78 protein-coding genes (1 of these 78 running past the window's edge) are annotated in these 115,343 nt (G+C 52.1%); 34 read left to right on the forward strand and 44 right to left on the reverse strand.

Annotated elements, in window-relative coordinates:
- On the forward strand, window positions 1-3,866 hold the 3' portion of the coding sequence (locus BP71_RS01575; protein WP_496375887.1) for a hybrid sensor histidine kinase/response regulator transcription factor. Its footprint begins 229 nt before the window's first position; the window shows 3,866 of its 4,095 coding nt (coding positions 230-4,095); its start codon lies off the left edge, out of view; the stop codon is at window positions 3,864-3,866.
- A 9-nt stretch (window positions 3,867-3,875) separates the two neighbouring features.
- On the opposite strand, the gene BP71_RS01580 is transcribed toward BP71_RS01575, so the two are convergent.
- The gene (locus tag BP71_RS01580; RefSeq protein WP_496375890.1) at window positions 3,876-4,667 is read right to left on the reverse strand and encodes an SDR family NAD(P)-dependent oxidoreductase; all 792 of its coding nucleotides are present in this window, start codon (window positions 4,665-4,667) and stop codon (window positions 3,876-3,878) included.
- 84 nt (window positions 4,668-4,751) lie between these two features.
- Entirely contained in the window at window positions 4,752-5,339 is a 588-nt protein-coding gene (locus BP71_RS01585) for a TetR/AcrR family transcriptional regulator (protein ID WP_496375892.1), read from the reverse strand.
- A 116-nt stretch (window positions 5,340-5,455) separates the two neighbouring features.
- Here BP71_RS01585 and BP71_RS01590 point away from each other — a divergent pair, with 116 nt between their 5' ends.
- Window positions 5,456-6,778, forward strand: a complete 1,323-nt coding sequence (locus BP71_RS01590) for a hypothetical protein (RefSeq protein ID WP_496375894.1) — start codon at window positions 5,456-5,458, stop codon at window positions 6,776-6,778.
- 38 nt (window positions 6,779-6,816) lie between these two features.
- Here BP71_RS01590 and BP71_RS01595 read toward each other — a convergent pair whose 3' ends face one another.
- The gene (locus BP71_RS01595; protein WP_496375896.1) at window positions 6,817-7,269 is read right to left on the reverse strand and encodes a hypothetical protein; all 453 of its coding nucleotides are present in this window, start codon (window positions 7,267-7,269) and stop codon (window positions 6,817-6,819) included.
- A gap of 300 nt (window positions 7,270-7,569) precedes the next feature.
- On the opposite strand from BP71_RS01595, the gene BP71_RS01600 reads away from it, so the two are divergent.
- The 6 genes from BP71_RS01600 to BP71_RS01625 all read left to right on the forward strand — a co-directional run bounded on the left by BP71_RS01600 (window position 7,570) and on the right by BP71_RS01625 (window position 17,424).
- Window positions 7,570-8,175 carry a DinB family protein gene (locus BP71_RS01600; RefSeq protein WP_496375898.1) on the forward strand — a complete coding sequence of 202 codons (606 nt, stop codon included), beginning with the start codon at window positions 7,570-7,572 and terminating at the stop codon, window positions 8,173-8,175.
- A gap of 228 nt (window positions 8,176-8,403) precedes the next feature.
- The gene (locus tag BP71_RS01605) at window positions 8,404-8,964 is read left to right on the forward strand and encodes an RNA polymerase sigma factor (protein ID WP_496375900.1); all 561 of its coding nucleotides are present in this window, start codon (window positions 8,404-8,406) and stop codon (window positions 8,962-8,964) included.
- 179 nt (window positions 8,965-9,143) lie between these two features.
- Window positions 9,144-10,331 (forward strand): FecR family protein, encoded by a 1,188-nt coding sequence (locus BP71_RS01610; protein ID WP_496375902.1) that lies wholly within the window; start codon window positions 9,144-9,146, stop codon window positions 10,329-10,331.
- A gap of 203 nt (window positions 10,332-10,534) precedes the next feature.
- Window positions 10,535-13,480 (forward strand): TonB-dependent receptor domain-containing protein, encoded by a 2,946-nt coding sequence (locus BP71_RS01615; RefSeq protein ID WP_496375904.1) that lies wholly within the window; start codon window positions 10,535-10,537, stop codon window positions 13,478-13,480.
- A 92-nt stretch (window positions 13,481-13,572) separates the two neighbouring features.
- On the forward strand, window positions 13,573-16,470 hold the full coding sequence (locus BP71_RS01620) for a PQQ-dependent sugar dehydrogenase (protein WP_496375906.1): 2,898 nt from the start codon (window positions 13,573-13,575) through the stop codon (window positions 16,468-16,470).
- 12 nt (window positions 16,471-16,482) lie between these two features.
- Window positions 16,483-17,424 carry a sugar phosphate isomerase/epimerase family protein gene (locus tag BP71_RS01625; RefSeq protein ID WP_496375908.1) on the forward strand — a complete coding sequence of 314 codons (942 nt, stop codon included), beginning with the start codon at window positions 16,483-16,485 and terminating at the stop codon, window positions 17,422-17,424.
- 52 nt (window positions 17,425-17,476) lie between these two features.
- On the opposite strand, the gene BP71_RS01630 is transcribed toward BP71_RS01625, so the two are convergent.
- The 9 genes from BP71_RS01630 to BP71_RS01670 form a co-directional block, all read right to left on the reverse strand.
- A complete protein-coding gene (locus tag BP71_RS01630; RefSeq protein ID WP_496375910.1) occupies window positions 17,477-21,046 on the reverse strand; it encodes a VCBS repeat-containing protein in 3,570 nt (1,189 codons plus the stop codon).
- 153 nt (window positions 21,047-21,199) lie between these two features.
- Window positions 21,200-22,762, reverse strand: a complete 1,563-nt coding sequence (locus BP71_RS01635; protein ID WP_496375912.1) for a RagB/SusD family nutrient uptake outer membrane protein — start codon at window positions 22,760-22,762, stop codon at window positions 21,200-21,202.
- A gap of 10 nt (window positions 22,763-22,772) precedes the next feature.
- Complete coding sequence (locus tag BP71_RS01640) at window positions 22,773-25,778, reverse strand: SusC/RagA family TonB-linked outer membrane protein (protein WP_496375914.1); 3,006 nt, start codon at window positions 25,776-25,778, stop codon at window positions 22,773-22,775.
- A gap of 218 nt (window positions 25,779-25,996) precedes the next feature.
- Complete coding sequence (locus tag BP71_RS01645) at window positions 25,997-27,349, reverse strand: alpha-L-fucosidase (RefSeq protein WP_496375916.1); 1,353 nt, start codon at window positions 27,347-27,349, stop codon at window positions 25,997-25,999.
- 38 nt (window positions 27,350-27,387) lie between these two features.
- A complete protein-coding gene (locus BP71_RS01650; protein ID WP_496375918.1) occupies window positions 27,388-29,118 on the reverse strand; it encodes an alpha-L-fucosidase in 1,731 nt (576 codons plus the stop codon).
- Window positions 29,119-29,146: 28 nt separating this feature from the next.
- Window positions 29,147-30,409 carry an L-fucose:H+ symporter permease gene (gene fucP / locus BP71_RS01655; protein ID WP_496375920.1) on the reverse strand — a complete coding sequence of 421 codons (1,263 nt, stop codon included), beginning with the start codon at window positions 30,407-30,409 and terminating at the stop codon, window positions 29,147-29,149.
- On the reverse strand, window positions 30,406-30,756 hold the full coding sequence (locus tag BP71_RS01660; RefSeq protein WP_496375922.1) for an L-rhamnose mutarotase: 351 nt from the start codon (window positions 30,754-30,756) through the stop codon (window positions 30,406-30,408). The genes fucP and BP71_RS01660 overlap by 4 nt, the downstream gene beginning before the upstream one ends.
- Window positions 30,757-30,766: 10 nt before the next feature.
- The gene (locus BP71_RS01665; protein WP_496375924.1) at window positions 30,767-31,534 is read right to left on the reverse strand and encodes an SDR family NAD(P)-dependent oxidoreductase; all 768 of its coding nucleotides are present in this window, start codon (window positions 31,532-31,534) and stop codon (window positions 30,767-30,769) included.
- Window positions 31,535-31,559: 25 nt separating this feature from the next.
- Entirely contained in the window at window positions 31,560-32,786 is a 1,227-nt protein-coding gene (locus tag BP71_RS01670) for an enolase C-terminal domain-like protein (RefSeq protein WP_496375926.1), read from the reverse strand.
- Between the two features lie 280 nt (window positions 32,787-33,066).
- Between BP71_RS01670 and BP71_RS01675 the strand changes: the two genes are divergently transcribed.
- Window positions 33,067-33,945, forward strand: coding sequence for a helix-turn-helix domain-containing protein (locus BP71_RS01675; protein ID WP_496375928.1), 879 nt, complete (start codon window positions 33,067-33,069; stop codon window positions 33,943-33,945).
- Window positions 33,946-34,004: 59 nt separating this feature from the next.
- Here BP71_RS01675 and BP71_RS01680 read toward each other — a convergent pair whose 3' ends face one another.
- Entirely contained in the window at window positions 34,005-35,501 is a 1,497-nt protein-coding gene (locus BP71_RS01680) for an alpha-L-fucosidase (RefSeq protein WP_496375930.1), read from the reverse strand.
- 158 nt (window positions 35,502-35,659) lie between these two features.
- Window positions 35,660-36,250: a hypothetical protein gene (locus BP71_RS01685; RefSeq protein ID WP_496375932.1), complete on the reverse strand. Its 591-nt coding sequence runs from the start codon at window positions 36,248-36,250 to the stop codon at window positions 35,660-35,662.
- Window positions 36,251-36,494: 244 nt separating this feature from the next.
- Here BP71_RS01685 and BP71_RS01690 point away from each other — a divergent pair, with 244 nt between their 5' ends.
- The 4 genes from BP71_RS01690 (at window position 36,495) to BP71_RS01705 (ending at window position 42,584) form a co-directional block, all read left to right on the forward strand.
- Complete coding sequence (locus tag BP71_RS01690) at window positions 36,495-38,426, forward strand: hypothetical protein (protein ID WP_496375934.1); 1,932 nt, start codon at window positions 36,495-36,497, stop codon at window positions 38,424-38,426.
- Window positions 38,423-39,970, forward strand: a complete 1,548-nt coding sequence (locus BP71_RS01695) for a ComEC/Rec2 family competence protein (protein ID WP_496375936.1) — start codon at window positions 38,423-38,425, stop codon at window positions 39,968-39,970. The genes BP71_RS01690 and BP71_RS01695 overlap by 4 nt, the downstream gene beginning before the upstream one ends.
- A gap of 27 nt (window positions 39,971-39,997) precedes the next feature.
- Window positions 39,998-41,767, forward strand: coding sequence for a patatin-like phospholipase family protein (locus tag BP71_RS01700; protein WP_496375938.1), 1,770 nt, complete (start codon window positions 39,998-40,000; stop codon window positions 41,765-41,767).
- Between the two features lie 106 nt (window positions 41,768-41,873).
- Window positions 41,874-42,584, forward strand: a complete 711-nt coding sequence (locus BP71_RS01705) for a hypothetical protein (protein WP_496375940.1) — start codon at window positions 41,874-41,876, stop codon at window positions 42,582-42,584.
- A gap of 5 nt (window positions 42,585-42,589) precedes the next feature.
- On the opposite strand, the gene BP71_RS01710 is transcribed toward BP71_RS01705, so the two are convergent.
- The 8 genes from BP71_RS01710 to BP71_RS01745 all read right to left on the reverse strand — a co-directional run bounded on the left by BP71_RS01710 (window position 42,590) and on the right by BP71_RS01745 (window position 58,809).
- Complete coding sequence (locus tag BP71_RS01710) at window positions 42,590-45,310, reverse strand: hybrid sensor histidine kinase/response regulator transcription factor (RefSeq protein ID WP_496375942.1); 2,721 nt, start codon at window positions 45,308-45,310, stop codon at window positions 42,590-42,592.
- Between the two features lie 91 nt (window positions 45,311-45,401).
- A complete protein-coding gene (locus tag BP71_RS01715; protein WP_496375945.1) occupies window positions 45,402-46,910 on the reverse strand; it encodes a glycoside hydrolase family 32 protein in 1,509 nt (502 codons plus the stop codon).
- Between the two features lie 71 nt (window positions 46,911-46,981).
- Window positions 46,982-48,694 carry a RagB/SusD family nutrient uptake outer membrane protein gene (locus BP71_RS01720; protein ID WP_496375947.1) on the reverse strand — a complete coding sequence of 571 codons (1,713 nt, stop codon included), beginning with the start codon at window positions 48,692-48,694 and terminating at the stop codon, window positions 46,982-46,984.
- A 19-nt stretch (window positions 48,695-48,713) separates the two neighbouring features.
- Complete coding sequence (locus tag BP71_RS01725; RefSeq protein WP_496375949.1) at window positions 48,714-51,872, reverse strand: SusC/RagA family TonB-linked outer membrane protein; 3,159 nt, start codon at window positions 51,870-51,872, stop codon at window positions 48,714-48,716.
- 39 nt (window positions 51,873-51,911) lie between these two features.
- The gene (locus tag BP71_RS01730; protein ID WP_496375951.1) at window positions 51,912-52,814 is read right to left on the reverse strand and encodes a carbohydrate kinase family protein; all 903 of its coding nucleotides are present in this window, start codon (window positions 52,812-52,814) and stop codon (window positions 51,912-51,914) included.
- A 29-nt stretch (window positions 52,815-52,843) separates the two neighbouring features.
- Complete coding sequence (locus BP71_RS01735; protein ID WP_496375953.1) at window positions 52,844-54,178, reverse strand: sugar porter family MFS transporter; 1,335 nt, start codon at window positions 54,176-54,178, stop codon at window positions 52,844-52,846.
- 193 nt (window positions 54,179-54,371) lie between these two features.
- Window positions 54,372-55,007, reverse strand: a complete 636-nt coding sequence (locus BP71_RS01740) for an NUDIX hydrolase (protein WP_496375955.1) — start codon at window positions 55,005-55,007, stop codon at window positions 54,372-54,374.
- Between the two features lie 151 nt (window positions 55,008-55,158).
- On the reverse strand, window positions 55,159-58,809 hold the full coding sequence (locus BP71_RS01745) for a choice-of-anchor Q domain-containing protein (protein WP_496375957.1): 3,651 nt from the start codon (window positions 58,807-58,809) through the stop codon (window positions 55,159-55,161).
- A 147-nt stretch (window positions 58,810-58,956) separates the two neighbouring features.
- On the opposite strand from BP71_RS01745, the gene BP71_RS01750 reads away from it, so the two are divergent.
- A complete protein-coding gene (locus tag BP71_RS01750) occupies window positions 58,957-62,931 on the forward strand; it encodes a hybrid sensor histidine kinase/response regulator transcription factor (protein WP_496375959.1) in 3,975 nt (1,324 codons plus the stop codon).
- A 7-nt stretch (window positions 62,932-62,938) separates the two neighbouring features.
- On the opposite strand, the gene BP71_RS01755 is transcribed toward BP71_RS01750, so the two are convergent.
- Window positions 62,939-63,802: an AraC family transcriptional regulator gene (locus BP71_RS01755; protein ID WP_496375961.1), complete on the reverse strand. Its 864-nt coding sequence runs from the start codon at window positions 63,800-63,802 to the stop codon at window positions 62,939-62,941.
- 86 nt (window positions 63,803-63,888) lie between these two features.
- Here BP71_RS01755 and BP71_RS01760 point away from each other — a divergent pair, with 86 nt between their 5' ends.
- From BP71_RS01760 to BP71_RS01770, 3 genes are read left to right on the forward strand one after another with little or no spacing between them, the layout of a single operon-like run.
- Entirely contained in the window at window positions 63,889-65,037 is a 1,149-nt protein-coding gene (locus BP71_RS01760; protein ID WP_496375963.1) for an alkene reductase, read from the forward strand.
- A gap of 47 nt (window positions 65,038-65,084) precedes the next feature.
- Window positions 65,085-65,603, forward strand: coding sequence for a DinB family protein (locus BP71_RS01765; RefSeq protein ID WP_496375965.1), 519 nt, complete (start codon window positions 65,085-65,087; stop codon window positions 65,601-65,603).
- Between the two features lie 21 nt (window positions 65,604-65,624).
- Window positions 65,625-66,470 (forward strand): alpha/beta fold hydrolase, encoded by an 846-nt coding sequence (locus tag BP71_RS01770; RefSeq protein WP_496375967.1) that lies wholly within the window; start codon window positions 65,625-65,627, stop codon window positions 66,468-66,470.
- 15 nt (window positions 66,471-66,485) lie between these two features.
- Here BP71_RS01770 and BP71_RS01775 read toward each other — a convergent pair whose 3' ends face one another.
- The 5 genes from BP71_RS01775 to BP71_RS01795 form a co-directional block, all read right to left on the reverse strand.
- Window positions 66,486-66,965 (reverse strand): hypothetical protein, encoded by a 480-nt coding sequence (locus BP71_RS01775; RefSeq protein ID WP_496375969.1) that lies wholly within the window; start codon window positions 66,963-66,965, stop codon window positions 66,486-66,488.
- Window positions 66,965-67,510, reverse strand: coding sequence for a hypothetical protein (locus tag BP71_RS01780; protein WP_496375971.1), 546 nt, complete (start codon window positions 67,508-67,510; stop codon window positions 66,965-66,967). The genes BP71_RS01775 and BP71_RS01780 overlap by 1 nt, the downstream gene beginning before the upstream one ends.
- Window positions 67,507-70,218 carry a hypothetical protein gene (locus BP71_RS01785; protein ID WP_496375973.1) on the reverse strand — a complete coding sequence of 904 codons (2,712 nt, stop codon included), beginning with the start codon at window positions 70,216-70,218 and terminating at the stop codon, window positions 67,507-67,509. Before BP71_RS01785 ends, BP71_RS01780 begins: the two co-directional genes overlap by 4 nt.
- A 14-nt stretch (window positions 70,219-70,232) precedes the next feature.
- Window positions 70,233-71,015 carry a hypothetical protein gene (locus BP71_RS01790; protein WP_496375975.1) on the reverse strand — a complete coding sequence of 261 codons (783 nt, stop codon included), beginning with the start codon at window positions 71,013-71,015 and terminating at the stop codon, window positions 70,233-70,235.
- A 98-nt stretch (window positions 71,016-71,113) separates the two neighbouring features.
- Window positions 71,114-71,680 (reverse strand): hypothetical protein, encoded by a 567-nt coding sequence (locus BP71_RS01795; protein ID WP_496375977.1) that lies wholly within the window; start codon window positions 71,678-71,680, stop codon window positions 71,114-71,116.
- Window positions 71,681-71,940: 260 nt separating this feature from the next.
- On the opposite strand from BP71_RS01795, the gene BP71_RS01800 reads away from it, so the two are divergent.
- A complete protein-coding gene (locus tag BP71_RS01800; protein ID WP_496375979.1) occupies window positions 71,941-72,621 on the forward strand; it encodes a metal-dependent hydrolase in 681 nt (226 codons plus the stop codon).
- 36 nt (window positions 72,622-72,657) lie between these two features.
- On the opposite strand, the gene BP71_RS01805 is transcribed toward BP71_RS01800, so the two are convergent.
- The 6 genes from BP71_RS01805 to BP71_RS01830 all read right to left on the reverse strand — a co-directional run bounded on the left by BP71_RS01805 (window position 72,658) and on the right by BP71_RS01830 (window position 77,326).
- The gene (locus BP71_RS01805) at window positions 72,658-73,053 is read right to left on the reverse strand and encodes a DoxX family protein (RefSeq protein ID WP_496375981.1); all 396 of its coding nucleotides are present in this window, start codon (window positions 73,051-73,053) and stop codon (window positions 72,658-72,660) included.
- Window positions 73,054-73,226: 173 nt separating this feature from the next.
- Window positions 73,227-73,994 carry a LytR/AlgR family response regulator transcription factor gene (locus tag BP71_RS01810; protein WP_496375983.1) on the reverse strand — a complete coding sequence of 256 codons (768 nt, stop codon included), beginning with the start codon at window positions 73,992-73,994 and terminating at the stop codon, window positions 73,227-73,229.
- The gene (locus BP71_RS01815; protein ID WP_496375985.1) at window positions 73,975-74,994 is read right to left on the reverse strand and encodes a sensor histidine kinase; all 1,020 of its coding nucleotides are present in this window, start codon (window positions 74,992-74,994) and stop codon (window positions 73,975-73,977) included. The genes BP71_RS01810 and BP71_RS01815 overlap by 20 nt, the downstream gene beginning before the upstream one ends.
- A gap of 18 nt (window positions 74,995-75,012) precedes the next feature.
- Complete coding sequence (locus BP71_RS01820; RefSeq protein WP_496375987.1) at window positions 75,013-75,462, reverse strand: hypothetical protein; 450 nt, start codon at window positions 75,460-75,462, stop codon at window positions 75,013-75,015.
- A gap of 11 nt (window positions 75,463-75,473) precedes the next feature.
- Window positions 75,474-76,250: a DUF1223 domain-containing protein gene (locus BP71_RS01825; RefSeq protein ID WP_496375989.1), complete on the reverse strand. Its 777-nt coding sequence runs from the start codon at window positions 76,248-76,250 to the stop codon at window positions 75,474-75,476.
- 128 nt (window positions 76,251-76,378) lie between these two features.
- Window positions 76,379-77,326, reverse strand: a complete 948-nt coding sequence (locus BP71_RS01830) for a heme-binding domain-containing protein (protein WP_496375991.1) — start codon at window positions 77,324-77,326, stop codon at window positions 76,379-76,381.
- A gap of 336 nt (window positions 77,327-77,662) precedes the next feature.
- Between BP71_RS01830 and BP71_RS01835 the strand changes: the two genes are divergently transcribed.
- Window positions 77,663-78,115, forward strand: a complete 453-nt coding sequence (locus tag BP71_RS01835) for an organic hydroperoxide resistance protein (RefSeq protein WP_496375993.1) — start codon at window positions 77,663-77,665, stop codon at window positions 78,113-78,115.
- A 146-nt stretch (window positions 78,116-78,261) separates the two neighbouring features.
- On the opposite strand, the gene BP71_RS01840 is transcribed toward BP71_RS01835, so the two are convergent.
- Complete coding sequence (locus tag BP71_RS01840) at window positions 78,262-79,182, reverse strand: LysR family transcriptional regulator (protein ID WP_496375994.1); 921 nt, start codon at window positions 79,180-79,182, stop codon at window positions 78,262-78,264.
- A 101-nt stretch (window positions 79,183-79,283) separates the two neighbouring features.
- Here BP71_RS01840 and BP71_RS01845 point away from each other — a divergent pair, with 101 nt between their 5' ends.
- The 3 genes from BP71_RS01845 to BP71_RS01855 are packed head-to-tail and all read left to right on the forward strand — an operon-like array spanning window position 79,284 to window position 81,272.
- The gene (locus tag BP71_RS01845) at window positions 79,284-79,907 is read left to right on the forward strand and encodes an NAD(P)H-dependent oxidoreductase (RefSeq protein WP_496375996.1); all 624 of its coding nucleotides are present in this window, start codon (window positions 79,284-79,286) and stop codon (window positions 79,905-79,907) included.
- 11 nt (window positions 79,908-79,918) lie between these two features.
- Window positions 79,919-80,212: a putative quinol monooxygenase gene (locus tag BP71_RS01850; protein ID WP_496375998.1), complete on the forward strand. Its 294-nt coding sequence runs from the start codon at window positions 79,919-79,921 to the stop codon at window positions 80,210-80,212.
- A gap of 7 nt (window positions 80,213-80,219) precedes the next feature.
- Window positions 80,220-81,272 carry an SDR family oxidoreductase gene (locus BP71_RS01855; RefSeq protein WP_496376000.1) on the forward strand — a complete coding sequence of 351 codons (1,053 nt, stop codon included), beginning with the start codon at window positions 80,220-80,222 and terminating at the stop codon, window positions 81,270-81,272.
- Here BP71_RS01855 and BP71_RS01860 read toward each other — a convergent pair.
- From BP71_RS01860 to BP71_RS01885, 6 genes are all read right to left on the reverse strand, one after another.
- On the reverse strand, window positions 81,269-81,700 hold the full coding sequence (locus tag BP71_RS01860) for an SRPBCC family protein (RefSeq protein ID WP_496376002.1): 432 nt from the start codon (window positions 81,698-81,700) through the stop codon (window positions 81,269-81,271). The genes BP71_RS01855 and BP71_RS01860 overlap by 4 nt on opposite strands.
- A gap of 12 nt (window positions 81,701-81,712) precedes the next feature.
- Entirely contained in the window at window positions 81,713-82,753 is a 1,041-nt protein-coding gene (locus tag BP71_RS01865) for an SRPBCC family protein (RefSeq protein WP_496376004.1), read from the reverse strand.
- A gap of 36 nt (window positions 82,754-82,789) precedes the next feature.
- Entirely contained in the window at window positions 82,790-83,116 is a 327-nt protein-coding gene (locus BP71_RS01870; protein WP_496376006.1) for an ArsR/SmtB family transcription factor, read from the reverse strand.
- A gap of 114 nt (window positions 83,117-83,230) precedes the next feature.
- Complete coding sequence (locus tag BP71_RS01875; protein WP_496376008.1) at window positions 83,231-85,639, reverse strand: TonB-dependent receptor; 2,409 nt, start codon at window positions 85,637-85,639, stop codon at window positions 83,231-83,233.
- 166 nt (window positions 85,640-85,805) lie between these two features.
- The gene (locus BP71_RS01880; protein ID WP_496376010.1) at window positions 85,806-86,030 is read right to left on the reverse strand and encodes a hypothetical protein; all 225 of its coding nucleotides are present in this window, start codon (window positions 86,028-86,030) and stop codon (window positions 85,806-85,808) included.
- Between the two features lie 85 nt (window positions 86,031-86,115).
- Window positions 86,116-86,703 (reverse strand): hypothetical protein, encoded by a 588-nt coding sequence (locus BP71_RS01885; RefSeq protein WP_496376012.1) that lies wholly within the window; start codon window positions 86,701-86,703, stop codon window positions 86,116-86,118.
- Window positions 86,704-87,069: 366 nt separating this feature from the next.
- On the opposite strand from BP71_RS01885, the gene BP71_RS01890 reads away from it, so the two are divergent.
- The 8 genes from BP71_RS01890 (at window position 87,070) to BP71_RS01925 (ending at window position 100,780) form a co-directional block, all read left to right on the forward strand.
- Window positions 87,070-87,471: a response regulator gene (locus BP71_RS01890; protein WP_496376014.1), complete on the forward strand. Its 402-nt coding sequence runs from the start codon at window positions 87,070-87,072 to the stop codon at window positions 87,469-87,471.
- On the forward strand, window positions 87,468-91,211 hold the full coding sequence (locus tag BP71_RS01895) for an ATP-binding protein (protein ID WP_496376016.1): 3,744 nt from the start codon (window positions 87,468-87,470) through the stop codon (window positions 91,209-91,211). The genes BP71_RS01890 and BP71_RS01895 overlap by 4 nt, the downstream gene beginning before the upstream one ends.
- 143 nt (window positions 91,212-91,354) lie before the next feature.
- Window positions 91,355-91,948: an RNA polymerase sigma factor gene (locus BP71_RS01900; RefSeq protein ID WP_496376018.1), complete on the forward strand. Its 594-nt coding sequence runs from the start codon at window positions 91,355-91,357 to the stop codon at window positions 91,946-91,948.
- Between the two features lie 86 nt (window positions 91,949-92,034).
- A complete protein-coding gene (locus tag BP71_RS01905; protein WP_496376020.1) occupies window positions 92,035-93,135 on the forward strand; it encodes a FecR family protein in 1,101 nt (366 codons plus the stop codon).
- Window positions 93,136-93,348: 213 nt separating this feature from the next.
- Complete coding sequence (locus BP71_RS01910) at window positions 93,349-96,918, forward strand: TonB-dependent receptor (protein WP_496376022.1); 3,570 nt, start codon at window positions 93,349-93,351, stop codon at window positions 96,916-96,918.
- Window positions 96,919-96,941: 23 nt separating this feature from the next.
- On the forward strand, window positions 96,942-98,720 hold the full coding sequence (locus tag BP71_RS01915) for a RagB/SusD family nutrient uptake outer membrane protein (protein ID WP_496376024.1): 1,779 nt from the start codon (window positions 96,942-96,944) through the stop codon (window positions 98,718-98,720).
- 92 nt (window positions 98,721-98,812) lie between these two features.
- Window positions 98,813-100,354, forward strand: a complete 1,542-nt coding sequence (locus BP71_RS01920; protein ID WP_496376026.1) for an FG-GAP repeat domain-containing protein — start codon at window positions 98,813-98,815, stop codon at window positions 100,352-100,354.
- 39 nt (window positions 100,355-100,393) lie between these two features.
- Window positions 100,394-100,780: a T9SS type A sorting domain-containing protein gene (locus BP71_RS01925; protein WP_496376028.1), complete on the forward strand. Its 387-nt coding sequence runs from the start codon at window positions 100,394-100,396 to the stop codon at window positions 100,778-100,780.
- On the opposite strand, the gene BP71_RS01930 is transcribed toward BP71_RS01925, so the two are convergent.
- Window positions 100,773-104,939: a DUF6923 family protein gene (locus BP71_RS01930; RefSeq protein WP_496376030.1), complete on the reverse strand. Its 4,167-nt coding sequence runs from the start codon at window positions 104,937-104,939 to the stop codon at window positions 100,773-100,775. The genes BP71_RS01925 and BP71_RS01930 overlap by 8 nt on opposite strands.
- 527 nt (window positions 104,940-105,466) lie before the next feature.
- Between BP71_RS01930 and BP71_RS01935 the strand changes: the two genes are divergently transcribed.
- From BP71_RS01935 to BP71_RS01945, 3 genes are all read left to right on the forward strand, one after another.
- Window positions 105,467-106,000, forward strand: a complete 534-nt coding sequence (locus tag BP71_RS01935; RefSeq protein WP_496376032.1) for a YceI family protein — start codon at window positions 105,467-105,469, stop codon at window positions 105,998-106,000.
- Window positions 106,001-106,132: 132 nt separating this feature from the next.
- Window positions 106,133-106,948, forward strand: coding sequence for a helix-turn-helix domain-containing protein (locus BP71_RS01940; RefSeq protein ID WP_496376034.1), 816 nt, complete (start codon window positions 106,133-106,135; stop codon window positions 106,946-106,948).
- Between the two features lie 167 nt (window positions 106,949-107,115).
- On the forward strand, window positions 107,116-109,503 hold the full coding sequence (locus BP71_RS01945) for a TonB-dependent receptor domain-containing protein (RefSeq protein ID WP_496376036.1): 2,388 nt from the start codon (window positions 107,116-107,118) through the stop codon (window positions 109,501-109,503).
- A 6-nt stretch (window positions 109,504-109,509) separates the two neighbouring features.
- On the opposite strand, the gene BP71_RS01950 is transcribed toward BP71_RS01945, so the two are convergent.
- The gene (locus BP71_RS01950; RefSeq protein ID WP_496376038.1) at window positions 109,510-109,767 is read right to left on the reverse strand and encodes a hypothetical protein; all 258 of its coding nucleotides are present in this window, start codon (window positions 109,765-109,767) and stop codon (window positions 109,510-109,512) included.
- 281 nt (window positions 109,768-110,048) lie between these two features.
- Between BP71_RS01950 and BP71_RS01955 the strand changes: the two genes are divergently transcribed.
- Entirely contained in the window at window positions 110,049-112,724 is a 2,676-nt protein-coding gene (locus tag BP71_RS01955) for a right-handed parallel beta-helix repeat-containing protein (protein WP_496376040.1), read from the forward strand.
- A gap of 332 nt (window positions 112,725-113,056) precedes the next feature.
- Here BP71_RS01955 and BP71_RS01960 read toward each other — a convergent pair whose 3' ends face one another.
- Window positions 113,057-115,285, reverse strand: coding sequence for a S41 family peptidase (locus BP71_RS01960; RefSeq protein ID WP_496376042.1), 2,229 nt, complete (start codon window positions 115,283-115,285; stop codon window positions 113,057-113,059).
- Between the last annotated feature and the right edge of the window lie 58 nt (window positions 115,286-115,343).

Raw genomic sequence — 115,343 nt, forward strand, 5'->3', positions numbered from 1 at the left:
AAAACCGGATCATCCGGCTCTTTCCCGACCGCGACGGCAGGATCTGGCTCAGCACCGAGGATGGTCTTCAGTACTTCGACCCTAAAACTGAGCATTATACCGATCTCAGCGTAAAGGAAACCGGTGAGAGTCCGGTGTTGTGGAAAATGTTCAGGGCCGAGAGGGACCTCCTGTTTGGTTATGCCGATTACAAAGTGAAGCTATTCCGTGTGAATGGCCGCTTTCTGACAGAACTCCACTGGACCCCGCCCCCGGGGATCCGCTTTTTCGACATTCAGCCCGATCAACACGGCGTAATGCACTTCGCGACGAGCACGGGGCTGTGGAAGCTCGATGCACAGCGCAGATTCCTGCGTGTACCGGTTGAGGGACTGCCCGAAGGCGCAATACGGCGGGTATTTTTTGACAAAAACAATAAACTGCTGGTCGCTAATGACCGCGAATTGTTCCGCGCGGAAAATGCGCCGGCGTGGCGCGTGACCAAACGCTTTGCGTGTTCCGAATGCAGTAAGATCGAAGACATTACCGTCAGCAGGGGATCGGATTACTGGCTGAATACGGGCTCGGCCTTGATCCGCCTGGACCGTAATCTGAGTTTTGTACAACGGATCGATCACCAGGGCACCCGCAGCAGCCTTAATGCCAGTGTGGTCAGTCGCATTTACATCGACCGGTCGGATTGCCTCTGGGCGGGCACCTCGGGCGGCGGCATCAATTACTGCGATCTGAACCAGAAGTTGTTTTACACCATGCGGAGCGATCCGGGCAATCCGGCTTCCCTGACAGGCAGTAATATACGGTCGGTACTCGAAGACGGGAACGATCTCTGGATCGGCACCAATGCCAATGGGCTGAACCGGTATGATATGCGATCCCGGACTTACCGCTTTTACACGACCCGCACGGCAGTACGCCTTAAAAGTGATGTGGTGATGGCACTTGCATTGGATAATGGCCGGCAATTATGGATCGGGGGCGCTTCTGGCATCGAGATCCTGTCGCCCGACCGGAAAGCCCTGCGGAAGCCACCGGGCTCGGAGCAATTCCCGAAGTACTCGGTGGGGGCGTTGGTGAAGGACCATTATGGCAACATCTGGTTCGGTAACCTGGAAACTTTCGGGGTCATCTGGAAGGATACGACGGGGCGGTACCGGGTGCGGGAGTTTCCGGAGGGGCATTTCCTGTTCGCGGAACCGGACAAACCGGAGTTGCTGGTGTCGAGCAGGCATGGTTTGAAGCGCATTACGGTGGACAAAGAGGGGAATATCGGGAAGATGATCCGGTACCGGGCGTCTTCGGCACCCAATGCACTGACTTCTGATTATACTTCTGCCATCGCTAAACAGAATGACAGTACCTATTGGATCGGGACCATTGGCGGTGCATTGAACCTGCTCACACTTCAAGAGCGAAACCATACGCACACCATCAGGCATTTTGGGGAGAAGCAAGGCGTTTTTAATGATGTCGAAAGCATCGAACTGGATCGCGCGGGCAACGTATGGCTGGGCGGGGATGGCTTGCAATGCCTCGATCCAGTGACCGGCAGAATCACCCGTTATGATAAACATGACGGATTGCAGGGAAACAGCTTCAAGATACGGGTGTCGTTCAAGGGGGCGGGAGGCAGGTTGTATTTCGGGGGGATCAATGGACTCAATTACTTTTACCCGGAGCAAATCCGGTCCAATACGATCGGAGCCCGTCCAGAACTGACCGATATTCTGATCAACAGCCGCCGCCCCAGCTATGACAATGGGAAGACAAACATCGGACAAGCGCCGGGTTATGGCAGCGCATTGCGGCTCAACCACCTGCAAAACAATTTTGTGATCAGCTTCTCCGCCATGCATTTCGCAAATCCGACGAAATGCCGTTATCGCTACAAACTCATCGGCTTCGACGAGGAATGGAAATTCACGGACGGTAATAGTCCCACCGCCGCATACAGCAACCTCGACTATGGCGACTACCGGTTTGTGGTGGAGGCGACCAATAGCGACGGGATCTGGGGAAAAGGAGCGGCTCAGACGGACATTGTCATTACCCCGCCCTGGTGGAGCTCGCTGCTGGCACGGGTGATCTACGTGCTGCTGTTCATATTGGCGCTGGCGGGCGTCTACATTTACCAGGCCCGGTGGTACCGGTTGAAAAGGGAGATCGATGTACGGGCGGTGGCTGAGCAGAAACGGGAGGAAATGCACCGGCAGCGGGAGGAGCTTTACCAGCAGCAGCTGCTGTTTTTTACCAATGTCTCACACGAGTTCCGAACGCCGCTGTCATTGATCCTGGGACCGCTGGAAAACCTGATCAGCCACAACAGAAACCCGGTACTCGACCATTCATACCAGCTGATGCTGAGGAATGCACGGAGGCTCATCAACCTCATCAGTGAGCTCATGAACTTCAAAAAGGTATCCGACAGCCTGATCCGCTTGCAGGTGCAGCCATTGGTGATCAGTCAGTTTTGTGAAGAATTGGCGACAGAGTTTCAAAGTGTTGCACAGAGCAAGCATATTGCATTGACGGTTATTGACCGTACCCAGGGGGATGGCCGCTGGCCGCTGACGGGCCTGTTCGATATCCAGGTGCTTGAAAAGATCCTTCTGAATCTCCTCAATAATTCTTTTAAATATACACAGGATGGCGGCGAGATCACGCTGGAAGTATTCACGGATATGGGGCAGTTCAAACCGTCATTTGAAACGGGGTTCAGGTTGCTCAACGAAGAGCACCGGGCGAACCGGTACCTGTACTTCCGTGTGGCCGACACGGGGATCGGTATCTCGGGAGACACCATTACGCGGATTTTCGACCGCTATTACCGTATCAGCCGTGATCACCTCGGATCAGGAGTAGGATTGGCGCTTGTCAAAAGCCTCACGAGGCTGCATAAAGGCGATATCTACGTGTACAGTGAACATTATAAGGGTACGGAGATCATCATCGGCGTTCCGCTGGGCGAAGAGAACTGGGCGGAAAACGAGCGAGCGCCGTCGCGGCAGGAGTCTGGTGTCCGACTGGAAGCGACCGACCATTCGATCCTGATCCCGCTTACAGATCCTTCGACCGGTGAGCAGGAAACGACTCCGGCTACCCGGAAGCGCATCCTGCTGGTGGAGGATAACAGTGAGCTGCGCGCGTTTTTGAAACAAACATTCGACAAACAATATCTGATCTACGAGGCGGCCAATGGAGAAACCGCACTTGAGATTGCCGCTGAGAAAATGCCGGACCTGATTATCAGCGACGTCATGATGCCGGGAATGAGCGGCATTGCGCTTTGCAGGCAGGTAAAAGAGCGTTTTGAAACCAGTCACATTCCTTTTATTATCCTTTCGGCAAAAGATGCGCTGGCGAGCAAGATCGAAGGAATGGAGTCCGGAGCCGATTTCTATTTCGCGAAGCCGCTGAGCATTGATCTGCTGCTGCTGACAGTCCATAACATTTTCGAGCAAAGCGAAAAGCTGCGCCAGCGGTTCACCAACAACTATCTTTCCCAAGCCACCGACCTGGTGCATTCGGGTAAGGACAAGGAATTTTTCCAGGCACTGCTGGAATTGATCGAAGCCAATATGGAAGACCCGGACCTGGATGTCGATTTCCTTTGCAAACACCTGTACACCAGCCGGACAAAGCTGTACCAGAAGATCAAAAGCATTACCGGGCAGTCGGTAGCCGATTTTATCCGGACGATCCGCCTGAAAAAAGCGATACAGATCATGACGCACGAGGGCATTCCGCTCAACCAGGTGGTGGACCGTGTGGGCCTGCAAAGCAGCTCGAATTTTTCCCGGGTATTCAAAAAGGAATACGGCAAATCCCCTTTGCAGTTTATGCAGGCCCTGAAAAGAAACCAGACGTGAGACGAGCGTTCAGATGCTGTTCAGCACACCGCCGTCTGCGCGCAGCGATGCACCGTTGGTTGCGATTGCCAGCGGGCTGCACAGATAGGTAGCCAGGCTGGCAATCTCGTCGCTTTCGATGAACCTTCCGAGCAATGAATTGGGATTGGTGGAGCTCATGATGTGTGTTTTAAGTTGTTCCGCCGGGATGTTTTGCTGACGGGCAATGGCTTCGATAGTCCCGGCGACGCCGTCGGAATAGGTGGGGCCGCCGAGGATCGTGTTCACGGTGACCTGTGTTCCTTTTGTGAGTTGTGACAGACCGCGGCTGACGGATAACATGGCCGTTTTCGTCATTCCGTAGTGGATCATATCGCCCGGGACATCGATTGCCGATTCGCTACTGATAAAGACGACGCGTCCCCAGTTCCTTTCCAGCATCCCAGGCATGAGCGCCCGTGAAAGCCGCACGCCGCTCATGACATTGACCTGGAAGAAACGCGTCCATTCATCGTCAGGTATATCGAAAAAGGGTTTGAGTTCAAATATGCCGGCATTGTTGATGAGGATATCGATTTCCGGAAGTGATCGGGTCAGGCGGTCGATATCCTGCGTGTTTTCCAGATCTGCTGCGATCCCGGATACCGCCTCGCCCGGAAATTCTGCCTGCAAGGTACTGATAGCCCGGTCTACCTTCTCCTGCGAACGGCCATTGACAATCACCTTTGCTCCCTCCGCCAGTAGCTGCCTGGCTATAGCATATCCGATCCCTTGTGTAGATCCGCTGATAAAAGCCGTCTTTGAAGTCAGTTGTAAATTCATATTTATTGGTTTAATATATTGTGAATGAACAAATTATAAAATGCAATATTTTTGTGTTGTTTAACACAAAAATGAGGAAAAAAATTAGCTGAGTACGCTCAATTGCATTTCGATCTGTTGGGCGAGTACCTCGTGATCGGGGTACATTCTGCGGATAATATTCAGGCCGCTCCAGAATGTGATCAGGTACCTGCCCAGGATGGCTGCTTCGGTTTGATTCTGCATTTTGCCATCCTGTTGTGCCTTTGCAATGGCCCAGGTAAACATCTGCTCCACGTCTTTGAGGATCGTTACGGCCTGTTGTTCCAAGTCTTCGTCGAGGTTGGCCATTTCCACTACTGTATTCACGATGATGCAACCCTGCAAATGGGTAGCGCGGTCGTCGAACGCGATGGAGTGGAAGAAGTTCCGGATCAGGTCGATGGGGTTCTCGCTTTGGCGCAGTTCCTGGTAAAAGGCCTCAAATGCTTCGCGCCGCTGATCGATTGCCTTACTGAACAGTTCTTTTTTACCACCTTTGAAAGCATTGTAGAAGCTGCCGCTGCCAATTCCCATTGCTTCCAGCACATCGTCCAGCGACGAGGCGGTGAAGCCTTTGTTCCAGAACACCCGCTGAGCCCTGGTCAGAATTTCGGTATTATCGTAAATAGCCGGACGTCCCCGTAACTTCATCTTTATTTTTGTGTTGATTGGCACAAAAATATATCTTATGACTGAATTTTGCTAAACCGGTACGAGATTTTGTAAAACTGGCGCAATTTGCAGTGTTAAGAATGCTTTTGAAGTATATGTCACAGAAACGGATCCTAGTTTTACTGCTTACATTGCTGGTCATAGCGGCCATGCGTCTTTATTTTGTTGAAACTTTTGCGGTCCGGCTGCCTTTTTGGGACCAATGGGACGCCGAAGGTGATCTTCTGCTGCGTCCGTGGATCGAAGGCCGGTTTCAGACAGAGATCTTGTGGCAGACCCACAACGAGCACCGCATCTTCCCCACGCGTTTGCTGTCCCTGCTGATTTTCAGTATCACGGGCGTCTGGGATAACCTCATCGAAGCCCGGGTGAATATAGCCGTCGCGGTTTGCATACCGTTGATCCTGTTGGGATTCCTGATGCGACAGGGTGCGCTTACCGCTCTTCGCTGGCTCACCCTAATAGTGGTTGTCGCCCAGTTTGGGTTGCCGTTTTCCTATGAAAACCTGCTGGTGGGTTTTCAAAGCCAATTTTACTTCCTGATTATTTTTACTTTTCTCGCATTGATCCTGGCTGCCTTATATCCTGATAGCCCTGCGGCTATGGGAGGGGTGCTGGCGTTAGGAGTACTGGCGGTGCTCACTATGGCTTCGGGCTTGCTCACCCCACTCGCGACCATGGGGGTGTATGTGTTGCATGCGGCCATGCGCAGGAAAATCAGTTTAAGGCATGGAGTCATGCTGGTCATACTTGTAACAACTGCGGTGGCGGGATACCTGATTATACCACAGATAGAAGCTAACCGCGTATTCCGTGCCCAAAATCTTTCGGACCTGGTTAACGCTCTGCAGTATATCCTTGCCTGGCCGGTTGAGGGCGCGAGCTGGCCGGCGGCTGTTGCGTTATGGACGCCTGCGCTGGTCGTGGTGCCCTGGCTGTTGCGAAGCCGCCGGCTCGCTGCTGCGGATCTGTTTATGGCTGGCTGCGTGATGTGGTCGCTCGCGCAGGGCGTAGCGATTGCGTATGGACGCGGGCAGAACCTTGACGGCATGGCTTCGCGGTATTCTGAACTATTAACTCCGGGATTGATCGGTAATGCCTGGTTTGCTGTGCGCTTTGCCGAACAATGGGGCAGGGACCGCCGGGTCTGGGCAGGCGGATTGTTTTTTGTGGTATTTATCATGGCGCACATCACACGTTATCGCGAAGACCTTCTTTACACCAGGCGGGCTTACGGGCTCTCGCTCAAACAGGAGCAGAATGTGCGACGGTACCTGCAAACGAACGATCCGGGGGCGCTCGATCAGCCACAATTCGAGATACCTTACCCGCAAGCCGAGCGGTTACAACTGTTGCTGGACACGCCAACGATCCGCAGAATACTTCCTGTGGAGTATACCCATGCGGAAGCACGCTGAGAGTCAACCGGGTTGTAAGAAGAAGGTAGATCCTGTACTCATTTTGCAGATTTGAGGAACTTCTGAGTTTCGGTTTTGAAAGGTCCCCAGCCTGTCCAGAGTTCGCTGACCGTGAGTTGTTTGCCGTCGAATGCTTTAATGGTGTAAAACCAGGTTTGGGGAGAGCCGTTAATTTTACCGGAGGATGGCTTCTTTTCTTTGGCTATGAATGACTTGTAATCCACCCAATGCAGCAGAAACGTGTCAGGATAGATGCACGCGGACTCATTGCGCCACACGAACTCTTTTGTTTCGGTAAATTCAAAACCCGCGCATTGAGCACCGTCCAGAATGAACCGGCCCTTTATTTCCTTCGAAAAATCTCGAAGGGACTTTTGATTGGAAGCTGTTTGGGCAAATGAAAAGCCATTGACCAGTACCAGCAGTATACAAGACAGGGTTAAAATGCAACACTGTGGAGCATGTGATTGGAGTGAAACCGGAATTTTCATGGGGATGTCGGATATATGTAATGGTTAAGCCCTGATTTCTTGATACTGGTTCCATTCGTTTACGAAGCCGATTGACTGTCCGGCAATTCAGGGAATTTTGCCAATTATCTTCTTCACTGCGAGTAATGCCGTTGCCGGGAACGACGTGCAGCTACGAATGCTCATTTGTTTCCCCGTTGAATAAATGAGATGGCTTGTTTACATCAAAAAGGTGGTAGGATTGTAATGGTATTCCGGACAAACGGTGGAGGTGGTTGATGCCAACAGCGGTTGCTACGGGTTTAAAAAAACAAAAAAGCTATGAAAATTACCACACTTTGTACATTGATTTGGTTTTGTGCTGCGATGCAGTGTTACAGTCAGGAAAAGCTCTGGACCGCTGCTGACAAACAGCAGACCATTGACCAGTTTATACGCACGCGCGATGCGGTCGTAAAAGAAACGGAAAACCTTACACCCGAGCAATGGGCGTTCCGCGAGTCGGCCGACCGGTGGTCCATTGCGGAAATTGTGGAACATCTGGCGCTCTGGGAGATTATCTGGTCGAGGGAGATCAGCATCGGTTCACGTAACAAGCCACAACCGGAATTGCTGAAAACAACCCGGCCCGACAGCTATTATCATGAATTTATTATGGAGCCGGCCGCGCACAAATCTTCCGAAATTGCAGTTCCGATGGGTTTTATCAAAGGAAAGGATAATCTGGCCTTTTTCCTGCGCGGCAGAGAACAAAACCTGGCGTTCCTGCGAAGTACCGAGGCCGATATGCGGGCCATTTTTGAACTCACCGGTACGCCTGAACCACGCAATTTGCATCAGGTACTGATTTACCAATGGGGGCATGTCGACCGGCATTTGCGCCAGATTGCGAAAGTGAAAAGCCACCCGTCGTATCCAAAACAGTAGAAATTCCGGCTGCAAACGTCCTGTGTGACAAATTATTCGCGGGCCTCTGTCCGGTCAGTCCAGCGCATGCAATGGTGCAATACGGATCGGGCAGGGGCCTGCAAACACTAAATAGGGATAAGAACATCTGTATTGGTATTCTCTTATTCCTCCAAAAATAAAATTGTTTAATTATATAAAAAGGCGTAGGATTGCATTCCCGATTTTACATTGACGTAGCTCTCCTGAATGCAATCCAATCCCGAAAACAATGCTGATGACGCCGACTTGTGGAAGTCGTTTCGTGCGGGGGATGACGAAGCGTTCGGGAAAATTGCAAAGCATTATTACAAGAGTCTTTTCAGCTACGGCAGTAAATTCTCCCGCGACCGCGAGTTTGTAAAAGACTGCATCCAGGACCTATTTATGGAACTCTGGGCCAAGCGCGAAACGATAGGAGACACTGCGTTTGTCAAATTTTACCTGCTCAAATCGCTACGCCGCAAGATCTACCGTGAAAGTCAGCGGCTGCAGTGGGTCAACGAAGGCGAAGAACTTGATTTCTCGGCCGAGACGACGGGCGATGCTTCCATCGAGGAACATATCATCGCCATTGAAACCAATGAGGCCGCGCTCAAAAGCCTCAACCAGCAGATCAACCTGCTCACCCGCCGCCAGCAGGAGGTGATATACCTTCGTTTTTTCGAAAACATGGACAATGAAGCCATTGCACAGGTCATGGGAATCTCGCGGCCCGCAGTGGCGAATTTGCTTTACCGCACCATTCAGGAATTGAAGGACCGTTTGTAATAAAATCACAACCCTCCAAGACCGAATCGCCATCCGTCGTTGATTCCCTCCTCCCTTTCCTCCTTCCATCCTTCCCTTCCTCCCTTTCCTCCGTCTCCCAACTTTTTGAAATATTTTTGAAATATTTTGATTATTTCAATTCAGGTGCTGCCTATGTATAGTTAGAAAACAATTATAACATGGATCAGTACCAAGAATACAGCCTGGAAGATTTTGTCCTCGACGCCCGGTTTCAGGGTTGGGTGAGACATCAGGGAGCACAGGAGAATGTATTCTGGCAAAAATATCTGGACGAAAACCCGGAACAGTCGGAAGATATCCGTCAGGCCCGGAAGCTGCTCGATGGCGTTTATCGTCATTATCGTACCAGTATCGATGAAGCAGAGATCGACATCGAAATTCAGGGGCTGCTGGAACGCGTTAGAGCTGAAAAACGGCAGCTTCGGAATGGACATGTGGTGGAGGCGGTATTTGCCGGGGAGTCAGAAAAGTCAGCCGGAGAGGCTGGCTTTGAATCGAAGAGAGCTGGTGTGGTGAGGCCAATTGACAAGCGCTGGTATTCGGGTATTTGGTTTAAACTGGCTGCCTGCGCGGTACTGGCGATCGGTCTCGGATGGCTTGGCTGGCAATATTACTGTGTCAATTGCGGTTACAACGGGTTGATTTCGGGCAAAGAACTTACAGAGCGTGTCAATATCTCTGACAAACAGCAAGTGATAAAACTGGCAGACGGAAGTCAGGTGGTTCTTTATCCGCATTCCAAACTGAGCTTTGCTGAAACATTTCCGGCCGATCAGCGTACTGTGTACTTGTCGGGCGACGCGTATTTTCAGGTGGCCAAGGATCCGAAGCGGCCATTCTTGGTACACACCACGGATATCGTGACGAAAGTACTGGGTACCGGCTTTTTCGTGCGTGCGCAGGACGCTTCGGATAAGACGTTGGTTGAAGTACGGGAAGGGAAGGTCTCTGTTTTCAAACAAAAGGAATTTATGGAGGGCAGGAATGCGCAGGCCAAAACCCCCAACGGCATCGTGCTGACGCCCAATCAGAAACTGATATTCGAACATGCGAGCAGCGAAATGCGCAGAACTTTGAGCGATAATCCCGAAATCGTGCCTTCCGGCAATCCCAAGACATTCGAATTTGTCAATGCGCCTGCTTCCACTGTACTCACCGACCTTGAAGAAGCCTACCAGATCGATATCATTTTCGGCCATGATGTCATGAAAGGCTGCCCCGTGACAGCGTCGCTGGCCGGACAGACGATGTTCAACAAGCTGAGCATTCTCTGCGAAGTGATCGAAGCCAGGTATGAAGTGCTCGATGGCAAGATCGTCATTTATAGTAAAGGCTGTAAAAGCTAGGAAACCCTGTTCAACCCCACCAAACCCGATGCCAATGCGTATATAGAAGAAAGTAACCACAAAAAAAGAGTCGGACAATGCTACCAACATATCCGACCCTCATGAATCCCCATATTTGTTTTCGACCGCAAATACTATCCGTCCAAAGAAGGATAACGGGGATTGTTTTATCAAAATCTTACCTCAATAAAACAGTCAAATGTATGAAAGAAGCTTTTAAGTTTCAATTTATTTTAAGTGTCATGCGGATATCGCTGTGCCAGTTTTTACTTGTCGGGTTGTGGGCGCTTGGTACTGCCAGGGCGACGGATGGCAACGCGCAGGCACTTTTGTCCAAAAAAGTAACCGTCGATATTCAGGAGCAGGAGATCGAAAATGTGTTGGGAAATCTGGAAAAGCAGGTGAACGGCAAGTTTGTATACAGCGGGAAAATGATCGGCAGCGAGCGTAAAGTGACTGTCAGGGCGAGTCAGAAACCACTGTACAAGGTTCTGGATGAGACCCTGAAACCATTGGGCTTGCATTACCGTGTGACGGACAACCTGATCGTCATCAGCCGCTCCGACAAATCGGGGGCCACGTCGGCGACGGGCATCCGTAGCCGCGCAGCCGGTTACACGGTCTCGGGGAAGATCACCGACGTGTCGGGGGAAACGCTCAGCGGGGTAACCGTAATCCTGAGCTACAACAATCTCGGCGCGGTGACGGACATGAACGGAACTTACAGCTTTACCGACGTCCCCGACGGCGCTTATACATTGAGTTTTACCAGTATTGGTTTTACGGCAATGCAAAAGGCAATCCAGGTATCGGGCCAGGATGTGTTGCTGAACATTGAAATGAAGGACGACATTCTGCAATTGCAGGAGATTGTGGTAACCGGCGGCAATCCGAAGAAGAAGATCGAAAGCAGCGTAGCGATCACGACCATTAATAACAAAGACATTCAAACCCGCGCACCATTGAACAGCACCGACCTCCTGAAAGCGATCCCCGGCCTGACGGTGGAAAGTACCGGGGGCGATGGTCCGGGCAATGTGTGGGTACGCGGGTTTCCGCAGCAGGGCGGCTACATTTTTCTGGGTATTATGGAAGATGGCCTTCCGGTATTGCCCACGGGTTTCAATTCCATTCCGTCTGTGGATCAGTATTATAAAACAGATCTGACCATTAAAAACATCGAAGCCGTGCGCGGAGGTAATGCGTCGATCGTCATGGCGAATACGCCGGGAGCGGTGATCAACAACCTCAGCTACACCGGCGCCGATAAAACCTATGGTAAATTCAAAGCCACGACCGGCCTTTCGCAGGGCCTTTACCGGCTCGACGGCAATGTGGGCGGCAAAGTAAGCGAGCACATCCGTTACAACATCGGCGGGTTCTTCCGCACGGATAAAGGCATTGTGCCGCCGGGCTACACAGCCAACCAGGGCGGTCAGTTGAAAGGAAATATGACTTTCAATTTCAAAAACCAGAAAGGCTTTGTGCGCGTGTATGGTAAATACCTGAACGACAAGGTGCAATGGATGCTAACCAGCTTCTATCCTTATGACGGGACCGGTAAACCTACCAAAACCAGCAATTTTGACATGGTAACCCAGTCGCTGGCGACGATTGATACCAAATTCAGCTATACCGACGCCGGTGGTGTGACGCGTAACTATGATTTTGCCGACGGTATCCATACCAAACTTGCATCGGGCGGTTTCCAGTTCAACTACCTGCTCGACAATGGCTGGGAAGTGAACAACAACTTTCGCTACCAGCGCACCAACCGCAGCGTGACCGCGGGTATTCCGGCCGGCATTACAACCTATAACGGCTCAACACCTTATTATTACCTGGATGGCAGCGAAGCCGGTTTGAAAGCGGGCGACAGGATTGTGAATGTGACCGGCATCGGCCAACAGGGCAAGGATGTGCAAATCGTCGATTACCTGGATTTTAAAAAGACATTCAATAACCATAATGTAGGCTTGGGCGCGGGTATCCACCAATACAACCGCAACGACGGCCCGAACTACAACTTTTCATACCAGCAGGAGTTCAAGGAAAATCCAAAAAGGCTGCTGACCTCGCCAACGGCCGCAAAAATTGCGGCTACCAACCTCGCAACTATCAAAGGCGACACGCGTACATTGTCGGCTTACGCTTCGGATGAGATCACGCTGAATCCGAAATGGCGCCTCGATCTCGGTGCGCGTCTGGATAACCAGAATGTTTCAGGCCAGCGTCCATTTTACGCATTCAAAACAGACGGCACGCCCGATTATACCAAGGGCGCAGGCCTTACCATCGCGGGTTACACCGATTATTCCGAAACGATCACCAACTGGGCGGCAACGGCCGGCTTGAATTACAAGGTCAGCAATGAAGCAGCCTTGTTTGCACGGGCTACACGCGCCTACAATGCACCTACTATCGCGGATTACAATGCGACCGCATACGATCCGGCGAAGATCAAGAAACGTCCTGTGTACCTGGGTGAAGTGGGGGTGAAGTATGCCAAAAACGACTTTTCACTGTTTGCTTCTGCCAGCTATTCCGCGATCAAGAATGTGTCGCTTTCAATTACCGTGCCGACCATTTCCTCGGGTAACCAGGTCCTTGTTGCCTTCGGCTCCACCCGGACGTACAGCGCGGAGTTCGAAGCATCCTACAAGCTGACGAAATCGATCGGGCTGCGCTGGACAGGCACTTTGCAGGATTCGAAATACACGGATTATACCGCGAATACCAATACGAACTCGGCCATCGTCGCGATCCTGGGTGATACCACTTATAGCTTTACGGGGAAAAGAACGGAGCGTGTGCCGGTTTTCAATACCGAGCTGTCGGCGACCTACGACTACAAGAAACTGAACCTTTACCTGGCCGGAAACTATATCGGCGCACGTTTTACTGCACCGAGCGACAGCTACAAGCTGCCGGCATACGTGCTCATGAAAGGCGGTGCGGGTTACAATTTTACCAAGGCGATCAATGCCAGATTTTGGGTGGATAACCTGTTGAATGCAAGAGTGCTGACGGAAGGGGATGTGCGCGGCGACCAGTTCCGCAACTTTGACGCCGTGGAAAAAGGAACAATGATGCCGGGGCGCACGATTCTCCCGAGGAGTTTCTGGCTCTCGTTGTCTTACGAGTTTTAATACTGATGGATGAAAGGAGGGTGGGGGCTCAGGCCCCTGCTTTCCGACTTTTGACGCGCATTCAATGAAAGTAATATAAATGGTTCACCTTGATGTACATATCTATGCTCAAACCTTTCCCGATTCCGCGCCTAAGCCTCGTCCCGTCAATCCGCTGGTCTCTTAAACTGATCACAGTGGCCGCCCTTGCTGCATTCACAATGCAGGACACCGTCACCAAACCCGATGAAAGCCGCTTCACGCCGGTTGTCCTCGCTGATAACCTCGACGAACCCATGGCCTTCGAGGTGTTGCCCGACGGCAGCTCCTACATTATCGAGCGGAAGGGTGCTTTGAAAAAATTCAACCCGTCGACGAAAACAACGGAATTAATCACGACAATCCCGGTCAATACAAAATACACCAGCAAGGAAGGGGTTTCACGCGAGGCGGAAGAGGGGCTGATGGGTATCACGCTGGACCCGGGTTTTGCAAAAAACCACTGGATATACCTTTATTACGCCCATCCGACCGAGAAAAAACACGTACTGGCCCGCTGGGATATAGTAGACGACCAACTGGTGGAAAGTTCCAAGAAGGTGATGCTCGAGGTAACCACCCAGCGTGAGGTGTGCTGCCATACCGGCGGCGGTATGACCTGGGACAAAGCGGGTAACCTCTACCTGACCGTGGGTAACAATACCGGTAACGACCGCGCCGCGCAAACCGACGAACGCCCGGGCCGTGAGAGCTGGGATGACCAGGGCCACGCGGGTAATACCAATGACTTACGCGGCAAGATCCTCCGTATCCATCCGGAGCCAAATGGCACGTACACGATTCCGGAAGGTAACCTCTATCCGAAAGGCACTGCAAAAACCCGTCCGGAAATCTATTCGATGGGGCACCGCAACCCCTGGCGCATTTCAGTCGACAGCAAGACGGGCTATCTCTATTGGGGTGAAGTGGGACCGGATGCCAATGAGGATTCCGAAATCGGTCCGCGCGGTTATGACGAATTGAACCAGGCGCGCAAACCGGGCAATTTCGGCTGGCCCTGGTTTGTAGGGAACGACCAGGCCTTCCCGGTTTTTGACTATGGCAATAATAAGCCGGGGGAAAAGAAAGATCCCAAAAGTCTGATCAATACTTCGCCGAACAATACCGGTTTGAAAGAGCTGTTCCCGACTGCGCCAAGCTTTATTTATTACCCTTATGGTGTGTCCGAAAAATTCCCGCTCGTCGGCTCCGGCTCGCGCAGTGCAACGGGTGGACCTGTTTACCACCGTTCGGATTTCAAAAACCCGAAACGTCCGTGGCCGGATTATTACGAAAACAAATGGATCGCTGCCGACTTCTCGCGCGGCTGGATCATGGCCATTACCATGAATGCGCAGGGCGATTACGAGTCGATGGAGCGCGTGCTGCCTGGCTATCACCCCGTTCAACCGATCGATATTAAGTTCGGGCCGGATGGTGATTTGTATATCCTTGAATACGGGAGCAACTGGTTCCGTAAAAGTGATAATTCGCGACTGGTGCGGATTGAGTACAATGGTGGCAACCGCAAACCCGTAGTAGCAGCCGCGGCAGAAAAAAAAGGCGGGCAAGTGCCGTTTGAAACAGTTCTGTCGTCCAAAGGAACAAAGGATTTTGATGGAGATGCATTGAAATATAGCTGGAAAGTGACCAGCCCCGGTATTGCTCCCAGGATTTTTACTACGCAGAATCCATCTGTAAAATTCGATAAACCCGGCGTCTACACCGCGACCCTGACGGTAACCGATACCAAAGGCGCAGCCAATAGCCAGTCGGTACGCATTATCGCGGGTAACGAGCCGCCCAAAGTAGCCATTAAACTGGATGGTAACAACACCTTTTTCTTCCCGAAAAAACCCGTTGATTATGCCGTGGGCATTTCTGACAAAGAGGACGGCAGCACTGCTGACGGTAAGATCAAGGCCGATCAGGTGGCCGTCAGTATCGATTACACCTCGGAAGGTTTCGACTATGCCGAGGTAGCTCAGAGCCAGCGCAGTGTCGACGCGACCACGCAGTTTGCGGTTGCGCAGACATTAATGGGTAAAAGCGACTGCAAGGTTTGCCACCAGCCCGTTACCAAGTCGGTGGGGCCCGCTTTTGCGGATATTTCCAATAAATATAAAGGCGATCCCGGCGCATTGGGTAAACTCGTTAAAAAAGTGCTTGAAGGCGGCTCGGGGGTATGGGGCGAGGTGGCAATGGCTGCCCACCCTGCATTACCCGTCGCCGATGCGGAAGTGATCGTCAGGTACATTCTGAACAGCACTGAAAAAACACTGTCAACGCTGCCGTTACAGGGGCAATACACCCCGCAGATCCCGAAAGCCGACAATGGAAAAGGTTCTGTGATCATCCGTGCAGCTTATACCGACCGTCCTGTGGGAACCACAAAAGCAGTTCCGGCACAAACTACCGAGGAAATGATCGTGCTCCGTAGCCCGGACCTTAATGCAGCCGAAGCACCCATTACCAAAGGTGTCGAAACAAAAGCATTAGGCGTGGCGGGCTTGGGTTTCAGCGTGGTAGCATTTGAAAACAGCTACATCGCATTCCCGGCGATTGATCTCACCGGCATCGATTCCCTGGAATTGAATGCAGCCGCGCAGCAGCGTGAGGGAAGCGTAGGCGGCACCATCGAGATCAGACTTGACTCACCAACCGGCGCATTAATCGGTCAGCAAAAAGTATCGGTTGCGAAGCCTGTGGATATGACCAAAGTAATGGCCGAATTGGAGAATGGGAAAAAGGAAGCAGCTCCTGCGGCGGGAGGTTCATCGACTGTAAGCTCTGCTCCGGCGAAAGCGCCTGCTGCTCCGCCACGAAGCCGTTTCGCGACGCCACCCGTACGCATTGCTGTTCAAACCACCTCCGGAAAACATGACATCTACCTGGTATTCCGTAACACGGACGCGAAACCGATTGAGCCGCTGATGTCGTTTTCCAAAATCAAGTTTAAAAACAAACCTTAATCCATTGAAATAATGAGTGATAGTATAAAAAGAAGAGACTTTCTTGCCCGGGCAGGAGCACTGGCTGCCGGTTCATTGATATTGCCGTCGCTGGCGGAAGCCGCACGGCAGGCGGGCATTACCCTGGCGGCAAGGCCCGCTGGTATCCAGCTTTTTACGGTGTTTGAAAAAATGAATACCGACCCGAAAGGCACTTTGGAACAGATTGCGAAGATCGGGTATAAAGAAATCGAATCTGCATTCAGCACGCGGGGTAAATACTATGGTTATGAGCCGAAGGAGTTCAAGGCGCTCGTGGAAGGGCTTGGAATGACCTGGCGCGCACACCACGCGTTGGGCGCTCCGTTCAAAATGCCGGCCGGACGCAAGATGCCGTTGGGTTCCGACGGTAAGCCCATTACTATCCCGCCCATGCTCAATCTGCGCGACAATTATCAGCAACTGATCGACGACGCAGCTTCGGCCGGGCTGAGCTACCTCGTGTGCGCAAGTACGCCTGTGAGCACAACAGACGAGATTAAGAATTCCATTGAAGTTTTCCAAAAAACCGGTGAAGCCGCGAAAAAGGCGGGCATTAGCTTTGCCTACCATAACCACGCCACGGAGTTCGATCCCGTGGATGGCGGCAAGACGCCGTATGAACTGGTTCTGTCCCAAACGGATAAGAATCTCGTGAAAATGGAGCTCGACCTCGCCTGGGCAACGAAAGCGAAAAAAGACCCGGTTGCATTGTTCAAGGAGCATCCGGGCCGTTTTCCGCTTTGGCATGTGAAGGATATAAAAAGCGATTTGTCAACCATTACGGCGGTTGGAACCGGCGTGGTAGAGTTTAAGCGTATTTTCGAAGCGGCTGAGATCGCGGGCCTGAAATATTTCTTTGTAGAATATGACCTGGCACCCGGAATGGAAACGGTAGAAACCTGCTTCAAAAACCTGCAAAAAATACTGCCCTGATCCGTGCAGACTGGTTGTTGAAGGCACGCGCCTATACACCACATCGCCCCGGTCAGCGGCTTCTTGTCGCGAGCCGGGGCGTATTTTGTGATACCACACGGGTTCTTTTTCCATGTATGTCAAAAAAGCGGATCTCCCGTATGTCGTCACCCATTTCCACTGCTCGTTCCTGCTGCGAAAGGTAGCCTGCTCCATAGTAAAATTCTTTTTTAGCGACCTTCCCCTTTTTGAAATGAATTTCAGCGCCGATTTCGGCTGCCAGCGGACGGACTATGTTCGCTTTGGGGGCGCCGGCCAGTGAAAATACCCGTAAGCTGTCGGCATTGGAAGGCGCCACCATCAACGCGCGACCGTCCCGGTCATACAACGAACCGAGCCCGCGGGTTGCCCCGGATAGGAAAAGACCGCTCCGACTGGCCGGAACTGAGTTGAAGCTCAGTTTGCCGTCTCCTTTGAGCAAGAGCCCCAACGAAGCATCCATTGATCCGAAAACCACTTCGTTGGAAAATGAATTGCCGGTGAGGAGGATGTCCATGTGGCCATCGCCGTCCACATCGGCCACCAGGATGCCGTACACACAGGAGAACTGGGCTTCTATGGGCAGCGCCCGCACGGCGAATTGTCCGTTGCCTTTATTTTCCAGGATACAGCTCCGGAAAGTTTCGGTGGTAAAGTGTTTGGCATGGGTAATAAGCCCGCTGTCGAAAACATCGCCCAGCCTGGCCCGGCTGTATGGTTCGTAGGTATTGAAACGTTTTTTCAGAATGGGCATGGAGCGAAAAAGGTCGTCGCGGTAAGCCATTGGAAATGCCTTTTGCTCGCCCGACTGATCCAACACGTACTGGGTCGTAAGGGGTTTTTGCTTTCCGTTGCCTGCGAAATCTCCATGATACAATTCTAATGGTTTGTTTTTCAGAGGTCTGTAATCGACATTGTCGCCCATGTTACCCAGGATGTAGTCGGTATCGCCATCGTTGTCGAGGTCGGCGGGGTAAATGCTGCTCCACCAGCCATTCATATTCAGGATACCGACAGCGCTTGTTATGTTGACGAGCTTGCCGTTTTTGTTCTGGAAAAAAAGCGGCGACATCCATTCCCCCGCGACAATGAGATCAATCCAACCGTCATTATTGAAATCGGACCAGACAGCCGCATTGATCATACCCGGTAATGCCAGCTCCGGTGCCCGTTCGCTTGTCACGTCTTTAAAATGGCCGTTTTCGTTTAGCAAAAGGTAGCTCCGTGGCGCCGCAGGGTAGTTGCCCGGTACCAGGGCTCCTGCCCGGAAAAGGTCGAGATCGCCGTCCCGGTCAAAGTCGGCCGCGACGACAGAGCTGCCGCTGGAAGTCGTTACAGGCAATGCATTTGTCTGACGGTTGAAATGGCCTTTCCCGTCATTGGTATAAAGTCTGTCCGCGTAACCGGAAAGATCATTCTTAAAATCGCTTCCGCCGCTGACCACGTACAGGTCCTGGTCGCCGTCATTGTCGGTATCCAGAAACAACGCACCGGTATCTTCGAATCGGGCGTCATCGTTATTGATTGCCCTGGATTCGAATGTGCCTTTGGCGGTTTGGGTAAATAGCGTACCGGGAATCCCGGCCGCTCCGCCGATGAAGAAATCGGCCCCGTTCCGGTTGTCCGCATCACCAATGGCGATACCCGGCCCTTTTTTCGAATACATGGAAAGCAGCAGCGGTTCGTCGATGAAGTCGTTGAAATCATTTTCGAAATGCCGCCAACGGATGTCGTAAGCGCTGTTTGCCTGTGTAAAAAGCGGTGCAGGGGTATGCTGGACTATTTTTGTCTCCGTCGCTTTCACATATTCCAATGTCAGACGCTGGTTGGTCCTGATCGATTTCAACACCTGCGATTTGCCATCCGGCCACACGACTTTCAAGGAATCGATGACATCGTTTTGGCCCAAACCGATGTGCAAAGGCCCGTTCATGCTGGACAGATAGCCTTTGACCGGCGAAAAATAGCTGTACACCTGTTGCTTGCCGAAATAGGCTGTCACTGCAGTACCTACACCTGCCGGGTTTCTTTCACTTCCCTTGAAAATACATTGCAGGTAATGCGGAGAGTGTTCGGCTGCATTTGCGGTGTTTTCAAAAACAAATGCATTTTCATTGATATTATTCACCACCAGGTCCAGGTCGCCGTCATTGTCGAGGTCCGCATAAGCCGCACCATTGGAATAAGAATCATATTCCAGTCCCCAGGGTTTAGTAGCATTTGCAAAGGCCAGGTTGCCCTGGTTTTGGTACATGTAGTTGGATAGTTTTACGCCTTTCAGAACATCCAGCAGATCTTTGGTGCGGTTAGCGCGCACCGCGTCAGTCCCGAACATATTGGCGTCGGTGTTATAGGCCAGGAAGTCGAGGTCGGTGATGTTTTTGGCAAAACCATTGGTAATGTAGGCATCGCGGAGGCCGTCGTTATCGTAATCGGCCAGGAGCACGCCCCAGCTCCAGTCGGTGGCGTGCATGCCGGTGAGCTGGGCGATGTCGGAGAAGAATGTGGTGCCTGCCGCATTGGTGCCCTGGTTCAGTTGCAGGGTATTGCGCATGAATTCGTCCACGTAACCCGCACGCTGGCGCATGAAATGTTTTTCGTAGTCGGCTTTCGCGATCATGGTTTTACGTCGCTCGTTGGTTTCGGGCAGCATATCCATTACCATGATGTCGGGCCGGGCGTCGTTGTTGATGTCCTCGATGTCCACACCCATGCCATTATAGGTTTGGTGGGGCATGCTTTCGCGGGCGGCTTCCCGGAAAGTCTTGTTTTGCTGGTTGAAGAGCAGCTGGTCGTTGGGCATAAAATCATTCGCCGCGTAAATATCCGGCCATCCGTCGCCGTTGAGGTCACCCACGGCCACGCCGAGGCCATAACCTTCCTGTATGACGCCCGCCTGAGCGGACACGTTGCGGTAATGCGGGTGCCCCAGCGTATCGCCTACATTCTCGTACAATTTATCGGTCGTGCGCCCGCGGGTAATGGGGTAGGAGGCAGGTTGGATAAAGGTTTTCTCCACATTATCGACGTCGTTGGTAAGCAGGTACATGTCCAGGTCACCGTCGCGGTCGTAGTCCAGAAAGGCCGATTGTACGCAGTAGGAACTGTCGTTAAGTCCGTATTCTGCCGCCTGTTCGCGGAATGAGAGATTTTTTTGGTTGATATAAAGTAGATTATGGTGTTTGGCGGCAAGTCCGGGCCCGGCTACATTCAGGTAAATGTCCGTGAAGCCATCGTGATTGATATCCACCAGCGATACGCCCATGATCCAGTCTTTGGTTGTTACTCCTGCCTTTTCGGTAACGTCCTCAAACTCCATATTGCCCTTGTTGAGATAGAGTTTGGAGGATACCATATTCCCTGTAAAAAACACGTCCTGCAAGCCGTCGTTGTTGAAATCGGCGATACCTACGCCACCGCCATTGTAGCAGTAGTAATAGCTAAGGATATTCACTGAGTCGCTCTCGGTAACGGTGTTGTTAAAAAGAATCCCAGTCTGGTTGGCAGGGAGTTTTTTGAACAATGCGGGGCCACTGCGGTCGCAGGCAGGGAGCAACAGCGTGATGAACAGGGCAAGAATGCCGGACAGACAGTTTTTTAGCATTGGAATGAAAATAGGAAAATGCAATGGTGCATGTATATCGCGAGCGGAACAAAAATGGTTGATCGCCTCTGTACGAACGTATTTTTATACAAGTCTTTCGGTGGGCAGTACCGTTGCGTGGAAAGCGCCGCCCACCGAAAGACTGTTCACCTATTAATAACCCTCATTTTGATTCAACTTCGGATTGGCACCGATGTCATTGATCGGGATCGGCAGGTATTCGTGTTTGCCTTTTACGAATACAGCCCCGCTGTTGGAGCGGTATTCAGGGTGTGCCTTGAAATGCTCGGCCATATTTCCCCAGCGCAGGAGATCGAACACCCGGTCGCCTTCCAGCGACAGTTCCAATACCCTTTCGTCCCGCACGGCGTCACGGAAAGCCGCCTGGCTCAGGCCTGCGGGAATGTCGGGCATTCCTGCACGTGCCCGTACACGGTTGATCGCCGCGTATGCCGCCGCGTTCGGGCCCGATGCTTCGTTGATCGCTTCGGCGTACATCAGCAGCACATCGGCAAGACGGATCATCCGGCGGTTGTTGTTCGGGTACCCCCATGAACCAGGTACACTCGCACTTTCCCGGTCGAAATTCAGGTATTTGCGCACCCAGAAATTGTTGAGGTTAGCGCCCGTCATGACTTTGGAAAAATCATCCTTGTAAACCTTGGCACCCGGGTAATTCCAGATAATGGTCGCATAAGCACGTGGGTCGATCTTGCCGTCTTTGGTTTTTTGCTTCATAAACAGGTCATACACCCATTTGTTGACCGACACGCTACCCTGGCTGGTGTAACCTGCCGGCGCGACGTCCGACTCCCAGCCCTGGCCACGCAACGGGTTGGCCGTGCCGCTGGTGCCCCAGTTGCCATTCGGGGTGCTCTGGTATTGCAGTTCCCATATCGACTCGGTGTTGTTGTTGGTAGCGGCCATGAAATTGTCCTGGTAGTTGGCGACCAGACTGTACAGATTGGGCTTGTCGACGATCTTTTTAAACTCCGCCGCGGCACCCGTCCAGTCTTTGTTGAAAAGCAACGCCTTGCCGAGCAATGCGGTAGCTGCTCCCCAGGTCGCCCGCCCGATGTCCTTCGGATCGACGGTTTCGGGTAATGCAGCCTGCGCAGCCTTCGCATCATTGATGATCGATGCCCACACATCCGCTTGCGGGGCCTGGTCTATGAACAGGTCATCGAGCGTTTCAATGGGTTTGGTGATCAATGGAATATGGCCCCACATGTTGAGCAGGTAGAAATGTGCCAACGCACGCAGGAACGAGGCTTCGCCGAGGATCTGCTTTTTACGGGTTTCGTCCATGCCGATGTCGGGCACATAGAAAAGTACCGCGTTGGCTCTGGCTACGATGGCATTCAGCTCGGTCCAGCCCTCATTCACACGCCCGTCGCTGCTGACGGTGGAGAACGTGCCGGGGTCGTTGACGGCCGGAAACGGGAACGGGTTCACATCGTCACCCCGGTGGATGGTGAGCAATGCCCCAAGCATCCGGCCCCATCCCTGGATAGTCGTAAGTGGCCCGTAACAGGCTACCAGCCCTTTTTCGGCGTCGTCGGCTGTTTTCCAGAAGCTCTGTACGCTCAGGTTATTGGGGTTGGTGAGGTCGAGGTCCTTCTTGTTGCAATTGACCATCACCAGCACCATGATCATAAACAGGGAGACCGGGTTCAATGCCCTGGTCCATTTCGTGTTTTGGAATATCGGTTTCATAGTGAGCATTTTAGAAAGTTAGATCCACACCAACACTGACCAGCTTGGCATTGGGATAAGCCTGGATGTCGACACCGTTGCTGAAAAGCCCGCTCTGGTAAGCCGTGCTGCTGTTGCGCCCGATTTCAGGATCGTAGCCACTGTATTTAGTGAATGTCAGGATGTTCTGTGCGCTGATATAGAAGCGGGCGGCGCTGATCTTGGCCGCCTGGAGGACGGATTGCGGCAGTGAATAGCCGATCGTGATGTTTTTGAGACGTAGGTAAGAACCGTCTTCGACATAGAAGGATGAAGACCGTTTGTTGTTCGCCGGATCCGTTTGGGTCACGCGGGGAATGTCGGTATTCGTGTTTTGTGGCGTCCAGGCCCGGAGCACGTCGGGGAACTTGTTGCTGCCATAATCCAGAATATGCTGGAACCGTTTCGCATTCCAGATCTTATTGCCGCTCACACCCTGGAAGAACAGGCTGATGTCGAAATTTTTCCAGGAGCCGTTACCGGAAACGCCGTAGTTGAATTTCGGGAACGGACTGCCGAGCCAGCCCTGCGTTTTGCTGAATTTGAAATCACCCGCCCTTGCCTCAGGACGACCGTCGTCGATCGCTTCCTGAGTACTTTGATAAATACCCAACACTTCATATCCCCAGAAACTGCCCACAGGCTGGCCCACATCCGTACGCGTGGCCGTGAGGGATTGCTGGGTGAAGCCGCCGCCGGTAATAGGCGTCACCCCGTCGCCCAGGCTCACGACCCGGTTGCGGATACTCGTGAACGAGCCCGTGAGGCTGTACTTGAAGCCGTCTTTCGAGCTTGCGGCGCGGTTGTAGGTCACTGCTACCTCAAACCCGCGGTTGTTGATCGTCGCGGCATTCTTTGTCAGGGTACTGCCTGCGCCCCCGTAAATCGGGATCGGGATGTTGGCGAGAATATCGAAGGATTTTTTATTGAAATAATCCGCCGTGATATTGATCGCATTGTTCAAAAGGCTTACATCGGCGCCGAAATCGGTGGTTTTGGTTGACTCCCATCTGATGTCCGGATTGGAGAAGTTGGTCAGGCCGATCCCCGGCTGCACGCCGCCCGCGAAATAATAGTCGGTGTTCACATTCAGGACCGAGGAGGTTAGGTAGTTCGAGATATTCTGGGAGCCGAGTGTTCCATAACTTCCGCGTAATTTAACGTCGCTTACCACGGCACCTTTCGGGAAAAATGCTTCTTCGCTCACCCGCCATCCCAGCGAGAAGGAAGGGAATGTGGCGAACGTATTTTTGGGATACAAAAACTTGGAAGAACCATCACGGCGGATGGTCGCGCTCAGCAGGTATTTCGATTTGTAATTGTAATTCAACCTGCCCAGCACCGATTGCAATGCAAACTCCTGCAAGTCGCCCGTTGTATTCACGTTCCGGTTCAAAGCCGCATTGACCACGCTTAGTCCGTCGGAGGGGAAATCCGTGGCACCTGCCCCGAGGCTCCGGGCTGTACCGGTTTGTGATGTGTAACCGGCCAGCAGCTCGAAGTTATGGTCGCCGAAGGATCTGTTGTAGGTCAAAGTATGCTCGATCAGCGTCGTGAGGTTGCGGATAATGTTCTCGCGCAGGTCGGCCTGGTCGTTGAATGCCTCGATGGACCCGCTGAAAAAGAAAGCCGGCGTGAATTCATAGGAATGGTTGACACCATAGTCGAGCCCCACATTCATTTTGTATTTCAAACCTTTGAGGATTTCATATTCGAGGCCGACATTACCAAGTACCTGGTCATTGGTGTAGAGATTATTGTTCAGCTTGGCAGCACCGTACCAGTTCACCACCCGAGATACACCTGCAAAAGCGGGTTCAAGACCCCCAAAGCCACCTTTTTTACTCGCATCGTACACCGGCATCGTCGGCAGCTCGCCGGTTTCCCTGCCGAAATAGGTATTAGGGTTGTTCACGCTCCGGGAAGCGGAAAGCGATTCCGTGAATTTGAACCTGCCTTTGGTGAAAGTAGAGTTGGCCCGCAGGTTATAGCGTTTGAAACGGGAATCCACCACTATACCTTTCTGATCAAAATACTGTCCAGAAATAAAGAATTTCGCGTTCTTGCCGCCGCCGGAAAGGCTTAGGTTATAGTCGGTAAGCGGTGCCGAGCCGATGGAAAGGTCCTGCCAGTCGGTATTGATCGCCGGATTGAACTGCGCGTCGTTACCGGGTGCGCGTGGCAATCCGTCGTTGTCGTGCGCGAGGTTGTTCCAATCGGCATACTGGCGCGCATCCAGGAATTTCAGTTTTTTGGTCGGCGTCTGGATACCTGCTTTCACATTCAGGCTGATTTTGATATCGCCCGAAGTCCCGGACTTGGTCGTGATCAGCACCACGCCGTTGGCTGCGCGGCTTCCGTAAATGGCGGCTGCCGAAGCGTCTTTCAGTACTTCGATGGATTCGATATCATTCGGATTAACGAAGCCCATCGAGTTCGTGATCATACCGTCGACGACGTAAAGCGGCTGGTCGTTCCCGAAGGTACCCGTGCCTCGTATCACGACGGCCGGTGCCTGCCCCGGCGCGCTGCCGCCATTCTGCACCACCACACCCGCCATCCGGCCCAGCAAAAGGCTGGACGCATCGCCGGCGCTTACGGCTTTGAGTTCGCTGCCTTTGACACTGCCGACGGCCCCGGTAATATCCGCCTTTTTCTGACTACCGTAGCCCACGACCACGATCTCGTTCAATGACTTGTCTTCCACTGCCAGTTCCACAGTGATCTGGGAGCGGCCGCCGATGGTCTCTTCGAGCGTCTGGTAGCCCACGAAACTGAAAACAAGCACAGAATCCTGCGGCTGGACGTCGAGGGTAAACTCGCCTTTTTCGTTGGTGACCGTACCGCGCTGGGTACCTTTGATCACAATGCTCACGCCCGGAAGCACTCCGCCGTCGCGCTCCCTGACCTGACCGCGTACGTCACGGGCAGCCTCCGCCTTGGAAACGCTGCCGAGCGCCGCGACCAGGATCAGGAAAAAAGTAAAAAGATTTCTCATAGGTTTGGGAAAGAGTTGTAATCGATTTATGTGTATTTTCATAATTTTTAATTGATTTATTCAATTCAAAAAATAGACGTGAAAATCCCACCTGCCATCCGTCGCTGGATGGACCCTATTGTAGTCGGGAACCTCGGGCAGTCGCCCTGCTGGTCCGCTTAATTACAGGCTGAAAAGTTTTTGTGTATCATCATAGGCATCGGGAACGGGGTTTAGATTTAGTAATTGTTTCTGGGGATCGTCGGCATCGCCACGACGTCCTCGGAGGTTTCCAGGACCAGCACGCGGGGCAATGTCCGGCCGTTTTCCAAGGTCAGTTTCAGGATGCCGTTCCGGATATCCGGTTGCAGGCTTTTCCCGTCATCCAGGTAGGTGGCCCGGATTATTTTCAGTTTCTGAGGGATCGGCAGGGTGAGCGCGGTGAGGTCTTTGTTCAGGATGTGGATGAAAATGTTTTTGCCTTTGCGGGTGGAAACGAAATCGGCAGTAGGCTCGTAAGGACCGCCACGGGTGCCATAAACCGCATTTCCGTTGCGTTTCATCCATTCACCCATTTGCAGCAGCATGTCGGTCTGGCGTTGCTCGAACCGGCCGTCGGGCATGGGACCTACATTATACAGCAGGTTACCGCCGCCACCGGCAGTGCGGATCAGCGTTTCGAGGCTGGTTTCGAGCGGTTTCATCTGATCGTTCGGTTTCCATGCCCATTGGTTGCAGATCGTCATGCAGGTTTCCCAGGCATTGTCCACATCATAGGTGCCGATACGTTGCTCCGGCGTGCCATAATCGCCCGCGTAAATGTGCTGATTGGCGTGGCGCTGTTCTTCAATTCCCTGAAAACCCTTGTCGATCCGGTCATTGATGATCAGGTCTTTTTTGAGCGTGTGCAGGTAAGCGTAAAGTTCCATGCCCATTTCGTGGGTGAAGCATTCTTCCCAGCTGCCGTCGAACCAGAGTACTTTCGGATCATAGTTGGTGATGATCTCTTTCAGCTGATCGCGCATGTATTGCAGGTACCGGGGCATGACCGACTCGGCAACCGGCCGCGGGTCGCCGCCATATCGGGTAGCATAGTCGGGATGGTGCCAGTCGGCGATGGAGTAGTAGATGCCGAAATCCACATCGTACTTTTTACAGGCGTTGGCCAGCGCTTTCACGACGTCCTTTTTGTAGGGTGTCGACATGATGTCGTATTCCGTGAATTTGGAATCCCAGAGACAAAAGCCGTCGTGGTGTTTGGCCGTGATGATGAAGTATTTTACGCCTGCTTCCCGGGCGGTTTTGATCCACTGGTCGGCGTCGAACAGGAGTGGGTTGAATTCCTTGTAGAGGTTGTCATAGTCGGAGATGGGTACAGCCTTACCGCGTGACCAGCCGATTTCAGTACCGCGCAATGTGACTGGCCCCCAATGCAGGAACATACCGAACTTGTTGTAGCGAAAGCGGGCCAGCGCCTGCGGATCGGGGTGCAGGTTCGGGTTGGCTTCACCGCCGCCACGCAGCTGCGCCTGGCCGCTGAACGCGGCAAATAACAACCATAGGGAACAGATTATGAATTTTAACTGATTCATTACGAATATTTTAATTTGAATAACACGTCCTGTGTCGGCTACTTTCCGGGCGGGTATAACTGAAACTCGTTTACTCCGAAATAGCCATGGTAATCCTGTATCGCCAGCCTGAATTTCTGCGCTTTGACGGGCTCCACTGTTTTGTCCCATTCACCCATTTTTGTGCCCTGCGCGAGCGAAACCCATTGGGCGCCTTTCTGGTACAGCACCTCAAACTTCCGGACCTCGGATGATCCATATTTCGATTCTCCGAGTTTGATGCGCCCTATCAGCTGCGGCTGTCCGAGATCCACTTCCAGCCAGCCGGACGGTTCGTACAAAGCCATGATCTCCGGCGACTGGTAATGCAGGTTTTTACCATAAAACTTGGAGAAGTCGACGTCCTTCCGGCGGCCTATCTTCCAGGCGGTTCTGGGATTATCGTCAAATGCAGCCGCCGGGTCGTGGTAAAACTGACCGACGGAGCTCGACGCAGCCGACTTTTGTGCATAGGCTATCGAACCGCTGGTGGGGAAGGGGATCACGGGGGCCATAGTTGCTGCATTCCTGTCCAGCGTCAGCACGGCGATGGTGGCAATGGAGTCGATTTTTCCCGCCGGGAAGCTGAGGTTTACCGACTTGCCCGACTGTTTGAATGGGATGATCGTCCCGTCCAGCAATGTGGCCTTGGTGACTTTTGCCGGGATGGGCGGCAAGGCGAGTTCGGTTTTACCGGCGTTCAGCAAATGCACATATGTTTTGTTGCCTTTGAAAGAACTCACATAATCTGCTGCGGGGGTGAACACGCCGCCTCTGGTATTGTAAATAGCTTCCTGATTTTTGGAGATCCAGCTACCCATTTCCCGCGCCCGGGCGGCAAAGTCTGCCGGGAAAACACCGGTGCTGTCCGGACCGATGTTGAAGAGCAGGTTCCCGTTCCCGCCTACGCAGCGCAGGAGCGTATGCACGGACTCTTTCAGGCTGCGCGGATGGTCCCCGAACTTCCAGGCCCATTGGTGGCCCATGTTGGTACAGGTTTCCCAGGGCACCTTGCCGTAGCCGGCCACGAAGCCCTCGGGTGTAGCGTAATCCGCGTATTTTCCAATGTAGGCGTGCGACTCGTCGGGCGTGAAGGGTTCGAGACGGTTATTGATGATGATTTCCGGTTGCAGTTTTCTGGCAAGGTCGTATACTTTTTTGGGTTCTACCGGCGTCGGCCAGCCTTCATAGTCGATCCATAGCAGGCTGATTTTTCCATAGTTGCTCAGCAGTTCGCGTACCTGTTCGAGTACGCGGTCGGCAAAAACGCCGTTGGTTTCGGGGTTGCGGCAATCGGGGTCTTTCCAGTCGGCAACGGAAAAATACCAGCCGATGGGCATGTGGGCTTCGTGCGCGGCCTGGGCCAGCTCTTTGCACACATCGCGGCCAAACGGCGTGTGCATGATGTTGTAGTCGTTGGTTCTGGTGTCAAAAAGCGAGAATCCGTCGTGGTGCTTAGCGGTAAGCACCATATACTTCATGCCCGAAGCCTTTGCCAGCGCCACCCATTCCTTTGCATTGAAGCGGGTAGGGTTGAAATCGCGGTAGAGTGCGTCGTATTTTGCTTTGCCATAACCTTCGCGCGACCAGCTGATTTCCTTTCCGATACGGGAAACCGGCCCCCAGTGAATAAAAAGGCCCATTTTGGCATCCTGCCACCATTGGAGGCGCTGGGCTTTGGGTATTTCGTTTTGTGAAATCCCTGGTAGCCCGATCCCGAGCAGCAACCATGCAAGTACTGTTTTCTTCATAGGTATCAATTTCAAATCAATGCTTTTCTTATGCCTGCGTAACACCAGCCCTTGCCCGTATGACCATATGTCCTGCCCGTGCGTAATACACGAGGTAGATATAGCACATTACCGGCACGACGAATGCCTGTTTGATCCCGAATGCATCGGACAACAGCCCCATTACCGGTGGAATTACAGCCCCGCCCACAATGCTCATGATGATCAGCGAAGAGCCGGTTTTGGTATAAATCCCTAAATTTTTGATGCTGAGTGTGAAAAGGATAGGGTACATGACCGATGTGAACAGGCCGACCAGCGACAATGCATACACGGATATATAGCCCGTGGTTGTCATGGAAATGCCCACCAGTACCAGCGCCGACAACGAACAGAATGCCAGCATCCCCGGCGGATTCACGCTCCTGAGCCAATAGGCACCGGCCAGCCGTCCTGCCAGCACCAGTGCCATATACAAGGTAATGAACAACGCGGCGCTCTGTTCCGTCAGCCCCGGTATCCCCGACGATTTGGCATAGCGGATCAGAAAGCTCACGATGCCGACTTCGGCGCCCAGGTAGCAGAATACACCCAATGCACCCAGCACAGTATGCCTGAATTTCAACACGTCCCGGATGCTGCCGGCGCGTCCTTCTTCTCCTTCGATTTTGGGTAACTGAATGAGGTAAAGTAAAAAACCGATGACGACGAACAATGCACCAAGGCTCAGATAGGGCGTTTTAACCAGCTGCGCTTCGGCATTCAGGTAATCCGCCAGTTGGGCAGGACTGAATTGCGCCACTTCCGCCGGGGAAGTTTCCTTCGCATGCAGCAGAAAGCGGCTGCCGATGAATGGCCCCAGTGTTGCCCCCACGGAACCTACTGCCGAGGCAAGGCTTAGCCGGCTGGAAGCACGCTCCGGGTCGCCCAGGACCGAAATGTAGGGCGTAGCAGTTACTTCCAGGAATGTAAAACCTGCCGCCATAATGAACAACGCCATTAGAAAAAGCGGATAGTAGCGCATATCGGCGGCGGGGAAAAAAAGGAATGCACCCGCGGCAGCTGTAAGCAGGCCGGTGACCATGCCCGCTTTGTAGCCGTACCTGCCAATAAACTGGCCCACGGGCAATGCCAGTAGAAAGTATCCGCCAAAGAAGGCCGACTGCACAAGCGAGGACTGGAAATCGGTCAGCTGGCAAGCCCTTTTCAAATGCGGGATGAGCACATCGTTGATGTTCCGGCTGAGGTTCCAGATCAGCATCAGGCTCATGACCACCAGCAGGGGCACCACTACACTTTTGCTGTTTTTCATTTCAAATGCACATTAAGTAAAAAAACGGGTTTCATCGTCGCCCAATGCTCATCCGGGCCCGCTTCGGGGAGTTTTTGCTGAAAGCCGGCCATCCACATGGCCCATTCGCTCTGACGGGGCATTGTCCCCATTTTCTCGAATGCGGTTTTCAGATCGGTACTGTCTTCGTGGTCGACGATCATAAACAGGTGTGTACCAATGCGGTATATCTGCATGTCTATAATGCCCGCGTCACGAATGCCCGCCGGGATCTCCGGCCAGATATTCCCCGGCTTATGGTGGTGTTCGTACAACGCGATCAGTTCCGCATCGTCGACCAGGTCCAGGGCCATGCAGGTTCTTTTCATTGCCATTCTTTTATCTTTTATATCCCAGTTCCGCACCGCCGCTCACCGGCATGATGCAACCCGTGACAAACCGTGCCGCGTCCGAAACCAGGAACACGGCAACGTCGGCGATCACATCCCCGCCGGGGCAGTAACCTAGTGGATGAATGTGGTCCAGGTAGCTTTCAATCTCACCGGTATTAGGCTGTTCTCCGGCCCATTTGCGCAACATAGGCGTCCATACACCGGCTGGGCACACCGCATTCACCCGGATGCCGAAAGGCGCATAATCCAATGCCATTGCCTTCGTAAGCGCGCTCATTCCTCCTTTCGTTGCGACGTAAGCCGCATGGTTTTCCTGCCCGATTTCGCCTACCATACTGCTCGTGTTGAGCACGCAGCCCCGGGTGGCTTTCAGGTGTTCCAGCCCGTATCGGGTCGTGAGATAGACGCTTTTCAGGTTAATATCGAACAGGTTATCCCACTCTTCCTCCGAGGTTTGATCGAGTGATCTGGAAGGGCTGGCGATACCGGCGTTGTTGTGGATCACATGCAGTTTCCCAAAGGTTTCTACCGTTCTGTCGATCGCATTCCGGATATCGTCCTTTGTTCTGACATCTCCTTCGTAAGTGAGCAGCGGTCCGGAGCCGTAGTCGCCGGTAAGTGCGGCTAATGCCTCGGGGTCAGCGTCCAAAACGCTCACACGGGCGCCTGCCCGCAGGTATGCGAGGGTGCATTCCCGCCCGATGCCAGACGCACCTCCCGTTATAAATATCGTTTTGTTGGTCAATGCATTCATGATTCCTGTCTGTTTCTGGACCGCCTCAATCTTTCAGGTCGCTGCTGCTGCCGGGCACCTGCGGGACCTGGTAAAAGCCGCCTGTGATCTCCGCGGGATGCACAAAATACGGCTGTAAATGCGGAATATGTTCGAGAAACAGATGTTCGTGCCCCATCCCGATGTGGTTGAACAGTACCAGGTGCTGGTGGATCTGGCCCATATCGCCCACATGCGGGACCACCGGTACACCCATTTTGCGTGCCAACAGGCTGATCGTCAGGAATTCCGAAACGCCCCCGACGCGTACGGCGTCGACCTGGCAGAAATCCATGGCTCCTGCCTGCAGAAAGTTTTTGAAAATAACCTTGTTAGGAATATGCTCGCCCGTGGCTACTTTAAAAGGCGCAATAGCCAGTGCAATGGCCTGGTGGCCCGTAACATCGTCCGGATGGGTTGGTTCTTCGATCCAGAAGGGGTTGATATCGCCGAGCTTTTTGCAAATGTTCAATGCCTGGGGCAGGTTCCATTTCTGGTTGGCATCCACCATGATCGTAGCCTCGGGTCCGGCGGTGTCGCGGATCAGCCGGGCGCGGCGTATATCGCGTTCCGGATCGTCGGAGCCTACTTTCAGTTTCAATGCATTGAAACCCTCGGCTATGGCCTTGCGGGTGTTTTCGGCGATCTTCTCATCCGAAAAATTGAACCAGCCTACCGAAGTGTCGTAACCTTTGTAGCCCGTGTCGAGCACGCCCCGGCGCTGCGCCCGTGAGGAGTGTTGGTCAGTAAGCAATGCGATAGCCTGCTCCTGGGTAAGCACTTCTTCCAAATAGCTGAGATCAAGGGTATTCACGAGTTGTACGGGCGTGAGGTCGAGCAGCAGCTGCCATAGCGGTACGCCGCGGGTCTTGGCCCACAGGTCGTAGCAGGCATTCACGACGGCCGCCAATGCGAGGTGGATCACACCTTTATGCGGGCCAAGCCATCGCAGGGAAGGGGCATCGGCCATGGTGCGGTACACATTTCCGAAACCAGCCATCAGTTCTTCGATCTCCCGGCCCTTCAATGAGGCAGCTAGATATTCGATGGCCTTGCAGACGAGGTCGTTGCCGGCCCCGAGGGTGAATGCAAGGCCGACGCCGGTAATAGCCGAATCGGTGCGAAGGCAACATACGGCGTAAGCATATTGGGGCGTGGTGTGTGTTGCATCGGACCCAACCCCGTCATGAAGGTCGAAGCGTTTATCCTTTATTTCTATTGCGGTAATGTGCATTGTTTTATAGCGATGTCAATATGATACCATTAAAATTGAGTCGATTTTTTTCAATGTGTCAATGGAGTTTCAAATTTCTAATGGCTTAATAAATGTCTTTTTATCAATGTTTTATTCTTTTTTAGTGTGGGAAAAGGTTTAGGGGATTTGTTTTTCGTTTTTTGAAATGATTGGTTTGTTGAAGAATATGTACAAATTTATGGGTGATAAGTCCTGTAAATTGATGGCGGATTGATCATTTGCAATACTATGTTTGCGTAAATATTGAAACTTTGGAAGCATGAAAGCCACGTATACCCTCTTACCAGAATTTGCACCTTCCCGGAAGCCATTTGTGGTCAAAAAGATCGTCAGATCGTATTTTTCGACAGATTTTCACTTTCACAAAGAGTGCCAGCTCGTGTATGTCCTCTCCGGGTCCGGAACCCGCATCATCGGTCATTCGATCGAACGGTTTGAAGAAGGTGATCTCACCTTTGTAGGGCCTAACGTGCCGCACGTCTGGTACAGTGAATCCAAAGCCAACGAACCGGCTGCGGAAGCCATTTCGCTGGCGCTATATATCAATCCGGAGGCCATATGCGAGCAACTGAATGCGTTGACCGACACGATGGAGCTGCGGCAGTTTTTCAGGGAGTCGGAACGTGGGATAAGGATCTGCGGTGAAAAAAGATTCCTGATCACAGACCTCCTGAAGCAAATGCTTGCCCAGGGAAACCGTCAGGTGGGGCTGCTGGCATCCTTCCTGCAAATTATCGACCAGCTCCTTGATCCGGCGGAGCTGGTCTGGCTTAATGTACCTGACCCGATTTCGACCTATTCGACGCAGACGTCGGGCCGCGTACCGAAGCTCATGCATTACATTCAGCAGAATTTTAAGGAAGATATCACCCTGCAACAGGCTGCGTCGGTCGCCGGTTTACAGATCCATTCATTCTGCCGGTTTTTTAAGACACTCACCAACCGTACTTTTTCGGATTTTCTGAATGAGGTGCGGATCGGCTTTGCCTGCAAGTTGCTGCAACAGTCGGATTTACCGGTAACACAGATTGCCCTGGAAAGCGGTTACAGCAATATTTCCTATTTTAACCGCTGCTTCAAAAAAATCAATAAAATATCGCCGAAGGAGTACCGGAACCAAAGTGCGGCAAAAAACTAAACTACCCGCCGGGTGTGACGGATAGCAATACACGTTATGTGAAGTAATTTTCTTTTGCTTTACATCCTCTGGTTCATATCAATCACGCTCAGTTCCGTGATGGAGGGCAGGCCACTCGCTTTCGTTACGCGAAGACGCAGCCTGGAAGTCCGGTAACTGGCCGGCAAGCGGATCACCTTGCAGTCGCCCATCGGTTCGCGGTCCATAAAAATGGTCTGCCAACGCCCTTCAAGCATAATGTCGATGCTGTATTCCCGAATACGGGGAACCCGTATCTGCGAAAAATGGTCGGGCAACTCCTTCACATCCTGGTATTCAAAAATGGATATTTTATTGAAAGCCTCCTGCGGGTTCAATGCGATTTCCAGTGTCGCCAGCGTATCGGCCGCACTCCATCGGCTTTCAAAACTCCCGTCGTTAGCGGCGAAAGCGGGAAATGCCTTGCCCTTTTCGCTCAGTTCGCTGGTGGCTGTGGCGGGTTGCGACAGCGAAATGAACCTGCCGTTTTTGGGCAACGGCTTTTTTAGGTCAAGGCCGAGCCGTTTACCCAGGCTGATGGCCGTTATGGCTTCATACTCGCGGATGCGGCCCGTCTGGTCCGGTGGTACGTTCATGACCAGGCAGTTATCGTTATAGGTGCACCAGTAGAAAAGTTCTTCGAGCTCATCGAGCTCCCGGGTAGGCAGTTGCGCGGATTTTTGGAACCAGTTCCAGTTGCGGCTGATACAAATGGTATGTTCAAACGGGAGATAATAAGACTTGCCGTCATGCAGGTATTGCTTCTTATCGAACCGGGTAATGAGGCGCGGGTCCCACAGGCGGAAATCGGAGGGGAAATACTGGAAAAAGTATTTGTTGTCGGCCGTCATATCAGCCGGGATCGTGTAGTTCCGCTTTCCTTCCTCGTTCACGATCGTGTGGTTAACGCTCACTGCGCACAAAGGACTGTATTTTTTGACGAGCTTATAGATTTGTTCAATACCCCATTGGTCGGGTTTCTTGTCCCAGCCGCCGTCGAGCCAGAGTTCGCAGATCGGGCCATAGTTGGTGAAAAGCTCGGTGAGCTGTTTGAGCATATAATCGACATACACCTGCGGATTTTTATCTTTGCAGGAAGGCTCATGCCGGTCCCAGAGCGAATAATACACGGCAAACTGAATGCCATATTTCTTGCATGCGTCGGAAACGGCCTTGACCACGTCCGTTTTGTTGGGGGAGCCGGCCACGTCATAATCGGTGTATTTACTGTCCCAGAGGCAAAAGCCTTCATGGTGCTTGGTCGTCAGCAGTACATACCGGAACCCGGCCTCCTTAGCCACCCGCACCCATTGATCGGGGTCGAGAGCCGTGGGGTTGTACCGGTCGATGGGCAGGCTGCCATCGGACCATTCTGTGTCTGCAAATGTATTGATCCCGAAGTGGATGAACATCCCATAACCTCTTTTGATCATGGCGGCCTGTGCCGGGCTGGGTTTCGCTGCCGGTAGTTGCAGCTGTGCGACAGCGTTTTGCAAAGCGAGGAGCAATAGCGTGGTAGTGAGCAGGCGCAGTTTCATTGGAATGTGGGTTTAAGAATAATCCTAATGCAAAAGAAGCGCTCCTCCGCTTGCCAAGTACTCACGCTGTTAACCAGTTTCAGCACTATATTGGCAAAAAAAGAAGCGTGAGGCGGCCTTTTCCGCCTCACGCTTCTGAAAATCCCAAACCGGCAGGGTTAGAGCGCCGAGCTTACCAGGCTGACAATACCGCCCAACTGCTTGGAAGATGCCGCAGCCGCAAGTTTGGCGGCAGGGCCTTTCTTGTCCAGTCCCGAAACCGTTTTGGTGGCTTCGCCCAGCAATCCGCCGAGCTGCGATTGTTTGTCGGAACCGAGGATAGACGAGCCCGCCTTGATCAATCCGAGACTGCTGGTAAGACCGGCCGCATTACCCAGCAATCCTGAATCGCCCTTGCCGAGCAATCCGCTGATGCGGTTGGCGCCGATCAGCATTTTAACGGCGTTAACCACCTTGCCCAATGCACCACCGGAGAGCTTACCGGATGAAGCCAGGGGGATCAGTGCTTTCAGGTCGCCCGCCTTGCCCAGTAATTTGTCTTTCAGGCTTCCGTTGGAGCTTTTTGCCTCTTTTTCCAATGCCGAAACACCGTCTGTAAGGGCGTCGGCTGTACCCGACTTGTCGCCTTTTTGTGATAGTGACATGGCTTTGTCGAGCAGGCTTTCAACGGAAAGGCCCTGTGCCGTAGTGCGGTACGATGTGAGCGCCAGGAAAAGGACCGTGGTCAGCGCGTAGAGGAAACGTTTCATAGTTTTATTCAAAATAGTGGTAAATGGCGGCAAATTAGATAAAAAAGGGATGTTTTGGAAAAATAGAGACCGGCGGTTGCAAATAGCGTAAAATCCCTCTAAAAAAATCCGGGCCGTTCCTTTAAATTTCAGCACGCTTATAACTCCCGTTCCACACTGCGCTCTATGACCAATGCCGTATCAAATTGAACCCCCTGCCACACGACGCCTCAGGATCCTGACGTTTGATCCGAGTCTGGCATCTATGCTCGAAACATCCCATATCAACCAGATCACCCTTTCGATCCCGTGGGAAAAAGACCTGCTTCCAGGTCCCGTGGGTGAGTACATCGAAGTGGTCGATTATGATCCGGCCAGCGGAACGGGTTACAGGCCTGTAAATCTCAACGACCCCCACCTGCTGGCGCAGGACGGACTGCTGCCTTCCGAATCCAATCCGCAGTTCCATCAGCAAATGGTATATGCCGTCGCGATGACCACTATCCGTCATTTCGAAAGAGCGTTGGGGCGGGTTGCATTCTGGGGTGACAGGCAGGTATGGAAGGCGGGCGAGTACACCGAGCAGTTCGTGCGCCGTCTGCGTATATACCCGCACGCCCTGCGCGACCGGAATGCCTATTACAGTCCGGCGAAAAAAGCGATCCTATTTGGGTATTTTCCTGCCACCAGCCGTGACCGTCATACGATGCCCGGCACGCTGGTATTCACCTGTCTTTCACACGATATTATTGCACACGAGGTCACGCACGCGCTGCTCGACGGCGTACATCCTCGCTTCAACGAGCCCAGTAATCCGGACGTACACGCCTTTCACGAAGCCTTCGCGGATATCGTCGCGCTATTCCAGCACTTCTCCTATCCGGTGGTACTGGAAAGTCAGATCAGTAAAACGCGGGGCAATCTGGAATCCGAAAACCTGCTGAGCCAGTTGGCGCAGCAATTCGGGCAGGCTACGGGCCGGGGTGCCGCCCTGCGCGACGCGTTGGGTAAGCTCAACGAGGCAGGGAAGTGGGAGCAACGTCAGCCGGATCCGTTGGTTTTGCAAAAGACCATGAGCCCTCACGAACGCGGGAGCATTCTGGTGGCAGCGGTTTTCCGGGCTTTTCTGCTGATATACCGGTCAAGGACCGCGGACCTGTTCCGGATCGCCACGGGCGGCTCAGGTACCTTGCCGGAAGGGGAGATTCACCCGGACCTCACCCGCAGGCTCGCCCGCGAGGCAGCTACCTGTGCAGACCGGGTGTTACAGATGTGCATACGCGCGATTGACTACTGCCCGCCGGTAGATATTACGTTCGGTGATTTTCTCCGCGCCATTATTACTGCCGACCTGGATTACATGCCGGATGAGGAGGGAAGTTTCCGGATCGTGTTTATCGAAAGCTTCCGGGAATGGGGTATTTATCCGCGTGGTGTCACAAACCTCGGTATCGAAACATTGGCGTGGCCGGCCGGCGATGAGCTGATGGAAAATCTGGCAGCTGTCCGGCGTGGAATCGCTCCGGGAAGCGCCGGTGTCAAAACCGACATAACCGAGCGGAAAAAACGAATCAAGGACTTTTTCAAAGAAGAAGGCGTAATCGACTGGAACCTCGAAAGTGACCGGTTTGAAGTCTGGAAACGATTGGAACCTCTGAAGGCAAAATGGTGGATATGGTTGGAACGGGGTGATACCTATAAGAACGACTATGCCACCTTGTTCGGGCTGGTGCTCGACGGTAAGGCGCCGCCGACAGTTTACAGGGATAAATCCGGTAATCCTACCGTCGAGGTTCACGCCGTTCGGCCGATCATCCGCCGCGCCAACCGGGGAAGTATTCATACGGCCTATATCATCGAGATCACACAACGCCGCCGGGGGTATTTTGACAAAGACGAACAGTTACGGAAAGACAAATTGACCTGGAACAAACTTTCCCGCGAAAGAGGGGACTTCACCTTCCGCTCGGGATGCACGATCCTGATCGACCCCGCCACGCAGGAGGTGCTCCGGGTGATACGTACCGCCGGCGACATTGCCAACAATGCTGAACTTGAACGCGTCCGCAGATTCAAGACCGGCGAGACGACGGTCAATGGCAACGCATTTGACAGCGGTTTGCCGCTGAGCGGGCGTCTGGGCGTCGATTCTCTACTAAATGAACCATTCGCATTACTTCATTCTGATCCATCATGAGCGATCTCCTTATACCGCCACCGGATGGCGTTACGGTGCGAATGTACCGGCAGGGCCATGGCGACTGTTTCCTGCTGGCGTTCCCGACCGAACTGCCGGACAAACCATTTTACGTCCTGATCGACTGCGGACTGAAACCGGGCTCCCAGGATTTCATTCATCCGGATAGTACCGGCGCAGGTTTCCGGGAGGGGCCAAAAATCAATGATATCGTGCAGCATATCGGTAAATCTACCGGCAATCACCTGCATCTGATGGTGGTCACGCATGAACACCAGGACCATGTAAACGGAATATGGAAAAAGACCAAACCCTATTTCAACGACATTCAGATCGACAAGGCATGGTTTGCCTGGACGGAAGACCCGGACGATGAACTGGCGAACACACTTCGCGAACGTCACAAAGATCAGCTGCTAGGGCTTGTGAATGCACGGAACCAGATGGCTGGCTTGCCGGTCGACGAAAAATCCAGCCGGGTGCTCAGCAGGGTCGACCGCCTGCTTGAACTGGAAACGGGAAATGAACATGGATCAAATACTCCGATTGCATTTGCGGTTGCTGATATTCAAAAATCCATCAACAAGCAAGGGCTTCGGCTGATCAAGCAGAAGGCGGCCGCGAATGGCGGCATCGAATATCTGCGGCCGGGCGATGAAAGGGAAATTTCTCCCAACGGGACCAGGGTTTATGTTTTCGGCCCTCCGCGGAACGAGGACCTTCTGACCGACGAGGACCCGAGAGCTAACGAGGCATTCCCGGATGAGAAACCAACCGGACATGGTTTTTCCATGCTGGCCGCTGCCAGTGTCGGTTCGGATAAACGAACTTCCCCATTCGATGCACGTTTCCATCTATCGTTCTCGGACATCGATCCTGACGCATTTGTAACGACCTATTACGGGCACGGCAGCACCGGTGAAAGTGTAGACAAAAGCGAGGTAGACTCCAATGCATCCTGGCGGCGAATCGATAATGAATGGCTCTATTCGGCGGAAAGTCTGGCTTTGCAGCTCAACACCGGCATCAATAACACGAGTCTGGTACTGGCTTTCGAGCTGCCGGTGTCCCGGAAAACCTTGCTTTTTGCTGGGGATGCCCAGCGTGGGAACTGGGTGTCGTGGCCTGAAAACACCTGGGGTTCCGGTGAGGCCAAGGTGACGGTACGGGATCTGCTGGGCCGGACGGTGCTTTACAAGGTCGCACATCATTGCAGCCATAATGCAACCCTGGCCGGCCTGACGGAAGATAAGCACCCCAACCTGTCCTGGATGGGTACGGGTAAATATGCGTCGGAGTTTACGGCGATGATCACCGCTGTCAACAAGTGGGCACTTACTAAAAACAATCCGCCGTGGCGGCACCCGCTGCCATCGATCCTGAAAGCGCTGGAGGAAAAAACGAGCGGGAGGATTTTTCAGACCGACCAGACGTCCTTTGTCAAGAAAGTCAGCCTGCCGCAGCCGGCCTGGGACGAATTCCTCTCCCGCTCCAAGGTTGATGAACTCTATTTCGACTACCTCATCAAGGATATCGCATTGTAACCCCCAACCTCCAATCCCGCTGAACTTATGGCTGAAACTGGCGAAGCTACTTTCGAACGCATTGCATTAACAATTTCCGGCGGTGGATTCCGCGCTGCCGCCTATGGGCTGGGAACGCTCAACCTGCTGCATTTACTGGGTGTACTGGAAAACGTGCATATGCTGTCCACCATTTCAGGCGGCACGATCACCGGTGCATTTTATGCCGCGCGCCGGAAACAGGGGCAGTTCATGGACGTCATTTACGACGATTTTTACAAAATCCTGGGGCGGGACGAAATTCTTGAACGATCTATCAGCAACTGGGGTAAAGCGGCGGACACACCGGGTGCAAACTATAAACTGATCCGTGCATTTGCCGACACGTACCACGAACAACTGTATGGCCAGGATCGTTTCAACCTGTTCTGGAAGCCGGATGCACCCGAGGTGCCCTTCCATTTACAATCGGTGATTTTCAGTGCCACGGAGCTGGATACCGGTACAGCGTTCCGATTCCAGTATGCCGGCCACCTTCCTGAACAGGTGCAGGAGAATGGTCGGTTTTTTGACAGCTACTACATAGGCAACGGTAACGTGACGATCCCGCGGGATCGCGCACGCCAGATCCGGCTGGCCGATATCGTCGCGTCATCGTCCTGCTTTCCCGTGGGTTTCGAGCCGCTTGTTTTACCCGATGATTTCTTTCCAAAAGATGATCCGGCGCTGATCTTTAAAAACTCCAACGGCACCATCGTACCCATCGAACGGCTGGGAATCATAGACGGCGGTGTGTATGATAACCAAGGGATCGAAGCCATTGTGACAGCCAATAACCGTAACGCGGCATATCTCGAAAACATCGGAGAAGCTGTTCATGATCCGTCGCTCGAACCGTCTACTTTGCTGATGATCGCGGACGTGGCCAGCGCGCAAACGGAGATCTACACCCCGCCGGGTCCGGGACCGGCAGCTGGGAGGGAAAAGCCCATCGGGCGTATCGGGAGGACCGTCGGCCTGATTTCAGTAGTTTGCCTGGTGGTCGCATTGATACTGGCCTTTGTACAACTGGGCGCACGAAGCGGCGGAAATTTCTTCTTCGGTCTGCTGGCAGGTATTGCATTGACGGTGTCTGCGCTGCTTTTTGGTTTGACAAAGGTCTGGGATCGTGTGACCGGAGGAATCGAGGACCTGGAACCGCGGATTTACAGCCTGGGTATGCCCGTCTTTCTGAAATTCACATTTTCGCAATGGGGCTATCTCTTGAAAGTCAGGATAATGACGGCTGTGAAACTGTTGCTGTCCGTGTTTTTGCGTCGCGTGCGCTCGCTCAACTACGGGCTGGTGTTCGCGGATGACAACTTCCGGCCCAAGGCGGTCATTACCGGCATTCTGAGCGGTATACTCCGCAATGCGGACCGAAGGGCAGACCGGCATTCACTGCTTGCCCAAAGCAAGGTGTTTGTTCCGGTCATTCAAACGGCCAATGAAATGGGCACCACGTTATGGTGGCTCAAAGACCGTTTCCGGATGGACGCAATCATTGCCAGTGCCGAGATTACATTGACCTACCGCATTCTCGTCTATTTTGAAAATAATACGAAGGATGGAACCCGGTCGCCCAAAGACCAGCAGGTGCTGGAAAGGGCACGGCTGATCTGGTTGGCCTTTCTGCTGTCGCAGGATGCAACCCGCCCTGATACTTATTTCCCGGGTTTTAAGCTGCATCCGTCCATGGCGGCGGCTATTGCGTCACCCGGTATTACGCCACCCGCAAAACTCATTGCGCTCGCACGGGTACAGGAGGCAAAAGGATAAAGCATCGCCGGATAATAAGTAAGATTTTAGTAGGGGTGATTATTGGGTATATTTAATTGATAACCAATTTAATATACTCAATAGTCATCTAACTGCGCATCCTGCTATGAAAACATCGCACTACTTCTCCGCTGGTCTTAGGTTATTCGTTTTCGCGCTTTTTACGGCCGCTTTTTCCTGCACCGATCACGATGTTCCGGTCAATTTACCGGAATCCGCCTGCACGGCCACGGACGGTTCGTCAAGGCTCTACCCCTGTGAGTTTATCATCGAATCGATTACTTTTCTGGCGAAGGATGGAACGGATCTGGGGGCCGTGACCGGTTCAATGCAAAATATCTCCTTATCACGCTTCCAGGCAAAGGCCAATACGAACACCGGATACGTTCCGGGCACCAATGGCGGCGCTACTTTCGATGTCAGAATGCGGATCAAACGGGTGGCAAGCCCTTCATTCCCCGTTGCGACAGGCTATTTGCTGGGTTATACAAATAACGCGTCGGGCAAACTGATCCTGCACACACCGAGTTTCCCGGGCGACACTTACGGTGAACGAAGCAAAATCGGTTCGCCGTTAACGCTCGATATGGTGATCGGGGAGAGCCGGGACGTGACGTTTGAGAAGACTATACCCTATGAGATAATCGATGCCGGCCCGGGCGGTATCAGACCCAGCGCATTTTTTGCTTCCACTTCATTTTTCCTCGATAATGACGTGACCACGCTCCGGTTTAATCGCAGTGTAGATCCTTACCGGTATGTAGGTAGTGTAGTCGAAGCGTATTATGAAAAGCTTGGCATTCAGATTTCCAACTGATTGCACTATGTCTTGACCAGCCGCCAGTCTTTGGGAGAAACTCCGAAGCGCGTCTTAAAAACAGTGGAAAAATAGCTTTGCGAGGTAAATCCGGTCCGGTCGGCAATTTCGGCGACGCTCAGGTCCGGGTTGCGGAGCAATACGCATGCTTTTTCCAAACGCAGATGGAGTATAAGGTCATTGGTGCCGCCTCCCAGTAATGCTTTGGTCTTGCGGAAGAGTTGTACGCGCGAAAGTCCCAGTTCCTTTCCCAGCGATTCGACGGTAAGTGAGGGATCGTCCAGGCGCGAGACGATGAGTGCGCGTAGGTCGTTGACGAATTTCCTGTCGAGTTTCGAAAGTCCGGTTTCCTGATCCGTGATACCCTGGCCTACCTGAGCAGTTTTGAGCAACAGCCGGTTAGCAAGCAGACTTCGGATACTTTCCAGCAAAAATGCGGGGCTGAATGGTTTGGTCAGGTACATATCCGCCCTGGCCTGCATTCCTTCCAACTGCTGCTCCGGATTGTTTTTGGCTGTCAGCAGGATCACCGGGATGTGGGAGGTCCGCATATCCGATTTTAATGCGCTTGTGATCTGCAAACCATCCATGCCAGGTAACATGACGTCGCACAGCACCAGATCGGGTACGGCGTCGAGACATTGATCGAGGCCGGATTTGCCATCCCTGGCCGTGATGACCTGGTATTCGGAATGTAAAAGCCCCTCGATAAACGTCACCAGGTCCTCATTATCTTCCACAATCACAATGCTGGGCAGGTCCTGGCGGTCGGGAGTAGCGGGTGTGGTGGCCTGCTCCGGCTCCGTTGTAAGCCAGGCTATCGACCTTTGGGCGGTATCTATGGTCGGATCAGTGATGTCTTCCGGTTGAAAATGCCCTTTGCCGAGCGGTAATGTGACCGTGAATGTAGCGCCTTCACCTTTTTTACCGTCAGCTGTAATGGTCCCCTGGTGCAATTCCACAAACTCCCGTGAAAGCGGCAACCCGAGCCCGGTGCCTTTGATCGAATTTTTGCCCTGGTAAAACATTTCAAATGCCCCTGCGATATCCGTATCGCTCAGTCCGGAGCCATTATCTTCCACCCTGATCACCACGTTCTGGTCTGCCTGGGAGATATGGATGTAGATATGCCCCCAGTCCGAGGTGAATTTGAATGCGTTCGACAGCAGGTTGAACAGCACTTTGTCCATCATGTCGGTATCAAACCAGACACGCAATTCATTCAGTGTGCTGATGAGGCGAAAGTCGATCCTGCGTTTTTTCGCGACATGGTCAAAAGGCAGCATTAGTTCACGGATGAAGGCAATTGTGTCATTTTCAGAGACCTGCAGCCGGATCTTGCCGCTCTCAATTTTGCGGAAGTCCATGAGCTGGCTGACCAGCCATAGTAGACGCTGCGCGTTTCTCTGCACCAGCGACAGGTTCTTTTTGACTGCCTGGTTTTCATTTTTTTGTCTTAAAAGCTCCTCCACCGGCCCCAGGATGAGCGTGAGCGGTGTCCGGAATTCGTGTGAAATATTCGTGAAAAACCGGAATTTGGATTCGGTGGCTTCCTGTGCTTTTTCGGCAATATCCTGTATTCGGTTGCGCTGCACCAGGATCTCCCGGTTTTTGGAATTAAGCTCCCGGTTGATCTTCTTGTTCTCGATCAGTGAATACAATGCTACCGAACCCAGAATGATGGAAACGATGAACAGGCCGGTCATTACGTACAGCAGTCCGCGTTGCGTCTGGTAAATTTCCAGCTGCTCGTCGATACGGGCCTGCTGGCGTTCGATGTCGTTTTGCTGGGACATCATCTTGTCGGTCTGCATTTTGATCATCCTGACATTGGATGAGTCGATAATAGCTGTTTGCAGCAGGTTTTCTTTTTGATAAGGGTGTTTTTGGAGGATGTTCATGGCAACCCGCGCGGCTTCTTCACCACCGGTCGGATAGAGCGCAGTGGCGGTAATGTGGCCGTCATATACCATTTGAATGTCCCCAAACTGCCCTGGCAGGCCGTCTACCCCGATGACGCGGATTTTGCGGTCGGGAAATATTTCATTGCATACCTCCCGGGCGCCCATCGCCATGACCTCATTCTGGGCGAAGATGAGGTCGAGATCGGGAAAGCGGGGGAGGACTTTACGTAATTCCTTTTTAGCGATATCCTTTTCCCATTGGCCGTTCAATGTAGCCACACGCTGTATGCCTGCATGAGCGGTAAGTGCGTCCACAAGCCCGCGATGGCGGTCGGAGGCGGGCGAGGAGCGGGGCAGGCCGGTAATTTCGATGATTTTGCCGTTCCCGCGCAACAATGTCGCCGTGTACTCGCCGACGGTTTTACCCACCTGGTAATTGTCGCCGCCTACATATGCCGTAAAATAGGGCGACGATGTACGACGATCAACCACCACCACCGGAATGCCCTGGCGGTACGCCTTTTCGATCACCGGCGTCAGCGGGTCGGATTCATTGGGAGATACGATCAGGAGTTGGATCCCGCTTTTCAACAGTTCTTCAACCTGCCGGATTTGCACCGCGCTATTGGCGTGCGCATCCTTGTAAATGAGACGCGTATTGTTGTGAAACGCGAGCTCACGCTGCATACCGTCGAGCATCGCTTTGCGCCATTCATCGTCGCCGGTACATTGTGAGAATCCTATGACATAGTCTTCCTCTTGTTTTTTGGCGCAGCCTCCAAACAATGTCGATACCAGGAAGACGATCAGCAATAGTCTCATTATGAAGAAATTACCCCGATCTGGCCGGGGTAATTCGGGTTTTAGCAAAATAGTGATTTCTATTTCAAATATAATACAAAATTAACGCCCGCTACTCGATCGAGGGTTTCAGGATGTTGTATTGAAGGCCTTCGATCCGGATTCCTTTCGCCGACTTGATAAAAAGCGTCGAAAGGGGTGTGTCGGGAAAGAAAATATCGGTCATGACCGTCAGTCCCTCGTCCGTAAAGAGCTCCACAGAGGCTGCATCTGCCACGAGCGACAGCTTGATCTTCCCGTCTTTAGACAGCCGGGGCGCTGTATGCCGTTGTCCGAAACCTGCTTCAAAATCGATCTTGCCCGACTTGGAGCGATCGATGTAATATTGATTGGCTGCCTTGTCGTAACCGATCGTAAGCTCATTGCCGGTTTTGTTGGAAAGGACGAGTTCAAAATCATCGGCTGTGGCAGTCTGGAAATCCAGTCGGAACAGTCCGGATGCGTTACCGCCCTTGGGGGTAAGGTCAATGGGCGTTTTGACATCGAGTACTTTCCTCGAATATCCTTCCTCCTTAATACTATCCAGCTCTTTCGCGGGCACCGACGTCAGGTACAGCTCCTTCCCGACGGCTTTCAGGCCCAGTTCACGGGAAATGGTGTTAGCGCTGCGCCACGGGTCGGTAGGGACCTGATTGGCGTATTGCCAATTGCTCATCCAGCCCATCAGGAGTGTTCGGTTACCGGTGTTAGAGAATGTAACGGCGGCATAATTGTCGGCACCCCAGTCCAGCCACTTGGTTTCTTTGGAATAGGCTGAGAAAGTTTTCCCATCGAAATCACCCAGGAAATACTGGCCTGCGGAGCCTTTGTTGGGGCCGCCCGGATTGATATTCACAATGAGCACCCACACCTGCCTGCCATTGTGCATAAGCGGGAACAGGTCCGGGCATTCCCATACCCCGCCGTGTGCACCTGCATCCACGCCGAATTCACTTTCCTTCGACCAGCTTTTGAGGTCTGGAGAGGAGTAAAATGTAATGCGGTCCTTGGTGGCGAGCGTCATAATCCACTTTTTCTGCGGTTCGTACCAGCGCACTTTCGGGTCGCGGAAGTCGGTGATGCCCGGGTTGGGTAATACAGGGTTGCCACTGTATTTCGTCCAGGTTTTGCCTTCATCGAGGCTGTACGCGAGGCTCTGGTATTCGTGGCGGCCCGTCTTCTGTTTTTCAAGGACTGGATTATGATGCGTGAAAATCGCGACGAGCGGTACCTTGCCGTCCTTGCCGAAACCGGAAGTGTTATTGACGTCTGCTACGGCGCTGCCGGAAAAGATGTAGCCCAGACTGTCGGGATACAACGCAATGGGCTGTTCCTGCCAATGCAACATGTCTTTACTGGTAGCATGGCCCCAGTGCATCGGACCCCAGATCTTGGCGTCCGGGTAGTACTGGTAAAACAGGTGGTAAGTGCCATTATGGTATACCATGCCGTTCGGGTCGTTCATCCAGTGGGCTTTTGGAGAGAAGTGGAACCTCGGGCGGTACTTTTCAGGGACGTCCTGGGCCTGTGCGAACTGTGCGAAAAGCAAGGTTGTGAATATGGGGATGATGTAGTTTTTCATTTAGTTGTTTTTTAATGCCATGAAGGGACCGCAACAACGGATTTATACTAATGTTATTCGCGGCAGCCCAATTAATAACCCGGATTCTGCTTATAAAGTCCCTTGGTAAAGCTGATTTCACGTTGCGGGATCGGTAAATATTCGTCCCGGCCCGCGGTAAATTTGGCGGTGGCAAGGAACGGCCTTCTTACCTTTTCCTTGTCAAGATACGCATTCAACGTCGGCTCGGCGATACCCCAGCGAACGAGGTCGAAGAAACGCGGACTTTCGGTGGCGAATTCGAGCCTTCTTTCCCAACGCATGGCTTTTCTTGCAAACTCCTGTGTCCAGCCGGATGCAGTATATTCCTTGATATTGTATTTGGAAGGCAAGTTGCCGTCAGCCTTTTTGAGGCGGCCGGTGCTGGCAGCCGCACGCTTACGGATCTGGTTGATCAGCGGCAGCGCCAGGGCATGCTGCCCCAGTTCGATATAAGCCTCGGCCTGCATCAGCAATACGTCGTCGTAACGGATGATGTCGATGTTCTTGGAGCTGCCGATGAACGGACCTTCCTTATGATAGGAAGAACTGGTGGCAAGCTGCTGTTCCTTCATAGTATGGAAAAAACCATACACCCCCGGGTCGCGTACCCAGCTGTTGCTGAACGGCTTGGTTGCGTCGTACTTGTACGGATGGCCATCTATGCCGATGGTGTGGTCTACGCGCGGATCTACCGTTTCAGTGGCGAAATCGACATTCTTGTCATTGAATGTGTCGAACAACGGTAAGCCGTTCGCGTCGGTCCGGTAGGCGTTGGCGAGGTTCTGGCTGGGCTGGTGGAATCCGCAGCAGCCATATTGCGGGGCACCGTGCGGATAGTTGAGTCCGGTCACGTAGCTGATGCGGCCCACGGCGGTTCCGTCGTTGATCGAGTACTGGATCGCGAAAATAGATTCCGGACCATTCTCGGTTTCAGCAATGAAATTCTCCGCAAAATCAGGTTGGAGGCTGTATTGGCCTGCGCTAATCACTTGCTGGGTCAGCGTCACTACCTCCTGCAGGCGGTTTTTGTTGATGCCCGTCACCTTGTGGTTCGCATCCTGCTCATAGGCCTGGAATAGCCGTAGCTTGGCCAGGTATGCCGCCGCCGACAACTTGTTGGCCCGGCCGATCTGGCTTTGCTTCTGGGGCAGGTTCTCGACCGCAAACTGGAAGTCGTCCCCGATTTTGCTCCATAGCTCGTCGTTGGTATAATGCGTATTGGATTCTTTGAGAATGTCATCGCTTGTCAGCTTTTCATCGATATAGGGAATGTTTTTGAACAACATTTTGAGCATAAAATGCGAGTGACCGCGCAGGAAACGCATTTCGGCAATGCGGGTTGTTCGGAGTGCGAATTGGTCGTCCGTCAATGCATTCAGGCTGGTGAGCGCAGCATTGGCGCGGGAAATGGCTTTGTAAAAGTTCTCCCAGGTGAATGGGTGCATCAGGCCGAGATCGGGGCGGGTAAGGTTGTAGTGCTCATAGAAATCGACTTCCGCGACGTCCGAAACGCCGCCCCCGCCTTTGTATGCATCGTCGGAGCGTACGCTGCCGTACACCCACATGCTTGTCATGGGACCTATCATATCGTCGTTGCCAATACCGGCGTAGGCAGCGGTGACAAGCGATTCGGCAGCAGAAGCAGATTTGACATTATCGGACGAGAGCAGCCCTTGCGGCTGGTAGTCCAGGAAATCGTTGCAGGAAGTATTGACCAGCACGGTTCCCGCGACGATCAGGCTGAATAGGGATTTGTTTTTCATGATCAGTTGCATTTCAGGGTTAGAAGGAAACGTTCAGGCCGAATGTGAGTGTTCTTGGGATCGGGATGGCGTTGATGTCCGTCCGTTCGGGATCCGGGCCACTGAATTTTTTTGATTTGATCAGGAACAGGTTCTCGGCCATAATGTACATCCGCACCCTTTGTAATTTGATTTTCTGTACCAGGTCGGAGTTCAATGCGTAGCCAAGCTGGATATTGCGCAGTTTGAAATAAGAGGTATTCACATTGAAATAATCCGAGGTACGTGTCTCATTGTTGGCATCGGACAACGACAGGGCCGGTATTCTGGAACCGGTGTTAGTGGGTGACCAGGCGTCGAACACTCCTGGTCCGACGTTTTCACGGCCGCGGATGAAGTTGTTGTAGAATGTGTAATTATCAAAGCCCTTTCTGCCTGCAATCCCGGATCCGAAAACAGACAGGTCGAATGACTTGTAGAATGCCTCGAATTTCACATTGTACTCGAAAGCAGGCAATGTAGTACCGAAGAACACCCGGTCGAGGTCGTCGATCTTGTTGTCGCCGTTCGTATCCACGTAGCGGATGCGTCCGGGGCCTGCGCCTACCTGTGCGGGAGCGGCGTCCACTTCGGCCTGGTCCTGGAACAGGCCGGCAGTTTTATAACCGAACAAATCGAATTGCGAGTGCCCCAGGATGGTTTGGATGGCATTCCCGGCATAGGCAGCTCTTACTTCTTCGGGCAGTTCGATGATCTTGTCGCGGAAGCGGCTCACACCCGCCATGATGTTATAGGTAAAATCACCTTTGGGCCGCGCATAGTAACCTGCCGAAAGCTCGAAACCCCTGTTGGATTTGGCAGCGCCATTCAGCACGCGCAATTGTCCTTCGCCCACAGCCGAGGCAACCGGCGGGGTGATGAGAATATCGCTGGTCTTGCGGGTGAAGTAGTCGAATGAACCCTGGATCATGCCGTCAAAGAGCCCGAAATCCAGCCCGAAATTGGCTTCGTCGGTAGTTTCCCATTTCAAATTGGGGTTAGCACCCTGGATGGATACAAAGCCGGAGGGCAGGTTGCCCGTGTTCGCCCCATTGAGGTCATAAGCGGTACCGATGTTGTAGAACTGGTCGAAAAAGCCGTTGTGGCCATTCGGAAACTGCGACTGGCGCGCGCCGTAACGCGTATCATACAATCCGAAGCGGGCGAGGTCACCGATCTCCTGGTTACCAACCCTGCCAACCCCGGCCCGCAGTTTCAGATTGCTTATTTTGGTAACACCTTTGAAAAACTGCTCCTTATCGATGCGCCAGCCCACCGATGCGGCCGGAAAAATACCGTAGGCATTTTCGGAACCGAAACGCGACGAGCCGTCACGACGAATGGTGATCGCGGCCAGGTAACGGTCCGAAAAGCCGTAATCGATGCGTGCGAATTGGGAAAGCAGCCTGCTGCCCGAGCCGGAGCCGGTGACGTTGGTATTGCCCGTTCCTGCATTGAGTACAAAGTATTCTTTGGTTTGGACGGCAAAGCCTTCTTTTCTGGCTATTTCAAAATCCGAATCGTTCTTGATGGCCTCGATGCCTGCTAAAAACTTGAAATGGTTGTTGCCCAGATCCAGATTGTACCGTGCCGTGTTGGACCAGGTAATGCTCAGGTAGCGGTTCTGGTCGATCGTCAGGCTGTTGTTGGCGCGGCCGAAAGAGCCTTCTTCAAAGGATTGTTCGATGTTTTTGAAGCGGTAGGCGGCGTTGTCGGCGCCCAGGCTGGTTTTCAGGAAGAAATTTTTGAATGGCTGCAATTCCACAAACACATTTCCGAACAACGTAAGCCGGTGCGCATTGTCCCATTTGTTGATCTCCTGCATGTGCAGCGGGTTGTTACGGTCGGAGTACCCCGAACCGATCGCACCACCCCAGGAGCCGTCTTTGGCATAAACCGGAATGGTGGGGGCAAGGGTAACGGCCAGGCCGGGCGTTCCCGCACCGCCGATGTCGGTCGAAGCGAGGGTTTCGTTGGAGGAAGCCATTTGCATGTTAGCCCCGATTTTCAGTTTGCCATCAAATGCACTGGTAAGCCCGTTGATCCGGCCACTCAGCTTGTCATAGTCGGTATAGCGGAGCATACCGGTATTTTTGTAATAACCCAGGTTGATTTGCAGCGACGAGGTGCCATTGCCTCCCGAAATCGTGAGTTCATTGTTGGTGACGATGCCGGTTTTGTACATCGCTTTCTGCCAGTCGGTATCGCCCGCAGGCATGTTGGCATTGCCGCCCACGAGCGGTTGTACTTTCACGCCATTCAGCACCGGATTGGTGAAATCTTTGTTCCAGTCGAACTGATACAACGCGCCGTAACCATCTTCCGGGTTTACCCCGTCGTTGACAGAAGCCTGCCATAATGCACGGCCGCGATCCACGGCGTTGAGCATCTTGAAGCGTGCATATTTCTCAGACTGGGCGGAAATACTGGTATTGAAATCGATATTGATCTTTCCGTTGCTGTTGGAGCCGTTTTTCGTGGTGATGATGATAACGCCATTGGAAGCGCGTGAACCGTAGATGGACGACGCGGAAGCATCTTTGAGCACCTGTATCGACTCGATGGAGTTGGGGTTCAGTCCCTGAAACACCTCAGGGCGCTTGGTAGGTACGCCGTCGATAATGTAGAGCGGATCGGTGTTCCCGAGGGTGTTGGCGCCACGGATCAGGATCCGGGAGTTGGTGCCATTCGGTGAGCCCGTTTTCTCGATGTACAATCCAGGTACACGTCCCTGCAATGCCTGCATGGGGTTTCCGGAACTGATGTTTTTCAACGGAGCCATATCCACCACGGCTATGGCACCCGTAAGGTCTTCTTTTTTGGAAGAAGTATAACCCACGACCACCACTTCATTGAGGCTTTTCTGATCGTAGTCGAGCGTCACCGCGATGGTCGTCTGGTTCCCGATCACCACTTCTTTTGTTTGCATGCCAATATAGGAGAAGACCAGCGTCGCCCCTGCGGCAGGCGAAATGGAATAGGCTCCTGAAACGTCGGTAACAGCACCATTTGAAGTCCCTTTTTCCAGGACATTAACACCGGGAAGCGGTTCGCCGTCAATGCTTTTGACGACTCCTTTCACAGCCCTGTTTTGCGCGTGGACGGGCAGATTCACCACACAGGCGACCACGAAGGCCACCAGCAGTAGAATTTTTTGCATACTGGTAATGGGTTAAGATTAAATAGGGTAAGTTGGAAATCAGTGCGCAGCGGGCTGCTGCGTATGGATCAGGTCTTGAATATCGGTTTCGCCAAATGCAGGCAATGCACCGGATTTACCTGCTACAAATGCCCCGGCAGCACAGGCAAATTCCAGCGACTCTGCAATGGAATGCCCTGTAGCGTTCCGGTACAGGAATGCGCCCAGAAACGCATCGCCGCTGCCGATGGTGTCGGCAACCTCTACGCTAAACCCGGGATGCTGCTGGTATTCGCCGCTGGTGGTGAGCACCATAGCGCCATCGGCACCGCAGGTGAGGATGACCATACTGAGCCGGAAGCGATCCAGGAGCATGGTCATGGCCTGTCTTTCGTTTTCAAATGCGCCTACCCAGCCGGCTACTTCGCGGAGCTCATGCTCGTTCATTTTCACGATCCGGGCAAAGCCGAGTAGTTCGAGCACCTCCTCACGGGTGTAGTGCGGGGGGCGGAGGTTGACGTCGAAGACCGGAACGCGGGCGTGAGTGAGGTAACGCAGGAGTGTGCCGCGCGTGGTATGATCGCGGGCGGCGAGGGTGCCGTACACGAAAAAATCGCTTCCGGCAACCCGATCGGCAGCAGCAGGGTCGAACTGAATGTAGTCCCAGGCCACAGGATGCAGGATTTTGTAGGTTACTTCGTTGCTGTCTGAGACATTGGCTTTGGCAATGCCCGTCAGGTGTGTTTCGCCGGTTTGGACCCAGGTAGTCGAAAGTCCCTGCTGCGCCATGAATGCGAGCAGTTCGCTGCCCAGCTCGTCGTGGCCCACCCGGCTGATAAAGGAAACGTCCATGCCATAGCGCTGCAGATGTGCGGCGACGTTCATAGTAGCTCCGCCGGCGAGGCGGGCGTCGGGCAATACGTCCCAGAGCACTTCTCCAAATACGGTTAGCTTCGGTGTCATGATCAAATCGGTTAAAATAGTAAGGGGAACTAGTGAAGGATTAATGTTTTTTCGATCTGTTCGAGCGAAGTACCCTTGGTTTCGGGCATCAGCTTCCAGACGAACAGGAGTTGGAGGACCATCATCCCGCAGAAAATCATGAAGGTGTTGCCGCCTCCCAGGGTTTCCGCTATGTAGGGGAAGGTAAAGGCGATGATAGCCGCCAGCAACCAATGCATGAAGCTGCCCATCGACTGCCCTGCCGCGCGTACCTGGTTGGGGAAGATCTCGGAAATGAAAACCCAGATTACCGCCCCCTGCGAAAGCGCGAAGAAGGCAATGTAAATGAACAGGTAAACAGGCACCGCATAACCACCCAGGTTACCACTGTAGAAAGCCTGCGCTACCAGCCCCAGCGTGGCAATCAACCCAAAGGAGCCGATGAACATCAGCGTGCGGCGGCCAAAACGGTCGATGAGGTTGATGGCGATGAATGTAAAACAGAAGTTGACCAATCCCACGCCGGCCGACGAGAGCAGTGCCGAACTTTTGCCCAGACCGGCCATTTCAAAAATCCGGGGCGCGTAATAAATGATCGCATTGATGCCGGAAACCTGGTTGAAAAACGCGAACAGCAATGCCAGCAGAACGGGCAATTTGTATTGGGAGGAAAAAATGGAGAGGCTGATGCCTGATTCGCGGCTGTGCTGCGCCGAAAGCTGGATATCGGACACGATACTGCTCACATCCATGCCGCTGTTGGCAACGGTCAGGATCCGGCGGGCTTCTTCCACTCTGCCACGCTTGACGATCAGCCAACGCGGACTTTCGGGAACGAACAGGATCGCGACCAGGAAAATGAGGGAAGGCACAGCCTGCACGCCCAGCATCCACCGCCAGTCGTTTTCTCCCAAACCCACGAGCAGGTAATTGGATAAATAGGCGATGAGGATTCCGAGCACAACGTTGAATTGAAACATCGCCACCAGCCGGCCGCGCGAGTTGGCCGGCGAAATTTCAGAGATATACAGCGGGGCCGTGACCGACGAAATGCCTACGCCGATGCCTCCCAGAAAGCGGAAGATCAAAAAGGAAACCCAATCCGAGGCCAGTGCAGACCCGAGAGAAGAAATGAGATAGAGGACCGCAATCGCGAACAGGGTGTATTTGCGTCCATACCGTTCGGAAGGAAAGGCGCCCGTGAGAGAGCCGAGGACGGTACCGATCAATGCGATGGACACTGTGAAGCCGTGCTGTACGGTCGTGAGACCCCACAATTGCTGGATCGATTTTTCCGCGCCCGAGATGACCGCGGTGTCGAACCCGAATAAAAATCCTCCCAGCGCGACTGTGAATGCCCAGAAGATTACCTTTTTGCTTGTCATGATTTTGGAATTAATTTCTGACGAAGCTAACCGGTAATGCGCTGGTCCTTTTTTAAATCAGTACCAAATGTTTTTAATTTTGACTGTGGATGGTTTTGTATTTAATTATTTGATTTTCAATATATTAAATAAATTTCAAAAAATGCTGTTTTTAAATATGTTTCAGGTTTTTGAGGAATTGTTTCATACCAGATCAGTCACACAAAACGGGTAAGCCCGGGTCGGCAGCGAAGGGGAGCAGCTGGCTGATCTGGGAGTAGGTGGTGCGGTTAACCGAAAGGTCGAGATCAGGTAATGCGCCGAATTTCACCCACGACACGCCGGATGTTTCGGTGGTGTGTTCCAGGATATCCCCGCCTGTAACCCGGCAGAGGATAAAGAATTTATAAACATACCAGGGCTCTTCGGGATGATCGTGTTTACTTTTGTCAAAAACGGCGAGCAACCGGGTAGCTTCGGCATGCAGGCCGGTTTCTTCGAAAGTCTCCTTCACCGCGACTTCGAACGGCGTGTAACCCACGTCGGCCCATCCACCGGGTAGCGTCCAGCGGTCATGATCTATTTTTTCCTGCACCATCAGGATTTCATCGGCATTTCTGAAAATCACTGCACGGACATCCACTTTGGGGGTTACGTAGCCGATTTCGTGTGGTAATATCCTGATAATCTGGTCCATGGGCGCATTACTCATATGGGCGAGGAGATCCAGGCTGATCTGACGGATTTCTTCGTAACGTTCACGATCGTAGTCGCCGGGTTGAAAGGCCAGGCCGGTTTGGGAAAGGGCCAGAATGCGTTTGATAGCTGCCAGCCAGGGATTTGCGGACATAACAATAAAAAAGGGACAAACGTAGATTGATTCATATCAGCCGAATCAGAGGGCCGGTTCTCTGTAAGTAACCGACGAATATCTGAAACTTTTTTTGAATTCAATCCGGCTTGCCCCCGTTATGAACGTTGAGTATAAGCGTTTGTAAATACTAAGGTGCCACCGCGAGTTTAAGGTGCTGCCGGTTGCCGTCGGTCATTTGTATTTCTACGGCATAGGTCCCCGGTTGCAATTTGCCGATGTTCATGCTGCCCTGGCGCAGTGCTGGCTGCAACGATAGTTTTCCGCTGATGTCGAATAGCCGGATACTCCTGACGTTTTCGGTCTTCACTCCTTTTAGATGTACTGCCGACACGCCGGCTGCCGGATTGGGAAAAATAGCTGCCGCTTCTGTGTCAAATGTCAGCACGGCAATGCGGCTGAATGCAAATGAGCCCTCTTCGCCGTCCGCGGCGTGGTCGATCATTTTAAGCCGGTACATATTGGTACCGGCCAGTGGAAAGGTGTCGGTATAGGAATAGTCGGTGTTTGTCGTTTCGCCGCCCCGGGCCATTACCTGGCTTAGCCGATGCCATTGCTTGCCATCGCCGCTGCGCTCGATGTCGAATGTGCCGGCGTTGATTTCCGAGCTCGTTTGCCATTGCAGATAAGCCTCATTCTCACGTTTTTTGGCCTGAAATGACACGAGCGTAACCGGCAATGCCGCTTCGGACTGCCCCGAAATAAAGAACCCGCTGAACCCGCTTACCTGGAATGACACCAGGTACATGGTATGGTCATCGCTTTCGGTAACGGTTACGTTCTGGATCAGTTGCGTAGGTCCCGAATAGGTGCCCGGGAATCCGTAAGGACTGGTACCATGGTATTGTACCACTTTCAGGTTGGCTGGGAGAGAGGCATTGTTGGCATTTCCGTAGGCCTGGTTATAGGTATCAAAATCCTGTTTGGAAAAGAATAGCGTCACTTTTGCAGGGCCATCAGTTCCGGAAGGGGTAATGTCGTAATGCCTTTTGACAAATACTTTTTGTCCTTCCGATAAGGTATTACCGGCAGCCAGGAAGGTTTTGACCGTCACGTTGCCGAGCGATCCCGGTGCGCCTGTGGGCTCGATCAGGCCGAAGGTTTTGCAATCGCTGGTAATGGAGGTCACGCCCGCATACACGGGTAATGTGGCCTGGTCGCCTCCTGCGGGTAACGTGCCGGGGCCCGCGATCGACTGTACTTCATACGCGCCCATGTCGGTTTGCATGTTGAAAATGCGGGTGTTGTTTGCCAGGTCGGTAGACAGTACTGGAAAATCCAACAGCGGCTCGTTGGTGCCGCGGTTAATGGCCGGGGAGCAGGGAAGGAGCGTCCAGTCGGTTTCCCCGACGAACTGCGGATTGGTGGTACCAGCGAGGTTATGGTCTTCATCGCTGGCGTTCATGCCTTCTACCAGGCTGTATGTGACCGAAATGGTGCTTTCCTCGCTGGTAATGCCGCTGCCGTTGCCGTAGATAATGCTGTTGCGGACGGTTACATTACCATTATATCCGGTAATGGTGCCCGGGTAGGCCTGGGTGTTGCCCGCAACCGTACAGTTAATAAGCGTCAGGTTGGCGTCGTCATTAAAAACAGCTCCGGCAAAATCGCTGGCCGAGTTGCCGGCGATCAGGCAATTGATCAGCGAAGCATTTGAACCGTCCTTGTTCATGATCGCGCCCCCATTGCCGAAACTCGCGGCATTGTTTCGAAACACGGTGTTGGTAATCAGCAACGATGCGTTGTCATTATAGATAGCCCCTCCGTCAGAAGCAGCGTTATTCAGGAACGCACAATTGGAAATGGTCAGTGCCACACCTGCGTTATGCATGGCTCCGCCGTCGTTTCCGAAAACCTCTGTGATGGTAAAACCATCAAAAACATCGTCCCGGGTCAGGTTGTTATAGTAGTTGTTGATAAACGGACCGACGGATGATGTCAGCACGGTGGCCGTCGAGGGATTGCCGTGGGCAATGGGCATCGGGCGCTGGTCGAGCGCGGTTTCGGTGCCGGCAAAGCTGCCGTACATTTTCACCCCGTGGATGAATGCCAGCTGGTCGTTGCTATTTTCGTACTCTCCGCGTGCCACCCACACCTGGTCGCCTTCGGAAGCAACATTCAATGCGTCACGCAGATTGGGGAATGCATTGGCCCAGCTATCACCGGCAGGGTCGGGCGCGGAGCTGGCCGCACTGACATACCAGATCGCGCTCGGCGTCACTTCGAACAGCCCGAGATCGATGGCCTGGCTGGTGAGCCTTCGGCCGCCGTCGAATGCGATAGGCGTGTCGTCCGTGTTTTTAGGGAAAACGGAAAGGTCGGTGGCAGGGTTACCGGCATTAGTCACAGGACTGCCTTTGCGCTGTCTGAAATCGAACTGCGCCGGGTCGCTGAACTGCGGGTCGGTATCGAGGATGTTGCTACCTCCTGCAAAGCCGCCCTGGATGAGCGAGTAGGATACGGCAGGTGTACCGCTCCCACCGATGCTGCTCGTGCCGCCGGGTGATGCCGGGTCGGTATTGTTCCAGATGATCGTATTCTCGATCACAGGCGACGAGCCGCCCACCGCATACAATGCACCACCATTGCCCGGTGTGGCGCCGCCTCCCACTTCATTGGCCGAAAAAGTGCAGTTCCGGATAGTAGGCGACGAATTGTCGAGAAAGATGGCACCACCTTTGCCCGAAGTAGTGCCTTTGGCCGAGTTGACCGCGAAAAGGCATTGCAGGATCAAAGGGCTTGAATCGAGCAGGTAAATCGCACCTCCCTTTCCTTCCGCCGCCGAGGGATTGGTGGCATTCTCCCCGAATGTGCAATTGGCGATCACGAGCGAGGAGTTGGTCGCGTGCAAAGCCCCGCCCCGCCGGTCACTACCGACAAGGAAACCGGTGCCTCCGGTAACCATGAACCCGTCGAGTCGTGTTGCGGCACCCGCACCCGAGACGGTAATGACGGTGCCACCCTGGCCCGTGAGCGTGGATTGGGCGGGGAACGACCTTTCCCGCAAATCACTTTCGCCGCCTTCGAAACCGCCGTAATAAGCCACGCCGTCGGTCAGTGAAAAAGGCGTATCGGTATCTTCGGTTTGATAATCACCATTCGTTACCCATACCTGCTTGACGGCCGGATTCAGGGCGGCCCCGCGTGTGGCGTAATACATGCGTTTGATGGCGTTGTTCCAACTACTGCCGTTGCCGGGCGTGCTTACATTCCGATCGACATACAATATCCCGTTACCGTCGGGTGTAGCCTCAGCAGCGGGGTCGTAGCTCGTTACTGACCCGTTGAGCGTGAAATTGTCGATAGCCGAATAGTTGCTGGACGACGTTCCGTTGGTAACCGCGATCCTGATCCGCATCGTATTCCGCAGTTTGGAAACGGTTTTGGTACGGGTAATGGCTGCCATATCTGTACTCGACGAAAAGGAAGACCCGTAATTTACGCCGTCGACCTGAACCTGGAATGTCGCGTTGTCGGCAGAGAACCGGGAGAAAGCAATGCTGGTAAGTTCAACCTGGTAACCCTCCTTTATCGTAACGGTGAGCACGTAAACGTGGTTATGGCCATAAAGTGCCATGGCGTTGTTGTCGTTGTAGCTGTAAGAGTAAGGCGTGTCACCGATCCCCGTCCACGCGCCCGTCAGGTTGGAATTAATGGAGGTAGGGGAATTGAAATTACTATTAGGGAAAGTGTGGTTGTAGATCACCGCCGAATGGGCGATGGTAGCAACCAGCAGTGCGCAAAACAGTGTGAAAAGGGGTCGTAGTAGTTGTGTATTCATAGCGCAGTCCGGAATGATGAGTGATCATTTTTAGCGCTGCAATATGGACTGTATGAATGCCCCGGGATTGTCAATTTTTAATCAGAAACTGTTCATTTTTCGTCATACAAGGCTGTTTTATCGTAAATTAGCTTCAAAGCACGCCATTTGAAGAAATTCTACATGCTCCGCCTGGTTCTCGTCTTCTTCCTGTACTGGCTGGCTGCCGGTTGGTGCCTGCCGGTAGCCGCCTTAGCACAATCGGCAGGGTTTCCGGTTCCCGAAAGTATCACGGCAAAACAGGGACTTCCGCAAGGCTTCGTGCCCGGCATTGTCCAGGATGCACGCGGCTTTATGTGGCTCGCCACGCGCGACGGGCTGTGCCGTTACGACGGCCGGAGTTTCAGGGTATTCCAACCGTCGGACACACAGGAGATGTCGCTTTCGTCATTAGGACTTGAAAACCTGCAAACCACTGCCGAGGGGAAAATCTGGATTACGACCGACCAGGGACAGATCGACCTCTTCGACCCCGTGCGGGAAACTTTTGTTAATTTTTCCCGCCAGGCTTTTTACCAGAAGCAGTTTGGAAAACGCTTTCTCAGAGATATGTACGCCGACTGCCAGCACCGGCTCTGGCTGATGTCGGACGGCGGCGGACTAGCCTCTATTCATTTAAATACCCAAAAAATCCGGCGGTATCAATCTACAGACGGGGATACCAGCGCCGTTGCGCAGGCACATGTGCGGTTTGTAAAAGAGGATAATGCCGGGAACATCTGGGCTATTACGAACAAGGGCCTTTTTTTGCAAAAACAGGGCACGGACCGTTTTGTAAAATACCACGCCACTACGCTCACCGCAGATATTGACAAGAAGGTAAATGCATTGAAGGAGCTGAACGACGGACGTCTGCTGTTGCTGTATGCGACAGGAATGGTGTTACTGGATCCCGTTACCGGCAATGGGCAGGTCAAGGAGCTGGTTTTGGATACGCAGGCTCAGTACCGGCATCCGATCGTTACCGATAGCAAGGGGAATGTCTATTTTTTTCGGATGAACCATTTGTACAGGCTTGGTAAGGACGATAGTCTCGCTGAATTTCCGGTCCAGGCGGATGTGCACGAGTTCAAAAGCCTCTATGTCGATCGTTCCGACGTGCTTTGGGCGGGTACCAACGGGCAGGGTATCCGGAAATATAACCTCAGGGCAGGCTATTTCAGTACCAAACCCTATTCCTCCGATTTCATAGCCGACCTCCTGCGCGATTTCTTGAAAGTCCCGACGACTGAAATGGCCAAGTTGCCAGCCGGGCTTTTCTCCTACAATTTCCGTTACGCATTCGACAGCCCGCAGAAAATGTGGTTCAGTGCCGGCAGGACGCCATTGTACGAACTGGATTTGACCACGCAAGCGATCAGGAGTATCCCGTTTCCGGTGGAAATCGCGGATATCAAGCGGTCGGAGCTGGCGATCAGCCTGGCGAAAGATCCCGACGGCCGCATGTGGGCCATGTACGACAGCCTTTTGTTTTCCTATCAAAACGGCATCTGGACGCGTTTTCCGCATGCCGTCAGGCCAGTCCGGCCGCGGTTTGGAATCGAATCGGGCATTTATCAGATCGTGGCCGACAGGCAATATATCTGGGTTGCGACGACCGCGCGCGGGTTGTACCGTGTCGATAAGGTCTCGGGTGCGATCAGGCGTTACGGAGAGGGTACACACTCGCTTAGCACCGACAATTTGCATTGCCTCTTTGCCGATCCGCTCGACGAAAACCTGCTTTGGGTGGGCACATTCGGCGGGGGCCTCTGCCGTTTCAACAAGCGCACCGGGCGTTGCGAGCGGCTTTCGAAGCTAAACGGCCTGCCTAACAACGTGGTGTACGCTGCGATCCCCGACCGGCAGGGCAATGTGTGGGTGGCGACCAATCAGGGTTTATGCCAGATCAACAGGAAAACCTTGCGCACGCGTACCTACACACGGGAGGACGGGCTGATGGCCGACGAGTTCAACCGCTTTCACGCACTCGCATTACCCAACGGCCGCATTTTTCTGGGTGGAATGGAAGGCATAACCGCTTTTGATTCTAAGCAACCCAATGAAGACCGGTACCGGCCGCCGGTTTATATTACGGGCATTTCCATCAACAATGCGCCTTTGGAGCCGCGACTGTCGGCCGGGGAGTTGCCGGTGGCCGCGATGCGGGGACTCGATCTGACCCATTGGCAGAATTTTCTCACGATCGAGTTCGCCGCCATGCAATACAACCGGAGCGACAAGATCCGCTATCGCTACCAGTTGACAGGTGTGGACGAGCACTGGATCGAAACCGAAACACCCGTGACCAAGTACACCGACCTCCGGCCCGGGAATTATGTGCTCCGGCTGAATGCGTCCAACACGCTCGGCGTGTGGAGTCCGGAAATACGGGAGTTGCATATCCGCGTCAGTCCGCCGTGGCGGCAGACGTGGTGGGCCTATACGATCTATTTTCTGGCCTTTCTGGGAGTGGTTTATGGTGTGTTAAGGATTTATGTAAACCGCGTCCGCATGCAGCAATCCATTGTTTTCAAACAAAAAGAAATTGACCTGAAAGCGAGGGAGGCAGAGCAGTTGCGGGAGCTTGACGAAATGAAGACCCGGTTTTTCTCGAACATTACCCACGAATTCAGGACGCCATTGACGTTGATCCTCGGGCCCACCGGCCAAATGCTGGAAGAGCGGCGGGAGCAAAAAGACAACAAGCGCCTCTCGCTCATCGACCGGAATGCGCGGCAACTGCTCGGACTGATCAATCAGTTGCTCGATCTTTCCAAACTTGAAGCCGGTACCACGCGTGTCGACGCAGCCTGGGGCGATCTGGCCGATTTTGTGGAAACGCTTACCGGCTCGTTCCAATTGGCCGCAGAAGCTAAAAGTGTAGCATTGGCGTTCGATAATCGCCTTGAAAACCGTTATTACTGGTTTGATCATGAAAAACTGGAAAGGATTGTCACTAACCTCCTTTCCAATGCGGCGAAGTTTTCGGACGAAGGCGGCCGGATACTGGTGATGATCCGGGAAACGAGGCCGGAAGGAGTGGAAATCGCCGTTGCGAATACTGGCGCCCGCATTCCGGAAACACAGCTGGATCGCATTTTCGACCGTTTTTATCAGGCCGATCAGCAAACAGGTTACCACGAGGGTACTGGTATTGGCCTGGCGATTGTGAAGGAGCTCGTCGGATTGCAGGGTGGGAATGTTTCTGTCAAAAGCGGCGCCGACGGCTTTGATACCATTTTTACAGTGGCTTTGCCGTACCGCCCGGCCGGGCCGCAGCATTCAGCTGAAAATGCAATTTCGAAAATCAATGGAAACGGACATATCGTTCAAAAGTCCGGGCATTTACCCAAAATTCTGCTCGTGGAGGACAATGCGGGACTGGCTGAATTTGTTTCCGACAGTCTGGCCGAAAATTACCGATTCTACCACGCGAAGAATGGCGAGGAGGGGCTCGCAATGGCCGGCGAAATGATGCCCGACCTGATTATCAGCGATGTGATGATGCCGGTCATGGATGGTTATGCTTTTTGTAAACACATTAAATCCAACCTGGAAACGAGCCACATTCCGGTGGTGCTGCTGACGGCCAAATCGGCCCTGGAAAGCAGGGTGGAGGGGCTGGAACTCGGTGCCGACGACTACATTACCAAACCTTTTCACCTGCCCGAGCTGCGCCTGCGCATGCGCAACCTGCTCGACAGGCAGGCACGCCTGTATGAGCGTCTGCGTGCGGGGTTCGCGTCGCCGGATGCCATACCGGCAGGTCAGGCGGAAACCACAGACCCGTTTCTGATCAAACTACATCATATTCTCGATACCCGCCTGGATGACCCTGATTTTGGTGTAACCGAGCTGATCCGCGAGATCGGCATGAGCAACAGCAGCCTGAACAGGAAGCTCAAAATGCTGACAGACCTTTCCGCGGTGGAATTGATCCGTAACTACCGGCTGAAAAAAGCGGCTGCGTTGCTTTCGGACGGTATTTCCGTGTCGGAAGCAGCTTATGCGGTGGGTTTTGATAACCTTTCCTATTTTGCCAAATGCTTCCGCGACCTGTACGATATGACACCCCGTGAGTTCGCTGCGAACGGCAATTAATGAACCTTCACGCCGCTATGACGACGCCTTTCCTGAATGCGGAGGGACTGGTACCGTGGTGTTTGCGAAACTGGCGGCTGAGGTGGCTTTCGTCGGTATAACCCAGTTCGGCGGCTATTTCGCTGATCGTCAGACTGCTCTGCGTGAGCCGCTGTCCCACCAGTTTGATGCGTGATGAGCTGATATAGCCTTGCAGGCTTTCCCCGGTGTATTTCCGGAAATATTCGCCCACATAATTAGGTGAAAGGTTGAATTGTTGCGCCAGATACTCGACGCGCAATTTTTCGGGGTCGGCGATATGCCTTTGGATATGCAGCAATACCTGATTGATAAGTGCTTCCTTCGTGCCGGGGCTGTCAGTTTTGCGGCCGTCGTGCACATTGCGCGCAATCACATTGAGGATGAGCGTAACCAGATGCCGCAAATTCTCCTCATGGCCCGTTTGCCGCTGTTCGTATTCGGTGATCAGGTGTGAGATCAGCGATGCGATCATCCGGCAGTCGCCTTCATTGCGGATCAGCAATTCTTCGAAGCGGTTATGGTGCGCGAAAATCGTTTCTAGCTGTTTCAGCCAAGCCGTCACCCGCTCCTTGTCCTGCTCGGTTTTGTATTCGGATAAAAACACTTCAGAGAACCGGATGGAGCAGAACCGGGTGGATGTTTCGACGTCGAACCCGCGGCAATCTAGCGGTGTGAACAGGAATATGCTGCCCGGGCGGTACGGAAACCGGTTCCGGTTGGTCTCGCGCGTGCCGGTACCGTCCATGATCCGGACGATCTCGAAGAAGTGGTAGATCAATGGCCGCTCGTTCCAGCAATCCATGTCGGCTACGTAAACTTCGAAGGGTTGATGCAGTGTTTTTTGTTTCATAACCTGTAAAAATACCGAAAAAACCATGCAATGTCACTGTTCGCCGGCTGGCGCTATGGATAGTTTTGTATTCAAAAAAAGTAGTGATGAATACGGAGAAAAAACTATTGACACCACTTGTAACGGGTGCGCTCGACTTCCCAAACCGCGTTGTGATGGCACCTATGAACCGCCGCAGGGCATTGAATGGCGTACCGGGCGAATCGACGGCGCTGTATTTCGGTCAGCGGGCAGGCGCGGGGCTGATCATTACAGACAATACCGCCGTGGCGCCGAACGGTATCGGTTACATGGGTACCCCCGGAATTTACAACCAGGCGCAGATCAATGGCTGGAAACACGTTACCCGCGAGGTGCATGCGCGAGGCGGCCGGATCTTTATGCAGCTGGTACACGCAGGCCGTATCGGGCATTATCTCAACAATGAAGGACAAATGTCGCTGATAGCACCGTCGGTGGTGACGGCCGAAGGGCTGATACGCACACAGGGGGAAATCCATTTGCCCAACAGCGAGCCGGTGGAGGCTTCCGCTATCGACGTGCGCAGGCTGATAGACGAGCATATTCAGGGGGCGATCAACGCTATTGAAGCAGGTTTTGATGGAGTGGAAATACACGGCGCCCACGGCTTTTTGCCGGAGCAATTCCTGCACCCGCACACCAACAAGCGCACAGATGCTTACGGCGGAAGCATCGCCGCCCGAAGCCGCTTCCTGCTCGAAATCATGGAGGGCGTGGTGGCCGCAATCGGGAAGGAGCGGACAGGGATACGCCTTTCGCCGTTTGTGAAGCTAAACGAGCTGCCCGAATATGCGGAGGAAGCGGAAACGCAGCATTATGTCGTAAATGCATTGCAGGAAATGGGCGTTTTGTATATCCATCTGTCCGATCAGGGGCCTGCCGGGCGTGGCAAGATCCCGGAAGCTTACATCCGGGACCTGCGCCGGCGTTACCACGGGTTGATCATGCTGGCAGGAGGTTATACCGCCCAAACCGCAGAAGCGGTGTTGGAAGCAGGTCTCGCCGATCTGATCGCATTTGGTAAACCCTATATCGCCAACCCGGACTTGACCGAGCGTTTCAGGCTGGATATTCCTCTCGCAGCAGGCGACCCCGGGACGTATTATCAGGGCGGCGACACGGGCTACACCGACTATCCGTTTGCAGACGCAGCCTGCGACAGCACTTTGGCGCAAATGCCACCGCAATCTGTCATTAACCCACACCTATTTTGACCGGGAATCATTTTAGGTTTGTAAAAACCTTCATTGGGATATTTTTTATGCGCGTAAAAGATTTTCATCAAACGGTAGACGTCTGGCTCAAAGGTTTGGAACCGTACGATTTCGTGGAACTCACTGCACAACCGGCTCCCCGCAGCTGGTCGCTGGGACAGGTGTATATGCATGTCCTGGACGAGACGGATTTTTATTTCAACCAGATCAGGGTCTGTCTCGCTTCGAATGATCATGCGATGGAAGAATCGACCCAGGAAGCGAAACTGATGTTCCGGAACAATGCTTTTCCAGACCTGCTCATTGTCGGCCCGCCGTCCAATGCGTTGGTGCGTCAGCCGCAGAGCAAACAAATTCTGGCGGATCGTTTGGTTCGGCTTAAAAGCCTCATCGACGAAACCGACAAACTGATCACCGGCAGCCTCCTCCACGGAAAGGCGTTTCACCCGGGCCTGCGTTACCTGAGCGCGCAGGAGTGGTTTCAATTTGCGGAAATGCATTGCAGACATCATTTGCGACAGAAGGCTAGGATCGAAGCGTTCCTGGAACGTACATTTGGAAGGTAGCCCATTGGAAACATACCCGATATGAAAAGATTGCAACTGCTCGCCTTGTGTTGTATCCTCGCGCTGGAACCTGTTTTAGGTCAGATGCGGCCGGACACCGCTTTGCTGGGAAAGAATACAAAAGTCGGCCATTTTGCACCGGTACGGGGCATCAGGCTATATTATGAGTCATACGGAACGGGGGAACCGGTGCTTTTCATTCATGGCAATGGCGGTTCCATGCGCGATTTCCGCCATCAGGTTATCGCATTTGCAAAATCCCACAAGGTGGTCCTGGTCGACAGCCGCGCGCAGGGTAGGTCCGTGGATCCGGGCGATTCGCTATCCTATGAAATGATGGCCGATGACATGGATGCATTGCTCGAACACCTCAAAATTGATTCGTGTTACGTGGTGGGGTGGAGCGACGGAGGGATCACTGCGATCCTGCTCGCCCTGCGACATCCGAAAAGGGTGCGCAAACTGGCTGCGACGGGTGCTAACCTCTGGCCGGATTCGACGGCGCTCGACCCCTGGATGTACCGGACGATCGCCGATTGGGACAACGAACTGGCGAAGACTGCAGCCGATGCGGCCAGGCGGAATGAGAAAAAGCTCGTTCACCTCATGGCTGTCCAGCCGCACATTATCCTTCGGCAGTTGCGTGATGTGCGCTGCCCCTCGCTCATCATCGGCGGCGACAACGACGTGATCCTTCCCGAGCATACGATGCAGATAGCCCGCGCTATTCCCCGGTCGTATCTGTGGATTTTACCAAATTCAGGGCACTCGACGCTGGTACATTATAGTGAGGAGTTCAACCGGGTGGTAATGGATTTTTTCAAAAAGCCATACAGGCCGATCCGGAACGCTGCCAAACTGGAATAGGCCGTTTATAGTTATTCACAGACCGGAAATGGTGTAGGTAATGGTCGTTGTGTAGGTCTTCACAGGCAATGTAACCGACAAGCCTTCGATCTTGTACTGGATTGGGATGTTATCGCGATTGCCGCCGAGGTTCAACGCGCCGGAGAAGAATTGCTGCGGGGAGGTGGTCAGTTGCATGTAAGTGGTACCGCCGCTGAGAATGGCCAGTCCGGTGCCGTTCCCCGTGCGTTGTACGGACAGTTTCAACGAAGAATCCCAGTTGGAGGTCGTGCTCATATGCGCACTTACTGTCCACACGAGCAGCGAGCTGACCCGGAGCAGGGTCTGAGATGCGCTGCTGATCTCTATATGTTCATAGTTTTTGCCGGCCTTGGTAATCGTCGACGATAATGTCGGTATCGACCACGTGTTGGTGCCGTTGATCACGGTAACGCTCTGGGCGGAGACGCCGGCGAAGAGCAGGCAGGTAATGCAGACGAGCGTAATTTTCTTCATCAGTTATCGACCATGGTATAGCGTACCGTCACATTTGAGGTGCCGCTTCTGATATTGGCATAATTCTGAACTTCCAGGGAGTAATTGAGCTTAAAGCCGCTGGAACCGTATGTGATGCCGGTGAATGCGCCCCGGATATTGTCAATAAAGCTCACCGGCGTGTTGGTCAGGTAGGTGTTGGCAGTGATATAGCTGTTGCCGCCTGTAAATCCCTGCCCACTGCCCACATAGGGCGATATGTCGAGCCGTAGCCGGATGCCCGCCGGGAGGGTACCTACGATATCTCCCCGGATGCTCCTGGATGCGCCCGAAGCTACCGTCGAGGTGAAAATCAGCCAATTGGCGTTGTTGGATGTGCCCGTGCCGATGGTGCTGCCGGCCTCTGCAGCGGCGGTCATCTGCAAGGCTACGCCCGTGGACCCCGTAGGCAGGATGTCTACCAGTGCCACCGAAGGCATCGTCAGGCTGATGTCCACAGTCGGGCCGGATTGCGCAACGGAACGCAAGCCAAGCAAAAGACATCCTATCAGCAGCGCATATTTCATTTTTTTACAGATACTTTAAAACTTCTTTCCGAAAAATGGATTCTCTTCTCATTCGGCCTGATCCTGAAGACCAGATCGATTGTTTTATCGGCTTCCAGCGCTAACGTGCGCAGGCCGTCTTCGATCACGAAACGATCCTGACTGCCGGGAATGAAAACGGACAGTTCCCAGTTTCCGGGCCGAATCTCTTTGAACGAAAACGTTCCCTGTTCGTTCAGCTCGGTGAGGTAGCTCCCCATTTCACCCGTGAGCTTCGCAAGCACAACCGGCTTTTCGGTCAGGGCAGAGGATACGCCGAGCTGGTTTGCTTTTACAAATTCGATCTTACCGGTGATCCCGCCGGTGCGGGTGAGCGGGATCTCGATAATCTGAAGACTGTCGGGACGGATATCTACCAGCATCGGCATCTTGGCCACCGGGACAACGCCTTCGCTGCCTGCTTCATTCTGGGTAATGCTGAGGTAATAGCGATCGGGCGCCACGCCGTCGAATGAAAACATACCGGTACTGTCGGTCATGAATTTGTGGCTGCCCAGTTGTATGAGGTTACCCTGTTTTGGATAACCGAAACCGGTGAGTTTGCCTTTGAGACTGCCGATATTTCGTTTTCTGGCGAGCGGGATGTTCAGGCGCAGCGCATACCGGAGGCTGAAAAACAGCGTGTTCTGGTCGGTGTTACTCATATTGGGAATGTAGGAACGGCCGCCCGACAGGGAGAAAACATGCCTTTTCAGGTCGAGCAAAGCCGATACATCCACGAAACTGCGGCGCACATACAATTCATCCGGAGCGTAGTTGTTTCGATAAAGGAAGTTGGCATACAAATGCTTTTTTACATTGATCCGGGCATTGCCCCCGTAAAAAAACAGGTTTTCAGTCACGTCGGCTGCGGAGAACTTGCTGGTATGCTGGTGTTCAAAATAGCCACCGACCCAAATCCACGGAAAAAGGCGGACTGCCGGTTGCGCCAGGTTTGAAAACGATTGCCTTTTGCCGCTGTTGTCGGCTGCCAGATGATTCCGGGAGTAACCGTACCGGCCCTGGTAGAATAACGAGAATTTTTCCGAATTGTGATTGTAGGAGAAGTTTCCGAAGTCTTCGGAATAGTCAAATTCCGAAGGTTCCTGCCGGTCTTTTCTTTGGGCTGTGGAATAAAATATAAAAAACCGGTTGCGCTTGTCTGCCTGGTAGGACAGGAATGTCATATAGCTGCGGTCTTTCGGGGAAACGCTGTACAGGTTGGCGTCGAGGCTCGGGTTGACGTCCGAAAAGTTGGTACTGATACCGAGCGTCAGCTTTTTGGTGATGTTAATACCGAGGTTATTATTGAACAGCCGGCTGTTGTTGTAGTAACCATAGAAATGCTTGCCGGCATAGATCAGGTTGCTGGTCAGGCTAAACCATCTTTTCGAAACCTGCAATCTTACAAATGCACCATAGTCTGTTTTAGTACCGGCGTGGCCGGTTGCCAGTTCGGTTTCGAGCTGTAATTCACGGGTACGGACGTTGCCGCCGAGCCCGGCAAGATGTGACCAGAACCGGCGGTTATGAACAACCACATTTTTGGAGGCATAATGCAGTCCGAGCTGTGAGGATTCATTGATTTTGAAAATGAATTTCCCGCCCAAAGCGTCTTTCTGGCCCATATAGAACCTTGCTTTTTGATAGAAGATGGTGTAGGCAATTTTGTTGAACTGCTGCTCCACACTTACTCCCCGGCCAAAACGCCCAAACTCCATGAGGTTGTTGAGCTGTAAAACGTAGTCACCCACCGAAACGGAAAGGCGCTTCCGATAGGCGTAGCTGAGCGAGTATTGGTCGTAGGTTCCCGCTGCCGGAAACACAAACTGGTTCGGACCCCGGATCGTGAAATCAAGATAATGCTGGTCCTTCTGATCCAGAAAACCCCTGCCGGTAGCACTGTATTGATAAGCCGAAACTTGTTTCGGGCCATACCGGTACGTCATATAGCCGCCGCCGATCTCCACAGGAAAGCGGAAGTAGCGATCTATTTTCCGGATCCGGGACGAGAACACGGGGATGCTCGCGGTCGCGTAAACGGGTTGTTCTCCGCCATGCATGAACAAAGAGAGGTTGGATGAAGCCTGCCACGCGTTGTTGTCGGTCAAAGGAATAATTTGTGAGACGGTTACATTCATTGTCGCGCCTGGTTCGAGGGTTAGGCTGTCCGCAGCTACATCGACCGTGCCATGATCGGTTTTCAGTGTAAATTGCTCATGGTTATTGCCCGAATTCCGGATCAGGTAAGTCAGTCGCAGTGTGTCTCCTTCCCTGATGAATTCTGGTTGTGTAACTACAAAAACTTCCATTTTCCGGATTGGCTGTACGCTTACCCGCGCTTTGGCCGATGCTTGTTTTCCGGCATAGCCGATGTGAAAAGTGATGTTGTAGTCGCCCGAAACGCATACTGCGGGTGTGCTGATTACAAAGAAATACCGCAGGCGCTGCTGGCCTGCCGCGCGTTCGGGACGCCGCTGGGAAAGCAGTCGCCACTTGTCGGGCAATTGCACCGATTCCCGCAGCGAGTCCGGCAGGGATGGAGAGGAGGAAGTTACGTCAAAAAACAGAGTGAAATGCCCCCCGGGAATGATTGTCCCTGGCATATTCGCCAAACGGACCACCACTTCGGGCTGACACAACCCGGCCAGGGGGATCATCCAAAGAAATATGACAAGAAGGCGGGCCAATATCGAGAGGGCGGTTATTCTACCTGTAAAGAGATGTTCGAGCCGAACAGGTCTCTTTGTGTATCAGCAACAATGACGCAGTCGTATTTACCTTTCGGCAAGTCGGTAACAGGGATTTCAAAGGTGCTGCAATAGCCCGGGTAGAGCATTCGGGTGTTCGGCGCCGTGGTTTTCAGCTTGTTACCGTTGCTGTCGTATACTTCTAGGATCACATTGGTGCGCGAGCCATAGGAGCTGTTGTTCTTCAGTACAACTTTAAGTACCGATTGCCCGGATGATATCTTTTCATAGGATACCTTCTCGTAGGACAGCTGAGGGCCCTCCACCGCGCCGATATCGACAATCACCTGTATGGCATACCGTACTTTGGAATTGACCTGTATCCCACTCCTGACTTCTTCCCGGATGGGATCCGCTACTTCCACCATCACTACTTCCCAGTAGGTACCGGAAGGGCGGGATTTGTCGAGTTCGATCGTGTATCTGACGTCGTACTCTTCGTTGATCCCGATCAGCCGCTCGTCTACATTGGTTTTCAGACCGCTGCCGAGCGATCTGCTGTGGCTGCCTGCCTCCGGGTAGAGTGCCGACTGGTCGCAGGAAGCAATGAGATCCTGACGGTACACCAATATACGGGACTCTTTTTTGCCTTCATTCTTGACTCTGATGGCTCCCTGTACCTTTGTTTCGGCGGTAGGAATGCTGTGGGTATGTGTCAATCCGTTCAAGACCACTACCGATGCCCGGATATAACCCGGTAAGAGCAGGATCAGGCTGAGTGAGACGATCCAATTCATATTATGTCGTTGTCAGAGAAAGTACCCTGCCGGAATCATGAACCCGGCAGGGGCCTTTGTTCGCCTGGTTTTACGTTATTCTGGGAAATCAGCTGTTGTTAATTGTCCGCAAGCGTGTACGTAACGGTCACCGGCGTTGTACCGGATCGCAGGTCTGCGTACTTGGAATCGTCGGCAATGAAAGTGTAAGTGAGCTGATGGCCATTGTTCGGTCCGGAAGCGGTATATGCGCTGCCAATGTCGGAAATAAGCACCTGGTCACTCGTTGTCAGATTGAAACCGGCTGTCGGCGTACCTTTGGTTCCGGCGCCGGTGGTAGCCGCAGCAGCGACAAGATGGATATCAAGGCCATCGATCACAACGCTGGCTTTCACGTTCACTTTTTTGGTGGTAGTCAGGGTCTGGATCGACGTATAGTTGAGCCAAAGCGTAGAGTTCGCGGCCGGCGCGACGATCTTATTGCCGGCCTCGTCACTGGCTGGTTTCGTGAAATTGGCCGAGAAGTCTTTCGTAGCCGACGTTTCCAGGTCGAGCAGTGCTACAACCGGTATCGTTACGGAAATCTGATGATTGTCAGTGTGGGTATCCTGGGCGAAGGCCGAAAGGCAAGCGCCGGACAAGGCCATTACAATCATGGAGGCGATGAGGGATGATGTGTTTTTCATAAGGGGGAAATTTAGCAGGAGAGGTAAAAATGGGTATTTTGGTTACATGCTGGTAAATGTAGAATTATTTTTACATAATACAAGGAAACCAGGTTTTATTTTCAGCCCAATTGATTGTAACTGAGTGGTTTCAAGTTCATGTACTGGAAACTGTTAAAATGAACGATTAAGCATGTCCGAAAGGCGAAAAAATTGTTTTTACGTCACCGTGTTTTGACAGCTCCGGCCCGCGATGTATTATTACATTAAAAACAACCAAGATGAAACTTACCTATTACGGCCATTCCTGTTTTGCCGTTTCCGCCGGAGGCAGGAACATCCTTTTTGACCCTTTTATTTCGGGAAACGAGCTTGCCAAAGGCATTGATCCCGATGAAATCCGGGTCGATTACATTTTTGTATCACATGGCCATTTCGATCATTCACACGATGTGGTGAGGATCGCAAACAATAATGGCGCGATGGTGGTCGGGAGCTGGGAGCTGTACACGCATTTCGGTGCACAAGGGGTGACGAATGTCCATCCGATTAATCCGGGCGGTAAATGGGCCTTCGATTTCGGGACGGTGAAGGGAACCGGCGCTGTCCATTCCAGCAGCTTTCAGGACGGTAGCTATGCCGGAGTGGCGGAAGGTTTTGTATTTAAAACACCGGACGGAAACTTCTATTACAGCGGCGATACGGCACTAACGCTCGATATGACGCTCATTCCGAAATGGGCGAAGCTCGATTTTGCGGTGCTGCCGATCGGGGATGTGCTGACCATGGGCATAGAGGATGCCATTGAAGCGGCCAAAATGGTGGGTGTTACACAGGTGCTGGGCGTGCATTACGATACGTTCGGATTTATCAAGATCGACAAGGGCGCCGCGATCGACGCATTCGGTGAAGCGGGCATAACGCTTTATCTGCCTGAAATAGGGGAGAGCATCGATATTTAGGCAATCAACCGGGCGGAACAGCGGGCCGCCCGTTGCTTAGCTCGCCTCCCGTTTTCCAAATCCCCTGGGAAACAGGATGGCAAGCAGCACCACTATCAGCAGAAAGTTGAATTCAACACCATTGCGGCCGCCTCCCACCACATACCATCCTTCCGGTCCGTGTACCATCACAATGCCTGCGACCAGGATGATGATCGTGATCATGCAAGCCCATTTTATATATTTTCCGATCGCGAGACAAACCGCCGCCGCTACATGCGATAATTTGATCGCCCATGCGAGTGGTACGCCAAAAGGCGCAAATCCCTGCTGATTGAGATAGAAATTGCCGAAATCGTTGACCCCGTTGTCGAACATGCCCGGAATGCTGTGCATGAGCAGGATGACGATGACCGCGGGCCGTAGTAGAAATGTGTTGTCGGAAGTGGTCATGATGAAGTTTCCTGGTAAGCGTTAATTTTAATTCTGTTTTAATTTGACAGGTATTCCCGCTTTCTATATTTAGGTTACAATAACCCGGTACATCTGTGCGATGTTATTGCTATTGAGTTATGTAGTTCAAAATCCATTGTTCATGGTATGTTCAATGGATTTTCATTGTATGCTCACCGGTTTTCGAGCCATCCGAGGAAATGGCTCACCTTTTCCTTGCCAATCAGCAATTTTTCAGGAGTGGGAATGGTGAGTTTGATAAAAAGCTTCCGGGAGAAATAATGCTCCACCTCTTTGATTGCTTCAAAATTAACCAGATACTGCCTGTTGAGCCTGTAAAACTGCGACGCGGGGACAATACCCTGTACTTCTTCCAGAGGCTGCGAAATGCTGTATTCCTGCTGATCAAACGTTCGGATACAGGTAATTTCATTGTGAATATAGAAAAAAGCGATGCTTTCGGTTTTGATGGTTACATATTTGTTCTGTTTAAAAACCAGAAAGCTCTTTTTCCCTTCCGGCTCTCCCAGTTTTCTCAGCAGGGTTTCCAGCTCCGGCACCAGCTGTTTTTCACTCGAAAAGTAAGATTTCAGCTGATCCAGCTTGGCTAATGCGGCCTCGATGTGCTCCTTTTTGAAGGGTTTGAGCAGATAGTCTATTCCGTTGGTTTTGAATGCTTCGATCGCGTAATGGTCATAGGCCGTACAAAAAATGACGGGGGGGACTACCTTTACCGATTCGAAAATCTGGAAACACAACCCGTCGGAGAGCTGGATATCCATAAAGATAAGGTCAGGTTGCGGCTGCCCGCTGAGATAGGAGACAGCCTTTTCTACGCTTTGTATCGTTGCAACGATCTCTGCGCCGGGCCGCAGGGTGGTGATGATCTGCGCCAGCGAACGGGCCGTTTTGATTTCGTCTTCAATGATTACGATTTTCATGGATCAGTGGAAGTTTTACCCTGAATGACTCCTGGTCGGTTGCGATCTCTATTTTTTGTTCGAGCAGGTGGAAATACCGCCTGTTGATATTATCGAGCCCCATTTCGGTGGAATGCTCGGGGTTCTTTTTCAGTTGCAGCCGGTTTTCGACGATCAGTTTGCCAGCCTGCGTGTACACTTCGATACGCAGCGGGTGGTCCAGGGAAACAATGTTGTGTTTAACGCAGTTTTCGATCAGGAGCTGCAATGTGAACGGCGGAACCCAGGTACGCTCTAACCCTTCTTCGATCCGGTATTCGAGCTCGATACCTTCCTCGAACCGCGCTTTGAGCAGATACATATAAGCGTCCAGGATCTCGATCTCTTCCGACAGCATGATCAGGTCCAGTTTTCTGTTTTCCAGTGTAAAGCGGTAAAAATCAGAAAGTTTCAGGATGAAGTCGACGCTGTTTTTGTCTTCCAGCTCCACCATCGATTTCAACGTGCTCAGGCTGTTGAACAAAAAATGGGGGTTGACCTGCTGTTTGAGCAATTCGTACTGGGCGCCCAGGTTGTCGGCTTTGGTCCGTTCCAGTTCCAGTACTACCTGCTGGTTACGGTGTGTCTGGTAAAGGAGGTGCAAAAGCATGTAAAAGATCAGGTTGATCATAATGCCCCGCACCTCGAACATCAGCATCACCGGCCCGAAATCCAGAGTCGGGACGACCAGCTTTTGGGCGCTTACCATCAGAAACATCAATACCACGCCAATGGCCAGGCTCCGGAATAAAAGCGGGTAGGAGAAGCCCGTTGGTGAATTGTCCTTCGAAAACTTGGGCAGCGAATAGATATTGAAATACCAGACAAACAATGTGAACGACGAGGTGATCAATGCGCTGGTAAATGCTTCAAAACCATTGAAATGCTTTTCGGCTATCTTCGGGACGGTGGTCAGTATGCCCAGTGCTATGGAGCTCAGCCAGATGATCACCGCGGAAACCCTGAATGTCTTTGTAACCATGATTCTTCCTGACCTTGTTTAGGGAAATACGGATGCACGCTGGGCAAAGATAAAACTTATCCTTTCTTCACGGTCCGTCTTGCTGTTTTCGCTGGTTTTTCCGTCCGGCCTCTGCATGTTGTACTCCACACCCGCGCTTTCCGGGGCTACCTGCACTGTTTCAATGGATTGCACCGGTCCGTTAATGTTTCCGCCGAACCAGAGGGGATTGCCTTTCAACGCCCAGGTCACGAGCTTGAACACTTCGCCTGCGGTGTGCTCCACCTGTGGCTTTCCTGCATGCGCGAGTGCCTCGTCGTTGCCATACAGCAGAGATATTGTGCTGGTGCGCTCGTTGTAAAATGAGGTAATCACATGCAGGCCCTGTTCGTCGAAGATGGTTTCCGGCGCCGGGGCCAGTCGGCGCGGTTCGGTGCAGCCCATCAATCCGGCGAGGATAATGGCAAGCGAAAGAATGGTACTTTTCATGCGGATGATGTTTAGCTGTTTTGTTTGAATTCTGGGCGGGTCGCCGCTGTTATGGCTCCGGTCTGCGTGTTTTGAAGGAATGCGATGACTTCCCATTCCTGTGCATTGAATGCGGCTGGCAGCGTAACTGCTATCGCGCCACTTGCGGTCGCGGGGTAAGCCCGGATCTGTCTGACGATCTGCACGTGCGGCAGCATGCGGCCTGCATTCTCACCTCGTTTCACCATTGTATGAGCTAGCTTTTGCACCAATGCGACCTGCAAAACGGTCTGGGTGCCTGCATGGGCCGTCTGATAGGTTAGTTTTAATTTGCCGGCGTCGATCTGCGCCTCGGCGTTCAGATTTGCCGGAGCAGCAGCATGGAGTTCGATGGACAATGCCCGTTTCAGGGTTTCTTCCTGCGATCCGATCAGCTCGTGCTTTCCATTCACGACTACTTGCGGCGTGTAAACCGTTTCGAGGTTCAGCCAGCTGGCATACTGGTACTGGCGTTTGGTAAAATCGCGCTCGCTGAACACATCCCGCCAACCCTGATGGTTCCAGTAGTCGACGTGAAAGGCGAGGAGGTATACGGGCTTGCCTGCATTTTCTTCCTGGATTTTCGCCAGCAGTTTATCGGCTGGCGGGCAGCTTGAACAGCCTTCGGAAGTAAAAAGCTCAACCACTGCAAAGCCCTTATTTACAGTTTGATCGCTGCCGTCCTGGGCAGTTGTTTTTGCATTAAAAGCCATGGCTGAAATAGTGAGGCAAATGGTGAAAAAAAGCGAGGCGATGATGTTGGTTTTCATGATGTTCAATGGTTGGATGAGTCGCTGTGGAACGGAGAATAATTGAATGATTTGCTTTTAATTCTGGTGATCGTTGAATGGTAATGATTGATTTCCTGCCCTGAGAAATTCATCGCTCGCCGGTGCGATTATCGTTGATTAACCTTCTTTGTCGGGATATCAAACACAAACCCGGTTTCGGATGCCAGCTGATGGCAGTTGATGCAGGATGTGGCGAACGAAAGTGTGTTCCCCACCGGTTTCAGATCAAGACCGTTGAACCGGGCAAATCCCCAGCCTTCGGTGTCGCTGAACTTTTTGCTGTCGCGGATCATCATCTGGATATTATTGAAGTTGCCCGGTTTCACATTACCGGATGCATCTGCATGTTGGCTGTTCCAAACGACTTTCACGATGATCGCGCCATCGGGCCAGGGCAGGATCTGATCTTTCTCAATAGCTTTCACGGCGATATCGTTGCCGTAAATGATACGCTGCGTGCCGTTATCGGGGCGGCCCGTGGAGCTGATGACCTTCCAGTTTTTGTAATCATCGAAGTAGCGGATGCCATTGACGGACGTGGGTGTCTTCGAAACATGCGATTTTTCAATAATGCGTGCGGTATCACCCGTCGCGTAGTGGGCTTTGGAAAGCTGAGTTACATAGTTTTTGAGGATACCGAGTTCGGCAGGGGTGACCTTGGCCGACGGATGGGCCGCCGTGTATGCGGGTAGCGGCATCCGGCCTGCATCGATCATGTTCACTATGTACCAGAGCTTCGCTTCCTGTTCGGGCCCGGGAATGCTATCCCATTCCGAAAAGTTGAACCGCTTACGGGCTTCTTCCACATCGGCCGCCACTTGATAGGAGAATGGGGCGATCTTGTCGTACCACCGCAGATTGGTTTCATTCGAATGGCAATCGTAGCAGGAGCGTTTCAGAATGCTTGTTACTTCCTCCGGTCCCTGAAATTCGGAAGTTACCGGCGGGTTGGTGACTTGCGGACTGCCGACCTGCAGGCCCACGAATCCGGCGAAGAGGATGCCTGCTGCTATTACGAGGCCGTTGCGATATCTTTTGCTTTTCGGGAAGTTCATAGCGTTTTGTTTTTTCTCAAAAGTAGAGGAGGCGAAGGGCACGGCGAACCGAAACCAGGCCGAACTGGACACATTGCTTCCCGAACTGGACAGGCATCGGGGCGGCGTAGAAGGAGCAGATTTTAAAGGTTTTTAGAAGGTTTTTGACGCTTTCGGAGTGGGTTTTCCGTATGAGACGGGTATTTGTCCATTCCGGCTCCCTATTTGCCCAGCCCGCCTATTTTGGGCTGTTGGTTCCGGCGGTTGTGTACTCAATTTGTATCAGAAATCGCAGACAAAGCGCGGTTTTGAAACAGTATTGAATACTATTAAAAACTACAAAATCAATTCAAAATCATGGAAACGATCCACATCACCACAGTCGCAGGTACCACCGCTATAGATAAAGTATTATATACCGGGAAAACCCATACCAGCGGGGGACGCGAGGGCGAGTCCCGGAGTTCGGACGGCCATCTGGACATCAGGTTATCTTCACCCGGCTCAACGGGTACCGGCACCAACCCGGAACAGCTGTTTGCGGCAGGCTGGTCAGCCTGTTTTATCGGGGCGATGGGCATTGCCGCAGCGAAGAAAAAGATCACACTTCCGGAGGGAACTGCCGTGGACGCGGAAGTAGACCTGGGTGTGTCCAAAGCAGACTATTTTCTGCAAGCCCGCCTGCATGTAAGTCTGCCCGGCCTGGACGGGGAAACTGCCCGTGCGCTGATCGAATCGGCGCACCAGACCTGTCCGTATTCCAAAGCCACACGCGGTAATATCGGCGTGACGATCCAGGTGACGATTTAAGCGCTATTTTAACATTTGAAAGCCCGGTCTGCGCTTGCAGGCCGGGCTTTCAGGCTTTTATTCTCTTTGCAGCAACCTGAGCAACGCGGGGAGTTTTTACTTATAACAACCGGGCTTTATTTAGCGAGGTATCGTGAGCAGATGACTTACACAGCCATTGCTTCGGGTTCTTTCCATTTACTGGTAAAAATTTCCTGCAACTGCTCGATCTCTTTCTGGTACATCGTCTTTTTTCGTGTGCCAAAATAGAGCGTGTTTTCCATGGGTGTCATGCCTTCCCATACCAACTGTATCTGGCCCGATTCGATGGCTTCGCAGCAGAGGAAATGCGGCACGATCGAAAAACCTTCGCCGTCGCTCAGGCAGCGGATAATGGAACAAATGTTGGGTACAATGTAATTAGGGCGGAAGTCGGGGTGCTGATCGAAGTTTTTGAGCCAGAAATTTTTCAAATGCTCCATATCGGCGGCTGTACTGTACCAGATCTGCTGTTTCAGCCAGTTCGCCGCTTCACTTTTGGACGGCTGGTTCAACAGGTCGGCGACCTGTTCCGTGTCGGTATTGCCACCGGCAATGAGGACGATCCTTTCACGCGAGAATGGTTTGTAAACCAGGTTTTGCTGATATCCCTGCTGCGGCGTCACGATCAGGTCAAGCAAGCCATTATCGAGATCCTGCTGCATTTGCGGGTACTCTCCGAATTTGATGATCAGGTTGAACGGCAGGGAAGCAATGTGCTCTTCCAGCGTGTACTGAAAGGTTTCAAAACACATACCCAGGCTGATTGTCGGGCGTTCCGCCTTTGAGCTTTTGTGAAAATGCTGCTCCACGGCTTCCAGTTTTCGGATAGGGTCGAGTACGAAGTTGTACAGCACCTTACCTTTTTCGGTGGGCACCATTTTGCGTGGTGACCGGTCGAAAAGCTTATGACCCGTATAGGCTTCGAGGGAGTTCAGGTGAAGGCTGACCCCCGGTTGCGATATGAAAAGCTCCTGCGCGGCTGCCGACAGCGTGCCGGTTTCATAGATCGCTTTGAAGGTGCGCAGCCATTCGAGATTGAGTTGCATAGATGTCTATTATTTTTATAATACAAATATACAATTTAAGTTATTTTGATAATACAACTAACTGCCGGAAATTTGTAGCATCAAAATCAAAAAACAATGCAATGAAGAAGATATTTGTAATCAACGGCGGTCAGCATTTTGCGCATTCGGGAGGAAAATTCAACCATACGCTCGCCGGACTGGATAACTCATTTTTTAAGGAGGAAAACGGATTTTTATTACAGCAGACAGACATAAACGAACCCTATGATCCGGATCAGGAGGTACAGAAATTCGTGTGGGCCGATGTTGTCGTTTATCACACACCGGTGTGGTGGTTTTCAATGCCTTACAAGCTGAAAGAGTATATCGACACTGTTTTTACGGCCGGACATCGCAAAGGTATTTACCGCAGCGATGGCCGTAAAAATGAAAACCCTGCAATCAACTACGGTACCGGCGGAATGCTACATGGCAGAAAATACATGCTGACCACCACCTGGAATGCACCCGCCACGGCTTTCACCTTGCCCGGCGAGTTTTTCCGGGAGCATTCCGTGGATGAGGGTGTGATGTTCGGTTTTCACCGGATGAATGCATTTACGGGCATGGAGCCTTTGGAAAGCATTCATTTTCATGATCTTGAAAAAAATGTGACCCCTGAAAAGATCGATGCTTACAAGCAACGGTACCTCGCACACCTGGAAGGGGTTTTCAGTAACGAGGAAGTCGAGTCTGAATTTTAAACATTCCAGTCATGCCTGTTTACTTAACAGCGATTATTAAAAGCCGTCCCGAATATCTCGGTGAAGTCCGGGAAACGCTTCTGGGTATGGTAACAGCGTCACGCAAAGAGGAGGCTTGTATGCAATACGACCTGTATCAGGGCGACCTGGATCCCCATGTGTTTGTGTTCCAGGAGATCTGGGCCAGCCGGGAAGGCCTGGATCAGCATAACGAACGTCCCTACATCCGTGCATTCGCCGGTTCGCTGCACAAATTGCAGCACGATCCTGAAATATATCTTACGCAACCGATCAGCAACCGCTGAATTTGAAATGGAAAATTTGAATATCGCCCTGGTAGTCGGGGCAAACGGGGTGATCGGGAAGAACCTGGTGGCCCACCTGCAATCGCTGGGAAACTGGCAGGTGATCGGTACTTCGCGGAAGCCGGCGTCCGAATCATCGGGTATAAAAATGGTCTATGTGGATTTGCTGGACGCGGGCGATGTCGCGACAAAATTTGCCTCGCTGAATGCTGTAACCCATGTTTTTTACACCGCCTATCAGGATCGTCCTACCTGGGCGGAACTGGTGGCGCCTAATATGGCAATGTTCCGTCATGTAGTTGAAACAGTAGAAAAGGTCTCCCCGCATTTACAGCACATCAGTTTTATGCAGGGATATAAAGTGTACGGCGCGCATCTGGGGCCGTTCAGGACGCCGGCACGCGAGGACGATCCGCCGATTATGCTGCCGGAGTTCATGACTGAACAGCAGCGGTACATTACCGAAATACAGCAGGGGAAATCATGGAGCTGGTCGGCGATGAGGCCGTCGGTCGTGGGCGGTTTCGCTCCGGGTAATCCGCTCAACCTCGTGTCACTCATCGCCGTTTACGCATCGATTTCCAGGGAACTGAATGTCCCCTTCCGTTTCCCGGGCAAGCGGGGCGCCTATCATCCGCTGATGGAAATGACCGACACCGACTTGCTGGCAAAAGCAACCGTATGGGCCGCAACGACACCCGAGGCTGCCAACCAGGCTTTTAATATCAACAATGGCGACCTCTTCCGGTGGGAAGAGCTATGGCCGAAACTGGGCCATTACTTCGGGCTCGAAACCGCGCCGCCCGTGCAGCTCCCGCTCGCGGAGGTGATGCGCGACAAAGCGCCTGTGTGGGACAAACTCAGGGAACGCCACGGCCTGAAATACGGCTATGATGCGTTATCGGCCTGGCCGTTCGGTGATTTTGTTTTCTCCTGGGATTACGATTTTCTCGCCGACGGCTCCAAGGCCCGGCGGCTGGGCTTCCACGCATATGCCGACACCGAGCAAATGTTCTACCGGATTTTTGATCAGCTGCGGGCCGGGAGCGTAATCCCCTAGGCTTCGCGGTCGAGATAAGCCGGGAGACTTTCGCCGATAATATAATTCCAACCCGCGCTGAAACTTTCCGGCCTGAAGTCGGGATGCTCCTGAGGGAAGGTGTGAAGGCCCTTGTGGGTCAGGCGCAGGCGGGTTTTATCGCCTTCCGGCAGGAGTTCGAAAGTAACCTCGGAGTCGCCGGGGTAGTCGGGGTACCGCCATGAATAGCTCAGTTTGCGGTTCAGCTCAGCCGTGTCGACTTTGCAAAGGTGCCGGTAGACTACGCCGTTGTTTTCGACCGTAAACTCGAACTCAAAACCGGTTTCCGCTTTAAAGTCTTTGATATCGAAATACCATTGGCGCATTTGGTCTGCATCGGTGAGTGCTTTCCATACCCTTGCCGGCGGTGCATTCAATACTTTTTCGAGAACAAAAGGTTCAAAAGCCATGATCTGGATTGATTAAAGTTTGGAGATTTCGGAATTGTAAACGGTGCCGATTTCGGCGGATAGCACATCCCAGGCTTCCAGCGGGAAGGAGGGGCGGGGTTTCCCTTCCAATACAAAGGAGAGAAAATCAAGATAACCATGCCAACCCGGTGTAGCGCCTTCGAGATGGGATCGATCAACCGCTGTTTCGGTAAAAGTCAGTTTGCATTGCTGCTCTCCCTCCGGAAGGACTTCCCAACGGAGGCGGTTTCCCGCTTCGCCAAAGGTATATTCGATCAGTTTGCCGGGAATCAATTGAGTAATCCGGCCAGTCACCGTGGTCATCAGCAGTCCGATTTTTACCTGTCCGCCCGGTCGCAAATCCATTTCGCACGGGCCACCAAGCCATTGCTCCATGATTTCAGGATCGGTAATGGCCAGCCAGACCCTGGGTGAAGGGTGGGCGAATGTTCTTTCAAACCGGATATCGTAGCGATCGCCGGAAGCGATGAAAGTCCCGTATTGTTTGGAGAGTTCAAAATCACGGAAGCGCGTGTTCCAAATGGTAGCATAATGCTTTTGGAGCATTTTACCTTCCTCCGTCGCCTGGCCGTCGTGTACCTGAACCGCGGGTGCCGTTTTCTGATCCAGGACATCGGCCAGCAGGTCGAGCATCTGATGCCATCCGGCTGAAACGCTCACGGCATATCCTTCGGCGAGTCGGCTGTATGTAAAATGCAGCCTGCATTGCGAGTTCTCTTCCGGAAAGAGCTCCCAAACTGCCAGTTCATCCGGACCGTCCTCATTTTCCCATACATATTCCAGGTATTTTTCTGGCTCGATCCGGACGATGCGTCCATAGGAAACGGTATCGGCTGCGTCGCCGAAATGCATCGTCATCCGGCCTCCCGGTACCGGGTCGAGCTCGGTTTTCATAAACCATAATGCGAGTTTTTTAGGGTTGACCAATGCATCCCAGACCTTGGAAACCGGGTGTTGCAACAGCCTGTTGAAAGTGATGCGGTAACCGTCCGCGTCTTTCCCCATGTTGGCGGGTTGAGTCATTTTTGCCATCCTTCTGTATTTTTTTCGGCCATGAAGCCAACTTCGTCATTGATTTTCAGTGTCCTCGTCCAGGAACCGTTCCAGCGCATCCAGTTTGTCAGACCAGAATTTCTGGTAGGTGTTGGCCCATTCCGAAACCTGTTTCAGGCCTTTGAGGTCCGCCTGGCAAAATGTTTCCCGTCCCTGCGTTTTCACCACTACCAGGCCGCATTCGGTAAGGATGCGGATATGCTTCGCAACGGCCGGCCGGCTGATCGTAAAATGGTCGGCCACCTTATTCAGATTGAGCGTATGATGCGAAAGCAAATGGATGATCTCGCGCCTCGTCGGGTCGGAAATAGCCTGGAAAACGTCGCGTCGGGTTTGGTTCATGGTACGGGATGAAACGGTAAAAAAAATGGAAACCGTATGGTTTCCAAATGTAAATGAAACCATACGGTTTCCAAAAAATATTCCGGTTTTTTTTGGAAATTTTTCTGAAACAGGTCAGTTGTTGCCTTCTCCCGACTTTTTGTCGTCGTTGCTGATCCGTTTTTTCTGACGTTGATTACCCGCTACCTGTCCGAACTCGTATTTCAGGTTAAGGCGCCACCCGCGACGGTACATGGCAATATGCTGTGTTTGCACGAAGTTGGATCCCACGAAATCATTCTGCCATTTGATGGTGCGGTTGAACGGATTATCATAGCCAAAGCCGATCGTTCCTTTCTTCTTAAGTACTTCTTTTTGTATCACGATGTTGTAAAACCCAAAACCGCCGTAAGTACCCTGGATATTGACGCGCGGCGAATTATAGAAGCCGAAAAGCTGCGCTTTGATGCCCTTGCCGAAGTCGATCGTCGAATTAAGGTTGATGCGATACATCCAGTCGGCATTGCGGGTTTTGAGCTCGGCACTTTCGAGTACATTGTAGAATACATTTAGTGAGCCGTTCACCGTCCATTTTTTAGTGATCTTGGTATTAGCACTGAGGTTGACGCCGTAGGCAGAGTTTTCAGCTACATTCTGGAATATCTGTTTCAGCACGCCGCTGCTGTCTACGGAGTTGATGCCTTCTATCGCATTGTTGGTCTGGCGCAGGAAGAAGGATGCATTCATGCTCGTTTGCCGGATTGATACGCTGTAATTGGCTTCAATGGAATGGGTCAGTTCCGGTTTGAGGTAAGGGTTACCACCGTATTGATTTTTGGAATCTGCCTGGTTTACGTAAGGGTTCAGGTAGAAAAACTGCGGACGCTGAATGCGTTGGGTATAGCTCAGCCGGATCTGCTGGTCCTTTTTGAGGCTGCGGGACAGGCTTAAACTCGGGATGATGTTCCCGTAATTATTCGAAAACGGTGCGGTGCCGTTGAGGAAGTTGGCCTGTATGAAAGTATGTTCGTAGCGGGCGCCCAGATTAACACCCCACTTCTTTTTAGGGCTCCGGTTGTAGACCAGGTATACGGAAGTTACCTGCTGTGCATAGTCGAAAACGTTAGCCAGTTCGGGCATGTCATGAAAATTGTCGGAGCCGTCGATGGCGCTCGCGATGCGGTAGTCGCTCAGTATTTTGCGGAAAATGGTTTTTGTGCCCATTTCCAGCGTGCTGATGCTATCGAGCGGATTAGTGAAGTCGAGCTGGACCGTTCCTTCCTTGTTGTTGCTGATGTTGTAGCTCTTTTCACGGTAGTAAATCGAATTGGCATTGTTAAGAAGGTCGGACAGGTAATCGCTGTCTTCGCCCTCAAACGAGTACATCATCAGGAGGTTGACCTCCTTTTTCGGTTTTTTGAATAAACGGGTATAATCCAGGTTGACTGTCGCACCCGCCCAGTCGTAGGTCCGGCTCATGTCGCGCCGGAAGTATTGGCCCGGAACGCCCATACTGCTTTCCTGGAAACGGATATCGAACCAGTTGGTGTTGATCCCGTCATAGAAGTTAACACCGGCCCCGATGCGGTTCAGGGAGTCGAGATCCCAATCGACATTGATCGTGCCGTACAAGTTTTCACCTCTCCCGCGTATTCCCTGCGTCTGATCCTGGTTGGTGAGGGTGTCTCCATGGGTGAATGAACGGAGCAACTGCATGTTGCGCTTATTTTTCCAATTGCTGAAACCACCATTGGCCGAGATTGTAAGATCCTTCATGCGATGACTTATGCTTGCATTCGGCCAGTTGTTCCATTGTCCGAAATTTGGGCTGATCGAGCCGCTGGTTCCTTTCAGGGTATTTTTTTTGGTGATGATGTTGATGATCCCGGCGGTGCCTTCCGCATCGTATTTGGCCGAAGGAGAGGTGATGATTTCCACCTGTTTGATAATGTCGGCCGGGATTTGTTTCAATGCTTCCGAAACGCTCCGTGCGACAATGCTCGACGGTTTGTTGTTGATCAGTACCTTGATGTTGGAACTGCCGCGAAGCTGGACATTCCCTTCGATGTCAACTGCTACCGAGGGTATCTTTTTCAGGACGTCGGTCGCGTCGCCGCCTTTGATGCTGATGTCTTTCTCCGCATTATAGACCATCCGGTCGGACCTTTCCTCAAACAATGCTTTTTGCTCACTGACGGTAACCTCGTTCAGGGTTTTCGTGGCGGAAGTCAGCTTGATCACGCCAACTTCGATGTCTTCCCCCTTGCTTGCATCCACCGGACCGAAGGTTTTGGTTGTATAACCGATCAGTGAAGCCTGGACCATGTATACGCCGGGAGCTACTTTGGCAAACACAAACCGGCCTTTGGTGTCAGCCGTCACGCCTTCGGTGATCTTTCCGTCTTTAAGCAATGCTACGGTAGCAAATTCGACCGGCTTACTGGCCGTGGAGTCCATCAGCAACCCGGAAATACGGATGTGCTGCGCCGACAGAAAATGAATGCTGAGAGCCCAGAGGGCCAGAGTGAGTAGGGGTGTTTTCATGGATGGCTAATTAACGACTGTTCGATCTTCGTCCACCGGGTGGGCGATTTAGTGCAATGACGATCGAGTTTCCGGAACGTTGCACCGAAATCTAAAAAGGTCGTGCAGCGGCCTGTACCGGTCTGTTAATCAACCATGAAAAATTTAGGAATAGCCAGGTGTTTGATCAGGCTTTTTGTGTTTCAAATGAGGGAGGATCGGCGCGTACCTGCTCGGCCAGGCTTGCAATGTAGCCGAGTCCGTCATGACGGTAACGGTCGGCCTGTTTGGTGGTCAGGCGAATGGTCACTTCAAAAATACCGACTCCGCCACAGACCACGGTAAGCAGGTATTGGCCGTGGAGTTCTTCTGAGAAAATATAATTCCAGGGTTCTTTGGCGATTTCTTTCATGGCATGCGGTTTGTATTCCGGGCTAAATATACGTCAAAAAGAACGAGCAGCGTGTCAGCAGACACACCACTCGTCTTTTCATGGCTCATAGTGGTGTTTCAGTATATTTTCCTTTCGGGATCTTATTCACGACGGCTTCTGAATAGCCGGTAGGAAGCTGTCCGCCCGGCAGCCAGAGACTGTTTGCGCCCATTTCGTTTCCGGAGGGTACGCGTACCTTCAGTTCTTTGGGATTGGGGATCGAGATCCTGACCATTTCTTTTCCTTTCCAGCTGTCGGCAGGAATGCCCAGCTCTTTTTCTATTTTGCTGATATCCTTATTCGTTTTGGTGAGCATGGCATCCATTTCAGCCTTGGTCATCACGAATTGTGTATTGTCGGGATAGCCCAGCGTATCCCGGCCGTAGTCGTCGAGTGCTTTTTTGGTGACCAGGTAGGTAGCCCCGTCCGCAAATTTGCCCAGATGATAAGTAATGTACTTTTCGTCCAGATACACCGATGGATCGGGACGTTGTCCTTTGGCGATGTCGAGTACCTTCTGCGAAGTCCAGCCTGCTTTCCAGGAGTCTTCCAGTTTAAAAGAGTCAGGAGTTTTGTCGTCATCGTCGCTACATGACCAGGACACGGCCGTCATGAGCACGAGCAGCCACAAACGAAGGAAATTTCTCTTCATGGACATTAAATAATAAAGTTGAATAGAATTAATTTGTGCCCGAAAGTATACGAAAAAGTTAATGAATTCTAGATTTGTAGAAATATTTTATAATTTATATAGAATTAATTTATAAAATCCACAACTCTCATACGGTTCGTGCAATTTTTTTCCCGATTAATAAGCCTGAGGCGATTACAGGCGGTTCCTGGCTGTTACTTTCCCATTCAGATCGGCGCTTTAGATTCCGTTAACTATGCTTCCTGACATTGGAATGACTTTTGCACTCATCAGGAAAAGTGTAAAACACGGCTCTTCTGTGGCAGACGTATAGCTATATGAGGTCGTCCGATCCTGGCATTGTAAATAGTATAAGTATAGGCGTATATGGAACCCGGAAACATATCCATCCTGCTGGTGGATGATGATTTAGACGATCAGGAAATTTTTCTGCTGACAATGCAGGAAACTGGTTCAGATGTTGCTTGTGAATTTGCTAATGACGGTATCCATGCGCTGGAAAAGCTGGCTGAGCCCGCCTTTCAGCCCAATCTCATCTTTATCGACATTAATATGCCCAAAATGAACGGCATAGAGCTGCTGGAGGCGCTGAAACAAAACCCGCGGCTGCTCCAAACTCCGATCTTTATGTATTCAACTTCCGATCAGAAGGAAATTGTCACGCGGTGCATGGAATTGGGTGCCTCGGGCTTTATGAGAAAAAATCCGGATATCGACGAATTGAAAAGAGAGTTCATTAAAGTCATTGGTAACCAAGATCCTGCATGATGGACCTGGCAAGAAGCGCTACGCTGGAATTTCTGGCAGGGGGCGGTGAAATGGGCAGACGTATGCGCGAGTTTGATTGGGAGTCGAATTCACTTGGTAATCCCGCGCTTTGGCCCGAAAGCCTCAAAACCTGTGTCCGTATCATGCTCAGCTCGCAACAACCGATCTGGATCGGATGGGGGGACCAGCTGATTAAACTCTATAATGATGCCTACATCGATATCGTGCGCGGAAAGCATCCCACTGCGTTAGGTGAACCGGCCTCGGTGGTGTGGAAAGACATTTGGAAGGACATCGAACCACTCCTGTCGAAAGCCATGCTGCGCGACGAGGGTACTTACGTGGAATCACGCCTGCTTATCATGGAGCGGAGCGGGTTTCCTGAGGAAACCTATTATACTTTTTCATACACGCCGGTGCTGGGAGACAATGGCCGGCCGGCAGGTATTCTTTGTTACAACACGGCAGACACGGAGCGGATCATCAATGAGCGGGCGCTCAAAACCATGCAGCAACTCGATTCGCTGGGAGAGAAAAAAAGCGAGGAGGAGGTTTTTACACAGGTGGGCCGGGCGCTTTCCGCTAACGCGCTGGATTTTCCTTTTGCGCTCTTGTACCGGGTTGCAGAGGATGGGGAGTATGCACAGCTGGTGGCAACGTCAGGTGTCCCACCTACCGACCCCAGACTGGACCAGGAAATCGCATTGTCCGTCGCGGACGACCGTTATGAGCACCTGGTGCTGTCGTTACGGCAAAATCGGGTCATCGAGGCAGTTAACCGCGGACACTGGCATGCATTGGCCAAAGGCGCGTGGGACGTACCACCGCGATACCTTGTTTACATTCCCGTTCAGTCTGCAAGCCGGAACTCCCCGCTGGCTTTACTGGCAATAGGACTGAGTCCTTACCGGAAGTTCGATGACACCTACCGCAATTTTCTCCAGCAGATCGTCGACCGTATTGCGCTGGGCCTTGGTAATGTGATGGCTTATGAGGAAGAGCAGCGGCGGTTAAAGGCACTCGAAGAACTTGACAGGGCTAAAACGCTTTTTTTTACGAATATCAGTCACGAGTTCCGAACACCACTGATGCTCATGCTGGGCCCACTGGAGGAATTGCTGGCGGGGACGCCGGGGTGGCTGGATGCTGAAAAAAACAAAGTGGAAGTAACGCATCGTAATGCATTGCGGCTGCTTAAACTGGTGAACACGCTGCTGGATTTCAGCAGGATAGAAAACGGGCGAAGCCATGCAAACTTCATTCGGACCAACGTGGCTGTATACACCCGAGACCTCGCTTCAAATTTCCGTTCCGTTATCGAGAAAGCAGGAATGACTCTGGATGTTCGCGTGGAAGATCGCGAGGTGCCCGCTTATCTCGACCGCTCTATGTGGGAGAAAATTGTTTTCAACCTGCTTTCGAATGCGTTCAAGTATACGTTGGAAGGAAAAATTACGCTTGATCTCGACGTTCAGAACGGGCAGGTTGTCATGTCTGTGACCGACACCGGGGTAGGGATCCCCGCGGAGGAGCTGCCACATATGTTTGAACGATTTCACCGTGTCCGGAATTCAGCGGGAAGAACCTATGAAGGTACGGGTATTGGCTTGTCATTGACCAAAGAACTGGTGGCCTTGCATGGCGGTACTATCAGCGTGGAAAGCAAGGTGGGCGAGGGGAGCAAGTTTACAGTAATGCTTCCGGTTGGTGCATCTCATTTGCCTCCCGGTCAGACGCACGAGGCAGGCGGGGAAATAGAAAATACTATCTCGGATTTTTATATCAAAGAAGCCGCCACATTGCTTGTGCCCGATAAACGGGAAGGCCAGGCTTACATTTCAGCCCTGGATTTGCGCTCAGGGAAGGATTGTATCCTGATTGCCGACGACAATGCGGATATGCGGGAGCACATACGTTCGCTGATCGGAAATGATTACTGCATCCTGACAGCCGGCAATGGTAAAGAGGCTTTGGAACTGATATACAAGTACAGGCCGACGCTGGTGCTGAGTGATATCATGATGCCCGAAATGGATGGGATCGCACTTCTGAAGGCCATTAAGGGGGATCCGGAAATCGCGCAGACACCCGTTATCCTCATCACAGCCCGGGCGGGCGAAGAGTCGCGGACTGAAGGGTTCGAGATCGGTGCGGACGATTACATGGTCAAACCGTTTTCAAGCCATGAGCTGCTTGCACGCGCGCATGCGCAAATCCGCATGTCGAAGGCAAGAAAGCAAGTCGAAAACAGGCTGAGTGGCTTTCTGATGCAGATGCCTGCGGCAGTGGCTGTGGTAGAAGGGCCAGGCTTTCGTTGTACGCTTGCCAATGCGATGTTTCAGCAATTTTCGGGTATGGATGAAGCCGATATCAAGGGGAAAGAATTCGCCGAGGCGTTTCCCGGACTGTCAGAGCAGGGCTGGCAGGAACTTCTGACAAACGTCCGCCAAACAGGCCTGCCGGTTCACGAGACGGAATTGGAAATATACTGGAAAAAGGAAAGTCACATCCGGAGCGGTTTCTACGACCTGACCGTTTACCCCGTGCGAAACGACGGAGGCGAAATCGCTGAGCTGATGCTGCATATCATCGACGTTTCGCACCAGGTCGAGGCGCGGAGCAGGATCATGGCGAGTGAAGAACAGTTCAGGACGCTTACCGAGACCCTGCCGCAGCTCGTATGGATGACAGACAAGGAAGGCAGGCAGCTTTTTGCATCGGGCCGATGGGCCGAATATACCGGCATTGTGCCGTTGGGAGAAGACTCATGGCGGGAAATCGTGCATCCCGCGGACTATGCGGCTGTCGCGGAAAGCTGGATGCGCAGCCTGGAAACCGGGTTGCCCCACCGCACTGAGATCCGTCTCAAAAACGTGGCGGGCGAATACCGGTGGCACGCGGGCCAGGGCGAGCCGATCCGCAACGAGGCCGGCAGGATCATTAACTGGATCGGAACATTTTCGGACATACACGACCAGCGGATATTTACCGATGAGCTGGAAAGAAAGGTTCAGCAACGGACCGAAGATCTGATGAATGCAAATAAGGAACTGGAATCGTTCAACTACGTCGCGAGCCACGACCTGCAGGAGCCGCTCCGGAAGATCCAGACCTTTATCCATCTGATCGAGAAAAACAGTTTCGACAGCGAGCGTTCGAAAGTATATTTCCAGAAGATCACTTCCTCAGCACAACGAATGGGTGATTTGATCCAGTCGGTGCTGTCTTACAGCCGGTTATCCAAAAACGGAGAAGCCACTCACACCGTCGACCTGAACAAAGTCGTCGACGATATCAGGAATGATTTTGAGTTGGCCATTGACGAGAAGCAGGCAGTGTTGCATTCTGTTGATTTGCCTGTGGTTCGTGCCAATGGCCTACAAATGAACCAGTTGTTTTCGAATCTGATCAGTAATGCACTCAAATTCTCCACCGTCCAACCGGTGATCACCATCAGTTGTCAACCCGCCGGGGGAGCTGCTATACCGGCGGTCCTGGCCGAAAGTAACGGTAAAATGTATCATCATATTACCGTCGCTGACAACGGCATCGGTTTTGAGCCGGAGTTCCGTGAGAAGATCTTCAAGCTTTTCCAGCGCCTGCATGGCAGGCACGAGTATGCCGGCACGGGGATCGGACTGAGTATCGTGAAGAAGATCGTCGAACAGCACGACGGGTATATTTCCGCGGAATCGCAACCAGGGTGCGGTGCGGTATTCCACATCTGGTTACCTGCGTAAATATTAAGTAACCAAGCTTTTATGTGTTTTCAAGCTGGTCAATATGATACAAGAAAATGATAATATTCGAAGAGTGGACTGTTTGAAATTGTTCTATTTGAATATTTTTTAGTATTTTTGATCAATCCAAAAAACCTGGCTATTTGACTTCTTCCTTTACCGATACCGACGATAAGGTCCTGTGGCAACGCTTTAAGAATGGCGATGAAGAGGCTTTCACTTTGCTGTATCAGCAGTATGTGCGGGTGCTTTACAGTTACGGTAAAAAGCTGGTTGCCGATGAAGAAGTGGTTCAGGACCTGGTGCAGGATCTCTTTATTGATCTCTGGCAACGACGCGACCGGCTGGCTGATGCCGAGTCCCCCCGTTTCTATTTGTTGCGGTCCCTGCGCCGCCGCATTCACCGGTCGGCCAGTGGTAACCTGAAAGAAAGCTGGGACCACCTCGACGAAGGTTTACACCCGGTGATCTCATCCAAAGAAAGCGAGATCATTGAATCCGAGCAATTTCAAAAGCAGAAAAACGAGCTGGATGTTTGGCTCAGAAGCCTGCCCGTGCGCCAGTACGAGGTCATGATGCTGCGGTTTTACCAGGATTTCAGCTACTCCCAGATTTCAGAAATGCTCACCATTAACGAGCAATCGGTCAGAAATTTGGTGCAACGGGCTGTGTCTAAGCTCCGTCAGCTCACCATTTCCCTGTTTGTTGCAGGCTTTTTGATGTTTCTTCTAAAATAATTCCTGCCAGGTGAGTTAAACACAGTTTCGATCTGCTCTTTCCCTATGAGCACCGTGTTTAATTTTTTCATTAAATAATCATACTGATGAGTTACTATCATTATGAAGTAACTGATTTTCTGGAAGATCACTATTTCAAAACCTGGGTTTACGCACCGACCCGGGAATCCGAAGATTTTTGGAACGATTTCCTGATACGCTATCCGTCTAAATCAGAAATGGTCACCCACGCGAGATTGATTTTATTGCGCCTGCAAACCGATATGGAACGGGATTTCCCGGACGATATGAAAGTGGCCGTCATGCTGGATGAAATCAATACCCGGAAAGACCGCAGGGAGGGAATGCAGGTGAAAAGGCTGTGGCTGCGCCTGGGCGTGTCGCTTTCGGCAGCTGCCGCGGTGATTATAGTGATCGGTTGGCTGCGTCAGCCCAACCGGCACGACACCCATGTCAGTTATGATGAACTGCTTTCAGCGGTGGAATCACCTTTGCAGGAGCAAACGAATACGACTTCGGCACCTATCCTGCTGACATTGCCCGACCACAGCACGATCCGCCTGCAGCCCAGCAGCAGCGTGAGTTACCGGAAGGACTTTGCCCAAAACACCTTACGGGAGGTCTACTTGTCGGGAGAAGCATTTTTTGAGGTGACCAGAAACCCGGCACGGCCCTTTGTAGTGTATTCCAATGAGCTGGTGACCAAGGTGTTGGGGACCAGCTTCCTGGTCAAGGCGTTCGAGAATGCCCGGCAGGTGGAAGTAGTGGTAAAAACGGGTAAAGTTTCGGTTTTTCCACGCACTGACACGGAAGTTTGCGAGGGTATTAAAAAGGCGGAACTGGCAGGAACCATTATTACGCCCAATCAGAAGGTACTCTTTTCGAGAGACCAGAGCCAGGTCCGGAAGTTGCTCGTCGAATCGCCGGAGATACTTGTTTCGGCGGTGATGCCGGCACCTATGCTGAAATTCCAGGATGTGCCCGTGTCGCAGCTGTTCAGCAACATCGAACAGACTTACGGAATCGACATCGTATATGACGACCGTTTGCTTGGAGGATGCCTGCTGACGGCCTCTTTCACCAATGAAAACCTGTACGAAAAAATGGATCTGATCTGTAAAGGAATCGAGGCAACTTTTGAGGTAATAGATGGCCGGATGATTGTGTCGGGCCGCGGATGTAACTGAGAATCAATATTTAACCATGCATAAATCAAATCTAACTAGCAACCCTAAACCCTGACCGCTTCTATGAAACAATAAAATCCCCCAAAAAAGAAAGGTTGATGATGTTTGCACCATCACCAACCCGAAAAATCATCCCCAGTACGAATACATCCGCTACCAACGGATGGAGGACTCGTTTTGCCCATTTCCCATGTAACAAAACTCAGTAAAGTTATGAAAAAATTGTATCCTAACTATGCTTATTGGCAGATCCTTATGAGATTCAGTTGTACGCAACTCATCATTGCAGCACTCCTGACGACAGTGGCCGTGGCAGGTGTTACCGAAGCGCAGGAAGTCCTGAATAACCGCGTCACGATCCAGATGCAGAACCAGGACATCCGTAAAGTGTTGTCAACGATTGAAGACCAGGTTAAAGTAAAATTCCTGTATAGTTCCAGTTTGATCAGGTCGGAGCGCAAGGTGAGCGTCAATGTGCAGCAGGAGCAGCTCGGCACTGCGTTGAAAACGATCCTGACCCCTCTGAACCTTGATTTTGAAGTTTCGGGAAAGCAGATTATCCTGAAAAGGGTGAAAATGCCGGTCGAGAAGCTCAACCCGCAGAGCTATAAGTCGCCCGTGGTTGATCGCACGATCTCCGGAACGGTTTCCGATGCCAGCGGTTCTCATTTGCCCGGTGTTTCGGTCGTTGTAAAAGGAACCTCGCGCGGCACGGGTACGGATGCGGAGGGTGCTTATAAAATCGACGCACCGGACGGTAACGTAACGCTGACATTCAGCTTTGTGGGTTTTTCTTCCAAAGACGTGGAAGTATCTGCCGGACAGAATACCGTGGATGTGACCCTGACGCAGGACGAGAAGCTTCTGAATGAAGTAGTCGTGGTCGGATACGGTACCGCGAACAGAAAAGACCTGACCGGCGCGGTATCCATTGTGAAGGTGGCAGAACTGACCGAGCAGCCTAACGCCAACCTTAGTAATCAGCTGCAAGGCCGTGCGTCGGGGGTAACCGTCCTGACATCGGGACAGCCTGGACAAGCACCGCAGATCCGTATCCGGGGGATCAACTCGTTTGGCAACAATACGCCATTGTTTGTTGTTGACGGTGTTCCTACCCAGGATATCAACAACCTGAACCCGAACGATGTAGCTACTATGCAGGTGCTGAAAGATGCCGGTTCTGCTTCTATCTACGGTTCGCGGGCGTCCAATGGGGTCGTGATCATCACCACCAAGCGGGGTAACGGCAAGGTAAAGGTAAGCTACGATATGTTCTACGGAACGCAGACTGTGCCAAAGGGCAATGTGTATGACATTCTTTCTCCTCAGGGCATGGCGGATTTGCGGTTCCTCGCACTGAAAAACTCGGGCTCGGCCATCAAGGATCCACAGTATGGCAGCGGTCCCACAGCCGTGCTTCCTGACTATATTGAGCCGACGGGTGCTAAGGAAAGCGATATAGATTTTTCAAAATACTATGTCAATCCCAACTACACAGACCAGGCGGATATGGACTCCTTTCACCGGATCGTAAAGGCCAACAAACAGGGCACCGACTGGTTTCACGAGGTGTTCAAGAATGCGCCGATTCAAAGCCATAACCTATCGGTCAGTGGCGGCGGTGCACAGGGCAATTACCTGTTCTCGTTCAACCACTTTAACCAGCAGGGAAACCTGACGAACACCTACCTGAAACGTTATACGTTGCGTGCGAACAGCCAATACAACGTGAGCAAACACATCCGCGTAGGTGAAAACATTGCATTGACACTCGTTAACAACCCGAGGACAGGTATCCTGGAAGAGGGAGGTGCCATCGGGATGGCATACCGGATGCAGCCCATTATCCCTGTTTATGATATCCGGGGTAATTATGCAGGGTCTTACGGTAGCGGCTTGGGTAATGCCAAGAACCCTGTCGCGATCCGCGACCGCGCGCGCCATAATAAGGGTCTGACCAACTCGGTATTTGGAAATATGTTCGCAGAGGTAGATTTCCTGAAAGATTTCAACTTCCGTACCAGCTTCGGAGGAGGACTTTTCAGTTATGGCGAAAACACCTTTTCCTACCCGGAATGGGAGAATTCGGAAAATGTGCCGACCAACTCTTATTCTGAACGGGTAAACTCGGGCTATAACTGGACCTGGACCAATACAGTGACGTACGAGCATTCATTCAACAATACGCACAATGTAAAGGTGCTTTTAGGGACAGAGGCATATGACAGCATGTATCGCGAAGTCGGCGGTTCGACACAAGGCTATTTCTCTTTCGACCCCTACTATACCAGTCTGACCAGCGGCTCGGGAACACCAACCAACTTCTCTAACCGGGCATCGGACGCTTTGTTCTCCTACATCGGACGGATCGACTACAATTACAAGGATAAATATCTGTTGAGCGCCACCATGCGCCGTGATGGTTCATCGCGCTTTACTGCACAATACGGCTGGTTCCCGGCTGTGAGTGCAGGCTGGCGCCTTAAAGAGGAAGAATTTATGCGGACAGCTACCTGGCTGACCGACCTGAAACTCCGTGGAGGTTGGGGGATCATGGGTAACCAGTTCAACGTAGAACCTGCCAATGCATTCACCACCTACGGACAGAACAGGAGTCATTCTTTCTACGATATCAAAGGTACAGGAAGCAGCACCGCAATTGGTTTCCAACGCCTTCGCGTGGGTAACCCGAATGCGAAATGGGAAGGGAATATCAACTCTAATATCGGTGTCGACGCGTCATTGTTCAACGGAGCCGTCGAATTCACAATCGACTATTACCAGAAAAATATCGACGACCTGCTCTTCTCTCCTGAACTGGCGGGTACTGTCGGACAGGGCACCGCGCCGGCTGTAAACATCGGTAAGATGAAGAACAAAGGTATCGATATGTCGATCTACGGCGAGAAAACCATCAGCAAGGACCTGAAACTGAATGCGACAGTTACCCTGACCACTTACAATAACAAGATTGTAAAGATCACCGATGGAGTGACCTATTTTGATCAGGAAGGACGTCGTTTCAATGGCAGCACAATCGTTCGGAATGCAGTCGACCACTCGATTGGCCAGTTCTTCGGATACAATATCGTTGGGTTCTGGAATTCGCAGGCGGAGATCGATCAGGCCAATGCGCAGGCCGCCGAACGAAGCGGTAACCCTGCCGCAATTTATCAGAATGAAGTAAGTGTAGGGCGGTTCCGTTATCAGGATGTAAATGGCGACGGCATTATCACGGCCGATGACCGTACTTTCCTCGGAAACCCGAGTCCAAAATTCAGTTATGGTTTGAACATCGGAGCGACTTACAAGAATTTCGATTTCGGAATCTTCATGTATGGCGTGCAAGGCAATCAGATCTGGAACAACCTGAAATGGTGGCATGATTTCAGCGCTAACTTCCAGGGTGCAAAAAGCAACACGGCATTGTACGATTCCTGGACACCTGAGCGCATGAACGCGACTGCGCCGATCCAGGAAAACACCGGGTCATTCAGTACTACCAACGTACCCAACTCTTACTATGTGGAGAACGGGTCCTACCTGCGTGCGAAGAATGCGCAGATCGGATACACATTACCCAAGAACCTCACGCAGGCATTGAAGATCGATCGCTTGCGTGTATATGTTCAGGCTGCCAACCTGTTTACGATCACTAAATATTCCGGTCCTGATCCGGAGGTTGGACAAAGCCAGGTGGCAGGTTCCACGGCATTCGGATTGGATGAAGGTGTATATCCAAACACCCGCCAGTTTCTGGTTGGCTTAAATCTGACATTCTAAATCACTGTATAAAACAGATAAAGATGAAGACACTGAGATTCTCAAAAATAGCGATTGTGGCGGCGTTCGGATTGATTTCTTACGCCTGCCAGGACAGTTTTCTCGATAAACCCGCACTGGGTTCCCTGAGCGACTCGCAGCTGAATACAAAAGCGGGCGTTCAGAACTTACTGATAGGGGCTTACGCAGCGCTGGATGGCAACGGAGTAGGCGCGGCCAGCGCGTGGGATGCGGCAGCAGATAACTGGATTTATGGCAGTATTGCGGGCGGAGATGCTAAAAAAGGGAGTGACGGCGCCGATCAGCCGGGGATCAATTCCATCATGATTTATAGTGCCGGGCCCAGCAACGGTTTTTTCAACAGTAAATGGCGGGCTGTGTACGAGGGCATCAACCGTGCAAACACGGTGCTGAAATTCATCCCGCTGGTGACAACAGGAATGACCGATGCTGAAAAAACGGACTATGCCGCCCAGGCGCGTTTTCTCCGGGGACACTACTACTCGGAACTCAAAAAAATGTTCAACATGGTGCCATGGGTAGACGAAAATACGCCGGATCCCGCAGCGGTTCCGAATGACAAGGACATCTGGACGAATATTGAAGCTGATTTTAAGTTCGCAATGGATAATCTCCCTGCGACGCAGTCGGATGTAGGCCGTGTTAATAAATGGGCTGCGGCCGCCTATCTGGCTAAGACGTTTTTGTACGAGAAAAAATACAATGAGGCGAAAACGACCTTTGATCAGGTGATAGCGCAGGGGGTAACTTCGAATGGCCTGAAATACGACCTGATGCCCAAGTATCAGGACAATTTCGATGCCGCTAAGAAGAACCTGGCGGAGTCTGTTTTTGCGATCCAAATGGCCGCCAATGATGGTACCAATACCATCGATAATGCCAATACCGGTGGGATGCTGAACTTCCCGTACAACTCGCCGTTCCGCTGCTGCGGCTTTTATCAGCCAAGTATCGATCTGGCCAATTCGTTCCAGACCGATGCGAGCGGCTTGCCAAAAGCGGACAATTACAATGCGACCACTTTGAAAAACGACATGGGGATTGAATCCAAAGACCCGTTTACGCCAGATGGTACCGTTGCCCTGGATCCGCGTATCGACTGGACGGTGGGGCGCCGCGGTATCCCTTTCCTCGACTGGGGCAATCATCCCGGCCAGACCTGGATCCGTTTACAGAGTTATGCCGGGCCCTATTCCCCCAAAAAGAACATATATTGGCAGGCTACCAAGGATACGTATTCCGATCAGCATTCCTGGGCGCCCGGTACTGCTATCAATGTGCAGGTCATCCGTTTTGCGGACGTGCTGTTGATGGCGGCCGAAGTGGAGGCGCAACTGAACAACCTCGCAAAAGCACAGGAATATGTGAACCGCGTGCGTGCACGTGCTGCAAAACCTGATAGCTGGGTTTATACTTACGCCGATCCTGCCAAGCCTATGGGCGGATTTACCAAAACACCTGCCGCTAACTATAAGATCGCGCAATATCCGGCCGGTGCATTTGCGGCAAAGGGGAAGGACGGTGCATTGGCAGCCATTTATTTCGAGCGCAAGCTGGAACTCGCGATGGAAGGCCACCGCTTCTTCGACCTGTCGCGCTGGGGCATTGCTGAGCAGACACTCAATGCTTATATCGCATTCGAAGGTAAAATCACACCGGATGTGCGCGGTGGTAAATTCCTGAAAAATGTAAATGAGTACTATCCGATTCCCCAAAGGCAGATCGACCTCAGTACAAAAAATGGGGCGTCGTCGCTGAAACAAAATCCCGGTTATCAATAAACAAGCTAATTACCAAGGAGGGTAACCTTCGTCAAAAGAGGCGGTTTATAACTGCCTCTTTTTGTTTATAATAGGAGGCTTATTCAAAAACTATGAAATTGTCGAAATGGCTTTCGGGCTTGTCGTTGGGGATTTTTGTTGTCGCTGTATGCACGCAGGCTTGCGACAGGTCGGCACAATCGGGCGAAAAGGAGCTCACCGGCGAACTGGCCGAGGGGCGGGATGCGGCGCAAAAGCATTGCAGTACCTGCCATTTGGCCGTGGACCCGGCATTACTTGATAAGGATACCTGGAAAAACCGTGTATTGCCGGTCATGGCGCAGTATTTTAGGATCGAAGTCTGGCAGAAGAACCAGTATTTTGCCGGTGACCATGCAGCCATGCCCATCACCGACTGGATGAAGATCGTAGCCTATTACGATTCCCTCGCGCCTTCACATTTGTCCGCTACACGCCCGCCCGCGCGGGAGGATTGGGGAGGTTTTAGCCTCAAAATGCCTGCTAACGACACTTCGCGCCTCGCCACCACTACCATGGTCGCAATCGACAGCACGGGCAAAGCCATTTACACGAGCAGCTCCGAAATGCCTGCCTTACTTCGCTGGGACAGGGATTTTGGGAAAAAAATGAAAGCGCCATTATCTTCTCCGGCAATGCATATGCTATTTTCCGGTGGTCCGGCGGCCGGCGATCCGGCGCCCCGGCAGTCCGTCGTGACGGTCGTGGGTGAAATGCGGGCATATGATGTTTCGAAGGGCGAGCTTTTCCGCTTGGGGCCGTCAGGCGAATATGACCCGCTGCCGCTTGTGACCGGCTTACGGAGGCCGTTGCATACTTCGTCGGCGGATTTTAATAAGGATGGAAAAACGGATTATGTAGTTTCTGCATTCGGACATAATCAAGGCGGGTTGTATGTGTTCAGGCAAATGCGGGGTGGGAATTTTGAAAAAATACCTGTGCGCGAACTTCCCGGCGCTACCATGTCGTTCACAGGGGATTTCAATAGCGACGGCTGGACGGACATTATTGCGTTATTTGCCCATGCGCAGGAGGGTATCTGGCTTTTTACCAATGACCGGAAGGGTGGTTTCTCGGAAAAACCATTGCTGCGATTCCCGCCTGTTTACGGCTCATCCAGCTTCCAGGTGGCAGATTTTAATGACGATGGTCAGCCCGATATCCTCTACACCGCAGGCGATAACAGCGATTATTCCCGCATCCTGAAACCCTATCACGGTATTTACATTTTCCTGAACAAGGGAAATTTTGAATTTGAACAAAGCTGGTTTTACCCTGCCAATGGTGCTACCAAAGCAATGGCAGCCGATTTCGACGGTGATGGCGACCTGGATATTGCATCCATTGCATTCTTCGCCGATCTGCTCCATCATTCCGGCGAAAAGTTCCTGTATTTCCGTAATGAACCGTCAGCGAAAGCATTAAAATTCCAGGCTTTCTCGCCTCCCATTGCCCGGTATGGCCGCTGGATTTGCATGGATGTCAATGACTGGGATGGTGATGGCGATCCCGACATTGTTTTGGGAAATTATTCCAGAGGATTTTTAAATCAGGAGGAGGTGAAGGCAGACTGGAATGTGTATCTGCCATTTGTGGTATTGGCAAATACAAATTGAAGGGAAATCTTTAGTCCGGTATCTGTCTACCGCCTCCGTATGGCGGATAGAGGTTTGAGCGCGGAGTATAGCCGCATCATTCGCGTGAATGTCGGACAAACGGAAGAAATGTCTGAAAAAGAATCCATCAGCTATTTGTATCCAAATCCTGCGAAGGATGTTCTGTTTATTAAGCCAAAACCGGGAGTGAATGTGAGAGATTTTCAGCTGCTTGATTTTCGGGGTAGCAGCATTTTAAAAGGAAGATGTGACGAGAAGAATGGAATTGCGGTGAGTGCCTATCGAAACATAGCTGGTGTCCTGAAAGTGTTTTACACGAACGGGAGGGTTTCTGTCCATCGATTGGAAACAGGCCGGGAACATAACACAAAAAAGCACAGACCAGCCGGCCTGTGCTTTTTGTCTTACCGAGTACTATTTATCTAACTATAATTATCTTCTGCACGTTTTGGCTGCCGTCGGCCATAGTGAGTTTCACCGAATACATGCCCGGAGCGAGCTTGCTGATATCCAACCCTTCCGAAGTGACAGCCTTGCGGTCGATCACTTTGGTGCCCGCCGCATTGTACAGGATGACAGATTTCACTTTTGCAAAATCATTGAACTTCAACCGGTCGCTGGCCGGGTTAGGGTAGGCGGCAAGCAAGCCTTTACCGTCGAATACCACGCTCAGAATGCGGCTGTATGCGAAGGCGGCCTCTTTGCCGTCCACAGCACGGTCTACCATTTTGAGGCGATAGTAGTTGAGGCCGGCGGCAGGTGCCTGGTCTGCGAAGCTGTATTTGCGCAGCACGGTGCTTTCGCCGTGTGATGCTCTGGTCCCGATCATTTTCCAGTTTTTCGCGTCGAAGCTGCGTTCGATTTCGAATCGGTCGCTGTTGGTTTCTTCGGTGGTCGCCCAGTTCAGCAGTGCGGTGGTGTTGGCTTCTTTGGCGACGGTGAAGGATACCAGCGTAACCGGCATCACGCATTCTTCCTGGGTCCGCACGGTCAGGGAAGCGGGCGCTGAAGTGAGGGTACACAGGTCGCTGTCGCTATCGACGATCACGCGGTAGAGGTTGCCGCTCCATGCAGTAGTGATTGCAGTGAGCGTCAACGTGTTGGTGTTTGCGCCCGAATAGGTTCCGTTTGCATCGGTTGCGCCGCCGGGGGCCAGATTTGTCCAATTGCCGCCGCCGTCGGTACTTACCTGCCATTGGTAAACCAGTGTTCCCGTTCCGCTGGCAGCTACCGAGAATGTAGCGGCAGTGCCCACGCAGGCTACCTGGCTTTCGGGATTAGGCTTGGTGAGCTCGATGTCGCAAAGCGTTGCAGTAACACAGTTGGCGCCATCGTTGCTGCCGGATGGGGTCGACGTCGACATAAAGCTGGCCGAATTGTTGACCGGGTCTATTTTGTAAAAACGGCCCGAGTCGTTGTGGAATGCGTAAAGCTTGCCGGTCGCATCCGCGAAAACGGCCCCGAAACCACTACCGGCGGGCAGACCAGATACGGGCGAAGCGCCAACGGTGACCGCGCCTGTCAGCGGGTTAAGCGTCGTAATGCGGGGTTCACCGGTAAAGCCGTAAACCAGTTGGGTCGATGGCAGGTAGGCGAAGTCAGCCGCATTGAAAGGTGCGCTGACAGGAACGCCGTAGGTAGGGCCGGTTTGAAGTGCGAAGCCGTTGGTAGGATCTACCAGTTGCAGGTATGTTGCCGGACGGTCCGGATTTACATCAATGACGTAATAGTTAGGCTGACTTGACTGATAAATCATCATATAACCGTTAGGAATTTCCACACCGACGTTGAAACTGCCGGAGTTTGGCAGGTTTGCGATAGGATACTCCACGGTGCCGCCTTCCCGATCAATTTGCACGATGCTGTTAGTGCCGTTCCTGGTTGCCCATAACATATTGTCAATTGAATTGTAGATCAGCGAGTTAACTGTCATAGGCAATGGCGCGATCTCGGTGCGGGCTCCCGTGTTGACGTTATATGCATAAAGTGTAGAAACAGGCTCTCCGGCCGCTGCGGCTACCTGGTAGGTAATTCCGTCGGCGCAATCGAATGGCAGGTTTTCGAGGATGGAATTCGGGCAGCTGGCGCCGTCGTTGCTGTTCGAAGTAATGCTGGTCGAAAGGAGCGTGGATGTGCCGGCTGTCGGGTTAATGCGGTGGAATGTGCCGGGATCGTTCGCGAATGCATACAGCTTTCCGCTCGGGTCCGCGAACACGGCCCCGAAACTCGTGGCGGTAGGCAGGCCTGCGATCACCGAGCCGACCGACACCGCGCCGGTAACGTGGTTGAGTGTAACCAGCCTTGCCGAAGTGCTTTCTACACCATACACCAACCCTGTAACAGGTTCATAAACAAGGTCTGCAACGTTCATCCCGGCGCTTAGAGTTTTGCCGTAAGTAGGTCCGGTCTGTAACGCATAACCATTAGCAGGATCCACCAGACGCAGATACGTGGCGCGGGCAGGATTGATGTCGATCACGAAATAGGTTGGCTGGCTGGTGTTATATACCAGCATATAGCCTCCCGGAAGCCCTGTGCCCACATTGAAGTTGCCATTGAGGTTGGCAATGGGATACTCGATCAGCGCGCCATCCGCAGCAATGCGGACGATGGAGTTCGTTCCATTTTTGGTAGCCCAGAGTGTGTTATCTATTTCGCTGTAAATCAAGGAATTTACCAGGGTAGTGAGCGGTGCAATCAGTGTTCTTGTACCGGCTACCACATTATAGGCATACAGTGAAGAAACTGTTTCCCCTCCCGCTGCTGCAACCTGATAGGCCACGCCGTCTTCGCAGGTAAATGGTGTCAGACAGCCCGTAATGGTAATGGGCTGGCTGACGGGGCCGGTGCATCCATCATTTTCATAACGTGCGTAATAGGTACCTGCCGGCGCTTGCGTGGGATCGGCCACGAGGGTCGCGGGCGATGGAGTGGACGAAGTGTAAAAACGCAATGTGCTTCCTGCGGGCGGATTTCCCGCAACCAGGCGGTTCAGGTTGTAAGTCGTGGCAGGGCAGATCGGAGCGTCGGTGCCGGCGACGAGCGTCGGTGCGCCCGGTACGACAAACACGTTCATGGTCGCCGAAGACGACGGCGTCGTACACAGGTTGCTCGTGATCTGGCAACGGTAGCGGTAATTGTTCCATGCTGTTGTCGAGGGTGTTACCGTAAGCGTTGCCGTGCCGCCGCCTGAATACGTTCCGTTAGCGCCCGAGAAAGGCGTAGTTTGCATATTCGTCCAGTTAGTGCCGCCGTTGATGCTCTGCTGCCATTGATAGGTAAACGGGCCATTGCCGTCGGGAGCTACTGTAAAGGTGGTTGGAGTGCCGGGGCAAAGGGTTACGTCGGCCGGTACCACGGGAATATCGGTGTCGCATTCCACGAATGCATTAGGGCAGCTTGCGGCATCGTTTCCACCCGAGGGAGGGCTCGTCGAAAGTAGGGTCGCGGTGTTTGCAACCGGATCGATCCGGTAAAACCCGCCGGTGGCGTTGTTGAAGCCGTACAATTTGCCAGCTTTATCACTGAACATACCACCGTAAGCCGCGTTTGGTAAGCCGGTTACCGGAGTAGGATTGGTGGTGACGGCACCTGTAACCGGGTTGATCGTCGTGATGTTGCTGGTAGGAGTGATACCATAGCCCAGCCCGGTCGAGGCGAGGTAAGCCATGTCCGACGAGTTGAAACCGGCAGATACGGGCGTTCCGTATTCCGGACCCGCTTTCAATGCATACCCGTTGGCAGGGTCTACCAGTTCGAGGTAGGTGGCGCGCGCCGGGTCGACATCCACGACGTAGAAACTCGCAGCGTTGCTACCATAGATCAGCATGTAGCCATTGGGCAGTTCCACACCGACATTATAGCTCCCGGTCGGCAGGTTTGGAATATTGAGTACCACCGTCCCAGCGCCGGCACCGATGCGTACGATGTCGTTGGAGCTGTTGACGGTTCCCCAGAGGATATTATCGGACGCGGTGCTGTATATCAGTGAATTGATGGCCAATGTGGTAGTGCCGCCGATTTGCGTACGTACACCCGAGCTGACATTGTAGCTCAAAAGGGCGGAGGTCGTTTCACCTGCGAGTATCGCAACCTGGTAGGCGATACCGTCCAGGCAGCCGAATGCCGTTTGCTGGCTCATGCGGAAGTTTTGGTTCTGCATGTTGGCAGCCTGGTTGGTGAGTGCGATTTCACCGAGCAGCGGTGCGTTGGCCTGGTTGGCGGTGTTGCTGGCGCCTACTACATCTTCGGCCACGAAATAGGTGCCTGGCACGCGGTTTCCATTCGCATTGGTGGCCGTGTTGGTGAGCACGAGCTTGTGGCCCGTCAGGTTGTTGGGCAGGCCGGTGAATGCGTAGCCGCCCGCAGGGCCTACCTGTGTGGAGGCGATGATCGCCCCGGATGCATTGACGACATTCACGTACATCGTACCACCGAAATTGGTGCCGGTTTCTCCGGCATCGACTATACCATCATTGTCGGCGTCGACCCAGGCGGTCCCGGCAATGTTGACTGCTTCGGCAGTCCCGTAGCACAGCACTCCCATGAGCAGGAAGAGTGCTCTGATCAATAGATTTTTGTTCATAAATAAGCATTTATAAGTGGAAAAAAGACATTCAGAAAGAGAATCCCAATTCAAGGGGTGTCAGCCGGATGGTTTTGGCAGGAATTGATACCAGCTATTCCATCCTCGTAAGTGTCAGGAGGTGACTAGTAGTTTGTTGTCCGGTTACAAGGACAAATTTCGAATTAATTATCAATCAAGTGCTTTTGATTTTATAGAAATGTTTCTACAAATTTCTATTGTTATTCTTGTAGAAATTCTACAATAGAAAAGGCCCGAAGCCGCATTGGGGCGATGCTCTTCATAATAATATTCTGCATTGTCTGCCGGCCCGGAACTTTGGTATTTCCTGCCTCTTCGTCAGTATTTCTCGCGGGCGTCAGCAGGTGCCGCTATACCAGTGTATAGTGGTAACCTCCGGGTTAGCAGCCGATCTCGGATTAACATTCAAGCTAAGTTTGCATTGCCGCCGGGCCACAGGACAGATGCCATGTTGCCCGCCAGGGATCGAAAAAGCGAAATATTCATACCAAAAACACAGTGAAATCATGTCTCAGACAACGTGGAATGTAGATGTAGCACATTCAGAAGTACAGTTTAAAGTAAAGCACCTGGTGATCTCCACCGTGACGGGTTTTTTCCGTTCGTTTGGAGGTTCCGCCGTGACAGAAGGCGACAACTTTGAAAACGCGCAGGTCGATTTTACCATCGACGTGAACAGCGTGGACACTGGCCAGCCTGGCCGCGACGAACATTTGCGTAACGCCGATTTCTTCGAGGCCGAACAGTATCCGCAATTTCGCTTTGTATCGACGTCCCTGAAAAAGGACAAAGGAGACGACTACAAACTGTTGGGTGACCTGACCATCAAGGGGGTTACCAAAGAGGTGGAGCTGACGGCGGAGTACGGTGGGACCGAACGCGATCCATGGGGCAACACGAAAGTGGGTTTCGAGGTAAGCGGTGTGATTGACCGGAAGGATTTCGGTGTGACTTTCAACTCGCTTACCGAAACAGGCGGCCTTGCATTGGGCGAGAACATCAGGATCCTGGCCAACATTCAGCTGGCCAAACAGGCGTGACAAGCCATTATTTAGAGTAGCCAATGTCCGAGAGGGCATCCTGTTTCGGGGTGCCCTCTTTATTTATCAGTAGTTTTTTGCTTTACTTTGCATACTCCATTGAAATAGTAGGATAGAGCGTCGCCTCATTGTATGCAGATCGAGATCAAGAATAAGCTGAACGAAAATGAATTGTTCAGGATTAAAAGAATGAAAGAGGTGATCAAAGCGACCCGGTCTCACGGGCACAAGGATTATCTCGAAATTATTTACCTCACACAGGGAGACGGCTTGCATCAGATCGACCACAACCGGTTTCCGGTCCGGCCCGCAAGCCTGTACCTGGTCATGCCGGGCCAGATCCACAACTGGGAGCTTACTGCCATACCTAAGGGTTTTGTGGCCATGATCCGGAAGGACTTTTTGCTGGACCATCCACTGCATGATCTGCTCTTCCACACATTTCCGGTCGTATTCCCTTCCGGCTTTCAACTCGGGCATATCGATCAGACGGTCGCGGGAATTTTTGAAAGCATTGAAGCGGAATATCACAGCATGCAGACCAATTTTCAGGCCATTATACAGACTTACCTGCTATTGTTGTTCAACCTGCTCCGGCGGGAGATCAAATCCGACCAGACGCAGTCTTATCCACAGGTTCTGACAGAGTTTTTTACATTGCTGGATCAGCATTACAAGACCAGCCATGAAGTCAACTGGTTTGCCGACGCGCTGGGAATGTCGGCTAAGACGCTTAATGCGGCATGCCGGAAGGCCCTCGACAAAACGGCCGGGGCCATTATCACCGAACGGCTAACCGCGGAATCCAAGCGACTGCTGCTTTATTCGGACCAAAACCTGGGTGAGATCGCTTTCGAAATGGGTTTTTCCGATTCGTCGCATTTTAATAAGTTTTTCAAACGACAGACCGGCGTCTCGCCGGGCATTTACAGGAAGGGAATTTCCTGAATGTACCAATATTAGGAGGAAATGTACAAAGTCTACTGATTTCATAGGATTTAAATTTGCCTCGTTACTCACGCTGTACGACGCTTTTTATCCATATGCGATTTTGTTTTCCTTTTCTGCTTTTACTTTTCCGGCTTACATCGGCATTTGCGCAAAACCAACTGATCATGAAAGGGAATGTAACGGACGGTAGTTCGGGACATGGGCTTCCCTACGCTTCCGTTGCTTTACATCGCTCTGCTGATTCGAGTCTGGTGAACGGAACATTGACCGACGAGCAGGGAACATACCGTTTCGAAAAGGTCGCTGCGGAGGCCTGTTATGTTGAGATCCAATACATGGGTTACGCCAAAGCGTTGGTAGGGTTGCCGGACCTGAAAGGCAGGACTGGAACCGTGGTAATACCGGCAATTGCGCTGACTGCCGACAAGCGCGTGCTGGATGCCGTGGACGTTACGGCCCGACGGGAGGTCATGGAAAACCGTATTGACAGGCAGGTATACCGGGCGGGCCAATTCCTCAATAGCCAGGGTGGTACCGCTGTCGATGTTTTACAGAACACGCCTTCTGTGACCGTCAATAGCGAAGGGGCTATTACCCTGCGGGGCTCGACGGGCTTCCTGGTGCTGGTGAATGGAAAGCCTGTGCAAAGTGATCCCTCCGTGATTTTAAACCAGATTCCGGCCAATACCATCGAAAATATCGAGGTGATCACCAGCCCGTCTGCGCGTTTTGACCCGGATGGTAAGTCGGGGATCATCAATATTACGACCAAGGTGGCAGAGGCGGACAGCCGCAGTTTCACCGTGAATATGCAGGGAGGTTTGCCATCGGTTCATCGTTACAACAACCTGAAACAACCGCTGCGGTTTGGAGCGGATGTGGCCTGGGGTATCAAAACGGGCAAATGGGAGGTCAATGTGAGTGGGAACTATTTGCGAAACGACATTACGGGCAGGCGGGTAGGCGATGTGCATACGACTTTGAATAATGTATTCACGTACTTTCCTTCCAGCGGTGAGCGGAGTTTCAGGCGATACAATTATACCATGCGGGCATCGGCATCTTTTACGGCGGATCCCACCAATGTCTTTTCTGTGGGTTTCTATAACGGTTATCGTTATCAATCGAGGCGGGCGGACCTGGTTTACAACAACACCAAAACGGACCTCGCAACGGGAAAGACAATTGGGAGCATTACTTACTTCAATTCCAATATTGCACGGAAAACCAATAGGGTGGTGCTAGGTAATCTGGATTACACGCACCGGTTTGCCGGCAAGTCGGAACTGATATTGTCCGGTTTGATCGAATCCGCCGATCTGGATGGCTTAACCACCAACATCAACCTGGCGGAGCCCGGACGAAGCCGCACCCTCCAGAGCACCCGTAATCCCGGAGAAAACCCGTTGAATGCGTATCGTTTGCAGGGGGATTATGTGGTGCCGTTGGGCAAAGGCAAGCTGGAAACCGGTTATCAGTATCGCAACCAGGTACAGAAAGGCATTTTTCAATACCTCGAACAGCAACTGGAAACCGGTGAATTTGTGGTCGTCCCGCAGTTTTCCAGCCAGACGCGCGTCGAAAATCATATTCATTCTTTGTTTGCGCAATACACCGGAAAGTCAGGTAAGCTCGACTATTCCGGCGGCCTGCGCTACGAATATGCTACCCGGAGTTTTGTGGCGGAGGGGACTGGTGACCGGAATCTCGATCTATCCAATTTTTTTCCTTCCGCACAAGTGCAATATGGGTTTGGCCAGGGCTGGCGGGGAAAGGCCGGTTACTCGCGCCGTGTCCAGCGATCCACCAACAACGAGCTGAACCCGTTCCCCGAACGCGAACATTCTGAAACCCTGGAATCGGGCGATCCGGATATATTGCCGGAGTTTATCGGCCAGGCGGAGCTCGGGATCGTAAGGGAATTTGAGAAGGGAAGCGGTTTTCTCACGCTGTACAACCAGCGGATCAGGAATGTCGTTAACCGGGTCAACAGCGTTTACAACGATACGATTATCAACCGCATTTATACCAATGCGGGCCTGGCGACGTCCTGGGGCGCGGAGGCGGGTGGCCAGGTGAACCCAACGGCATGGTGGCAGCTGTATGCCGGCGCTAATGTGTACAGGTATAAAATTGAAGGGTCGCTTTTCAGCAATGCGGTGACCGTCAGCACGGCGAGTATCGTTTATTCTGTCAATACCAATATGACATTCCGCGTTGCGCCTACGTTTCAAATTCAGTGGGCGATGAGTTATCTGTCCAAAAGGGTTACCGCACAAGGGGAGGACTCCCGGTTTATTAACCCTTCGCTGAGTTTCAGAAAGACCTTTATGAAAGGCAAGCTGGCCGCGGCATTGCAGTGGCAAAGTATGGATCTGGGCTTGCTGGGTGCCAATCGGCAGCGTATAACCACATGGGGTAAGGATTTTTATACCACGACTAATTACATCCAAGAGGGGGACATGATCCTGATTAACCTCAGCTATAACTTCAACCAGTTGACCAAAAAGGCCAGACTCCCGTCCAGTGAGTTCGGTGAACGGGAGTTTTAACGGTGGTTACCTGGTGCTGACAATCTCCAAAGCCTTTTCCAGCATCTCGTCACGTCCCTCTGAAATGCCCCGGACCGTCGGTGCCACCTTAACCTGCGGCACAATGCCGATCTGCTGCGTTTCCCGGCCATCGGGATAATACACACCGATACCGCTGATGCCGGTACGGATGCCTCCCGGCAACGAAATGGGCGACACGTTGCCGTCGGCGCCAGCCGTGGTGCTGCCGATCACGGTCACATTCGGCGCTGCGGAGAAGGCCATGGTGGTGTATTTATGTGTTCAAAACGGCACGGAGACAAGTACGCCAGGCTCTACTTCCTCAAGATGGTATCTTTCCGCTTTCCATTGGCGTACTACCTCTTGCATATATACAGTGTTCCACAACACAATGCAGTTGTCCAAATGGTACGGCTCCACATAGATTAATTTAACACCACAGGAATTTTTTAATTTATATCAACTAAAAAATTAAAAGCCTATGTAGGCGTTCAAAGATTAAGGAATATTATATTACTTTTCGGTTACAACTAACCAAAAATGCTATGAGAAAAATTTATTTGGTGCAATTCATTTGCTTCATCATTTCCTCCTTGATGATTTTGAATAATGCTTCGGCCAATTCTAAAATGGATCCGATCAAATTTACCCTGTCCACGGACGCCACGACCATTTCACTAGACCAGGAATTTGAAATCAAAATTACCGCTAGCTACCAGGCAATCAATCCCAATTTAGTATATGTATTTAAGGGTGCTACTACTTTTCGGTTGAAAGTAGTATTCCCGGAGGGATTCAGGCAGACCGGAGGTACCTATTCTGACTACGTCGGAACGGAATTAACTTCCTCAAAACAAACGGTCTCTTATACTATTAAAGGCAAATTTGTAACGCCGTCTCCCGACGGGACTTTCTTGCTGCTTCGAAGCAATCAGGGCGCAAACAGTCAAAGTGATTTTATCCTTGCAGGGCGTCTCGGATTTACAACATTCAGCCCGTCGAATAGTGTAGCAGAATCATCGACCGCACGGATTGCCGCTATTACTCAGGATTATATTCCGTATATGTCAATAAGCGAATTTAATCTGGGAGAAGCAGATACGTCGCGGGTGATTTATATTAATGAAGGGAAAAAATCAGGAATATTTATAAGAGACGACACTACGCCGACGACCGATCTTGGTGCTTTGGTGTTAGTATATGGAACAAAAAGATATAAAAGGAAGCATGACAATATTTTCTTCCCGGAATGGTGGGGAGCAGTAGGCGATGGCGTTACAAATGACCAAGTACCGCTTCAAGCAGCTTCCAATGCTGCCGGTGCGGCAAAAGCCGAGTTGAAACTTAATTTCTCTTATGCAATCATGAGTAATGTGACGCTGAATGCCGACGTGTCAGGTTCGGGGACGATTTGGACAAGATCTGATGCCGGCGTACTCATAGGTAAAGATGCGTTAACGATTAAGGATATCAGGATTAACGGCAAGTTGTCAGGGGTCGCTAGTGGAGGAGGGCTTAAAATCAACTATAAGACTCGGATTACCCTGGACAATATAAGGGTCACTAATGTAAATGGTGTTGGTATTTGGGGAGAAAGTGTTCATTATATAAAAATTGTGAATTGTACAACAGACAGCACAATGACCCGTTTCGGCGACGGAATTTATGTTAGAAGCACATCAAACCCGTTGATCGCAAACAATCATTGCACTCATTTTGGTCGAATCGGGATTGTGTGTGAAGGCGAGCCGGCATCTCCAACCACCGACGCAATCGTGACTGGGAATACGTGCACAGATGCCATTGTAAGCGACGACCTGGTTGGATATCCGAATGCTGGGATATGGATGGAAAATACCGCCGGAGCTACTTGCAGTGAGAATGTTGTTGGTAACCTTTTCACGCGGGGAATTGTTGTCAACCCCTCACTTGAGAATAACATCCAGTACCATTACATCATAAGTAATAATAAGATTTTTAATGTTGCTGATGCCGGAACTAATTTAAGTAGAGGAATTGCGACTGCGGGCGGAGACAATCAAGTGTTCGAAATTTCAGGGAATATATTAACGGACTGCATGCGGGGTATCGAGGTTTCTGATGCAAAAGTCGCAAATATTCGAGGCAATATTTTTAACAAAAAGAATCAACCGGCTAGCTGGTTTACAATGAATATTCATTTAATTCCTTCGATATCGTCCTGGACTTCTGATTTCGCGATAAGCAACTGTGTTAATAACGTTAATTCAACAACTAGCCTGCCTGTATTTGTTAATTTTGTCGCTAATCAAAAAGCAAATATTTCTATCTCGGATTGTATCGGGAATTTCGCATTTGTGAACTTTAATAATCGAATTACAGGAAATGTCAGTGTGAAAAGCACATTGATGGATTACACTTCGGCCACTGGTCCTGGATCCTATATCGCATATGTAACAGGAAAAAGCTCATTTGAGGATTGCGATCTGATCTTCCCTGCAAATGGTCAGTTATTCACAGCTGGCGCGGAACTAAGCATCAATAGCAGCCGGGTTAGCGCTGCTTCCCCGGCACAATTGGTCTTTTGGAATACAGGGGCAACTAAAATGCGGGTGTCAAATAGTAATTTTAGCAATGTAAGGTTCCATGACATTAGAAAAACAGAGCACGAATTCTACTTATACAATTCGATGTTTGATGGCTATCACGCGGGGCAAGGATTATTCGAAAATACCATTGCAAAAATATCTAAACTCGAGGTTGCCGGATGTACGTTTTCTAAGACTATCGGTATCCCTCCAATCCAGTTCGCAGCTGGCGTAACAGATGCTTGGATAGGTAGTAACTCATATATAACAAGCAGTCTTACTCAGGGATTTGTTCCTCTTTGGCAAAGCCGGACACTCCCTGTCGGGCCATCAACTGACCGGCCTACAGTCACACAGATCGGCTACAAGTATTTTGATACAACCTTAAATAAAGAAATCTATTGGGATGGTACCGAATGGGTTGTCAGCATAACTCCTCCGAGTTTTGTTTCCAACTTAACAACAACAGCACCAACAACAAAGGCCGCTTTAAACACCAGCTACGGTTCATTGAAAGCAGGTAGTGTGGTTACCTATCAGAATGCTACTAATGCGGGGATGGCGGGGAGAGAATTCCGAAAGCTCTCTGATGGTGCTTCCTCAGATTGGGTGATATCCGTTTGGGCAACGGGGGTAAAAGCTTTAATGCCGTAATCAGTTAACGTTAGTAGATGAATTTCCACCCTGCGATGCTTCGGCGAAGCGCTTCCCGAAGCATCGCATAACTAATTCACATTGTCAGCTTCAGCTGGGGCGTTGAATTATCGTGTTCCAAAGCCTGTTCTAAAAGCCGTTTCGCTAAGCGGATCGTATCAATAAGAGGCTGCCGCCTTCTTCTTTTAAGATATAAGGGGCTACATGCGCATGAAATGTTCCATGGCGGCCCAACCTTGGAAACCGATTAAGCTAAGCGTCCCGAACTGTTGCACCCAAAAAAGGCCAGACTCCCGTCCAGTGAGTTCAGTGAACGGGAGTTTTAACGGTGGTTACCTGGCACTGACAATCTCCAAAGCCTTTTCCAGCATCTCGTCACGGCCCTCCGAAATACCCCGGACAGTCGGTGTCACCTTAACCCGCGGCACAATGCCGATCTGCTGCGTTTCCCTGCCATCGGGATAATACACACCGATACCGCTGATGCCGGTACGGATGCCTCCCGGCAGCGAAATGGGCGACACGTTGCCGTCGGCGCCAGCCGTGGTGCTGCCGATCACGGTCACATTCGGCGCTGCGGAGAAGGCCATGGTGGTGTATTCCGACTGGCTCACGGTGGCCTCGTTTACAATCACCACGATTTTGCCTTTGTAGTAATCCGCATTGGTTTTCCCGACTTTCAGTTCAGGTGTAAAAGTGAAAAGGCCGGGTGTCTGTACGCTTCCGTGGGTAAACTTCACAAATGAGCGCGGCTCGGGCATGAGATGTTCACCCAGGGTAAATACCATGAAATCGGACGGGTAACAGCGCATGTCTATGATCAATCCCTTGGCTTTCAGTACCTCAGGAGCCAGTGTCGGGAGGTAATTGTTTTTGTATTTTCCCGGAAAAATATAGGCGATGTCCGGTTGGATCATTTTAAAACAAGTGTCTTTTTTGTTGTAATTGGAATAGATATTGACCTGTCTGGTGTCGAAAAGTTTCACGTCTGTTTTTTGTATTTTTCCATCCCTTTTGAAAGAAATGCTGAGCGTTGAGTCGTTGCTTCTCAGCAGATTTGGCGCCATGTGGCTGAGCTGTGACGATGGATTGGAAGCCGGGGTATAAGGAGCGTATTCACGGATGAGGTCCGGAATACTTTTTCCATTCACAGATTCGATGATATCGCCTTTCTTCAAACCCGATCGCTCACCCAGTTGTGCATTATAATAGTCGGTCACGACGGGTTTTCCTTCTACCAAACTGAGCTGGACAGGTGCATAGTTTTTCCCGAATCGTTTTTCCAATGCGTCGTGACGTCCGTACAGCTGCGCGTGCCCGTCCTGCACACGTGCGAGCAATGCGAGTGCCGCGAGCTTATACCCGGTTTCATCTTTCGCCATCACGAATTGGGGCACGAACTCTTTCAGCACCGCATCCCAGTTTTCCTTGATCAGTGATTTATAGGGGAAGTAATATTCGATCATGTTCCAGTAGCGGAAGAGGCCCAGCAACCGGTATCCGGCGTCGGGATAAGCCATCTGAGGATAGGCATTTTCGTTTTTAAAATCAGGGTTGCCTACACCCGGATACAGACCGATATAGTAGTGCTCGTCGGTTCTTGCAGCCATTCTGATGCTGTCGAGTTTCGCTGCCAGTTCTCTGCCCAGCCCCGCTTTATTGATCCACCCAAATGAGGGTTTCAAGGCGGCGTCAGCAGGGAGGGAGGCGGTCGATGTGGCTGTTACCGGGCCGAACTTGTTCACCCAGGCGAGCATCACCTTTTGTCTTTCAGCGCCGGTTTTCGCGGCAATGAAAGGAGTTGCAACCCGGAACAGTTCGTAATCCATATTGTAGTTGCCTTCTGCAACCGCGGGATGATGGTATTTCACAAAACCCCATACTTTACCCAGCATGACCAGGTCGGCGGTCAGTTGCGGAGAAAGCGGGAGGTCGGGGCCGATTTTGGACCCGCCGTCGAACTCCTTGTCCAGGGTGGCGGCGTAGGTTTTTGCAGGCGGAGCTTCTGTGAAAGGCTTCCCATCGATCAGCAGCTCGAAATGGTCGATCCAGAGTGTCCCGGCGCCTACCAGCAGCGCACCGATGTTGATTTTTTCCGCGCCGGAAGGGTAGGGGAGCTTGATATTATATTGTTTCCAATCCTGGGTGCCGCGGAGGCTCGCGTCCTGCATATTACTGAATTGCAGCGGGCCTGATGCACCGTCGACCCGGAGCATCAGGCCGACCCACCCCTTGTCGACGCCCGTGAATTTCATATAACCCCGCAGCTCGATCTCCTTGCCCTGGTAGTTGGCAGGAATGACGTTTGCGGCAGAACCGAATTGGATGTTATCCATGACTTCCGGAGATTTAATCCGCAGGGAAGTTTTGCCCTGATGTTTTTCCGTGGTGTCGGCGGACAACCAATATCCCCTTCCCCACTCCATCCATGGCCGTGGCAGCTTTTGGCCAGGGATTGTTTTTTCAAAATCAAGGTTAAAGTCGGTGATGGCTGGCGGGGTTTGTGCGAGCGCATTCCCTGCACACAGCATGGAAATTAGAATTGCTGACAGGTTCTTCATGGATGGCAGTATTTAGTTGATGTAAAAGAAGGGTTACTACAACTAATACTGTAACCGA

The sequence above is a fragment of the Dyadobacter ginsengisoli DSM 21015 genome, assembly GCF_059568735.1.

What these genes read in the sequence shown, in the direction of transcription:
- BP71_RS01670 (WP_496375926.1), bottom strand. Translation starts at nt 32,786, where the DNA reads ATGCACATTACCGCAATAGAAATAAAGGATAAACGCTTCGACCTTCAT.
- BP71_RS01920 (WP_496376026.1), top strand. Translation starts at nt 98,813, where the DNA reads ATGAAATTGTCGAAATGGCTTTCGGGCTTGTCGTTGGGGATTTTTGTT.
- BP71_RS01640 (WP_496375914.1), bottom strand. Translation starts at nt 25,778, where the DNA reads ATGAGAAATCTTTTTACTTTTTTCCTGATCCTGGTCGCGGCGCTCGGC.
- BP71_RS01935 (WP_496376032.1), top strand. Translation starts at nt 105,467, where the DNA reads ATGTCTCAGACAACGTGGAATGTAGATGTAGCACATTCAGAAGTACAG.
- BP71_RS01760 (WP_496375963.1), top strand. Translation starts at nt 63,889, where the DNA reads ATGAATACGGAGAAAAAACTATTGACACCACTTGTAACGGGTGCGCTC.
- fucP (WP_496375920.1), bottom strand. Translation starts at nt 30,409, where the DNA reads ATGAAAAACAGCAAAAGTGTAGTGGTGCCCCTGCTGGTGGTCATGAGC.
- BP71_RS01805 (WP_496375981.1), bottom strand. Translation starts at nt 73,053, where the DNA reads ATGACCACTTCCGACAACACATTTCTACTACGGCCCGCGGTCATCGTC.
- BP71_RS01645 (WP_496375916.1), bottom strand. Translation starts at nt 27,349, where the DNA reads ATGAATCAGTTAAAATTCATAATCTGTTCCCTATGGTTGTTATTTGCC.
- BP71_RS01615 (WP_496375904.1), top strand. Translation starts at nt 10,535, where the DNA reads ATGAAAGAAGCTTTTAAGTTTCAATTTATTTTAAGTGTCATGCGGATA.
- BP71_RS01925 (WP_496376028.1), top strand. Translation starts at nt 100,394, where the DNA reads ATGGCGGATAGAGGTTTGAGCGCGGAGTATAGCCGCATCATTCGCGTG.
- BP71_RS01865 (WP_496376004.1), bottom strand. Translation starts at nt 82,753, where the DNA reads ATGGCAAAAATGACTCAACCCGCCAACATGGGGAAAGACGCGGACGGT.
- BP71_RS01835 (WP_496375993.1), top strand. Translation starts at nt 77,663, where the DNA reads ATGGAAACGATCCACATCACCACAGTCGCAGGTACCACCGCTATAGAT.
- BP71_RS01590 (WP_496375894.1), top strand. Translation starts at nt 5,456, where the DNA reads ATGTCACAGAAACGGATCCTAGTTTTACTGCTTACATTGCTGGTCATA.
- BP71_RS01650 (WP_496375918.1), bottom strand. Translation starts at nt 29,118, where the DNA reads ATGAAGAAAACAGTACTTGCATGGTTGCTGCTCGGGATCGGGCTACCA.
- BP71_RS01880 (WP_496376010.1), bottom strand. Translation starts at nt 86,030, where the DNA reads ATGAAAGAAATCGCCAAAGAACCCTGGAATTATATTTTCTCAGAAGAA.
- BP71_RS01725 (WP_496375949.1), bottom strand. Translation starts at nt 51,872, where the DNA reads ATGCAAAAAATTCTACTGCTGGTGGCCTTCGTGGTCGCCTGTGTGGTG.
- BP71_RS01735 (WP_496375953.1), bottom strand. Translation starts at nt 54,178, where the DNA reads ATGACAAGCAAAAAGGTAATCTTCTGGGCATTCACAGTCGCGCTGGGA.
- BP71_RS01910 (WP_496376022.1), top strand. Translation starts at nt 93,349, where the DNA reads ATGAAAAAATTGTATCCTAACTATGCTTATTGGCAGATCCTTATGAGA.
- BP71_RS01875 (WP_496376008.1), bottom strand. Translation starts at nt 85,639, where the DNA reads ATGAAAACACCCCTACTCACTCTGGCCCTCTGGGCTCTCAGCATTCAT.
- BP71_RS01860 (WP_496376002.1), bottom strand. Translation starts at nt 81,700, where the DNA reads ATGGCTTTTGAACCTTTTGTTCTCGAAAAAGTATTGAATGCACCGCCG.
- BP71_RS01945 (WP_496376036.1), top strand. Translation starts at nt 107,116, where the DNA reads ATGAAAGGGAATGTAACGGACGGTAGTTCGGGACATGGGCTTCCCTAC.
- BP71_RS01715 (WP_496375945.1), bottom strand. Translation starts at nt 46,910, where the DNA reads ATGAAAAACTACATCATCCCCATATTCACAACCTTGCTTTTCGCACAG.
- BP71_RS01850 (WP_496375998.1), top strand. Translation starts at nt 79,919, where the DNA reads ATGCCTGTTTACTTAACAGCGATTATTAAAAGCCGTCCCGAATATCTC.
- BP71_RS01600 (WP_496375898.1), top strand. Translation starts at nt 7,570, where the DNA reads ATGAAAATTACCACACTTTGTACATTGATTTGGTTTTGTGCTGCGATG.
- BP71_RS01815 (WP_496375985.1), bottom strand. Translation starts at nt 74,994, where the DNA reads ATGGTTACAAAGACATTCAGGGTTTCCGCGGTGATCATCTGGCTGAGC.
- BP71_RS01890 (WP_496376014.1), top strand. Translation starts at nt 87,070, where the DNA reads ATGGAACCCGGAAACATATCCATCCTGCTGGTGGATGATGATTTAGAC.
- BP71_RS01605 (WP_496375900.1), top strand. Translation starts at nt 8,404, where the DNA reads ATGCAATCCAATCCCGAAAACAATGCTGATGACGCCGACTTGTGGAAG.
- BP71_RS01800 (WP_496375979.1), top strand. Translation starts at nt 71,941, where the DNA reads ATGAAACTTACCTATTACGGCCATTCCTGTTTTGCCGTTTCCGCCGGA.
- BP71_RS01705 (WP_496375940.1), top strand. Translation starts at nt 41,874, where the DNA reads ATGAAAACATCGCACTACTTCTCCGCTGGTCTTAGGTTATTCGTTTTC.
- BP71_RS01940 (WP_496376034.1), top strand. Translation starts at nt 106,133, where the DNA reads ATGCAGATCGAGATCAAGAATAAGCTGAACGAAAATGAATTGTTCAGG.
- BP71_RS01585 (WP_496375892.1), bottom strand. Translation starts at nt 5,339, where the DNA reads ATGAAGTTACGGGGACGTCCGGCTATTTACGATAATACCGAAATTCTG.
- BP71_RS01620 (WP_496375906.1), top strand. Translation starts at nt 13,573, where the DNA reads ATGTACATATCTATGCTCAAACCTTTCCCGATTCCGCGCCTAAGCCTC.
- BP71_RS01840 (WP_496375994.1), bottom strand. Translation starts at nt 79,182, where the DNA reads ATGCAACTCAATCTCGAATGGCTGCGCACCTTCAAAGCGATCTATGAA.
- BP71_RS01660 (WP_496375922.1), bottom strand. Translation starts at nt 30,756, where the DNA reads ATGAAAAGAACCTGCATGGCCCTGGACCTGGTCGACGATGCGGAACTG.
- BP71_RS01680 (WP_496375930.1), bottom strand. Translation starts at nt 35,501, where the DNA reads ATGAAACTGCGCCTGCTCACTACCACGCTATTGCTCCTCGCTTTGCAA.
- BP71_RS01595 (WP_496375896.1), bottom strand. Translation starts at nt 7,269, where the DNA reads ATGAAAATTCCGGTTTCACTCCAATCACATGCTCCACAGTGTTGCATT.
- BP71_RS01745 (WP_496375957.1), bottom strand. Translation starts at nt 58,809, where the DNA reads ATGAATACACAACTACTACGACCCCTTTTCACACTGTTTTGCGCACTG.
- BP71_RS01755 (WP_496375961.1), bottom strand. Translation starts at nt 63,802, where the DNA reads ATGAAACAAAAAACACTGCATCAACCCTTCGAAGTTTACGTAGCCGAC.
- BP71_RS01950 (WP_496376038.1), bottom strand. Translation starts at nt 109,767, where the DNA reads ATGGCCTTCTCCGCAGCGCCGAATGTGACCGTGATCGGCAGCACCACG.
- BP71_RS01855 (WP_496376000.1), top strand. Translation starts at nt 80,220, where the DNA reads ATGGAAAATTTGAATATCGCCCTGGTAGTCGGGGCAAACGGGGTGATC.
- BP71_RS01830 (WP_496375991.1), bottom strand. Translation starts at nt 77,326, where the DNA reads ATGAACTTCCCGAAAAGCAAAAGATATCGCAACGGCCTCGTAATAGCA.
- BP71_RS01845 (WP_496375996.1), top strand. Translation starts at nt 79,284, where the DNA reads ATGAAGAAGATATTTGTAATCAACGGCGGTCAGCATTTTGCGCATTCG.
- BP71_RS01895 (WP_496376016.1), top strand. Translation starts at nt 87,468, where the DNA reads ATGATGGACCTGGCAAGAAGCGCTACGCTGGAATTTCTGGCAGGGGGC.
- BP71_RS01665 (WP_496375924.1), bottom strand. Translation starts at nt 31,534, where the DNA reads ATGAATGCATTGACCAACAAAACGATATTTATAACGGGAGGTGCGTCT.
- BP71_RS01685 (WP_496375932.1), bottom strand. Translation starts at nt 36,250, where the DNA reads ATGAAACGTTTCCTCTACGCGCTGACCACGGTCCTTTTCCTGGCGCTC.
- BP71_RS01630 (WP_496375910.1), bottom strand. Translation starts at nt 21,046, where the DNA reads ATGCTAAAAAACTGTCTGTCCGGCATTCTTGCCCTGTTCATCACGCTG.
- BP71_RS01625 (WP_496375908.1), top strand. Translation starts at nt 16,483, where the DNA reads ATGAGTGATAGTATAAAAAGAAGAGACTTTCTTGCCCGGGCAGGAGCA.
- BP71_RS01870 (WP_496376006.1), bottom strand. Translation starts at nt 83,116, where the DNA reads ATGAACCAAACCCGACGCGACGTTTTCCAGGCTATTTCCGACCCGACG.
- BP71_RS01700 (WP_496375938.1), top strand. Translation starts at nt 39,998, where the DNA reads ATGGCTGAAACTGGCGAAGCTACTTTCGAACGCATTGCATTAACAATT.
- BP71_RS01885 (WP_496376012.1), bottom strand. Translation starts at nt 86,703, where the DNA reads ATGAAGAGAAATTTCCTTCGTTTGTGGCTGCTCGTGCTCATGACGGCC.
- BP71_RS01610 (WP_496375902.1), top strand. Translation starts at nt 9,144, where the DNA reads ATGGATCAGTACCAAGAATACAGCCTGGAAGATTTTGTCCTCGACGCC.
- BP71_RS01675 (WP_496375928.1), top strand. Translation starts at nt 33,067, where the DNA reads ATGAAAGCCACGTATACCCTCTTACCAGAATTTGCACCTTCCCGGAAG.
- BP71_RS01780 (WP_496375971.1), bottom strand. Translation starts at nt 67,510, where the DNA reads ATGAAATATGCGCTGCTGATAGGATGTCTTTTGCTTGGCTTGCGTTCC.
- BP71_RS01955 (WP_496376040.1), top strand. Translation starts at nt 110,049, where the DNA reads ATGAGAAAAATTTATTTGGTGCAATTCATTTGCTTCATCATTTCCTCC.
- BP71_RS01825 (WP_496375989.1), bottom strand. Translation starts at nt 76,250, where the DNA reads ATGAAAACCAACATCATCGCCTCGCTTTTTTTCACCATTTGCCTCACT.
- BP71_RS01930 (WP_496376030.1), bottom strand. Translation starts at nt 104,939, where the DNA reads ATGAACAAAAATCTATTGATCAGAGCACTCTTCCTGCTCATGGGAGTG.
- BP71_RS01710 (WP_496375942.1), bottom strand. Translation starts at nt 45,310, where the DNA reads ATGAGACTATTGCTGATCGTCTTCCTGGTATCGACATTGTTTGGAGGC.
- BP71_RS01695 (WP_496375936.1), top strand. Translation starts at nt 38,423, where the DNA reads ATGAGCGATCTCCTTATACCGCCACCGGATGGCGTTACGGTGCGAATG.
- BP71_RS01960 (WP_496376042.1), bottom strand. Translation starts at nt 115,285, where the DNA reads ATGAAGAACCTGTCAGCAATTCTAATTTCCATGCTGTGTGCAGGGAAT.
- BP71_RS01770 (WP_496375967.1), top strand. Translation starts at nt 65,625, where the DNA reads ATGAAAAGATTGCAACTGCTCGCCTTGTGTTGTATCCTCGCGCTGGAA.
- BP71_RS01690 (WP_496375934.1), top strand. Translation starts at nt 36,495, where the DNA reads ATGCTCGAAACATCCCATATCAACCAGATCACCCTTTCGATCCCGTGG.
- BP71_RS01915 (WP_496376024.1), top strand. Translation starts at nt 96,942, where the DNA reads ATGAAGACACTGAGATTCTCAAAAATAGCGATTGTGGCGGCGTTCGGA.
- BP71_RS01790 (WP_496375975.1), bottom strand. Translation starts at nt 71,015, where the DNA reads ATGAATTGGATCGTCTCACTCAGCCTGATCCTGCTCTTACCGGGTTAT.
- BP71_RS01765 (WP_496375965.1), top strand. Translation starts at nt 65,085, where the DNA reads ATGCGCGTAAAAGATTTTCATCAAACGGTAGACGTCTGGCTCAAAGGT.
- BP71_RS01820 (WP_496375987.1), bottom strand. Translation starts at nt 75,462, where the DNA reads ATGAAAAGTACCATTCTTTCGCTTGCCATTATCCTCGCCGGATTGATG.
- BP71_RS01580 (WP_496375890.1), bottom strand. Translation starts at nt 4,667, where the DNA reads ATGAATTTACAACTGACTTCAAAGACGGCTTTTATCAGCGGATCTACA.
- BP71_RS01720 (WP_496375947.1), bottom strand. Translation starts at nt 48,694, where the DNA reads ATGAAAAACAAATCCCTATTCAGCCTGATCGTCGCGGGAACCGTGCTG.
- BP71_RS01775 (WP_496375969.1), bottom strand. Translation starts at nt 66,965, where the DNA reads ATGAAGAAAATTACGCTCGTCTGCATTACCTGCCTGCTCTTCGCCGGC.
- BP71_RS01740 (WP_496375955.1), bottom strand. Translation starts at nt 55,007, where the DNA reads ATGTCCGCAAATCCCTGGCTGGCAGCTATCAAACGCATTCTGGCCCTT.
- BP71_RS01810 (WP_496375983.1), bottom strand. Translation starts at nt 73,994, where the DNA reads ATGAAAATCGTAATCATTGAAGACGAAATCAAAACGGCCCGTTCGCTG.
- BP71_RS01730 (WP_496375951.1), bottom strand. Translation starts at nt 52,814, where the DNA reads ATGACACCGAAGCTAACCGTATTTGGAGAAGTGCTCTGGGACGTATTG.
- BP71_RS01635 (WP_496375912.1), bottom strand. Translation starts at nt 22,762, where the DNA reads ATGAAACCGATATTCCAAAACACGAAATGGACCAGGGCATTGAACCCG.
- BP71_RS01905 (WP_496376020.1), top strand. Translation starts at nt 92,035, where the DNA reads ATGAGTTACTATCATTATGAAGTAACTGATTTTCTGGAAGATCACTAT.
- BP71_RS01795 (WP_496375977.1), bottom strand. Translation starts at nt 71,680, where the DNA reads ATGAAAAACACATCATCCCTCATCGCCTCCATGATTGTAATGGCCTTG.